The sequence below is a fragment of the Xanthomonas sp. DAR33341 genome (assembly GCF_003992815.1).
Taxonomy (GTDB): Bacteria; Pseudomonadota; Gammaproteobacteria; order Xanthomonadales; family Xanthomonadaceae; genus Xanthomonas; species Xanthomonas cissicola.
The window spans coordinates 1-115343 of record NZ_QEYV01000017.1 but is presented as its reverse complement, the minus strand read 5'-3'; the positions used below and the strand labels follow the sequence as shown (position 1 = coordinate 115343).

At 64.9% G+C, this 115343-nt stretch carries 98 protein-coding genes, 6 tRNA genes and 1 pseudogene (1 of these 105 running past the window's edge); 48 read left to right on the top strand and 57 right to left on the bottom strand.

What is annotated here, in order from left to right:
- Both EO156_RS05555 and EO156_RS05550 read right to left on the bottom strand, forming a co-directional pair.
- Positions 1–2297: the 5' portion of an efflux RND transporter permease subunit gene (locus tag EO156_RS05555; protein WP_016849500.1), read on the bottom strand. It extends 1213 nt beyond the left edge of the window; only the first 2297 of its 3510 coding nucleotides appear in the window; the start codon lies at positions 2295–2297; the stop codon falls past the left edge of the window.
- Positions 2294–3427, bottom strand: coding sequence for a MexH family multidrug efflux RND transporter periplasmic adaptor subunit (locus EO156_RS05550; protein WP_016849501.1), 1134 nt, complete (start codon positions 3425–3427; stop codon positions 2294–2296). The genes EO156_RS05555 and EO156_RS05550 overlap by 4 nt, the downstream gene beginning before the upstream one ends.
- 204 nt (positions 3428–3631) lie before the next feature.
- Between EO156_RS05550 and EO156_RS05545 the strand changes: the two genes are divergently transcribed.
- The 6 genes from EO156_RS05545 to EO156_RS05515 all read left to right on the top strand — a co-directional run bounded on the left by EO156_RS05545 (position 3632) and on the right by EO156_RS05515 (position 5809).
- A complete protein-coding gene (locus EO156_RS05545) occupies positions 3632–4024 on the top strand; it encodes a c-type cytochrome (RefSeq protein WP_033482803.1) in 393 nt (130 codons plus the stop codon).
- Between the two features lie 8 nt (positions 4025–4032).
- Positions 4033–4494: a cytochrome c gene (locus EO156_RS05540; RefSeq protein ID WP_005915693.1), complete on the top strand. Its 462-nt coding sequence runs from the start codon at positions 4033–4035 to the stop codon at positions 4492–4494.
- Between the two features lie 159 nt (positions 4495–4653).
- Positions 4654–4729 (top strand) — tRNA-Ala (locus tag EO156_RS05535).
- 47 nt (positions 4730–4776) lie between these two features.
- Positions 4777–4852, top strand: a tRNA-Glu gene (locus EO156_RS05530).
- A gap of 758 nt (positions 4853–5610) precedes the next feature.
- Positions 5611–5686, top strand: a tRNA-Ala gene (locus EO156_RS05520).
- A gap of 47 nt (positions 5687–5733) precedes the next feature.
- Positions 5734–5809, top strand: a tRNA-Glu gene (locus tag EO156_RS05515).
- A 298-nt stretch (positions 5810–6107) separates the two neighbouring features.
- Here EO156_RS05515 and EO156_RS05510 read toward each other — a convergent pair.
- Positions 6108–6284 (bottom strand): hypothetical protein, encoded by a 177-nt coding sequence (locus tag EO156_RS05510; RefSeq protein WP_003482805.1) that lies wholly within the window; start codon positions 6282–6284, stop codon positions 6108–6110.
- A 368-nt stretch (positions 6285–6652) separates the two neighbouring features.
- Positions 6653–6739: transfer RNA gene (locus EO156_RS05505), tRNA-Leu, on the bottom strand.
- 138 nt (positions 6740–6877) lie between these two features.
- On the opposite strand from EO156_RS05505, the gene EO156_RS05500 reads away from it, so the two are divergent.
- Both EO156_RS05500 and EO156_RS05495 read left to right on the top strand, forming a co-directional pair.
- Positions 6878–7258: a response regulator gene (locus EO156_RS05500; protein WP_003482806.1), complete on the top strand. Its 381-nt coding sequence runs from the start codon at positions 6878–6880 to the stop codon at positions 7256–7258.
- Between the two features lie 197 nt (positions 7259–7455).
- Positions 7456–10839 carry a PAS domain S-box protein gene (locus EO156_RS05495; protein WP_016849125.1) on the top strand — a complete coding sequence of 1128 codons (3384 nt, stop codon included), beginning with the start codon at positions 7456–7458 and terminating at the stop codon, positions 10837–10839.
- Positions 10840–11475: 636 nt separating this feature from the next.
- Here the strand turns inward: EO156_RS05495 and EO156_RS05490 are convergent.
- Both EO156_RS05490 and EO156_RS05485 read right to left on the bottom strand, forming a co-directional pair.
- The gene (locus EO156_RS05490) at positions 11476–13836 is read right to left on the bottom strand and encodes a Tex family protein (protein ID WP_016849126.1); all 2361 of its coding nucleotides are present in this window, start codon (positions 13834–13836) and stop codon (positions 11476–11478) included.
- A gap of 102 nt (positions 13837–13938) precedes the next feature.
- The gene (locus EO156_RS05485; protein WP_003482809.1) at positions 13939–14166 is read right to left on the bottom strand and encodes a hypothetical protein; all 228 of its coding nucleotides are present in this window, start codon (positions 14164–14166) and stop codon (positions 13939–13941) included.
- Between the two features lie 192 nt (positions 14167–14358).
- On the opposite strand from EO156_RS05485, the gene EO156_RS05480 reads away from it, so the two are divergent.
- Entirely contained in the window at positions 14359–15570 is a 1212-nt protein-coding gene (locus EO156_RS05480; protein ID WP_016849127.1) for an FAD-dependent oxidoreductase, read from the top strand.
- Here EO156_RS05480 and EO156_RS05475 read toward each other — a convergent pair.
- From EO156_RS05475 to EO156_RS05455, 5 genes are all read right to left on the bottom strand, one after another.
- The gene (locus EO156_RS05475; RefSeq protein ID WP_164735852.1) at positions 15528–16004 is read right to left on the bottom strand and encodes a hypothetical protein; all 477 of its coding nucleotides are present in this window, start codon (positions 16002–16004) and stop codon (positions 15528–15530) included. The genes EO156_RS05480 and EO156_RS05475 overlap by 43 nt on opposite strands.
- Positions 16005–16012: 8 nt before the next feature.
- Positions 16013–16210: a PspC domain-containing protein gene (locus tag EO156_RS05470; RefSeq protein ID WP_005915706.1), complete on the bottom strand. Its 198-nt coding sequence runs from the start codon at positions 16208–16210 to the stop codon at positions 16013–16015.
- Between the two features lie 115 nt (positions 16211–16325).
- Positions 16326–17402, bottom strand: coding sequence for a class III poly(R)-hydroxyalkanoic acid synthase subunit PhaC (locus EO156_RS05465; protein ID WP_011051304.1), 1077 nt, complete (start codon positions 17400–17402; stop codon positions 16326–16328).
- Complete coding sequence (gene phaE / locus EO156_RS05460; RefSeq protein WP_016849129.1) at positions 17399–18598, bottom strand: class III poly(R)-hydroxyalkanoic acid synthase subunit PhaE; 1200 nt, start codon at positions 18596–18598, stop codon at positions 17399–17401. The genes EO156_RS05465 and phaE overlap by 4 nt, the downstream gene beginning before the upstream one ends.
- A 54-nt stretch (positions 18599–18652) precedes the next feature.
- On the bottom strand, positions 18653–19315 hold the full coding sequence (locus EO156_RS05455) for a CDP-alcohol phosphatidyltransferase family protein (RefSeq protein ID WP_016849130.1): 663 nt from the start codon (positions 19313–19315) through the stop codon (positions 18653–18655).
- An 84-nt stretch (positions 19316–19399) separates the two neighbouring features.
- On the opposite strand from EO156_RS05455, the gene EO156_RS05450 reads away from it, so the two are divergent.
- Positions 19400–20158 carry a 3-hydroxybutyrate dehydrogenase gene (locus EO156_RS05450; RefSeq protein WP_005933499.1) on the top strand — a complete coding sequence of 253 codons (759 nt, stop codon included), beginning with the start codon at positions 19400–19402 and terminating at the stop codon, positions 20156–20158.
- A 362-nt stretch (positions 20159–20520) separates the two neighbouring features.
- Here EO156_RS05450 and EO156_RS05445 read toward each other — a convergent pair whose 3' ends face one another.
- The 3 genes from EO156_RS05445 to EO156_RS05435 form a co-directional block, all read right to left on the bottom strand.
- Positions 20521–21009, bottom strand: coding sequence for an 8-oxo-dGTP diphosphatase (locus EO156_RS05445; protein ID WP_005915716.1), 489 nt, complete (start codon positions 21007–21009; stop codon positions 20521–20523).
- A gap of 70 nt (positions 21010–21079) precedes the next feature.
- Entirely contained in the window at positions 21080–21589 is a 510-nt protein-coding gene (locus tag EO156_RS05440; protein WP_016849131.1) for a DUF1249 domain-containing protein, read from the bottom strand.
- Between the two features lie 187 nt (positions 21590–21776).
- The gene (locus tag EO156_RS05435; RefSeq protein ID WP_003482830.1) at positions 21777–22598 is read right to left on the bottom strand and encodes a pyruvate, water dikinase regulatory protein; all 822 of its coding nucleotides are present in this window, start codon (positions 22596–22598) and stop codon (positions 21777–21779) included.
- A 142-nt stretch (positions 22599–22740) separates the two neighbouring features.
- Between EO156_RS05435 and ppsA the strand changes: the two genes are divergently transcribed.
- Together ppsA and EO156_RS05425 are read left to right on the top strand one after the other, a co-directional pair.
- Positions 22741–25119, top strand: a complete 2379-nt coding sequence (ppsA, locus tag EO156_RS05430; RefSeq protein WP_015463160.1) for a phosphoenolpyruvate synthase — start codon at positions 22741–22743, stop codon at positions 25117–25119.
- Entirely contained in the window at positions 25119–26111 is a 993-nt protein-coding gene (locus EO156_RS05425; RefSeq protein WP_005915721.1) for a mechanosensitive ion channel family protein, read from the top strand. The genes ppsA and EO156_RS05425 overlap by 1 nt, the downstream gene beginning before the upstream one ends.
- 211 nt (positions 26112–26322) lie before the next feature.
- On the opposite strand, the gene orn is transcribed toward EO156_RS05425, so the two are convergent.
- The 3 genes from orn to mntR form a co-directional block, all read right to left on the bottom strand.
- Positions 26323–26907 (bottom strand): oligoribonuclease, encoded by a 585-nt coding sequence (gene orn / locus EO156_RS05420; protein ID WP_003482835.1) that lies wholly within the window; start codon positions 26905–26907, stop codon positions 26323–26325.
- A gap of 71 nt (positions 26908–26978) precedes the next feature.
- Positions 26979–27476: a tRNA adenosine(34) deaminase TadA gene (tadA, locus tag EO156_RS05415; RefSeq protein ID WP_016849133.1), complete on the bottom strand. Its 498-nt coding sequence runs from the start codon at positions 27474–27476 to the stop codon at positions 26979–26981.
- Positions 27477–27478: 2 nt separating this feature from the next.
- Entirely contained in the window at positions 27479–27946 is a 468-nt protein-coding gene (gene mntR, locus EO156_RS05410) for a manganese-binding transcriptional regulator MntR (RefSeq protein WP_003482839.1), read from the bottom strand.
- A 142-nt stretch (positions 27947–28088) separates the two neighbouring features.
- Between mntR and EO156_RS05405 the strand changes: the two genes are divergently transcribed.
- Together EO156_RS05405 and EO156_RS05400 are read left to right on the top strand one after the other, a co-directional pair.
- Entirely contained in the window at positions 28089–29423 is a 1335-nt protein-coding gene (locus EO156_RS05405) for an Nramp family divalent metal transporter (protein ID WP_003482841.1), read from the top strand.
- A 783-nt stretch (positions 29424–30206) separates the two neighbouring features.
- Positions 30207–31031, top strand: a complete 825-nt coding sequence (locus EO156_RS05400) for an alpha/beta hydrolase (protein WP_026006850.1) — start codon at positions 30207–30209, stop codon at positions 31029–31031.
- A gap of 305 nt (positions 31032–31336) precedes the next feature.
- Here the strand turns inward: EO156_RS05400 and EO156_RS05395 are convergent, their stop codons facing one another.
- The 8 genes from EO156_RS05395 to EO156_RS23910 form a co-directional block, all read right to left on the bottom strand.
- Positions 31337–31495, bottom strand: a complete 159-nt coding sequence (locus tag EO156_RS05395; RefSeq protein ID WP_005922651.1) for a XapX domain-containing protein — start codon at positions 31493–31495, stop codon at positions 31337–31339.
- Positions 31492–31722 carry a DUF1427 family protein gene (locus EO156_RS05390; protein WP_016849135.1) on the bottom strand — a complete coding sequence of 77 codons (231 nt, stop codon included), beginning with the start codon at positions 31720–31722 and terminating at the stop codon, positions 31492–31494. Before EO156_RS05390 ends, EO156_RS05395 begins: the two co-directional genes overlap by 4 nt.
- A gap of 5 nt (positions 31723–31727) precedes the next feature.
- Positions 31728–33356, bottom strand: coding sequence for an MFS transporter (locus tag EO156_RS05385; protein ID WP_016849136.1), 1629 nt, complete (start codon positions 33354–33356; stop codon positions 31728–31730).
- Between the two features lie 94 nt (positions 33357–33450).
- Complete coding sequence (locus EO156_RS05380; RefSeq protein ID WP_016849137.1) at positions 33451–35298, bottom strand: amidohydrolase; 1848 nt, start codon at positions 35296–35298, stop codon at positions 33451–33453.
- 113 nt (positions 35299–35411) lie between these two features.
- The gene (locus EO156_RS05375; protein ID WP_016849138.1) at positions 35412–35846 is read right to left on the bottom strand and encodes a DoxX family protein; all 435 of its coding nucleotides are present in this window, start codon (positions 35844–35846) and stop codon (positions 35412–35414) included.
- Entirely contained in the window at positions 35843–36532 is a 690-nt protein-coding gene (locus EO156_RS05370) for an isochorismatase family protein (protein WP_157382211.1), read from the bottom strand. Before EO156_RS05370 ends, EO156_RS05375 begins: the two co-directional genes overlap by 4 nt.
- Positions 36495–36968: an AraC family transcriptional regulator gene (locus EO156_RS05365; protein ID WP_005922657.1), complete on the bottom strand. Its 474-nt coding sequence runs from the start codon at positions 36966–36968 to the stop codon at positions 36495–36497. Before EO156_RS05365 ends, EO156_RS05370 begins: the two co-directional genes overlap by 38 nt.
- A 221-nt stretch (positions 36969–37189) precedes the next feature.
- The gene (locus tag EO156_RS23910; RefSeq protein WP_154138548.1) at positions 37190–37348 is read right to left on the bottom strand and encodes a hypothetical protein; all 159 of its coding nucleotides are present in this window, start codon (positions 37346–37348) and stop codon (positions 37190–37192) included.
- 84 nt (positions 37349–37432) lie between these two features.
- On the opposite strand from EO156_RS23910, the gene EO156_RS05360 reads away from it, so the two are divergent.
- The 4 genes from EO156_RS05360 to EO156_RS05345 all read left to right on the top strand — a co-directional run bounded on the left by EO156_RS05360 (position 37433) and on the right by EO156_RS05345 (position 43202).
- Positions 37433–40525 (top strand): sensor histidine kinase, encoded by a 3093-nt coding sequence (locus tag EO156_RS05360; RefSeq protein WP_029829037.1) that lies wholly within the window; start codon positions 37433–37435, stop codon positions 40523–40525.
- Positions 40518–41159: a response regulator transcription factor gene (locus tag EO156_RS05355; protein WP_005915741.1), complete on the top strand. Its 642-nt coding sequence runs from the start codon at positions 40518–40520 to the stop codon at positions 41157–41159. Before EO156_RS05360 ends, EO156_RS05355 begins: the two co-directional genes overlap by 8 nt.
- Before the next feature lie 256 nt (positions 41160–41415).
- Entirely contained in the window at positions 41416–42543 is a 1128-nt protein-coding gene (locus EO156_RS05350; protein WP_011051381.1) for a Cache 3/Cache 2 fusion domain-containing protein, read from the top strand.
- A gap of 44 nt (positions 42544–42587) precedes the next feature.
- Positions 42588–43202, top strand: coding sequence for a hypothetical protein (locus EO156_RS05345; RefSeq protein WP_016850425.1), 615 nt, complete (start codon positions 42588–42590; stop codon positions 43200–43202).
- 207 nt (positions 43203–43409) lie between these two features.
- Here the strand turns inward: EO156_RS05345 and EO156_RS05340 are convergent.
- Positions 43410–43509, bottom strand: a pseudogene (locus EO156_RS05340) (LysR family transcriptional regulator); the annotation flags it as partial.
- Between the two features lie 46 nt (positions 43510–43555).
- Positions 43556–44446, bottom strand: a complete 891-nt coding sequence (locus EO156_RS05335) for a LysR family transcriptional regulator (protein ID WP_005915744.1) — start codon at positions 44444–44446, stop codon at positions 43556–43558.
- 109 nt (positions 44447–44555) lie between these two features.
- On the opposite strand from EO156_RS05335, the gene EO156_RS05330 reads away from it, so the two are divergent.
- Positions 44556–46127: a proton-conducting transporter membrane subunit gene (locus EO156_RS05330; RefSeq protein ID WP_003490024.1), complete on the top strand. Its 1572-nt coding sequence runs from the start codon at positions 44556–44558 to the stop codon at positions 46125–46127.
- A gap of 21 nt (positions 46128–46148) precedes the next feature.
- On the top strand, positions 46149–48593 hold the full coding sequence (locus EO156_RS05325) for a DUF2309 domain-containing protein (protein ID WP_029829041.1): 2445 nt from the start codon (positions 46149–46151) through the stop codon (positions 48591–48593).
- A 147-nt stretch (positions 48594–48740) separates the two neighbouring features.
- On the opposite strand, the gene guaA is transcribed toward EO156_RS05325, so the two are convergent.
- The 3 genes from guaA to folD form a co-directional block, all read right to left on the bottom strand.
- A complete protein-coding gene (guaA, locus tag EO156_RS05320; RefSeq protein ID WP_011051494.1) occupies positions 48741–50306 on the bottom strand; it encodes a glutamine-hydrolyzing GMP synthase in 1566 nt (521 codons plus the stop codon).
- A 120-nt stretch (positions 50307–50426) separates the two neighbouring features.
- Positions 50427–51884, bottom strand: a complete 1458-nt coding sequence (guaB, locus tag EO156_RS05315) for an IMP dehydrogenase (RefSeq protein ID WP_005913202.1) — start codon at positions 51882–51884, stop codon at positions 50427–50429.
- Positions 51885–52064: 180 nt separating this feature from the next.
- Positions 52065–52976, bottom strand: a complete 912-nt coding sequence (gene folD, locus EO156_RS05310) for a bifunctional methylenetetrahydrofolate dehydrogenase/methenyltetrahydrofolate cyclohydrolase FolD (protein WP_003489637.1) — start codon at positions 52974–52976, stop codon at positions 52065–52067.
- Between the two features lie 49 nt (positions 52977–53025).
- Between folD and EO156_RS05305 the strand changes: the two genes are divergently transcribed.
- On the top strand, positions 53026–53346 hold the full coding sequence (locus EO156_RS05305; RefSeq protein ID WP_003489638.1) for a DUF1244 domain-containing protein: 321 nt from the start codon (positions 53026–53028) through the stop codon (positions 53344–53346).
- 85 nt (positions 53347–53431) lie between these two features.
- On the opposite strand, the gene EO156_RS05300 is transcribed toward EO156_RS05305, so the two are convergent.
- The 9 genes from EO156_RS05300 to cmk all read right to left on the bottom strand — a co-directional run bounded on the left by EO156_RS05300 (position 53432) and on the right by cmk (position 63746).
- On the bottom strand, positions 53432–55282 hold the full coding sequence (locus EO156_RS05300) for a monovalent cation:proton antiporter-2 (CPA2) family protein (RefSeq protein WP_016849188.1): 1851 nt from the start codon (positions 55280–55282) through the stop codon (positions 53432–53434).
- Between the two features lie 173 nt (positions 55283–55455).
- A complete protein-coding gene (gene galU, locus EO156_RS05290; RefSeq protein ID WP_005922502.1) occupies positions 55456–56349 on the bottom strand; it encodes a UTP--glucose-1-phosphate uridylyltransferase GalU in 894 nt (297 codons plus the stop codon).
- Positions 56349–58256 (bottom strand): nucleoside-diphosphate sugar epimerase/dehydratase, encoded by a 1908-nt coding sequence (locus EO156_RS05285; RefSeq protein WP_005913197.1) that lies wholly within the window; start codon positions 58254–58256, stop codon positions 56349–56351. The genes galU and EO156_RS05285 overlap by 1 nt, the downstream gene beginning before the upstream one ends.
- Positions 58257–58269: 13 nt before the next feature.
- Positions 58270–59238, bottom strand: coding sequence for a glycosyltransferase family 4 protein (locus EO156_RS05280; protein ID WP_003489645.1), 969 nt, complete (start codon positions 59236–59238; stop codon positions 58270–58272).
- The gene (lapB, locus tag EO156_RS05275) at positions 59238–60416 is read right to left on the bottom strand and encodes a lipopolysaccharide assembly protein LapB (protein WP_003489647.1); all 1179 of its coding nucleotides are present in this window, start codon (positions 60414–60416) and stop codon (positions 59238–59240) included. Before lapB ends, EO156_RS05280 begins: the two co-directional genes overlap by 1 nt.
- 6 nt (positions 60417–60422) lie before the next feature.
- On the bottom strand, positions 60423–60728 hold the full coding sequence (locus tag EO156_RS05270; RefSeq protein WP_003489650.1) for a LapA family protein: 306 nt from the start codon (positions 60726–60728) through the stop codon (positions 60423–60425).
- Between the two features lie 66 nt (positions 60729–60794).
- Positions 60795–61106, bottom strand: a complete 312-nt coding sequence (locus EO156_RS05265; RefSeq protein WP_003489651.1) for an integration host factor subunit beta — start codon at positions 61104–61106, stop codon at positions 60795–60797.
- Between the two features lie 88 nt (positions 61107–61194).
- Complete coding sequence (rpsA, locus tag EO156_RS05260) at positions 61195–62880, bottom strand: 30S ribosomal protein S1 (RefSeq protein WP_003489652.1); 1686 nt, start codon at positions 62878–62880, stop codon at positions 61195–61197.
- Positions 62881–63062: 182 nt separating this feature from the next.
- Positions 63063–63746, bottom strand: a complete 684-nt coding sequence (gene cmk / locus EO156_RS05255; protein WP_003489653.1) for a (d)CMP kinase — start codon at positions 63744–63746, stop codon at positions 63063–63065.
- 172 nt (positions 63747–63918) lie between these two features.
- Between cmk and ykgO the strand changes: the two genes are divergently transcribed.
- From ykgO to EO156_RS05220, 6 genes are all read left to right on the top strand, one after another.
- Positions 63919–64044 carry a type B 50S ribosomal protein L36 gene (gene ykgO / locus EO156_RS05250; protein WP_005913193.1) on the top strand — a complete coding sequence of 42 codons (126 nt, stop codon included), beginning with the start codon at positions 63919–63921 and terminating at the stop codon, positions 64042–64044.
- 247 nt (positions 64045–64291) lie between these two features.
- The gene (locus EO156_RS05245; RefSeq protein WP_003489654.1) at positions 64292–64633 is read left to right on the top strand and encodes a hypothetical protein; all 342 of its coding nucleotides are present in this window, start codon (positions 64292–64294) and stop codon (positions 64631–64633) included.
- Between the two features lie 234 nt (positions 64634–64867).
- Entirely contained in the window at positions 64868–65902 is a 1035-nt protein-coding gene (locus tag EO156_RS05235; protein WP_016849189.1) for an agmatine deiminase family protein, read from the top strand.
- Between the two features lie 124 nt (positions 65903–66026).
- Positions 66027–66911: a carbon-nitrogen hydrolase gene (locus EO156_RS05230; protein ID WP_003489660.1), complete on the top strand. Its 885-nt coding sequence runs from the start codon at positions 66027–66029 to the stop codon at positions 66909–66911.
- A gap of 3 nt (positions 66912–66914) precedes the next feature.
- On the top strand, positions 66915–67454 hold the full coding sequence (locus EO156_RS05225; RefSeq protein ID WP_005922508.1) for a GNAT family N-acetyltransferase: 540 nt from the start codon (positions 66915–66917) through the stop codon (positions 67452–67454).
- Positions 67447–68667 carry a TraB/GumN family protein gene (locus EO156_RS05220; protein ID WP_016849190.1) on the top strand — a complete coding sequence of 407 codons (1221 nt, stop codon included), beginning with the start codon at positions 67447–67449 and terminating at the stop codon, positions 68665–68667. Before EO156_RS05225 ends, EO156_RS05220 begins: the two co-directional genes overlap by 8 nt.
- Before the next feature lie 101 nt (positions 68668–68768).
- Here EO156_RS05220 and EO156_RS05215 read toward each other — a convergent pair whose 3' ends face one another.
- The 10 genes from EO156_RS05215 to EO156_RS05170 all read right to left on the bottom strand — a co-directional run bounded on the left by EO156_RS05215 (position 68769) and on the right by EO156_RS05170 (position 82793).
- A complete protein-coding gene (locus EO156_RS05215; protein WP_026006866.1) occupies positions 68769–69671 on the bottom strand; it encodes an endonuclease/exonuclease/phosphatase family protein in 903 nt (300 codons plus the stop codon).
- Between the two features lie 62 nt (positions 69672–69733).
- Positions 69734–72871, bottom strand: coding sequence for a discoidin domain-containing protein (locus EO156_RS05210; protein ID WP_016849192.1), 3138 nt, complete (start codon positions 72869–72871; stop codon positions 69734–69736).
- Positions 72872–72897: 26 nt separating this feature from the next.
- A complete protein-coding gene (locus tag EO156_RS05205; RefSeq protein WP_003489668.1) occupies positions 72898–73734 on the bottom strand; it encodes a carbohydrate ABC transporter permease in 837 nt (278 codons plus the stop codon).
- Positions 73731–74615: a sugar ABC transporter permease gene (locus tag EO156_RS05200; RefSeq protein ID WP_016849193.1), complete on the bottom strand. Its 885-nt coding sequence runs from the start codon at positions 74613–74615 to the stop codon at positions 73731–73733. Before EO156_RS05200 ends, EO156_RS05205 begins: the two co-directional genes overlap by 4 nt.
- A complete protein-coding gene (locus EO156_RS05195; protein WP_005925475.1) occupies positions 74612–75982 on the bottom strand; it encodes a sugar ABC transporter substrate-binding protein in 1371 nt (456 codons plus the stop codon). Before EO156_RS05195 ends, EO156_RS05200 begins: the two co-directional genes overlap by 4 nt.
- 3 nt (positions 75983–75985) lie before the next feature.
- A complete protein-coding gene (locus EO156_RS05190; protein WP_011051505.1) occupies positions 75986–77605 on the bottom strand; it encodes a glucoamylase family protein in 1620 nt (539 codons plus the stop codon).
- A 103-nt stretch (positions 77606–77708) separates the two neighbouring features.
- A complete protein-coding gene (locus tag EO156_RS05185) occupies positions 77709–80687 on the bottom strand; it encodes a TonB-dependent receptor (protein ID WP_016849194.1) in 2979 nt (992 codons plus the stop codon).
- 136 nt (positions 80688–80823) lie between these two features.
- Entirely contained in the window at positions 80824–81846 is a 1023-nt protein-coding gene (locus EO156_RS05180) for a LacI family DNA-binding transcriptional regulator (protein ID WP_016849195.1), read from the bottom strand.
- A 381-nt stretch (positions 81847–82227) separates the two neighbouring features.
- Positions 82228–82497: a BolA family protein gene (locus EO156_RS05175; RefSeq protein WP_003487030.1), complete on the bottom strand. Its 270-nt coding sequence runs from the start codon at positions 82495–82497 to the stop codon at positions 82228–82230.
- Complete coding sequence (locus tag EO156_RS05170) at positions 82494–82793, bottom strand: YciI family protein (RefSeq protein ID WP_005922519.1); 300 nt, start codon at positions 82791–82793, stop codon at positions 82494–82496. The genes EO156_RS05175 and EO156_RS05170 overlap by 4 nt, the downstream gene beginning before the upstream one ends.
- A gap of 365 nt (positions 82794–83158) precedes the next feature.
- Here EO156_RS05170 and EO156_RS05165 point away from each other — a divergent pair, with 365 nt between their 5' ends.
- The 3 genes from EO156_RS05165 to EO156_RS05155 are packed head-to-tail and all read left to right on the top strand — an operon-like array spanning position 83159 to position 86943.
- Complete coding sequence (locus tag EO156_RS05165; protein WP_005913161.1) at positions 83159–84064, top strand: ScpA family protein; 906 nt, start codon at positions 83159–83161, stop codon at positions 84062–84064.
- A gap of 13 nt (positions 84065–84077) precedes the next feature.
- Positions 84078–85298, top strand: a complete 1221-nt coding sequence (gene scpB / locus EO156_RS05160) for an SMC-Scp complex subunit ScpB (protein WP_033482798.1) — start codon at positions 84078–84080, stop codon at positions 85296–85298.
- The gene (locus EO156_RS05155; RefSeq protein WP_005922523.1) at positions 85291–86943 is read left to right on the top strand and encodes a pseudouridine synthase; all 1653 of its coding nucleotides are present in this window, start codon (positions 85291–85293) and stop codon (positions 86941–86943) included. Before scpB ends, EO156_RS05155 begins: the two co-directional genes overlap by 8 nt.
- Before the next feature lie 334 nt (positions 86944–87277).
- Here EO156_RS05155 and EO156_RS05150 read toward each other — a convergent pair whose 3' ends face one another.
- Positions 87278–87715, bottom strand: coding sequence for a hypothetical protein (locus tag EO156_RS05150; RefSeq protein WP_003487019.1), 438 nt, complete (start codon positions 87713–87715; stop codon positions 87278–87280).
- 162 nt (positions 87716–87877) lie between these two features.
- Here EO156_RS05150 and EO156_RS05145 point away from each other — a divergent pair, with 162 nt between their 5' ends.
- Positions 87878–88648: a glutaminyl-peptide cyclotransferase gene (locus tag EO156_RS05145; protein WP_005922525.1), complete on the top strand. Its 771-nt coding sequence runs from the start codon at positions 87878–87880 to the stop codon at positions 88646–88648.
- Between the two features lie 82 nt (positions 88649–88730).
- Here EO156_RS05145 and EO156_RS05140 read toward each other — a convergent pair whose 3' ends face one another.
- On the bottom strand, positions 88731–89534 hold the full coding sequence (locus EO156_RS05140) for an amidohydrolase (RefSeq protein ID WP_016850958.1): 804 nt from the start codon (positions 89532–89534) through the stop codon (positions 88731–88733).
- A 148-nt stretch (positions 89535–89682) separates the two neighbouring features.
- The gene (locus EO156_RS05135) at positions 89683–90831 is read right to left on the bottom strand and encodes a pyridoxal phosphate-dependent aminotransferase (protein ID WP_005925458.1); all 1149 of its coding nucleotides are present in this window, start codon (positions 90829–90831) and stop codon (positions 89683–89685) included.
- Between the two features lie 226 nt (positions 90832–91057).
- Between EO156_RS05135 and ccmA the strand changes: the two genes are divergently transcribed.
- The 11 genes from ccmA (at position 91058) to EO156_RS05080 (ending at position 100232) form a co-directional block, all read left to right on the top strand.
- Positions 91058–91702: a heme ABC exporter ATP-binding protein CcmA gene (gene ccmA / locus EO156_RS05130; RefSeq protein WP_003487011.1), complete on the top strand. Its 645-nt coding sequence runs from the start codon at positions 91058–91060 to the stop codon at positions 91700–91702.
- Positions 91699–92394 (top strand): heme exporter protein CcmB, encoded by a 696-nt coding sequence (gene ccmB / locus EO156_RS05125; protein ID WP_003487009.1) that lies wholly within the window; start codon positions 91699–91701, stop codon positions 92392–92394. The genes ccmA and ccmB overlap by 4 nt, the downstream gene beginning before the upstream one ends.
- 94 nt (positions 92395–92488) lie before the next feature.
- Positions 92489–93241, top strand: a complete 753-nt coding sequence (gene ccmC, locus EO156_RS05120) for a heme ABC transporter permease CcmC (protein ID WP_005913153.1) — start codon at positions 92489–92491, stop codon at positions 93239–93241.
- On the top strand, positions 93238–93408 hold the full coding sequence (locus EO156_RS05115) for a heme exporter protein CcmD (RefSeq protein ID WP_003487005.1): 171 nt from the start codon (positions 93238–93240) through the stop codon (positions 93406–93408). Before ccmC ends, EO156_RS05115 begins: the two co-directional genes overlap by 4 nt.
- Positions 93405–93875 carry a cytochrome c maturation protein CcmE gene (ccmE, locus tag EO156_RS05110; RefSeq protein ID WP_016850957.1) on the top strand — a complete coding sequence of 157 codons (471 nt, stop codon included), beginning with the start codon at positions 93405–93407 and terminating at the stop codon, positions 93873–93875. Before EO156_RS05115 ends, ccmE begins: the two co-directional genes overlap by 4 nt.
- 171 nt (positions 93876–94046) lie before the next feature.
- Positions 94047–95984 carry a heme lyase CcmF/NrfE family subunit gene (locus EO156_RS05105; RefSeq protein WP_026007194.1) on the top strand — a complete coding sequence of 646 codons (1938 nt, stop codon included), beginning with the start codon at positions 94047–94049 and terminating at the stop codon, positions 95982–95984.
- Entirely contained in the window at positions 95977–96579 is a 603-nt protein-coding gene (locus EO156_RS05100) for a DsbE family thiol:disulfide interchange protein (RefSeq protein ID WP_007964622.1), read from the top strand. Before EO156_RS05105 ends, EO156_RS05100 begins: the two co-directional genes overlap by 8 nt.
- Positions 96576–97010, top strand: a complete 435-nt coding sequence (locus EO156_RS05095; protein WP_016850955.1) for a cytochrome c-type biogenesis protein — start codon at positions 96576–96578, stop codon at positions 97008–97010. Before EO156_RS05100 ends, EO156_RS05095 begins: the two co-directional genes overlap by 4 nt.
- Positions 97010–98023 carry a tetratricopeptide repeat protein gene (locus EO156_RS05090; protein WP_016850954.1) on the top strand — a complete coding sequence of 338 codons (1014 nt, stop codon included), beginning with the start codon at positions 97010–97012 and terminating at the stop codon, positions 98021–98023. Before EO156_RS05095 ends, EO156_RS05090 begins: the two co-directional genes overlap by 1 nt.
- A gap of 241 nt (positions 98024–98264) precedes the next feature.
- A complete protein-coding gene (locus EO156_RS05085; RefSeq protein ID WP_016850953.1) occupies positions 98265–99467 on the top strand; it encodes a homoserine O-acetyltransferase in 1203 nt (400 codons plus the stop codon).
- A 150-nt stretch (positions 99468–99617) separates the two neighbouring features.
- Complete coding sequence (locus tag EO156_RS05080; RefSeq protein WP_003486988.1) at positions 99618–100232, top strand: cold shock and DUF1294 domain-containing protein; 615 nt, start codon at positions 99618–99620, stop codon at positions 100230–100232.
- A gap of 72 nt (positions 100233–100304) precedes the next feature.
- Here EO156_RS05080 and cydC read toward each other — a convergent pair whose 3' ends face one another.
- Both cydC and cydD read right to left on the bottom strand, forming a co-directional pair.
- Entirely contained in the window at positions 100305–101990 is a 1686-nt protein-coding gene (gene cydC, locus EO156_RS05075) for a thiol reductant ABC exporter subunit CydC (RefSeq protein WP_029829066.1), read from the bottom strand.
- Positions 101987–103723, bottom strand: coding sequence for a thiol reductant ABC exporter subunit CydD (gene cydD, locus EO156_RS05070; protein WP_016850524.1), 1737 nt, complete (start codon positions 103721–103723; stop codon positions 101987–101989). Before cydD ends, cydC begins: the two co-directional genes overlap by 4 nt.
- Positions 103724–103875: 152 nt before the next feature.
- Here cydD and EO156_RS05065 point away from each other — a divergent pair, with 152 nt between their 5' ends.
- The 5 genes from EO156_RS05065 (at position 103876) to EO156_RS05045 (ending at position 108348) form a co-directional block, all read left to right on the top strand.
- A complete protein-coding gene (locus tag EO156_RS05065; protein ID WP_003486983.1) occupies positions 103876–105498 on the top strand; it encodes a cytochrome ubiquinol oxidase subunit I in 1623 nt (540 codons plus the stop codon).
- Positions 105499–105514: 16 nt separating this feature from the next.
- Complete coding sequence (gene cydB, locus EO156_RS05060; protein WP_029829068.1) at positions 105515–106666, top strand: cytochrome d ubiquinol oxidase subunit II; 1152 nt, start codon at positions 105515–105517, stop codon at positions 106664–106666.
- A gap of 85 nt (positions 106667–106751) precedes the next feature.
- Entirely contained in the window at positions 106752–106862 is a 111-nt protein-coding gene (gene cydX, locus EO156_RS05055) for a cytochrome bd-I oxidase subunit CydX (RefSeq protein WP_005922536.1), read from the top strand.
- Between the two features lie 59 nt (positions 106863–106921).
- Positions 106922–106998: transfer RNA gene (locus EO156_RS05050), tRNA-Pro, on the top strand.
- A gap of 123 nt (positions 106999–107121) precedes the next feature.
- On the top strand, positions 107122–108348 hold the full coding sequence (locus EO156_RS05045; RefSeq protein WP_016850023.1) for an MFS transporter: 1227 nt from the start codon (positions 107122–107124) through the stop codon (positions 108346–108348).
- Here EO156_RS05045 and EO156_RS05040 read toward each other — a convergent pair.
- Entirely contained in the window at positions 108329–110242 is a 1914-nt protein-coding gene (locus EO156_RS05040) for a CocE/NonD family hydrolase (protein WP_026007008.1), read from the bottom strand. The genes EO156_RS05045 and EO156_RS05040 overlap by 20 nt on opposite strands.
- A gap of 324 nt (positions 110243–110566) precedes the next feature.
- Here EO156_RS05040 and EO156_RS05035 point away from each other — a divergent pair, with 324 nt between their 5' ends.
- A complete protein-coding gene (locus EO156_RS05035; protein WP_016850022.1) occupies positions 110567–112972 on the top strand; it encodes a glycoside hydrolase N-terminal domain-containing protein in 2406 nt (801 codons plus the stop codon).
- A 282-nt stretch (positions 112973–113254) separates the two neighbouring features.
- On the opposite strand, the gene EO156_RS05030 is transcribed toward EO156_RS05035, so the two are convergent.
- Positions 113255–114499: a glutamate-5-semialdehyde dehydrogenase gene (locus EO156_RS05030; RefSeq protein ID WP_005913127.1), complete on the bottom strand. Its 1245-nt coding sequence runs from the start codon at positions 114497–114499 to the stop codon at positions 113255–113257.
- A 116-nt stretch (positions 114500–114615) separates the two neighbouring features.
- Positions 114616–115343 (bottom strand): glutamate 5-kinase (gene proB / locus EO156_RS05025; RefSeq protein WP_126936736.1); only part of this gene is annotated, 728 nt, incomplete at its 5' end.

The window sequence follows — 115343 nt, the reverse complement described above, 5'->3', positions numbered from 1 at the left end:
AGCCGCTCGGTCGCTGCCGCTTCCACCGCCGGGCTACCGCCGCCGGCCATCACCACGGTGAGCTTGCCAATGTTCTCGCCGCTCTCGGTGGGGTTGGCGTCCAACCGCGTGCCGCTGCCGCTGACGCCGTACAGCGACGCGATGCCCGGGTCCTTGTCGTGCGCCAGCTGCAACTCGCGCACCACTGCATCGGTCTGCGCCAGCGGCGTGCCGGAGGGCAGTTTGACGGTCATTTCGAAGCGATCCTGCGCCAGCTGCGGAATCAGATCCGCGCCCAGCATCGGCACCAGCAACGCCGTCCCGATGAACGCCGCCGCGGCCAGTCCCAGCACCAACCAGGGGCGCCGCAGCGCCGCCGGCAAGATCCCCAGATAGCCACGCTCGGCACGAGCATACGGCGCCATCGCCAGGTCGCTGGCCTTGCGCATCACCGGCCCCACCACGCGGCTCAACCCGCGCCACACCTTCACTACGGCCCATGCCGCTCCGAAAAAGCCATAGCGCATGCTCGCACCTGCACCACGCCGGCCGGCCGCCACCGGCTTGAGCCAGCGCTGCTCGGGCTGCCACTGCGGATGGCTCGGCTCGTCCGGGAACGCCATCGGCGGTGCGCACTTGAGCGAGCTCAGCATCGGAATCAGCGTCATCGACACCACCAGCGAGATCGCGATCGCGATCGCCACCGTCAATGCCTGATCGCGGAACAACTGCCCGGCGATGCCCTCGACGAACACCAGCGGCAGGAACACCGCAATGGTGGTCAACGTGGACGCCATCACCGCCATGCTCACTTCGCGGGTGCCGGCAATGGCCGCGTCCAGCACGCTCAAGCCGCGTTCGCGCGCCTTGGCAATGCTTTCCAGCACCACGATCGAATCGTCCACCACCAGGCCGGTGGCCAGCGCCAGACCGCCCAGCGACATCACGTTGAGGCTCAGTCCGAGCTGGCCCATGAAGAAGAACGTGGTGATGATCGACACCGGCAACGACAGGCTGATGACGAACGTGCTCCAGCCATCGCGCAGGAACAGGAAGATGATCAGGATCGCCAGCACACCGCCGATTACCGCATCTTTTTTGACATCGCTGATCGCATGCTCGATGAAGTGCGATTGGTCCTCGATGGTGGTGATTTCCACATCGCCCGGCACGGTCGCCTTGAGCTGCTCCAGGCGCTTGCGCAGCGCCGCCGCCGTGGACACGGTGTTGGCATCGCCTTCCTTGTAGATCGCCAGCTCCACCGCTTCCTTGCCGCCCAGGCGGATGATCGCCTCGCGCTCCTTGTAGCCCTGGCGCACCTGCGCCACATCCTTCAGCCGCACCGGCATGCCGCCGGCGATGCTGCTGCTGGACGACGAGGAGGTGCTCTGTACTTCAGCCGCTGCCGCCAGGGCCGCCTGCGAACCAGTGGACGCCGCAATGGCATACATCTGCTGCATCGCCGCTTCGGCCGCGCTGCCGCTGCTGCTCTGCGTGGTCACCAGCATGTTGCGGATCTCGTCCAGATCCACGAACTGGTTCACCGTGCGCACCAGGTAGCGCTGCGAACCTTCTTCCAGCCGGCCGCCGGAGATGTTGACGTTCTCCTCCTTGAGCCGGGTGATCACGTTGTCGATCGGCAGGTTGAGCTGGGCCAGCTTCTGTTGATCGATGTCGACCTGAATCTCGTCTTCCAGCCCGCCGCCGACCTTCACCGCCGCCACGCCGGCCACCGGTTCGAGCTTCTTTTTCAGGTCTTCGTCGGCATAGCGGCGCAAGCCGGTGAGCTGGCGGATCGCATCGGTATCGGAGGCCGGCGCCTGCTTGGGGGACAACGCCAGCCGCATGATCGGCTCGGTAGAGGGATTGAAACGCAGCAACACCGGCGGCTTGGTTTCCAGCGGCAGCGACAAGGCTTCCATCTTGTCGCGCACCTCCAGGCTGGCCTGGTCCATATTGGTGCCCCAGGCGAACTCCAGCACCACATCGCTCTGCCCTGTGCGCGAGATCGACTTGAGCTTGCGCAGGTTCTTGACCACGCCGACGGCTTCTTCCACCGGCTCGGTCACCAGCGTTTCGATTTCCGCCGGCGCCGCGCCGGTGTATTCGGTCCGTACGGTGAGCGTGGGATAGCTCAAATCGGGCAGCAGATTGACCTTGAGGCTGCGTAACGCGATCAGCCCGAACAGCAGCATGGTCACGGTGATCATGGCGATGGTCACCCGCCGCCGCGTGGCGAAGGCCACCAGACCACCGCCGCCAGGCAGCGGCGCGTGCGGATCATGCACGGGTCCGTGCGGGTTGCCGTTCTCGCTCATGCGTGCGTCTCAGCATGTGCGGGCGCAGCGGCCTTGGCCGCGACCGGCTTGCGATCGGGTTGGCCGATCACTTGCACCGCAGTGCCGTCGCGCAGCGCCACCTTGCCGGCAGTCACCACCTGATCGCCTTCCTTCAGGCCCTGCCGCACTTCCAGCCACGGCCCTTCGGCATAGCCCAGCTTCACCGGCACGCGGCTGACCTTGCCGTTGCGCACCACGAAGACTGCCGGTTCGCCATCGTCCAACAACGCCAGGCGCGGAATCACCAACGCATCCTTGCGTTGGTCGTAATCGATGCGGATGCGACCGAACATGCCCGGCTGCAACGCTTCGGCCCCCTGGCCGAACGCGCAGACCACACGAAACGTGCCACTGCCTGAATCCACCACCGGCGCGATGCGGTCCACCTTGCCGACGAATTGCTGGCCAGGCAGCGCATCGGCCAGCAAGGTCACCGGCTGGCCCGACTTGAGCGTGGCCAGTTCGCGTTCGGGCACGTTGAGCGTGGCCTCGAGCTGCGAATCGTCGACGATGCGGAAGATCGGCGTGTTGATCTGCACGAAGTTGCCGGTCTTGATCGAGCGCGATGCGATCACGCCGGAGATTGGCGCCTGCACCGTGGTGTAAGAGAGCTCCAACGCTGCAAGCCGGTGCTGCGCACGGCTGTTTTCGACATCGAATTTGAGCTGGTCCACATCTGCGGCGCTGACCAACTGCTGGCCCACCAATTGCATGGCGCGGCGATAGCTGTTTTCCAGCTTGCGCAGTTGCGCTTCGCTCTGCGCCACCGCCAGATGCGCGCGATCCGGATCCAGGCGCACCAGCGCCTGGCCCGCCGATACCTTCTGCCCCTCTTCCACCATCACCGACAGCGCAACGCCCGAGGTCTTGGCCACCACTTGCGCCTCGGCGCGCGGCTCCAGCGCAGCGGTGCCGGTGTAACTGGCGGCTACCGCACGGCGCGCGGCCTTGGCGATTTCCACCGGCACGGCATCCACCGCCTTCTTTTCCTCGGCCGCCTTGGCCTCCCCCTCTCCTGCCTTGCAACCGCCCAGCAGCAGGCTCGTGGTGATCAACAATGCAGCGGCGCAGGTTCCGCTGCGACCCGGCAAGAAGGAGAGTGGCGACATCGTCGTGTCCTAGTGGATGCGTGAACAGGTGTTGTAGGCAAGTAGACCACCCAAATGCACATGCCGCCAATGCGCCAAAGGTCATGGTCTATTCAAGTTGGCCTATTCACCCGGTTTGCGCCGCGCCAAATCGCAGGCATACTCGGTCCGGTTCCGCCACGCCCCCACGTGCGGACGCTCAATCAGTCTTCCGGATACGAAACCATGCGCCCGCAGCCGCTCGCCGCTTGTCTCGCTCTGGTCGTCTTCCTGCCGTTTGGGGGCGCATCAGCAACACCGCAAGCCACACCCGCGGCGGCGGCCACCCCGGTGCCTGCCGCCGCGGCGGCAACCCCTGCCGCGCCGACCGGCAATCCGTCAAATGGGCGCTTGCTCGCCTATACCTGCCAGGGCTGCCACGGCGTCACCGGCTATAAGAACGCCTACCCCAGTTATCGGGTGCCCAAGATTGGCGGCCAGACCAGCCAGTATCTGACCCAGGCGTTGACCGAATATCGCCAGGGCAAGCGCAAACATCCAACCATGCAGGCACAGGCGCAGAGCTTCTCCGAGCAGGACATCGCCGACATCTCCGCCTTTCTGTCCACCCTCAAGTAAGCGCCCACATGCCGAACGCCCTGCACGCTCCGCGTCTAGCCATCGCCCTGGTCGCTGCCCTGATGATGGCGGCCTGCTCCCAATCCCAGGTTGAGTCCACCGATCACTCCGCTGGCGATCCCGGTCACGCCAGCGGCGAACACGGCTCCGGCTCGTCGGCAGGTCTGCCCACCGGCCGCGCCGACGCCGGCGACAAACTCGCCCATGCCAAGGGCAAGGCGACCGGCCAGAGCTGCGTGGACTGCCACGGTGCCGATGGCAATGCGCCGATCGATCCCAGCTATCCCAAACTGGGCGGCCAATACGGCGACTATCTTGCGCATGCGCTGCAGGCCTACCGTAGCGGCGACCGTCAGCATCCGTTGATGACCGCCCAGGCCACCGCGCTGAGCGATCAGGACATCGCCGACCTGGCAGCGTACTTCGGCGCGCGGCAAACCCAGTTGCGCGATCTGCACGGCGTCAACTGAGTCTGAGGCGACGCCACGTACTTCTGCGCGCGGCAAACCCAGTTGCGCGATCTGCACGGCGTCAACTGAGTCTGAGGCGACGCCACACCGTCTCATTCGGAATGAAAAAGCGCTTGCGCGAACATTAACAGGCCGCTATCATTTCGTTCTCAGTTTCGTGGGGCCATAGCTCAGCTGGGAGAGCGCCTGCATGGCATGCAGGAGGTCGGCGGTTCGATCCCGCCTGGCTCCACCACTTCAGACATTAGGCCGTCTGAAATGACAACTCAGGTTTTGATATGCGTCCCCATCGTCTAGAGGCCTAGGACACCACCCTTTCACGGTGGACACCGGGGTTCGAATCCCCGTGGGGACGCCAATCATCTGAAAGCCCCGGCACTGCCGGGGCTTTTTTTTGCCTGTCAGCGGGCCGAATCCAGTTGTGCGCAACGTTGGGCATGCCCTGGCTCATTGGCATCATGCAGCGGATAGAAGAGCTGAATCCATGCCGCGGCGAGCGTAGCGCCTGGTGCACACATCGGTACGCGCGCACGGCCATTCGGCGGACCATTACCGCCCTGCCAACGCCAGCTCGATCACAGCGCTTGACGAGTTGCAGTGTTACTCAAACCGATGAGCGTTCGCACGCGGATTTTTTTGCTACCGAAGATGCCTCTGCCCGCCATCGCGGTTGCCACGTTGCGACGTTGCCAGCGGCGTCGCTAAGGATCGCCACGCCGAAAGCGCAGTGTGCGCGATGATCGCGCTCACGCATGTCGTCGATGACGACGAGCGAGGGACGCGAGATCGGGTGTTGCTTGTAAACCAGATGCAGCGGACCTGACGCCCGGCCCGGCAGAGCCGTTGCTCGCAAATCGACAGCTGTCGAATCACGCGCACACTGGCATCGACGCATCCAGTGCGCCGATATCGCTGTCACAGCGATTCATTGCGCCGCGAACACCAAAGACTGAGGGCGCTTGAAGCGTTCCAGGTGCGCACCACTGCCGTTCAATCGCCGCACCCGACGCGGGCGGCCTTGCAGTTGCCCCGGCAGATGCGCTCTTGCTGCAAATTTTGCCCAGCCACTTCCCATCGCGTGGCGATGTCGCTATGATTGCCGGCTAGCAGCAACGCGGGGCCATAGCTCAGCTGGGAGAGCGCCTGCATGGCATGCAGGAGGTCGGCGGTTCGATCCCGCCTGGCTCCACCATTTCAGACATTAGGCCGTCTCAAGTGGATAACGAGGTTTTGATACGCGTCCCCATCGTCTAGAGGCCTAGGACACCACCCTTTCACGGTGGACACCGGGGTTCGAATCCCCGTGGGGACGCCAATCATCTAAAGCCCCGGCACTGCCGGGGTTTTTTCTTGCCTGTCCCTGACCTGCGTCTACGACGTATGTCGTGGCCATTGCGAAGTGGGATCAGTAGTCGTGCGAGTGCTTCTCGCCGATGCAGCCCGCATAACACTTCTCTACGCACTCGCAAGCCGCTACATCGCTAGCCAATCATCGCCACCTCGCAATCCGTTCCGACCGCGGCGCAGGGCCCCATCGCACGCAATTGCGATGAGATGAGTAGAGTCTCTGTTCGATTTCGAAGCCAGCCATGCAGTGCACTCTGCCGAGCACCTCAGGTCTGCCCGCTATCCAGCGCCTTGCGGCCCTCGTGCGTCAGGTCGATGTCGCCATCTTCGGCTTGCGTGGCATAGCCGGCGCGTACCGCCCAGTTTCCCTCTTCGTCGGCTACCGGCTTGGTGTCGTGGATGTCGCGCAGAATGCGTAGCTGTTGCGAAGCATCGAAGTCCATGGGGCCACCTGTTCAAAAGAAACTCCCAAGGTACGCAAGCAGCGTGATGGTCGCGTGCCTGCAATGTCATCCGTGACCTGTGCACCGCATGGCGCACGGCAGTTGTGTGCCTGATGCGTGGGCGTGCCGGCAATCAGGCATCTGCGCCACGCAGGCGCACTTGCAAGCGAATCGACCCCCGGCGCCAGCCAGTCCTGCACCACGCGCCGATCACGCCCCGCCTTCGCGCTCAGCTGGACCGCACTGACGGTCGCCAGCCTCGCTGTCCGCGCCGCGATCAACCAAGCCCCACACCTCGCCGAAACGCCCCATAGCAAAAAGCCCCACCGGACTTCTCCAGAAGGGCTTTCGCTGGTGCTGCAACAACTTGGTGCCGAAGGTGGGACTCGAACCCACACGCTTTTAAGGGCGGCGGATTTTGAGTCCGCTGCGTCTACCGATTCCGCCACTTCGGCGTGGCCGCGCAGTATAGCGACTTGTTGTTGAAACGAACAGTGTCAGTTTGCGCCTGACGAATTCAGGTGCAAGCGGGGTCTGCAGCGCTGTGTCCAGGCAGTCCCGATATACTGGCCGACTTAGTGAAGGAGTAAGCAATGTCGGTGTTGCGTGGAGTTCGGGTACTCGTGGTCGAAAACGATGACATGAATGCCATGCTGCTCGATCTGCAGCTTGTTCAGGCGGGTGCCGTCGTCATGGGCCCGGTCGGCGAGGTGCGCGATGCTTTGCAACTGATCGCCGACGACGCACCGGATATCGCAGTGCTGGACTATCGCTTGGGCAATGGCGAAACCAGCGAACCGGTCGCACGCCTGTTGTCGGAGCGCGGTATCCCGTTCGTACTGGCGACCGGCGTTGCCATCGGCAGCATCCCGAGCGGTTTCGAACGTGGCGTCATCCTGATCAAGCCGTATCTGTCCGAAGAACTGGTTGGCGCATTGTCCAAAGCGCGCGAGTCGCGCGGCGCTGAGGGCTGAGCAGCAGCACGGGCGCACCTGCCAGCCCGCCCCGGTGCGGCACGCATGCCGTCTCTAACACCCCCTCATCCTGCCACCGACGCGCTGTTTTGGGTGTGCGGGCAGCGATTAGCTGAATCGCCGTTTGCGCGGTATCAGCGGCGCCGGGCCGGTTGCTACTAGAATTTGCCATCGAAGAATGACGGGCGGGTCGCTGGATGGATATCGCCGTGTCGCCGTTGGCCGGCTTGCTGCCGGAGACGAGCGAAACCGCAGCAATGCTAGCCGCGTCAGTGCATCCTGCGGACGCGCTGCTGGGCGATAGCCCTGCGCTACGCACAGCACTATCGATCTGCCTGCATGCGCAAGTTCCGATGCTGCTCGTATGGGGCCGCGACGACCGCTGCATCTACAACGATGCCTGCATTGCACGACTGGGGCCACGCCATCCGGCGGCCTTCAGGCAGCCGCTTGCGGCGCTGACATGTGCATCCGATGGCGATGGCGAGCCAGCAGCGACAATCGCCCTGGATCTGGCGAGCTGGTCATGCAGCCCAGTGCTGCAAACGGGCGAGCAGTTGGGCGCGCTCTACATCGGCGTTGCTGTTTCAACGGCTGATGTCGACGAACAACGCCGCAGCGATGGCCGCGACAGTTTTTTATTGATGCTCGAAGACGCACTGCAGCACGTGTCCGATCCGCGGCAGATCATCGACACCAGCGTGCGCTTGCTCGGCGAGCATCTGCAGGCGAACCGTTGCGCATTCGGCCTGGTCGCTGCCGATGGCAGCACCATGCATGTCATCAGCGACCATGTGCAGGACATGCCGAGCCTGCAAGGCGATTTCCCACTGGAGGCGGCACGGGGCCTGCGCGATGCGCTGCTGGAAAACCGCCCCTGGTTCACGACCGATGCGCTGGCGCCGGGTGCGCCAGACTATGTGGCCGAGCAGTACCGCCGCTCGGGCTTGCGCGCCTCGCTGGCCATTCCGTTGCACAAGCACGACCGATTGGTGGCAGCGATCGGCGTCCATCAGCGCGCACCGCGGCGCTGGCTGTCGGCGGAGATCGAACTGGTGCGATTGGTTGTGGCACGCTGCTGGGAATCGATGCAACGGGCCAAGGCGCAGCAGCAACTCGCGGCCAACGAAGCGCGCCTGCGCCGCCTCGCCAATACGCTCCCGCAGATCATCTTCATCGCCGATCCGGACGGACGGCCGCACTACTTCAATCAGCGCTGGTACGAGTACACCGGCCTGGATCCTTCCAACAACGAAGATGCCGCCTGGCACCGCGCGCACACTGCCGATGGTCTGCGCCTGTCCGAGCAGGCCTGGAGCGTGGCATTGAAGGGCCAGCGCGCTCTCGAGGTGGAGTGCGAACTGCTGCGTCACGATCGGCAATCGCGCTGGCACCTGGTGCGCGCGCTACCGGTGCGCGGCGACGATGGCAGCATCAGCGAGTGGATCGGTACCTACACCGACATTCATGACCGGCGCGCATTCGAGCAGCAACTACGCGAAAGCGAAGTGCGCTTCCGTGCGCTCTGCGAGACGGTGCCAGCGATGATCTGGATGGCCGACGCGCAAGGCGATTGCGTGTACTGGAATCCGCGCTGGTACAACTTCACCGGACAGGGGGAAGACCAGGCACTGGACCAGGGCTGGTGGGATGTGATGCATCCCGACGATGCAGCACGCGTGCGGCATGCCTTCGAACAGGCACTCGAGCAACGCGGCGAATTCCTCGCCGAATACCGCGTGCGCCGCCACGACGGGCAATACCGTTGGTGCATCGACACCGCATCGCCGCACTTCGCCAGCGACGGACGTTTCCTAGGGCACATCGGCTCGCTCACCGACATCTCCGAACGCAAGCACATCGAAGATGCCACCGCTTCGGACCGCGCGATCCTGAGTTTGATCACCACCGGTGCGCCGTTGCCGGTGGTGCTGGATGCGATCGCATTGAGCGTGGAGGCACGTGGTGAAATCCCGTTGTACTGCTCGGTCATGGTGCGCGATGAGGTCCGCCACACCTTGAGTTTCGGCTCCGCACCGCATTTTCCGATCGAGTACCGCGGGCACTTCGAGCCCTCGCCGATCGGGCCGGAGGGTCCGCCCTGCGCCCTGTCGGCGCACTTGGGTCGTCAGGTGATCTGCAGCGATATCCAGGCCGATGCAAGCTTCAGCAGCCACCATGCGATCTCGGCGGCGATGGGCATCGCGGCGTGTTGCGTCACCCCGATCCTGGCCAGCAACGGGCAGGTATTGGGCACGCTCAATATCTATTACGACCGCCCCCACCTACCGTCCTTGCGCGAGCAGGCAATGGCGCGCTCGGCTTCGCACCTGGCCGGCATCGTGATCGAACGCACCCGGGTGGATGCCAAGCTCAAGCTGTCGTTGCAGGCGGAAACCGCCGCGCGCGCGCAGGCCGAGCATGCCAACCGGGTCAAGGACGAATTCCTGGCCACGCTCAGCCATGAGTTGCGCACGCCACTCAACGCGATCCTGGGTTGGTCGCGGTTGATGCAATCGGACATCGCCGATCCGGCCAATCTGGGCCGGGGCCTGGTGATCATCGAACGCAGTGCGCGCGCGCAGACGCAGATCATCGACGACCTGCTGGATATGAGCGCGATCCTGTCCGGCAAGATCCGCCTGCAGGCCGAGCATTTCGATATCGCAGGGTTGGTGCGCAGCGCGCTGGAACTCATGCAGCCGACCGCGTTGACGCGCAAGATCGCACTGGAGCTGGATGCGCCTTGCGATGGCGAATTGTGGTTCTTCGGCGATGCCGGGCGACTGCAGCAGGTGCTGACCAACCTGCTCAGCAATGCGCTGAAGTTCACCCCTGCCGGCGGCACGGTGCGAGTGACGATGGACGTCGAAGACGAGCGCCTGCGCCTGTGCGTACAGGACACCGGGATCGGCATTGCGGCGGATTTTTTGCCGCATGTGTTCGACCGCTTTCGTCAGGCCGATGCAGGCACTACCCGGCGCGTGGGCGGCCTGGGGCTGGGCCTGTCGATCTCGCGTCAGTTGGTGGACCTGCATGGCGGCAGCCTGGGCGCCTCCAGCGCGGGCGAAGGCCAGGGCGCGCTATTTACCATCGTGTTGCCGTTCCAGCACGGGGTCAGCGACCTGCGCCCTGCCTCGGCAGATACCCCCCACGTGGGCGCGCTGCCGGACGAGTGCCGCGACCGCCTGGCTGGTGTGCGCGTCCTGCTGGTCGACGACGATCAGGATTCGCGCGAAGCGGTGATGCAGTTCCTGATGCTGGCCGGCGCGCAGGTGCAGGCTGCCGGGTCGGTGGACGCGGCCGAGCACTGCCTGGCGAACGCGCAATTCGATGTGTTGGTCAGCGATATCGCGATGCCGTTGCGCGATGGCTACGATCTGATCCGCACGGTGCGTTCGGGCCGCGCCGATCTGCCACGGCATATTCCGGCCGTCGCCCTCACCGCCTATGTCCGCGAAGAAGACCGCGACCGCGCGGTAGTGGCCGGCTTCGATGCGCACATGGGCAAGCCGGTGGAACCACCCCGCCTGGTCGATCTGATCGAACGCGTGATCTTGCCGACGCGCAGTACGAGATGAGGCCTGATAGCGCCAGAGCATGGCTGGCCAGCACCTTGTCGTTGATCGACCCAATCAACGAAACCTCGCGGCATCGGGTACGTTCACTTTCTACAGCGCTGAGAGAGTGAAAAGCTTGCTTGGCCGAATGCGCGGTGCCCTCGCCGCTCGCAGGACACGCCGTGAACCCGTCCTTGGGGGCTCGATGGCGGCATCCGTGCCGCCAACGGTCCTGCAAGCGGCAAGGACGCCGCACCAGACAGTTTGCTGGGCCTGTTGAAAAGCGAGGAACACCGCGTCGTTGGTCGTTAGCTGCTTTGAAAACTCTGCATACCGACCAACGCCACTGGTCCTTGCCCGCTCACCGTCGCCGGACCCTTGGCGGCATGGATGCCGCCAAGGAGCTTACAAGGACGTACTTGCAGCGTGTCCTGCGATGGTGAGCGGGCAAGGGCCCTGCAGCCAAGCCGCAGATCCCCCCAGGACCTTGGGCGGCATACCCGCTACCAAAGAAACCAACTAGGGGTGCTCGACACCTATCTCATCATGATCTGCGGCTAAGACATCTAGGCCAAACCGCAGATCAGCCCATTACGACGTTAGATCCATGCCACGCCACCGAACCACACCGATCAACCAAACCATCAAAAGCGCGACTTAGCTACGTTTGGCACGCGCGAATGCCGCTGCCAGCGCATTGTCTGCCGGCGGTGCGGTGATCCGCGGTTTGCTGTTGGCCTGCGCCTGACCGCGTCCACCACCATCGCGCCTGCCCTGCCCCGGACCGCTGCCGCGAGCGTCGCGCGGTTGCGCAGAGCCATCCGCCGCTGGCGGCGTATCGGACAAACGGCAGGTCAGCGCGATGCGCTTTCGCGCCACATCCACTTCCAGCACCTTGACCTTGACGATGTCGCCGGCCTTGACCACATCGCGCGGATCCTTGACGAAGGTTTCCGACAACGCCGAGATGTGCACCAGTCCATCCTGATGCACGCCGATATCGACGAACGCGCCAAACGCGGCCACATTGCTGACCACACCTTCGAGCACCATGCCCGGTTTGAGGTGCTTGATGTCCTCGATGCCCTCGGCGAACTGCGCCGCCTTGAACTCGGGGCGCGGATCGCGGCCGGGTTTTTCCAGCTCCTTGAGGATGTCGCGCACCGTCGGCACACCGAATTGGTCGTCGGTGAACATCTCCGGCTTCAGGCCACGCAGAAAACTGCCGTCGCCCAGCAATGCCTTGATCGGCTTGCCGGTGCTGCTCACGATGCGCTCGACCACCGGATACGCTTCCGGATGCACCGCCGACACGTCCAGCGGCTCGTCGCCATCGGCAATGCGCAGGAAACCGGCGCATTGCTCGAAGGTCTTGTCGCCCAGCCGCGGCACCTTGAGCAAGTCCTTGCGACGCTTGAACGGGCCATTGTCGTCGCGGTGACGCACGATATTTTCCGCTACCGTGCCCGACAACCCGGACACGCGCGACAACAACGCCGCCGAGGCGGTATTGACGTACACACCGACCGCGTTGACGCAGTCCTCCACCCGCGCTTCCAATGCCTTGGCCAGCCGGTATTGATCCACATCGTGCTGGTACTGGCCCACGCCGATCGCCTTGGGCTCGATCTTCACCAGTTCGGCCAATGGATCCTGCAGACGGCGCGCGATCGACACGGCACCACGCAGCGATACATCCAGATTCGGAAATTCCTTGGCCGCGAACTCCGAGGCCGAATACACCGATGCGCCCGCCTCGCTCACCACCACCTTCTGTAATTTGGTCGCGCCGCACAGCGCAATCGCCTCACCGGCCAGCTTGTCGGTCTCGCGGCTGGCGGTGCCGTTGCCGATCGCGATCAGCTCCACGTTGTGCTGCATGCACAATTTTTTGATGGTCTGCAGCGACTGATCCCACTGCCGCTTCGGCTCGTGCGGATAAATCGTTTCGGTGACCACCAGCTTGCCGGTGGCATCGACCACGGCGATCTTGCAACCGGTACGGATGCCCGGATCCAGCCCAAGCACCACGCGCGGGCCTGCCGGCGCCGCCAGCATCAGGTCCTTGAGATTGTCGCCGAACACCGCGATCGCCTCGGCCTCGGCCTTCTCGCGCGCCTGATTGAACAGGTCCAACAGCAAGTGCATATGCAGCTTGGCGCGCCAGGTCAGCCGGCACGCATCCAGCAACCAGCGATCGGCCGGACGGCCTTCGTTGGAGATACCGGCATTGCGCGCCACGCGGCCTTCGGCGTACTGGTGCCCGGCCTCGGCGTCGCTGCCCGGATCCAGATCCAGGTACAGGATTTCCTCGCGGCGTGCGCGAAACAGCGCCAGCAAGCGGTGCGAGGGAATCTTCGCCAGCGTTTCGGCGTGATCGAAGTAATCGCGATACTTGGCACCGGCCTCTTCCTTGCCCTCGGCGACCCGTGCGCGAATCACGCCGTTGTCGCCTAGCCAGCTGCGCAGCTCACCGACCAGTGCGGCATCTTCACCCCAGCGCTCCATCAGGATGGCGCGCGCGCCTTCCAGCGCCGCCTTGCTGTCTGCAACGCCCTTTTCGGCATCGATGAAGGCTGCTGCGGCCACGTCCGGGGACTGCGTCGGGTCCGCCAACAGGCCATCGGCCAATGGCTCCAGCCCGGCTTCGCGCGCGATCTGTGCGCGGGTGCGGCGCTTGGGCTTGTAGGGCAGGTACAGGTCTTCCAGCCGCGACTTGGTGTCGGCCGCCACGATCTCGTTGCGCAATTCGTCGCTAAGCTTGCCCTGCTCGCCAATGCTGGACAGGATCGCCGCGCGGCGCTCTTCCAGCTCGCGCAGATAGGTCAGGCGCGTTTCCAGATTGCGTAGTTGCGTATCGTCCAGGCCGCCGGTCACTTCCTTGCGGTAGCGGGCGATGAAGGGGACGCTTGCGCCCTCGTCGAGCAGGGCGATGGCGGCGTGCGCCTGTGCGGGTTGGGCACCGATCTCATCGGCGATGGTGCGAGCAATCTGCTGGGCGAGCTGGTTATCGTGCATGACGGCGCGGCGTGAACCGCTTCACTGAAAAATGCATTTTCGCAGTGCCGGCCCGCCACGGAAACCCGTTGACAACGCCGCCGTAAACCTATGCAGCCGCGCTCAGCTGACCTGACGTGCGTAATGGGTGGCGGCACGTTCGACCAGAATGCTTTCCTGCAGCGATTCCAGCGCCATCACGCGCACCTTGCCCATATCCTTCAGCGGCACCATGCGTTCGACATACACCTCCGGGCCAGCATCGGTCATCGCACGCGACTTGCTGAAACCGTAAGGCACCACGCCCTTGTCGCCATCTTTACTGCCACCGACGTACAGGACAATCGACATACCCACACCCTCTTCTGCTGCTGTTGCTGCGTTGTGGCGGGAGGATACCCAGCTCGCCGTGAGGAGCTTTCCACGCACGTTAACGCCGGCTGTTTGCCGTTTGGTGACGGCGGCAAGGCCGGGCTCGCCTCACGGCCGCTTCACCCCGCTTGGCCGTCAATCGCCATCCGCCTGCTCGCTGATCGACACCGCATGGACCTCAAAAGTGGCTACCCGTTCTGGTCGATCCGCAACGGCTTGATGCGCGCCTACCCGCGCCTGGAGCAAGACACCCAATGCGAGGTCGCCATCGTCGGTGGTGGCGTCACCGCCGCGCTGATCGCGCACGAATTGCTGCGCCACGGCCATGAAGTCGTAGTGATCGAACAGCGCGACATCGGCTGGGGGAGCACCTCGGCCAGCACCGCCTTGCTGCAGTACGAAATCGATACGCCGATGATCGAACTGGCAGAACAGCACGGCATGCAGGCAGCGGCGCTGGCGTATGGCGCCTGCGCGCAAGCCATCCTCGACCTGCAGGGCCTGTGCAATACCCTCGGCGGCACCGACTTCACGCGCCAGGACAGCCTGTACTACGCCAGCCGCCCGCGCGACATAAAAGACCTGCGCAACGAGCTGGAGACCCGCAAGGCGCATAAACTGCCGGTGGAATGGATCGAACGCGAGCCGCTCTGGCACAACTACGGCGTGCATTCGGATGGCGCGATCCTGAGCCGCCTGGCCGCCAGCGTGGACCCGTACCGCCTCTGCTACCGCCTGTTTTCCGAGTGCGAGCAGTACGGCGCACGCATCCACGACCGCACCGCCATCGCCTCGATCGAACCGCACGACCCGCACGTCGACCTGCGCACCGAAGACGGTGTGAGCGTGCGTGCCCGTCACGTGATCCTGGCGGCCGGCTATGGCAACCAGCGCTGGCTCTCGCAGCCGGTGGCGCGCAATCGCAGCAGCTACGCCTTCGTGACCGACCCCCTGCACGACAGCGACATGGGCGCGCTCAAGCACACCATGATGTGGGAAACCGCGCGCCCGTATCTGTACGTGCGCAGCACACCGGACGGGCGCGTGGTCGCTGGCGGAGAAGACGACAACATCGACATTCCCGCGAGCCGCGACGCACGCGTGCAGAGCAAGCTCAAGACGCTGCTGAAGAAAATTGGCAAGACCATGCCCGATATCCGACTGCGCCCAGCGTTCGCATGGGCCGGCACTTTCGCAGAGACTGCCGATGGATTGCCGTTCTTCGGGCCGCATGCCGAACTCGGGCTGCGCGTGTCGTTCGCGATGGCCTATGGCGGCAACGGAATTACCTATAGCGCCATTGGTGCGGGCTTATTGCGCGCACAACTGGAGGGCACGCCTCATGCGCTGTCCGGATTGTTCGGCTTCTCGCGCTTGGGCTGAGGCCCCCACGGCCACCAACCATGGCCATGCATCGCATACGTATAGGTAGCCCGCTCCAGCGGGTTGCGCACGTGGATGCCGCCGCACAGAAAATACACGGGCAAAAACAGTGGCCCCAGCAGCATGTACTGATAGACATGCGCGCGTTCGTGGTCGCCCAAGCGCACCGGTGGACGCTGGCAACGGCCTGCAGCGTGCGCGTAGGTCCTGCACTGCAGGTCGAGCGATGCACCTTTCAGCAGGATCACGTTGCCCAATGTCATCGCGCCACCCGGGCCCCATGGCCAGGCGTGAAAGACCACGGCGCGTTCCTGCGGCGACCAGACGGGACGCGCACCAAAACTCCACCCGGCCGCGCCGATCGCGAGCCCGATCAAGGTATTGGGCAGCGTCCATACCGCGCCAAGCGCCTGCAATGCAGGCAGCCCGCGCATTACCGGCTTCAATCGGCCTGGTTGGGGATCAGCAGCCACAGGATCAGATAGACCAGGATGCCGGGAAACGCGGCCGAGGCGATCGACACGATCACAAACAAAATGCGCAGCAGCGTGGAGCTCCAGCCAAAACGGCGCGCAATGCCGCCAACGACGCCGGCGATCATGCGGTCGTTGAGGGAGCGGGACAGCGTGGTGGTAGACATGGCAAGACTCCTGCAGAACGTAGCCAACAGTCTAGAAAACGCGGCCGCTGGGGATCGTGACGGCCGCCTGGCCTGCTCAGCGCAGCGTCACCTGCACGGCGTGCAGGCAGCGATCTCAGGCATTGCCGCCACGTGCCTGCAGCCAGCGATGGATTGCCACTGGAACCTCGCGCTGCGCACGCCCGGAGACGTAGATTCCGATATGCCCGCCACGGAAGCTCAGTTCGCTGTAGTCGTCGCTGCCGACCAGCCCTCCTAGCGCCCGTGAAGCGTCCGGCGGCACTAGGTGGTCGTGTTCGGCGTAGATATTCAGCACCGGCATGTCGAGCGCCTGCAGATCGACCGCCTGCCCCGCGATGCTCACCTGCCCGGTGACCAGCCCGTTGCGCTGATAGAACACCGTGACGAATTCGCGGAAAGCCTCGCCCGCCAGGTCGGGCGAATCGAAAATCCACTTTTCCATGCGCAGAAAATCTTCCAGCGCCTGCTTGTCGTCGAGGATGTCGAGCAGGCCCACGTATTTCTGCAGGTTGAGCCGGAACGGCTTGAGCATCAGGTAACTGGCGTTCATCAGATCCGCGGGCACGTTGCCCATGGTGTCCACGAACAGATCCACATCGACCATGCGTGCCCAGTTGGACAGCATGTTGTCGGGAGTATGGAAATCCACCGGCGTCACCATGGTGATCAGGTTGCGCACTTTGTCGCGCTGCAGCGCGGCGTAGCACAACGAGAACGTTCCGCCCTGACAGATGCCGAGCACATCCACCGCTTGCAACCCCGACTGCGCGCGCAGATGATCCACCGCGCCGTCGATGTAGCGCAGCAAATAATCTTCCAGGGTAAGGTAGCGCTCGGAGCGGTCCGGGTAGCCCCAATCCAGCACGTAGACGTCCTGGCCGTGACTCAATAGCCCTTTCACCAGCGAGCGATCCGCCTGCAGATCGACCATGTAGGGGCGATTGACCAATGCATAGACGATCAGCAGCGGCGTCTTGGCCACCGGCGCCTGCTCGCCGATGAAGCGATATAGCACCACCTTGCCGTCGCGCCAGACTTCTTCGCGCTCGGTGACGCCGTAATCCACATCGTCCACGCCCGGCAGCAGCTTGAGTCCTTCGCGCAACTTGCGTTGCATCGACAGGGTTTCCTGCATCAGGTCTTCGGCGCTGAATCCCAACGGACCTTTCATGCCTGCGCTCCACGTTTTTTAGCTGCGGCGGGTTTGCGGGCCGCAGGCTCGGGCGAGGATGTCGCGCCACCATGCTTCTTGGGCGAGGTCGTTTTCGTCGGCTTAGAAACGGCTGGCGCCTTTTTCGGAGCCGCTTTTTTCGTCGCCGTCTTGTCGACGGGCGCCTTCTTCGATGCACCCTGCTTGACTGCCCGTTCTGCCCCTGCGGACGACGCGCGCTTGCCCGCTGCCTGTGTCACCGGTGCAGGCTGCGCCGCTGCAGCGGGCTTGCTCGCCGGCGAAGCTGCGTTACGCAGCATCCGCCTGACCAGGCGTTCCAGTTCGGCAATGCGGCGATGCGCGGCGTCCATCTCCGAACGTGTGGGCATGCCGAAGCGTTCGCTGAGTTGCTCGACCTCTTCCTGCAGCGCAGCGCGCAGGCGCATGTGCGCGTTGGCAAAGCCGCCGTACACCTTGCGGAACTGCTCCGACAAGGCAACATCGGCATAGGACTCTTCGGCCGCTTCGATCCATAGATCGAACAGTGCGCGGGCGCTGGTCAACTGGCTGCCGCTGCTCTCGTGCTCGCTCAGCCTGGACGCGAAGCGCGCAAACGCCTGCTCGATCGCCGCCTTGAGTTGCTCGCCATAGGCCTCCGACTGGGCCTGGAACTCCTGCTGCGCGCGTGCCAGTTTCTGCAGGCGCGACTGGTGGTTGCGGTTCAACCCGAACGCCGGCATGTCCAGCCAAGGCGCATTTTCCTCGCGCCACTTTTGCAGCGCTTGCGCCGCGTCCTGCAGCCACGGGTCGAACCCGCCCGGGCTGCCGCCGCGCAGCGAACCCAGCGTCCACTGCATCAGCTGCTCGCCCTGCCCTTGTACGGCCTGGCGCCAGGCATCGGCGACTTCATTGGCCGAGGTGTCGCGCCCGGCAAACTGCGCGGCCACCTGCTGCATGGTGCCAAACCAGTCGCCGGCCTGGGTGCGAAAGCGGTCGATGGCCTCCTGCGCCTGTGGGGCGGCCTGGGTGGGCAGCAATTGCGACCACCAATCCAAGGCCTTGCGCCAATCCTGCGGGGCGTCGCTACCGGACGTGGGCGGTGGTTGTTGCGCAGCGGCGCCGGCCTGGCCGTGGCGCATGGCATCTCCCCAGGCAGCCCAGTATTGGCGCGCCTTGTCGTCGAAGTTGCCGTTGTCCGAACCGCTGCTCGCCATCATCCCATCCAGTGACCTCTACCCAGCCATCCTACCGCGTGCGTAGCGGTGTGCCGCTCAGGGTTTGGGGATACGCAGCGTCTTGCTGATCATCAGCGAGCCGGACACCGCAAACAGCAGCACCAGCGGATGCAACTGCCAAGGCCCCAGCTGCCATTGGCCCCACCACAAGGTGTCGCCGATATGCCCGCTGCTGGCGGCAACCGCGAGCAGGATCACCAGTACCAGGCTGGTCGGAATGGGCGTGCCTTCGAAGTACGGCACCTTGTCGGCCTCGCCAGCGATCTCTTCGGCAGTGACGTTGTAGCGCGCCAGCCGGCTGACCCCGCAGCAGACGAAATAGCTCAGCACCAGCCAGTCCCAACCGCCGCGCATGCCGCAGGCATAGCCCAGCGCCGCCGGCGCCACGCCGAAGGAGATCACGTCCGCCAACGAATCCAGTTCGCGGCCCAGCGTGGAAGACGCTTTGCGCCAGCGCGCCACGTGCCCATCCAGCGCATCGAACACGAACGCCAGCGGGATCAATGCCATGCCAAGCAGCAGATCGCCGCGATGCCCCTCTTGCAGGAACCGCATGGCCGCAAACACCGCGCCGGTGCCGCAGAACGCGTTGGCAAGCGTGAACCAGTCCGCGAGTTGGAAATCGCGCAGCATCGAAAAATGGCGTTTCATGCGGAACCTAAGGTGAGCAAGACACAAAGGGTAACGCGCGCGCGCCATGCAGGCGACCGTTTCGCTGCACTCGGCTAGGCTGGCGATCCGCGTGACCGCTCCCGGCCGCGCACGACTTCACGAGGACATCCGATGCACAGCATCCTGATCACCGGCGCGGGCAGCGGCATTGGCGCCGGTATCGCTACCCAACTGGCGGCCGACGGCCATCATCTGCTCGTCAGCGATGTGCAGCTGGCGGCCGCCGAGCGCACGGCGGATGCGTTGCGCCAGGCAGGCGGCTCGGCGGAGGCGCTGGCGTTGGACGTGACCGATGCAGACAGCATCGCGCAGGCACTGGCCAGTGCATCACGCGCCCCGCAGGTACTGGTGAACAACGCCGGCCTGCAGCATGTGGCCGCACTTGAGGAGTTCCCGATGCAGCAGTGGGCGCTGCTGGTGGATGTGATGCTCACCGGCGCCGCACGCCTCAGTCGCGCCGTGCTGCCTGGCATGCGCGCGGCCGGCTATGGCCGCATCGTCAATATCGGCAGCATCCACTCGCTGGTGGCCAGCCCATACAAAAGTGCGTATGTGGCCGCCAAGCATGGCCTGGTCGGCCTGGCCAAAGTCATCGCGCTGGAAACCGCCGATTGCGACATCACCGTCAACACGCTCTGCCCCAGCTATGTGCGTACGCCGCTGGTGGAACGGCAGATTGCCGATCAGGCGCGCATCCGCGGCATCACCGAGGACGCCGTGGTGCGCGATGTGATGCTCAAGCCGATGCCCAAGGGCGCCTTCATCGACTACGACGAGCTGGCCGGCACCGTGGCGTTTCTGATGTCGCATGCCGCCCGCAATATCACCGGGCAAGCCCTCGCCATCGATGGGGGCTGGACGGCACAATGATCACGCTGGCGAAATTTTGACCAGCCGCCACGCGTACCAGATGGCATAAGGGGGCCGCGCACTTGTCCACAGACTTGCGCAGCGTCCATCCACAGGGGGTGTGGAGAAGTGGGCGAGGCCTGCCGTTCCGCGGAAAACCGAGAGGCTCCCCGACGCTCAATGTTCAACGCCGCACGGTTGAGCCTGGCTGGCATTGGGTGCTGCGCTGCTAGCCAGCACGGCTCGCCGATCGGACGTCAAGCGCTGGTGCGCCGATCTATCTCCCGCACCGAGGACGTCGATCTACAGCAGTCGGGCCCGGCTAGATATCTGCCGGCGCAGTGCCGGCGGCACGCACTCCGCGTGCCGTGCACGTGCAGCGATCAGATCCGCGAATATGTCCACGACTGCATGCGCCCGTCGCGATACGGCATGACGCCGTGGAACGGGCGCGGGTCGCCATCAAATACCAGCGGCAGGAAATTGCGGTCGCCTTCCCACATCGGCACCTGATCCATCCGCTCGATCGCGATCCACTCCAGCGTCCCCTCCGGATTGGAGGTGTGCGGTGTGCCCTCGAAGCTGTGGATCAGGAACACGAAGCCCAGCCAGTCTTCGCCCTGCTTGCCGAAGCCCGGCCAGCTGATGGTGCCGCGCAACTGCATCCGGCCGCAGTCGACGCCGGCTTCCTCGCGTATCTCGCGGCGCATGCAAGCCAGCACGTCTTCGTCCGGCTCCATCTTGCCGCCCAGGCCGTTGTATTTGCCCAGATGCTGGTCGCCGGGGCGGGCATTGCGATGGATCATCAGCACCTGGGTGCCGTCCGGCGACAACAGGTAGCCGAGCGTGGCGACAATCGGGGTATAGGGCATGGCATGCGATCTGACACGAAGCGCATCAGTATGACTGAAGCGGCACGCCGCACGCGGCGGCAACGCCGGCTCAGCCGACGGCAGCCTGCGGGTTCGGGCGCGGCGGTGCCACGCGGTCGGTATCCAGGTGCAGGGTCGCAACGCCGTGTCCGCGTTCGGCCAGGTACTCCAGCCACTTGCCCAGGAACGTATTCATGCGCATGCGGTGGCTGATCAGCTCGGCCGGCGGCGGGAACATGCCCATCACGTCCTGCCAGCGCCGACCGACATAGCAATGCGTGGTCTCGGCCTGGCGCGCATCGCGGTACAGCCGTACATACGCCGACGGGTCCGGCTCGCCGGTGACCGGGTCGCACAGGTCGTAAGTCAGGCGCAGTTCCACCGTGTAGCGGTGGCATTCGATCACGTCCAGCCGCAGGTTCAGGCCATCGCCGATCGAGGACACGTAGGAGCCCGGCGCCAGATCGGCCGGGGCAAATAACCGGGTCAGATGTTGGAAGTTTTCTGCGTACAAGCCCATCAGCCAGCCGAAGCGGCTCAGTTTGGGAATGCGTTCGAGTTTGCTCAGTGCTTGCGCCATGGACCGATCCTACACGCTGCGCCGCCGCACGGGCAGCATTGACGGGGGCCCAACGACAGGCCTACCTTGGTGGAGCACTGCCCCGCCCGCTTTGCTCTCCCAGCCGCCGCGCAATGGCATCTTTAGATCTCCATCCGATGCGCACGCTCGCAAGACCCGCGAGGCGGCTGCCAAGCCTGATCCCCGATCAAAACATCTCGCGCTGCAAGCCCAGAGTGGACAACACCTTGCTGGAGATTTCTTCGATCGAGGTATTGGTGGTGCTGAGCGAGGGAATGCGCTCCATCTGGAACATGCGCTCGGCGATCGCCACTTCGCGCCGGCAGGTCTCTGCCGCGCTGTAGCGCGAATTGGCGCGCCGCTCCTGACGAATTTGCTGCAACCGCTCAGGATCAATGGTCAAGCCGAACAACTTGCTGCGGTAATTACGCAACCGCGGGGGCAACTGCTCGTTTTCCAGATCTTCGTCCGTGAGCGGATAGTTGGCGGCGCGAATGCCGTAATGCAAGGCCAGATAGATGCAGGTCGGTGTCTTGCCCGCGCGCGACACCGCCACCAGGATCACATCGGCCTCGTCGTAATTGAGCGCAATGCCATCGTCATGACTCAGCGCGAAGTTCATTGCGTTGATGCGGCGGTGATAGGTTTCGAAGTCGACCATGCCGTGCGCGCGGCCCACACGCGAATGACGCGGCGCATTGAGCTCGCGCTCCAGCGGCTCGATGAAGGGTGCGAAGACATCCAGCATCAGCGCGCCACTTTCGGCCAGGATCATGCTCAATTGTGGATCGACGCACGAATTGACCACGACCGGGCGCACCTGGTACCGCTCGCCTGCGGCGCGCACGCGCATGGCCGCATCGCGCGCTTTATCTGCATCATCGATGAACGACATGCGGTCGGTGACGAAGTTGAAACCGCTGAACTGCGTGAGCAGGCTATGCCCAATCGTTTCAGCGGTGATACCGGTTCCATCGGAGACGTAAAACACCGGCCGAATTGTTGACATCAAGACCACCTCTTTGAACTGGTGTCCAAAACTTACGGATTCATGCTTGTGCAGGTTCCGCTGTGCACTGCATCATAGCGGCTTCTTCCTACGGTCGCGGCCATTCAGCCCGCTCGGGCGATGGCCTTACGGAGCATCGCGCTTGAACGAGAATATCCTGTGGTTGCATGAGCTACGCCTGGCCGACCTGGCCCGCGTGGGCGGTAAAAATTCCTCGCTTGGCGAGATGATCGGCAACCTGGCTGGGTTGGGCGTCTCGGTTCCTGGTGGATATGCGACCACCGCGGAAGCTTTCAAGGACTTCATCGCGCACAACGATCTGTCCAAGCGCATCTTCGACAGGCTGGCAACGCTGGATGTCGAAGACGTCAATGCACTCACGCTGGCCGGCAAGGAAATCCGCGGCTGGGTGATCGATGCCCCACTGCAGCCGGACCTGGACCGCGACATCCGCAGCGCCTACGCCCAGTTGTGCGCCGAGAACGGCGGCGGCGACGTTGCCGTGGCCGTGCGCTCCTCGGCAACCGCCGAGGACCTTCCGGACGCCTCCTTCGCAGGCCAGCAGGAGACCTTCCTCAATGTGACCGGCGCCGACGATGTGGTGCACAAGGTCAAGGAAGTGTTCGCCAGCCTCTACAACGATCGTGCGATTGCCTATCGCGTGCATCACGGCTTCAAGCATGAAGACGTGTTCCTGTCGGCCGGCGTGCAGTTGATGGTGCGCTCGGGCGTAGGCGCGGCAGGCGTGTTGTTCACGCTGGACACCGAATCCGGTTTCCGCGACGTGGTGTTCGTCACATCGAGCTTCGGCCTGGGCGAAATGGTCGTGCAGGGCGCGGTCAACCCGGACGAGTTCTATGTCTACAAGCCCACGCTCACTGCAGGCAAGCCGGCAATCCTGCGCCGCTCGCTCGGCAGCAAGGCCATTCGCATGGTCTATTCGGATGTGCCCGGCGAACGGGTGCGTACCGAAGACACGCCGGTGGAACTGCGCAGCACCTTTTCGATCAGCGACGAAGACGTGCAAGAACTGTCCAAGCAGGCACTGGTGATCGAAAAGCATTACGGCCGCCCGATGGACATCGAGTGGGCCAAGGACGGGGTCAGCGGCAAGCTGTTCATCGTGCAGGCGCGTCCGGAGACGGTGAAGTCGCGCAGTCATGCGACCCAGATCGAACGGTTTGCGCTGGAAGCCAAGGGCGCCAAGATCCTGGCCGAAGGCCGCGCCGTCGGTGCCAAGATCGGTAGCGGCGTGGCACGCGTGGTGCGCTCGCTGGACGACATGAATCGCGTCCAGGCTGGCGATGTGTTGATCGCGGACATGACCGACCCCGATTGGGAGCCGGTGATGAAGCGCGCCTCTGCCATCGTCACCAACCGCGGCGGCCGCACCTGCCATGCAGCGATCATCGCGCGTGAGCTCGGCGTGCCGGCGGTGGTGGGCTCGGGCAATGCCACCGACGTGCTCAGCGACGGCCAGGAAGTGACGGTCAGTTGCGCCGAAGGCGACACCGGCTTCATCTACGATGGCCTGCTGCCGTTCGAGCGCACCACCACCGATCTGGGCAACATGCCACCTGCCCCGCTCAAGATCATGATGAACGTGGCAAACCCGGAGCGGGCCTTCGACTTCGGCCAGTTGCCCAATGCCGGCATTGGTCTTGCGCGTCTTGAGATGATCATCGCCGCGCACATCGGCATCCACCCGAACGCGCTGCTGGAATACGACAAGCAGGACGCCGACGTCCGCAAGAAGATCGACGCCAAGATTGCCGGTTACGGCGATCCGGTGAGCTTCTACGTCAATCGCCTGGCCGAAGGTATCGCCACGCTGACCGCGTCGGTTGCGCCGAATACGGTGATCGTGCGTCTGTCGGACTTCAAGTCCAACGAATACGCCAACCTGATCGGCGGTTCGCGTTACGAGCCGCATGAAGAAAACCCGATGATCGGCTTCCGCGGCGCCAGCCGTTATGTCGATCCCTCCTTCACCAAGGCGTTCGCGCTGGAGTGCAAGGCGGTGCTGAAGGTGCGTAACGAGATGGGCCTGGACAACCTCTGGGTGATGATCCCGTTCGTGCGCACGCTGGAAGAAGGTCGCAAGGTGATCGAAGTGCTGGAGCAGAACGGGCTCAAGCAGGGAGAGAACGGGCTGAAGATCATCATGATGTGCGAGCTGCCGTCCAACGCGCTGCTGGCCGACGAGTTCTTGGAGATCTTCGACGGCTTCTCGATCGGCTCCAACGACCTGACCCAGCTCACCCTGGGCCTGGATCGCGATTCGTCGATCGTCGCACACCTGTTCGACGAGCGGAACCCGGCGGTGAAGAAGCTGCTGTCGATGGCGATCAAGTCGGCGCGCGCCAAGGGCAAGTACGTGGGTATCTGCGGCCAGGGGCCGTCCGACCACCCGGAGCTGGCCGAGTGGCTGATGCAGGAAGGAATCGAATCGGTGTCGTTGAATCCCGATACCGTGGTCGACACCTGGCTGCGTCTGGCCAAGCTCAAGAGCGAGGGCTGATGGGACCGATGGGTGCAATGTGGGCGGCAGCTGCAGGAGCAGCTGCTGCAAAACCGGTTGCGGCAGCAGGAGCGGCAGCCGCCAAGCCGGCCGCGACCAGCGAGCCGGCCTTCAATTGGGCCGCCATCCCGTGGGCGCAGTACGCGGTCAATTGGGGGGTGGCACTGCTGATCGTCGTGGTCGGCATGTGGCTGGCCCGGCAACTCAGTCAATGGTTGCACCGCGCGCTTACCCGCGCACGCGTCGAGATCACGCTCACCAACTTCCTGCGCAACGTGATGTACGCGTTGTTGCTGGTGTTGGTGTTCGTCAGCGCGTTGAGTCAGATCGGTGTGCCACCGACCTCACTGATCGCAGTGCTCGGCGCAGCAGGCCTGGCGGTCGGCCTTGCGCTGAAGGATTCGCTGTCCAACATCGCTGCTGGCGTGATGCTCATCGTGCTGCGGCCGATGCGCGATGGCGACCACGTATTGATTGCCGGCCAGGAAGGCATCGTCGACGAGATCCGGATCTTCCAGACCAGGATCCGTTCGTTCGACGAACGCATGATCACCCTGCCAAACAGCACGATTACCACTGCCCCCATCGTCAACTACAGCACTTTGCCCAACCGCCGCCTGGAAGTGACGGTCGGCGTGGGCTATGAAGACGATCTGAAGAAAGCGCAGCAGTTGTTGCTGCAGATCGCCAAGGACAACCCGAACATCCTGGAGTCGCCTGCACCATTCGTGCAGGTGACCAACCTGGGCGAGAGTACGGTCGACCTGATGTTGTTCGCGTATGCGACCAACGGCAACTTCGGCGCCGCCAAGAGCACCACGCTGGAGCAGATCCGCAACCAGTTGCTGGAAAACGGACTCAACATCCCCTACCCGCAGCGCGACCTGCACGTGTATCACCACGATGCCGATGGCAAGCCGATCTCCGGCCTGTTGCTGAAAGGCATCGCCGACGATGGCGACCTGAGCAAGGGGCCGTCGCTGGCGCGTTGATGCGGCGTCCCCAGCATTACCGCAGTAGAAAAAACAGAGGCCGCATCGATTGATGCGGCCTTTTTTGTGAGTGTGGATAGCAGGCTCGTATGTGCGGGAATGCGCAGAGCGATGCTGAGAGTGCTTCAAGTGCACCCACTGCACACTTCATCCGACGACACGATCCACCCTGCTGCTCGAACTTCAGTGCGCAACACATGCCTGCGGATTCTCAGTTCTCCACACCCGCTGCGGTATCGCCACCAAGCGCACCCATGAACTGACGATAGTGGCGCAACTCGTCGATCGAATCGCGCACATCGCTCAGGGCGGTATGGGCCGAACTCTTGGCGAACCCGTTCGCTACCGTCGGCGCCCACCGTCGCGCGAGTTCCTTGATGGTGGACACGTCCAGGTTGCGGTAATGGAAATAGCGCTCCAGGCGCGACATCTGGCGGTGCAGGAAGCGGCGATCCTGGCAGATCGAGTTGCCGCACATCGGCGAGGCGCCGGCACGGATCCACTCGCTCAGGAATGCAACCGTCTGCGCTTCGGCCTGCGCGTGGGTCACCTGACTGTCGATCACGCGCTGCCACAGACCCGAACGGCGATGTTGATTGCGGTTCCATTCGTCCATCGCTTCCAGGGTTTCCAGCGGATGCGCAATGGCCAGTTCCGGTCCCTCGGCAAGCACGTTCAACTGCGCATCGGTCACGATGGTGGCGATCTCGATGATGGAATCGCGATCGGTATCTAGGCCGGTCATTTCCAGATCGATCCAGATCAGTCGGTCGTTGCCTGCAAGGTTCTCTGCCATATCGCCGTCCTGTGGAGGCCGTCGCCGGCCGGATGCTGAAGAGGGCGCGCATCATACCGCGGCCACGTCGCTCAGGGCGCAAGTGGCGGCTTGCCGCGCTTGGCCCTGAAGTAATTGGTCAGCCGCAAGCTCGCCTGGGCCGCCAGCACGCCACCGCACACCTGCACGCGATGATTGTGGCGCGGGTCGGCCAGCAGGTCGAAGACGCTGCCACAGGCGCCGGTCTTGGGATCGCTGGCGGCGAACACCACGCGCGCGATCCGCGCATGAATCATCGTCATCGCGCACATCGCGCACGGCTCCAGGGTGACGTAGAGCGTGCAGCCGATCAGGCGGTGATTAGCCAGCCGGCGCCCGGCTTCGCGCATCGCCACGATTTCGGCATGCGCGCTGGGATCGTGGCTGGCGATATTGAAGTTCCAGCCTTCGCCGAGCACGTTGCCTTGCGCATCGACCAGCACTGCGCCGACCGGGATTTCGTCATAGTCGCGCTCGGCACGCTCGGCCAATTGCAAGGCGTGCTGCATCCAGTGCACGTCGATCGCCGCGTGCGGCGTATCGGTCGGCATGCTCACGTGGCCGAACCGCCCTGGCGGTCGAGGAACGCGGCGAACGCGGCAACCGTGGCTTCGCTGACATGGTGTTCGATGCCCTCCGCGTCGCGACGCGCGGTGGCTTCATCGATGCCCAGCGCAAGCAGGAAGCGCTCCACGATCTGGTGGCGCTGCCGGCTGGATGCGGCCAGCGCCTCACCGGCCGGGGTCAGGAACACCCCGCGGTAGGGCCGCTGCACGACCCAACCATCGCGCACCAGCCGCTTGAGCATCTTGGCCACGGTGGGCTGCGCGACGCCCAGGCGGGCCGCGATATCGACCTGACGTGCCTCGCCGCCATCCACCAGTAGATCGGAGATCAGCTCCACGTAGTCTTCGACCAGCTCGGCGCGGCGCGCTTCGCGTACCTGACGGAAGCTCTCCATGTGCACCTGCGCATCGATCAGGACCGGCGCGGCCGCTTCCACCTTTTCGCTCTTGCCCACCCTCTTCCTCGTCATCGTCGCCGGCATCGATGCCGGAGCGCATAGTTTGAAGCACGCAGCAGATCAATACGATTGAAATTGCCAATGCTCAACAGCATAGCAACTGCTATATCATGCGCTTAACCCGTTTCGACCCGAGTGCATGTCCGCCGACACCGCCGCCTCAGCGCCATCGTCAGCCACCGCCATCGGCGGTCTGGGCGACCACCAAGCCAGCGTCTCTGTGCCCAACAGCGGCCATTGGTGGTTCCGCCTACTGGCCTTCCTCGGACCGGGCTACATGGTGTCGGTGGGCTATATGGACCCGGGCAACTGGGCCACCGATCTGGCCGGCGGCTCGCAGTTCGGCTACCTGCTGCTGTCGGTGATCCTGTTGTCGAACCTGATGGCGATCGTGCTGCAAGGCCTGTCGGCGCGGCTAGGTATCGCCACCGGGCTGGACCTGGCGCAGGCCTGTCGCGCGCGTTATCCGCGTGGCGTCAATCTGGCCCTGTGGGGCATCTGCGAGCTGGCCATCATCGCCTGCGACCTGGCAGAGGTCATCGGTACCGCGATTGCGTTGAAGCTGTTGTTCGGGATTCCGCTCACCATGGGCGCGATCATCACCGCGGTGGATGTGGTGCTGGTGTTGTTGCTGATGAACCGCGGTTTCCGCGCGCTGGAAGCCTTCGTGATCGCGCTGCTGCTGATCATCTTCGCGTGTTTCGGGATCCAGATCGCGTTGGCCGCGCCACCGATCGCGGCGGTACTGGGCGGTTTCATTCCGCGTGCGCAGGTGGTCACCGACCCGCAGGCGCTGTATCTGGCGATCGGCATCATCGGTGCGACGGTGATGCCGCATAACCTGTATCTGCACTCGTCGATCGTGCAGACGCGCGCGTATCCACGGACCGATGTCGGCCGGAAATCCGCGCTGCGTTGGGCGGTCACCGACAGTACGGTGGCGTTGATGTTCGCGCTGTTCATCAATGCCTCGATCCTGATCCTGGCCGCGGCGGTGTTCCATGCGCAGGGCCGCACCGACGTGCAGGAGATCGAACAGGCGCATGCGTTGCTGGCGCCGATGCTGGGCGTCGGCCTGGCCTCGACGCTGTTTGCGGTGGCGCTGCTCGCCTCGGGCATCAACTCCACCGTGACCGCAACGCTGGCCGGGCAGATCGTGATGGAAGGCTTCCTGCAATTACGCCTGCCGCCATGGATACGGCGCTTGCTCACCCGCGGCATCGCCATCGTGCCGGTGGTCATCGTGACCTGGCTGTATGGCGAAGCCGGTACCGCGCGGTTGTTGGTGCTCAGCCAGGTGGTGTTGTCGATGCAGCTGCCGTTTGCGGTGATTCCGCTGGTGCGCTTCGTGTCAGACCGGCAGTTGATGGGCGCGCTGGTAGCGCCAGCATGGCTGGTACGCATCGCGTGGGTGATCGCTGCGGTGATCGTATGCCTCAATCTGAAGCTGCTGTGGGATACCGCGCTGCATTGAGATGCGGCATCGGCGCGGGTATTGCGCCAGCGTTCGATCAATTGTTTCGTATCGCCCGGACAAGTGGAAGACGATGTCGCGCTTTCTTCCCTTCAACCCGCACCATCGCTGTTGGTGATGCTTGAGAGATTACAAAACGTGTCCTGCAAGGATGGGTGAGCAAGGTCTCTTCAGCGAACTCGACTGAGTTCAGGGCGCGGTGCCATCGCCGCTCGCGGGACACGCCGCAAGTACGTCCGTGTAGGCTCGATGGCGGCGTCCATGCCGCCAACGGTCCTGCAAGCAGCGCGCACGCCGAACCAGACAAGTGTCGGTGACCTTATTGAAGAGCGAAGTACCGCGCCGGACTTGCTTGAGGCAGCTGCAAGCGCTGTGCGCATGTTTACGCTTCTTCCATTACGGCCCGCGCATCGCGCGAATCGATCACATTCTGCGCTAGTGGGTGCACTGCGCACGCGCGTGCAATCTGCCTTGTGCCTCACGCGCTCTACTTGGCGCATGCACCGGTCTGTCCGTTGCCTGCAGTGGCCTTGCGCTGCTTGGGCATGCCTGACATGACGCGCCAACGCGCGCATGCGACCGCCGGGCTGCATGCCCTCGCCCGCAGGAGTTCTTATGGATCCGTTCGAGGCGCATCCGGCCGATGCCGGGCGCCGCCACTTTCTCATTTCCGGCACGGCAGCCGTGGCAGCGTTATCGCTGCCACATCTCGCCAGCGCTGCCGCGGCCACGCGCATGCCGTCCACCTCGCCGCCCCACTCGTCCACTCACGGAGTCAAGCAGATGTCCAATTTCGTCAAACGTCCCGACGGCGCCAATATTTTCTACAAGGACTGGGGCAAGGGCCAACCGGTCGTGTTTTCGCACGGCTGGCCGCTCAGCGCCGATGCCTGGGATGCGCAGATGTTGTTCATGGGCCAGCACGGCTATCGCGTGATTGCGCATGACCGCCGCAGCCACGGCCGTTCATCGCAGACCTGGGACGGCAACGATATGGATACCTACGCCGACGATCTGGCTGCGGTGATCGAGGCGCTGGACCTGAAAGACGCAATCCTGGTGGGCCATTCCACCGGCGGTGGCGAAGTGGCGCATTACGTCGGCCGGCATGGCAGCAAGCGCGTGGCCAAGGTGGTGCTTGTGGGGGCCGTGCCGCCGCAGATGGTCAAGAGCCCGACCAACCCGGGCGGCCTGCCGATGAGCGTGTTCGACGGCATTCGCGACGGTGTGGCCAAGGATCGGTCGCAGTTTTACCAGGACCTGACCACGCCGTTCTTCGGCGCCAACCGCGATGGCAACAAGGTCACCCAGGGCATGCGCGATGCGTTCTGGCTGCAAGGCATGTTGGGTGGGCACAAGGGCCAGTACGACTGCATCAGGGAATTTTCCGAAGTCGATTACACGCCCGACCTGAAGAAGATCGATGTGCCGGCGCTGGTGGTACACGGCGACGACGATCAGATCGTGCCGATCGATGCGTCCGGCAAGATGTCGGCCAAGATCATCAAGAATGCAGAATTGAAGATCTATGCCGGCGCGCCGCACGGCCTGACCGTCACCCATGCGGACCAGTTCAACAAGGATCTGTTGGCGTTCGCAAACGCCTGATCGAGGTTGAATGGATCAGCGAAAGGCCGGCTCGAGAGAGCCGGCCTTTTTTGATCTGGCGTTAGGGATCGTACAAGAACAGCTCACGCACTCAGACAGCTTGTTGTCAGGCCGCATCGACGGTGCGCTCATATCTGCACCTTGCCAGTGATAGGTCCCGATCGCACACCGGCCATGTCTGCCTGATGGTGACAGTCGTTGCTGTTCGCTGCGCTTCGCAGACTTGGTCGAGATCTTGGTTGGCTGAGGGCATCACGCGCTTGCCGCTTGCAGGACACGCCGCGAGCCCCCGACACCGTGCCGCTTCAGCGCAGCACCCAGTCAGCCAGCAGGAACCCGCCGCTCATCGCCACGACGAGCAATGCACCGGTCAGACGTGGCGGAGCGGGCAGCGGCAAGTCGAGCAACCGGCAGCCGATGCCGATCGCCCATGCGAGCAGTACCCCGAGCACTGCCAGGCTCATGCGTCGCCCTGCCGGCCCACGCGGCCGCCGGGCCTGCCGCAATGCCCCAGATTCTTGGCGGCACGCTGGGCCAGAAAGCGGTCGGCCAGTGCATAGCCGCACGTCATTGCCAGCACCAGCAGCGCGCCGACGAAAGCCGTCGGAGCAGGCGATGGAATGCCGGCCATGCGGCAGCCCAAGCCGATTGCCACACCCAACGCGACACCGCTGATGAACTTCCAGTTCATGGGCATCAGATATCCGAGTGCGCGTGCGGCGGCAGCGCAGCACCGCCGCCACCGACGAAGTGGCGCACCACCGGCGCGCGCTCGCCGTGATGCAGGGCGCGGATCTGTTCCTGTAATTGGCGGTCGTCGCCGGTGACGCGTTCGTGCTGCCGCAAATGCTCCAGCCAGGAGGCGAGGATGAAGTATTCCAGTTGCACACCCGGCGTTGCAGCGTCTTCGGCGATGCCCCAGACCACGGCGCCATCGCGGCGGCGCGCATTGCCCAGTTGCGTCATCAACTGCAAGAACGCGACGCGTGCCTCGGCAGCGATACGGTATTCCACTGTCACCAGCACCGGGCCGCGGTCGTGCTCGACGCGAGCGACTTGCGCAGGTGCAGGCCAATGCCCACCGGGGGCAAGGTCCAGCTGTTCGGTTCCGGCAATCCGCGCGCGTTTGACCACTAGCGCGGCGATCACTGCACCGGCGGCGGCGATCTGCAGTGCTGTGGCAATCGACGTGCGTTGGGCCAACGCACCCCATAACAGCGAGCCACTGGCCATGCCTGCGGAAAACACCACGATATATAGCGACAATGCACGGGCACGCACCCACGCAGGGACGGCGGTCTGTGCGGCGATCTGCAACGACGACAGCACCGTGATCCAGGCCAGGCCGTTCACCACCATCACCACGCACAACACGCCAAGCAGCCGCGACAACGCCAACCCCAGCAGCGATGCGGCGCACACCAGGGTGGCAACGAACACCAACAGATCGCGGTCGTAGTGCGCACGCAGGCGCGGCAACAGCAAGGCGCCGCTGATCGCTCCGACGCCGATGCAGCCCAGCAAAACGCCGTAGCTGCCGGCGCCCAGCTGCATGTCGCGGCGGACCACCAACGGCAGCAGCGCGGTCAACGCGCTGGCGAACACAAAAAAGCCGGCGGCCTTGATCAGCACCGCCTGCAGGCGACCGGCGCGCGCGGCGTAGCGCAACCCTGCGCGCAGGCCTGCGCCAAAGCTCTCCGGCGGCAGCGCCGAGGTGTGCACATCGCGGCGCCACCGCCACAGCACGTACAGCATCATGCCAAAGGTCAACCCGTTGAGCAGAAAGGCCCACGGCGGGCCGAATTGCGCCACGATCAGCCCACCCACGGCCGGGCCGATCGATCGCGCGATGTTCATGCCTATCGAATTGAGCGCCACCGCCGAAGCCAGCATCGGGCGCGGTACCAGTTCCGACACGATCGCCGCCTGCGCCGGTATCGCCATTGCTGCGCCCACGCCCATTGCAAAGGTGAGCGCCACCAAGACCCAAGGCGCCAGCAACTGCAGATGCGCCAATAACGCGAGCGTACCGGCCACCAGCAGCATCCAGAGCTGGGTCAACAGCAGGTAGCGACGACGGTCGACGATGTCGGCCAGCGTGCCGGCGACCAGTGCCAATAACACCACCGGCAAGGTGGTGGCCGACTGTACCGCCGCCACCATCAATGGCGAGCCGGTCTGTTCGGCCATCACCCAGGACGCGGCGACATCATTGATCCAGGTACCGATGTTGCTGCCCAGGATCGCCAGCCACAAGGCGCGGAAAACCGGCTCACGCAGCGGCGCCCAGGCACCACCTTCGGCAGGTGCGGCAGAAACACTCATCGCGGCAAGACTCCAGCCAATGGAATGAAACAAACGACGCAGAAGTGTGCCGCGTGCAACATGCAGGCACGTAGATGTACCGGCGATACCGCCATCAGAACGCGAAGCACGCGCATCCCAAGGCACCCCAGAAGCGACGTAGATCATCGGTGGGGACAGCATGCAGCCCCGCATGCGCGTGCGCGCCGTGGGCTCGACACGCGTGGCCGCGCGCATGCGCGTGCGGCGCAGCGGCTAGCCCGCTCACCCCGCCTCCAACCTGGTAGCCGCCGAACCGATTCACCGGCGACCAATCCGGCATGGCAGGCGGCAGCGTGGGGGCGAGCGCGGCAAAGTCGCCCTCGCCATGCACGACACGCCCGCCCAGGACGGTCAGCACGCTGGTGATGTCGGAGATGGCCGCGTCGTCGATGCGGAAGTAATCGTCGGACAACACGATGAAGTCGGCCAACTGCCCCGCCGCCAGGGTGCCCTTGTTGGTCTCGTCACCGGAAAACCAGGCGCTGCCCTGCGTCCACAACCGCAGTGCCTGTTCGCGATCGAGCAGATTCTCGTCGCCATACAGGGCCAGACCGCCCACCGTGCGGCCGGTGACCAGCCACGACAGCGCCACCCACGGGTTGTAGCTGGCCACGCGGGTGGCATCGGTGCCTGCGCCGACCGGAATTCCCGCTGCGAGCATGCGTCGCACTGGCGGCGTCTGCCTTGCAGCCTGCACGCCATAGCGCCGCACGAACGCCTCGCCCTGGTAGGCCATGCGATGTTGCACGGCGATGCCGCCGTTCAAGGCGCGAATGCGCTCGATATTGCGCGGGGTAATCGTTTCGGCATGGTCGATGAACCAGTGCAGACCGTCGAACGGGATGTCTGCGTTGACCTTTTCGTAGACATCGAGAATGCGCGCGATGCTTTCGTCGTATGTTGCATGGATACGGAATGGCCAGCGCTTTTCCACCAGCAGCCGCACCACTTGCTCCAGCTCGGGTTCCAGCTCCGCCGGCAGCTCCGGGCGCGGCTCGCTGAATTGTTCGAAGTCTGCAGCGGAAAATACCAGCATCTCGCCGGCGCCGTTGTGACGCAGCAGGTCATCGCCCTTGCGTAACGGCAGTACTTCGGTCCAGCCGCGGAAGTCTTCGACCTCCATGCCCTTGTTCTGGGTGAACAGGTTATAGGCAATACGCACGCTCAGTTGATCGGCCGCGTGCAGCTGTTCGATGACCTGGTAATCCTCCGGATAGTTCTGGAAACCACCGCCGGCATCGATCACCGAGGTGACCCCGAGCCGGTTGAGCTCGCGCATGAAATGGCGAGTGGAGTTGGCCTGGTATTCCAGCGGCAGGCGCGGGCCTTTGGCCAGGCTTGCGTAAAGGATCAACGCGTTGGGCTTGGCCAGCAGCAGACCCGTGGGGTTGCCCAACTTGTCGCGCTCGATGCGCCCGCCCGGCGGATCCGGGGTGGTCTTGTCGTAGCCGCAGGCTCGCAGCGCGGCGCGATTGAGTAAGGCACGATCGTACAGATGCAACAGAAACACCGGCGTTTCCGGCGCGATGGCGTTGATCTCCTCAAGCGTGGGCAGGCGTTTTTCAGCGAATTGATACGCAGTGAAACCGCCGACCACGCGCACCCACTGCGGCGCTGGCGTGCGATCGACCTGCGCCTTCAGCATCGCCATTGCATCGGCCAGCGAGCGCACGCTATCCCAGCGCAGCTCCAGGTTGTAATTCAGACCACCACGGATCAGGTGCGTGTGGCTGTCGTTGAGGCCGGGCAGCAGACGTCGCCCCTGCGCATCGATGGTGCGCGCGCCCTTTGCCAAGGCCATGATCTGCGCGTCGTCGCCGACTGCCACGATGCGCCCATCGGCAACGGCGATGGCAGTAGCGTTGGGCTGGCGCGGATCGAGCGTGGTGATGCGCGCATTGCGAACGACGAGATCGACCATTGAAGACTTCCCTGATGCAGACGAAGCAGCCGGCAATGCACCCAACGCAAGACCGGCTGCGGCGCCCTGCATCCACAAGCGCCGTCCGGCATCGTGCTTGCCTGGCATGCGGCTCATGCCACACGCATACGCAGGCGATCCAGCGACCAGTCGCCACCACCGGCTGCAGCGAGTGCCAGCAACACCAACATCCACATCAGCGGGTATTCCATTCCGCCGTGCATCCAGAACCAGCCCTTGGGCACGGCAACCAGCACGGTGGTTGCGATGAACAGCGCTGCCAGTGCGGCGCTGGCACGCGTCCACACCGCCAGCAAGACCGCCAGCCCGGAGAGGGTCTGCACCAGGGCCAGCAGCAGCGGCAACGGTGCAGCGGATGGAAAGCCGAACTGATGCAACTCAGCGGCAAATCCGGTCAAGCCCGGTCCACCGAACCAGCCCAGCAACTTGCCCAATCCATGCGGCAGCAGGAAGCCGCCGCCAGCGATGCGCAGCATCAGCAACGCTGATGAAAGTCCGGCGGTGCCACGTGGTGCCGATACGTTCAATGCCCGCCTTCCTGCGCAGCGAACATGCTCTTGGCGTACTGGATGCCGATGCCATAGCCACCGGCATGCGCGCGTGCGATGCCGGTGGTCAGCGCATAGGTATCGCCACGTGCCCAGTCGCGCTGCAATTCCAGCAGGTACTGCACACTGGTCATGGGCGCAGCGCCGGCCTGCACCATGCGCGTGACTGCACGTTCGTGCGCTTCATCGCTCACGTCGCCGCAAGCATCGGTGATGACGTACACCTGGAACCCTTGTTCGATCGCCGACAGTGTCGGGCCGACGATGCACACACTGGTCCATAGACCGGCGATCACCAGACGCTGCTTGCCGATTGCGTTGATGCGATCGATTACCCCCTGGTCTTCCCAGGCGTTCATGCTGGTGCGATCGAATACCGGCTCGCCGGGAAGATGTCCGGCAACTCGGGGAACAACGGGCCGGAGAACGACTTTTCTGCGACGGTCGTCAGGATCACCGGCACCTTGAACCCTTTGGCGCCCTTTGCAATCAAAGACACGTTGTTGCGCAGCGCCGAAATGTCGATGGTGTGCGTGGCGAACGCCATCTGCGATTGATGGTCGATCAGAATCAGGGTGTGATCGCCGGGCGATAGCAAGGATGTGCCGGGTACGGCAGTTGCAGTGGTCATGCAGGTTGCTCCATGGAAAGTGAAACCGATTCACCGCCGCGCCGCTGCGACGAGGGCATGAGGGCAGCGCCGCACGGCTCCATCGCCATCTGCGCGGCGAAACGTGCCGGCGTGCAACCGGTGGCGTTGCGAAAGCTGCGAACGAAGTGGCTTTGATCGAAGAAGCACAGATCGGTCGCGATCTGGCTGATGGTGTGGCCGCCCTCGCGCAACATCGCCTGGGCACGTTCGAGCCGACGAAGACGCAGGTACTCCATTGGACTGGCGCCGACCGCATCGCGGAACACGCGTGCGAAATGGAAGCGGCTCATGCAGGCCGCTTGCGCAAGATGCGCCACGCTGACAGGTTCGTACAGATGCGTGTCGATGTACTGCATTGCGCGCGCAACAGCGCGCACACGCGATGCCTGTATGTGCATGCGCCCTGCAGCACGCGTATCGGGGCAAGCAACGGCAATCAGAGGTGCCATGGGGCGTCTCCGGGGGGAATGACCGTATGGTGCCGGGGACGGCTTTGCTGCCCTACCCCTGATGGTGAGGCGAATCGTTCCCTCTTTCGGGGGAGTGCTTGCACCTGTTCGCCATGGGCAGCAGTTTGGATGTGATGCGCGTTCGATAGAGCGCTGCGTCATGCCGATGCAGTGCCAGTGGAATCGAGAGAACGCAAACGCATCGCCGAACGTCGCGCTGATCAGACAGCGCGCAGTTTTTCAAAATCGTCATCACCACGAAACGACGCGTCGAGGCGAGCGGGAAGCAAACGCAACCGCAATGGGGTGCAGTCGAGCTGCAGCATGTCGAGGCGTTGCGCGCTGCCCGACAGTTCCCGCATCACGCGCGCGGCGTGCATCAGTCGCTAAACCAATTCGGCCTGCGCGTGCGTCCCTCGAAAGAGGTGGTGGTGCTTCCCCCGATCACGCCCGACAATGATGCGATGCCGCATGAGCCCGTCATCCGTTCGCTTTGCTTGTCGCGCTTGCGCGCGGCAGCGGTCGTGGCGCTGTGGTGGCTACTGATGCTCTGTCGTCCCGCCTGCGCAGCCGGCATTGCCGCGACCCGCGACGGGCTGCTGCAGTTCCACCACACCGCCTGGAGCATCGAGCGCGGCGCGCCGGCCGACATCTGGGACATCCAGCAAGCCGATGGCGGCGCGCTGTGGCTGGCGACTGGCTTCGGGCTGTTCAAGTTCGACGGCGAACACTTCACCAGGCAGGCGGCGCCGGAGGGCGAAGCCTATGCATCGCACAATATGACCGCGCTGTCGCTGACCACGGACGACGGCGCGTGGATCGGCTATTTCAATGCCGGCATCGATCGCCTGGCCGACGGCCATCTCACTCATTTCGTGCCTGGCAAGGATGTGCCGGATGGGATGGTGTTCCGCATCGAGCGCGATGGCAGCGGCCGCCTGTGGGCCGCCATCGATAGAGGGCTGTGCTGGTTCGACGGACGGCGCTGGCACCGCGCCGGTGCCGACTGGGGCTACCCGGAATCCAGCGCGCAATGGCTGTTGCGCGATCGCCGCGGCATCCTGTGGGTGAGCGATGGCAGCCGCATCCTGTCGCTGCAACCGGGTGCGCGACGCTTCGAATCCAGCGGCCAGCAGGTCGGGCACTTCACCACCATGGCCGAGCACCCGGACGGCACGGTCTGGGTCGCCGATCCGCACCGCGGCGTGTTCGCGCTCACCGATACGCATGGCACGGTGTTACCTGCTCTGGTTCGCCACCGGCTGTGGTTTCCCGGCTTGTTCGCCCATCGCATCCGTTTCATGCGCGACGGCGCGCTGTGGGGCAGCGACTACGTCGCAGGCGGGGTGTTCCGTGTCGCCCAGCCCACATCGCCGACGCCGGTACTCGAACGCTATGGCCCGCTGCAGGGTCTGACCTCCTCCACTGCCGGCCCGCTGCTGGAAGACCACGAAGGCAATCTCTGGGCCGGCACCAACCTGGGGCTCAACCGCTTCCGGCATCGCGCCCTGCTGCCACTGGCGGCATTGCTGCCGGGCCATCCCACGGCCGTGGCGATCTTCGCGACCGTCGCCACGCCAGGCGCACCGGTGTTGCTGGCGGTCCTGCGCGACGAGCGTCAGCTGGCCTTGACGCGTACCGGCATCCAGGCCCTGCAACGCGGCGCGCCCGCCAGCGCCCTGCAGGTGCCCGCCAGCGCCAACGGCTGGTTGCTCGGCGACAACCGCCTGCTGCGGCTGCACGCAGGCCGCACGCACGCCTTGCCCCTACCGCAGGACGTGCGCACCGGATCGATCCGCGCGTTTGCCGTCGATGCCCAGGACACGCCCTGGGCGTGTCCCGATGCCAGCGGCCCGCAGCGCTGGGATGGTCATCGCTGGCAGGCGATTGCCAGCCTGCTGGACCAACCCTGTTCGGTCCTGCTCGCCGCGCCGGACGGCGCGCTGTGGGTAGGCAGCGTCACAGGTGAGCTCAGCATGCTGCGCGGCGGGCAGGTGCGGCACTACGCCGCCAACAACGGCTTGTCGGTCGGCCCGATCACCGCCATTTGGCACAGCGCGGCCCTCACCCTGGTGGCTGGCGAAAGCGGGCTGGCAGTGCTCCGCAGCGATGGCCGCTTCCAGCAGGTGGCCGATCAGGCCAATCCGGTGTTGCAGGGCATCACCGGCATCGTGCGCGACCGTCACGACACCTTCTGGTTGAACGGCAATCGCGGCGTCGTGCAAATCGGCAGGCAGGCACTGCTGCGCAGCCTGCGCACCGGCGTGGTCAGCCCCACGCTGCGCCTGTACGACATCATGGATGGCCTGCCCGGCGTCGCCCAGCAGGCCAGCCCGGTGCCTACCGCGATCGCCGCGGCCGATGGCCTGCTCTGGTTCACCACCAACCAGGGCCTGGCCTGGCTCGATCCCGAGCAGACCTACCGCAACCCCACCGCGCCGAAGGTCTTCATCACCGACGTGGTCGCCAACGACCGGCCTTACCCGCGTCAGGACGGCCTGCACCTGCCCGAATGGACCGACCGTCTGCGCATCGGCTACGACGCGATCAGCCTTACCCGCCCGGAGCGCGTGCGGTTCCGCTACCGGCTGGAAGGGGTGGATGCACGTTGGCAGGACGCCGGCAACCGCAACGAGGCCTTCTATACCAACCTTGCGCCCGGGCGTTACCGCTTCCGTATTGCGGCCGCCAACAACGACGGCCTGTGGAATGCGCGCGGCGACACCCTGGACTTCGTCATCGAGCCGGCCTTCATCCAAACCTGGCAATTCAAGGCCTGCTGCGCGCTGGCGTTGCTGCTGGCGCTCGGCATCGCCTGGCGCATGCGGACCCGGCAGGTGGCCGCACGCCTGCGCGCGCGTCTGGAAGAGCGTTACCGTGAACGCGAACGCATCGCCCGCGAATTGCACGACACCTTGCTGCAGGGCACCCAGGGGCTGATCCTGCGGCTGCATGCCGCCAGCCGCTCGCTCCCCTGGAACGATCCCCGCCGGCTGGAGCTGGAACAGGCGGTGGATCTGGCCGAAAACGCGCTGGCCGAAGGCCGCGATCGCGTCAGCGGCTTGCGCGACAGCCAGTCCCTGCACGAAGACCTGGCCGCCGCCCTGCAGCGGGCGCGTAACGCCACTATGCCGCCGCCAACGGCCGCACTGCAGGTCGCTGTCGAAGGCCGGCCCATGCGCTTGCGTCACCTGGTGGCCGACGAACTGTTCCAGCTCGGACGCGAAGCGCTTGCCAATGCCGACCGGCACGCCAATGCCACCGGCATCGCGCTGGAACTGCGTTACGGTTCTCGTGACTTCACGCTGCGCATCCGCGACGATGGCTGCGGCCTGGATCCGGATGTGCTGCACGGCCACGCCCGCACCGGGCATTGGGGCCTGACCGGCATGCAGGAACGCGCGCAGCGCATCGGCGCCAAGATGCAGCTGTGGTCGCGTCCCGGCAGCGGCACCGAAATCCAGATCACCCTGCCCGCGCGTGCCGCCTACCTGCGCGCCAAGCGATGGTGGTGGCCATTTCACACCGCACGATCCACGGAGACTTCCAATGGCTGACATGGTCCGACCAACCGACGTGCTGGTGGTAGACGACCATCCGCTGCTGCGCGATGGGCTCAGTGCCATGCTCGCCGCCGAGCACGACATGCGCGTGGTCGGCGAAGCGGAAGACGGCGAACAGGCGGTGGCCTGCTACACGCGCCTGCGCCCGGACGTGGTGCTGATGGATCTGCAGATGCCGCGCGTGGACGGGGTCGAAGCCATCCAGCGCATCCGCCAGGTCGACTCCGCCGCCAAGGTCATCGTGCTGACCACCTACACCGGCGACGTGCGCGCGGTACGCGCCCTCCAGGCAGGCGCCTGCGGTTACCTGCTCAAGAGCGCGCTGCGCCGCGAGCTGGTCGACACCATCCGCGACGTGCGTCGCGGCCAGCGCCGGCATGTGCCGGCCTCGGTGGCCGAAAATATCGCCGCCCATGTGCTCGATGATGCCCTGTCCGCCCGCGAGACCGAAGTGCTGAACCTGGTCGCTACCGGCTGCTCCAACAAGCAGATCGGCAGTGCCTTGAGCATCTCCGAAGAAACCGTCAAGGCACATATGAAGAACATCCTGGGCAAGCTCGGCGTGCGCGATCGCACCCATGCGGTCACCGTCGCGCTGCGGCGCGGGATCCTGTCGCTGGAGACCTGAGCGGCGGCTTGCCACTCCTGCGCGCCACCAAGGGGGTGGCCTTTGCTATACGGTCGACCATTCTTGAACGCGAGGCGACACGCGCGATAGCCGCGCGCGCTCAAACCGATCGGCTTACGCTATCGTATGCACCGCCAAGCGGCATGGGGGCCGCTTTAGCATCTGGTTCGGCAGCCGATAACGGCTACGTCCAACCGTCGCACTGCGCTGCGGCGGCACTCGACTCAATCATTTAAACGCGTTCAGGGGAATTGCGATGCTTCGTCACTCTTTGCGGGTGCGCCTGCTGTTGCCGGTGCTGGCCTTGGTGCTGGTCGTGGTGGTGGCACTGACGGTCATTTTGGCCATTACCGAAGCGAACCGGGTCAAGTTCGAAACCGGCGACGCGATCGAGCGCCAGTCGGTGTCCTTGCAGACCTTGTTCGCGGTCACGCGCGCGATGATGCTCGACCGCGTCAATTCCTCCATGCGCCAGCTGCGCAGGGAAGCCAACAAGGAGGGCGCGCCCAGCATTGGCGGCGACGTCCGCGTTGCCGATCGTAGCGCCAACGACCTGCTGCTGGGCCAGCGCTCGCAGGCCAATGCCTTCACCTTGGTCGACGAGGTCACCGCCATCCACGAAGGTACCGCAACGCTGTTCTCGCGTACCGGCGACGACTTCGTGCGTATCTCCACCAACGTCAAGAAGGACGACGGCAGCCGCGCCATCGGCACCGTGCTCGATCCGAACGGCCAGGCCGCCGCCAAGCTGCGTAACGGCGAAAGCTTCTACGGCGTGGTCGACATTCTCGGCAACCCGTACGTCACCGGCTACGAGCCGATCTTTGCCGGCAACGACAAGCGCGTGATCGGTGCGTGGTACGTCGGTTACAAGGCAGACACCCAGGCGCTGGAAAACGTGGTCAGCAGCCGCCGCGTGCTCGACTCCGGTTTCATTGCCGTGTTCGACAGCAAGAACAAGCTGCGCTTCCAGTCCACCACCGGCGCCACCACCGATACCGCCACCATCGAGCGGATCGTCAAGGACACCCCGGATGATTGGGTCGTCACCAAGGAACAGGTACCCGATTGGGGCTTCACCCTGGTCTCGGCCTATCCCAGAAGCGACGTCAATGGCGTGATCGTGCGCCAGTCGCTGTGGATCGCCGGCATCGGTCTGCTGGTCTGCGCCTTGTTGCTCGGCCTGCAGTGGGCCCTGATCTGGAGCCGCGTGTTGCGCCCGATCCAGCACTTGACCACCGTGGCCGAAGAACTGAGCCTGGGCAAGTGGAACCACACCATCGCAGAGGTCAACCTCAAAGATGAAATCGGTACCCTGGCGCGCGCCATTTCCCGCTTGTCCAACAGCGTCCGGTTGGCCATGGAGCGCCTCAGCAAACGCTGAGTCGCTGTCACCCATTCCGTACCTGATGCTGCAAGGAAGACGCCATGTCCACTGAATTCCGTCCGCTGATCGAGATCCTGCGCGAGCTCAGAGCGCTGGCATTGAAGAAGGCGTCCGGCTTTCTGTTCATCGTCACCGAGGAAAACCACTCCTGCATCGTCCGCATCAACAGCGGGCAGATCGAAGAAGTGGTGTTCCGCATGCTGCGTAATGATGAGGCGGTACAACGCCTCACCATGGTCAACGCGGCGAAGGCGCGCTTCCAGGTCGACCCCGGTGCCGGCCTGGGCAAACCATCGCTGTTGAGCGACGACTCGCGGCAGTGGTTGATGGGCGGTTTTGAACAGGATCTCGGCGGCGCACCGTCGCCGGTGCGTGCGCCGGTCGCGCCGACACCCGCACCTGCCGCAGCTGTCGCAAGCGCGAGTGCGGCGCCGGTTGCCACTGGCGCCGGGCCCGACGACAGCGTCCGCGATGCACTGGAAGCGGTCGCACTGAACTATCTCGGCCCAATCGCCGGCATGCTGTGCGATGAAGCCTGGGATGCCTCCAGCGACATCGAGCAGGTGCTCAGCCAGCTCGCCGCCAACCTGGCCACGCCGCAGGAAGCACAGAAGTTCATGGCCGACGCCCGCGTGGCATTGGCCAAGGTCCGCTGAGGAGCATCTTCAGTTCGGCTCATGCATCAGGCCGCGCACTGCGCGGCTTTTTTGTCGGCGCGTCAGTGGCGCTGGCCATGCCTTGCAACTTCAGACCATGTCGACGCAGGCCGTACATCGGCTATGCGTTGCTGGTCTGCGAAGCATGCCCAGTGGCCAGCGTGGCGATAGATCATGGGATCCGACGCAGGCTCAGCACGTCGGCCATCAGCAAACGCGCAGCTCTTGCAGATCGCAATGCGCGACGACGCGCTGCAGATTACCCGACAGACGTTTGCCGGTGCTGGATCCGGTAGAAGCGCCGCGTCGCGTGCGGGTCTACAGCGCGCCACGGCTTGGACAACCGGGTGGCATTACGGACTGTCTGGCCTGGTCGGGGGCTGAAGCAGAAGCTTGAGCAGAGGATTCGGGAAACGTCGCGACATGGTCACCGCATGGAAGGTCTCCACGATGTCCGGCAATTGATCGCCTTCCATCAGTGCGCCAGCGGCGATCTCGTCCTTGACCACGATCGGCGGCAGAACCGCCAGGCCGATGTCCTCGCGGGCAAGCAGTCGCATCATCGCCATGTCTTCCACTTCCGCCACGATCTGCGGCCTTACGCCCAGGCGGTCGGCCAACGCGTCGAAGCCGATGCGCACGCTGCTATCCACCGTGGGCAGGATGATGGGGTGGCTGCGAAGGCGGTCGGCGAAGCTGGCCGCATGGCCCAGCCGATCCGGCGTGCCCACCAGGCTGACCGGGTACTCCGCGAGCCGGTGGGTGACGAAGGGGGACAGCGCATCGCCGGCAGGTGCCCGATTCAGCAGCACAACGTCGAGATTGAGCGCCTCCAGCGCGCGCAGCAGTTCACCCGCGCTGCCCGATCGCAGGATGAGGTCGATGTCGGTGCGGCCCAGCAGCGGCCGCAGGAACTCCATCTGGAAGTTGCGCGACAGCGTGGCAAGCGAACCGACCCGCAGTGCCTGCCGCGCCGCACCCGTCTGCCGCAGCGTGCCAAGCAACTCATCGCCGGTGGCAAAAATCGCATCGGCATGGTCGAGCACGATTTGCCCGGCCTCGGTCAGATGCAGTTGCCGCCCGCGGCGTTCGAACAGCGCGTGGCCCAGGCGCTCCTCCAGTTTGCGGATTTGCACCGAAAGCGCCGACTGGGTGAGGTTGAGACGCTCGGCAGTACGGGTGAGGTTCCCCTCGTGCGCGACCGCCCAGAAGTAGCGCAGATGGTTGTAGTTCAAGGCGGCCATATCGTTCTATAATAACGAACGAATCTGCAATGACAATGAATTTTTATTCAACCCCACCGGTCGTTATCGTGGCTCAGCCCGCCACCACGTTCGTTCTTAGGGGATCGCCTTGTCGCTCTATCTACTCCCACTGTTCGCACCACTCCTGCTGCTGACCGCCGCTGTCGTCGCCCTGGTTCGCGGCGGTCGCCGTCCACTCAAGATCCCCCTCCTCGCAGAAGGCGCCGCGCTCGGCGCGCTGTGCATCGCGATCGCATCGCTGGCGCTGGTGCTGTTGCGAGGCACTGGCGACAGCCCACTGATCGGATGGGGCGACATCGGCCTGTCCGCGCGGCTCGACGCGGTCAGCGTGACGATGCTTTTGCTGGTGACCTTCGTCGGTTGGATCGTGGTGCGGTACGCACGCACCTATCTCGACGGCGAGGCTCGCCAGGGCTACTTCACCGGCTGGCTATGCATGGCACTGGCGGCGGTGCTGCTGCTGGTGCAGGCAGGCAATCTGATCCAGGTCGTCATCGCCTGGATTGCCACCAGCATCGCGATGCATCGCCTGCTGCTGTTCTATCCCGAGCGCGTGGAAGCGCAGCGCGCCGCACGCAAGAAGCGCGTGTTCTCCACCACCGGCGGTATCGCCCTGACCTGCGGCGCGCTGCTGATCTGGAAAAGCATGGGCACGACCGATATCGCGACGATCAACGCGATGGCCGCGCGCGGGCAGCACTCCTGGTCGCTGGTCGCGGCGGCCGCTCTGCTCGCACTTGCTGCGGTCTTGAAATCGGCGCAGTTCCCGACCCACGGCTGGCTCACCGAGATGATGGAAGCGCCCACGCCGGTATCGGCCTTGCTGCACGCCGGCGTGGTCAATGGCGGCGGCTTCCTGCTGATCCGCTTTGCCGACCTGATGCTTGCCGCCCCCGGCGTGCTCGCCGTGCTGGCCATGCTGGGCGGGTTCACCGCCTTGTTCGGCGCGCTGGTGATGCTGACCCAGCCGGCGGTCAAGACCTCGCTCGCCTGGTCCACGGTCGCGCAGATGGGATTCATGATGCTCCAGTGCGGTCTGGCGCTGTTCCCGCTGGCCCTGCTGCACATCGTGGCGCACTCGCTCTACAAGGCGCACGCGTTCCTGGCCTCCGGCGGCGCGGTCGAGCAGGTGGCGGCCATTCGTCGGCCCGGGCCGGTCGCCGTTCCGGATGGGTCGGCGGTCGGCCGCGCATTTTTGATCGCACTGGCGATCTATATCGGCATCGGCACTGCCTTCGGGTCCGCCTTCGGCTTCGAGCACAAGTCGCCGCAGGCGCTGGCGCTGGGCGCGATCCTGATCTTCGGGGTCGCCTATCTGCTGGCCCAGGGCCTTGCCGACGCCGCGCCGCGCCCCCTCACCCGCAGGACGGCGATCTACGCCAGCGCCGCGGCGATCGGCTACTTCGCGCTGCAGACCACCGCCGAATGGCTGACGGCCGGCGTGCTGCCGGCAACGCCCGCACCGGGACGCCTGGAGTGGACACTGATGACGCTCGCGGTGCTGAGCTTCGGGCTGGTGGCGGTCGCGCAAGCGCTGTTTCCGCTCTGGGCATCGCACCCCGCTGCCGCCGGGCTCCGCGTCCACCTCTCCAATGGGCTGTACGCCAACGCCACGATCGATCGCCTGCTTGGCGGCTGGTCCGTTCGCAAGACCTCCTGAACCCCTTCACGCCAGGCCCCCATGCTGATGACCACGACGACCACCGCCATGTCTGTGTCCCTGTCCCACGATGTGATCATCGCCGCCGCCCAACGTGCGGCACGCGCCATCCCGCCGCTGTGGCCGCTCGCCTCCAGCGTTGCGGTCAACCCCTTCCTCGGCCAGGCCAGCGAGCCCCTGGAAATGGCGGCGGTGCGACTGCGACGCGCGTCCGGTATCGCCGTCACCATGCCGCGGCATTGGTACGCAGAACGGCTCCAGTCCGGCGAAATCACCGAAGACGATCTGCGGGCGGCCTTGCAGAACGCGCCGGCCGCGCTGCGCCCGCCGAGCTTGTCCGCGCTCAGACACGCCATCGCGGCCACGCGCCCTGCCCCGCAGGCGATCCCCACGGTCGCCGAGCTGGCCCGCGACACAGCCGCGGTCGACTGGCCCGGCATCGTCAACGAACGCATCGGTCACTGGGCAGCGGGCTATTTCGACCAGGGCCAGGCGCTCTGGGCGGTCGGCCGGTCCGGTGGTGCCTACAGCACCTGGCGGATCATCGCGACCCACGATCTGACTCCGGAAATCGCCGGCCTGGCAGGTTTCGCACGGTATGTGGCGGATGCGCCAGCCAATGCCGAAGACGCAATCGTCGACTGCGTCGCTCGCCTGGGACTTTCGCAGGACGCGCTGGACGGGTATTTCCACCGCTTGCTGACCACGTTGGGCGGCTGGGGACAGCTCGGCCGGTATCGGCTCTGGCAGGCGGAGTTGAGCGGCGCAACCGATGCATGCGTCACCGACCTGCTCGCCATCCGCATGCTCTGGGAGGCCGCGCTGCTGGGCAACGGCGGCTGCGCGCTGGTGCCTGGCTGGCGGACGGCCATTGCCGCCTACGCCGAGCCGGTCGCTGCAACCTCGGACGATGTCATCGACAGCATCCTGCAGGAAGCGGCCGAACGTGCCGCGCAGCGAAAGCTCAACGCCGTGCTGGCCGCGCCATCGCCGGCCCAGGTCGCAGCTGGCCGTGTGAAGCTGCAAATGGCGTTCTGCATCGATGTGCGCTCGGAAGTCTTCCGCCGGGCGCTGGAAAGCCTCGATTCGGGCATCCAGACCCTCGGGTTTGCAGGGTTTTTCGGCTTGGGCATCGGCCATCGCCGGTTCGCTTCGGACGTGGTCGAAGCGCGCCTGCCGGTGCTGCTCGCTCCAGGCGTGATCACCTGCGCAGGTGACGCGACGGCGTCGGCAGCCGCCTCCGACCTCAGCGCACGGATCGCGGCACGTGCCAAACGCGCCTGGGGCCGCTTCAAGCTGGCGGCCATTTCCTCGTTCGCCTTCGTCGAGGCCACCGGCCCGATCTACGTCGCCAAGCTGCTGCGCGACGGGCTGGCGCTGGCCCGCCAGCACGCACCGAACGAGCCTGCGCCACGCCCTGCCGACGGGCTGGACCTGGAGACCCGGCTGACCATGGCCACGCGCATCCTCAAGGCGATGTCGGTCACCGGCGGCTTCGCGCGGCTGGTGGTACTCGCCGGCCATGGTGCGAAAGTGGTCAACAACCCCCATGCGAGCGCGCTGCACTGCGGCGCATGCGGCGGCTATTCCGGCGAAGTGAACGCGCGGCTGCTCGCGTCGCTGCTCAACGATAGCCAGGTGCGCGCCGGTCTTGCCGCACGCGGCATCGTCATTCCCGCCGACACGTTATTCCTGGCCGCACTGCACGACACCACGACCGATGCGGTCACCCTCTACACCGCCGATCACCCTTCGCCCGGGCATGCCGAAGATCTCGCCCAAGCGGCGCAGTGGCTGGCCGCGGCCGGAGCGCTGGCGCGGGGGGAACGTGCCGCGCGCCTGCCCCGCGCGCACCGCAGCCAGGACATCGCACATCGCGCCCGCGACTGGGCCGAGATTCGCCCCGAATGGGCACTTGCCGGCTGCCAGGCCTTCATCGCCGCACCGCGCTCGCGCACTGCCGGGCGCGACCTGGCCGGGCGCGCCTTCCTCCACGACTACGACTGGCGCTACGACGACGGCTTCGGCGTGCTGGAGTTGATCCTGACCGCACCGGTCGTCGTCGCCAGCTGGATCAGCCTGCAGTACTACGGATCGACCGTCGCGCCCGAGAGTTTTGGCGCCGGCAACAAGCTGCTGCACAACGTCACCGGCGGCATCGGCGTAGTCGAGGGCAACGGCGGGATCCTGCGCACCGGATTGCCGTGGCAATCGGTGCACGACGGCCAACGCCTGACCCACGAGCCGCTGCGGCTCTCCGTGCTGATCGAAGCGCCGCCCGAAGCGATCGCCAACATCCTCGAACGTCACCCGCAGGTCCGCGCGCTGTTCGACAACCGTTGGCTGCATCTGTTCGCCCTGGACGACGAGGGCCGCATGGCGCACCGCTATCTCGGCAACCTGCGCTGGGAGACGTCTTTCGGGGATGCGCATTCGCAGAGCGATCGCACACCCATCCTCGCGTAAGGCAGGTTCTAGCTCGACTGGCGCCCTCGCTCGTGAAAGGCGAGGACGCACCTGGGGTCTACTTCCAATCTCAAAGAAACGCCGCGCGATCAGATCACCGATGCGGCGATTTCGATCGACGAAAGCGTGGGTCGGACAGAACGGCTGTCACTCCCACTCGATCGTCGCCGGCGGCTTGCCGGAGATGTCGTAGACCACCCGCGAAACGCCGCGCAGTTCGTTGATGATGCGGTTGCTCACCGTGCCGAGGAAGTCGTACGGCAGGTGCGCCCAGTGCGCGGTCATGAAATCGATGGTTTCCACCGCGCGCAGTGCGATCACCCATTCGTAGGCGCGCGCGTCGCCGACCACACCCACCGACTTGACCGGCAGGAACACCGCGAACGCCTGGCTGGTGGTGTCGTACAGGTCGGCCTTGCGCAGTTCGTCGATGAAGATCGCGTCGGCCTTGGCCAGCAGCTCGGCGTACTCGCGCTTGACTTCGCCGAGGATGCGCACGCCCAGGCCGGGGCCCGGGAACGGATGGCGATACACCATGGTGCGCGGCAGGCCGAGCTCCACGCCCAGGCGCCGCACTTCGTCCTTGAACAGTTCGCGCAGCGGCTCGACCAGGCCCAGCTTCATGTGCTCGGGCAGGCCGCCGACGTTATGGTGGCTCTTGATCACGTGCGCCTTGCCGGTCTTGCTGCCGGCCGACTCGATCACGTCCGGATAGATCGTGCCCTGCGCCAGCCACTTGGCATTGGCCAGCTTGTTGGATTCTTCGTCGAAGATCTCCACGAACAGGTTGCCGATGATCTTGCGCTTGGCTTCCGGGTCGCGCACGCCTTCCAGCTTGGCGAAATAGCGGTCGGCCGCGTTGACGCGGATCACCTTGACGCCCATGTGCTCGGCGAACATCGCCATCACCTGGTCGCCTTCCTGCCAACGCAGCAAGCCGGTATCGACGAACACACAAGTGAGCTTGTCGCCGATCGCCTTGTGCAGCAGCGCGGCAACCACCGACGAATCGACGCCGCCGGACAGCCCGAGAATCACTTCGTCGTCGCCCACCTGTTCGCGCACGCGCGCGATCTGGTCCTCGATGATGTTGGCCGCAGTCCACAGTGTCTGGCAGCCGCAGACATCCACCACGAAGCGACGCAGCAAGGTCTGGCCCTGCAAGGTATGCGTCACCTCCGGATGGAACTGCACGCCGTACCAGCGCTTGGCTTCGTTGGACATGGCCGCCACCGGGATGCGGTCGGTCGTGGCGGTAATGGTGAAGCCCGGCGGCACCTGCGACACGTGGTCGCCGTGGCTCATCCATACATTCAGGCGCGAAGCGCCGGCATGGTCGGTGAGGCCAGCGAACAAGGCATCTGCCGCCACCACATCCACTTCGGCATGGCCGAATTCGCGCTGATCGGCGGCTTCGGTGGCACCACCCAACTGCGCGGCGAGCGTCTGCATGCCGTAGCAGATACCGAACACCGGCAGGCCGCTATCGAACACTTCCTGCGGCGCGACCGGCGCGCCCGGCAGCGTGGTCGACTCCGGGCCGCCGGACAGGATGATGCCCTTGGCACCGAAACCGGCAATCTCCGACGGATCGTGATCCCATGCCCAGATCTCGCAATAGACCCCGATCTCGCGGATACGCCGCGCAATCAGCTGGGTGTACTGCGCGCCGAAATCGAGGATGAGGATCTTGTCGGTATGGATGTTGGTCATTGAGAGCCGGGAATCGAGAATCGGGATGAGGGAATCGCAACAGCAAACGCGGCGCCGGCCGCTATCGGACGAGGAAGCGGCGGGCTCTTACGATTCCCGATTCGCGCCCCCCATTCCCGGTTACCCGGCGCGATAGTTCGGCGGCTCTTTGGTGATCTGCACGTCGTGGACGTGGCTTTCGCGCTGACCGGCGCCGGTGATCTTGACGAACTTGGGCTTGCTGCGCATTTCTTCGATGGTGGCGCAACCCACATACCCCATGGTCGCACGCAGGCCACCGATGAGCTGATGGATGATGCCGCCGACCGGCCCGCGATACGGCACGCGGCCCTCGATGCCTTCGGGAACCAGCTTGTCGGCATCGGAAGCATCCTGGAAATAGCGGTCCTTGGACCCTTTCTCCATCGCACCCAGGCTACCCATGCCGCGGTAGCTCTTGTAGCTACGGCCCTGGAACAGTTCGACCTCACCCGGTGCTTCTTCGGTACCGGCCAACAAGCCGCCGACCATCACCGTCGAGGCACCGGCCACCAGCGCCTTGCCGATATCGCCGGAATAGCGGATGCCGCCATCGGCAATTAATGGAATGCGGTCCTGCAGCGCCTCGGCCACCATATCCACCGCAGTGATCTGCGGCACGCCCACGCCGGCAACCACACGCGTGGTGCAGATCGAACCCGGGCCCACGCCAACCTTGACCGCGTCCGCGCCGGCATCCATCAACGCCAATGCCGCATCGCCGGTGACGATGTTGCCGCCGATCACCTGCAGCTGCGGATAGGTCTTCTTGACCCACGCCACGCGATCGATCACGCCCTGCGAATGGCCATGCGCGGTATCGACAATCACCACGTCCACGCCGGCCGCGGCAAGCAGCTCGATGCGCTGCTCGGTATCGCCGCCCACGCCCACCGCCGCGCCCACCAGCAGACGCTTGGCGCTGTCCTTGGCGGCATTGGGGTTATCGGTCTTCTTCTGGATGTCCTTGACCGTGATCAGACCGCGCAGCTCGAAGCTGTCGTTCACCACCAAGACCTTTTCGATACGGTTGCGATGCAGCAGCTCGAGCACTTCCTCATCGCTGGCGCCTTCGCGCACGGTGATCAGGCGGTCCTTCTTGGTCATGATGTGGCGGACCGGATCGTCGAGCTTCTTTTCGAAGCGCATGTCGCGGCTGGTGACGATACCGACCAGTTCGCTGCCATCCACCACCGGCACGCCGGAGATGTTGCGCGCGCGCGTCAGTGCCAGCACTTCGCCGATGGTCGTGTCCGGGCTGACGGTGAACGGCTCGGTGATCACGCCGGATTCGAACTTCTTGACCCGCGCCACTTCGCCGGCTTGCTGCTGCGGGGTCAGGTTCTTGTGGATGATGCCGATGCCGCCCAGCTGGGCCATGGCCACCGCAAGACGGTGTTCGGTCACTGTGTCCATCGCCGCCGACAGAATCGGCAGTTTCAGGCGCAGGTCGCGCGTCAGCCGGGTTTCCAGACTGACGTCCTTGGGCAGGACCATCGAGTGAGCGGGGACGAGCGAGACGTCGTCGTAGGTAAGAGCTTCAGCCTGGATGCGTAGCATCGGCGGACCCGAGTTTGGGGAAGCGCGGCATTTTAACGCATTGGGAACGGGATTGGGGAGCCGTAATTCGGGATTCGCAACAACGTCGCGTTGCACCGCTCACCGTTTGCCTGTTTGCCGATTGCCGGCCGATCTCGGATGCGATCCGGATCAGCCGATGCAGGCACTTCGCCGTTGCCTTTAACGAATCCCGAATCCCGAATCCTGAATCCCGGCCGCATCAGCGGCCTCGATGGTGTTCTGCATCAGCGTGGCCACCGTCATCGGCCCTACCCCGCCCGGCACCGGGGTGATCCAGGCCGCGCGCTGCGCGGCGGCGTCGAAGCCGACGTCGCCCACCAGGCGGCCATCATCGAGCCGGTTGATGCCGACATCGATCACCACCGCGCCCGGCTTGACCCATTCGCCCGGAATCAGCCCCGGGCGGCCGACTGCCACCACCAGGATGTCCGCATTGCGCACGCTGGCTTCCAGCACATCGGGCGGGGTGAATTTGTGGCAACTGGTGACCGTGCAGCCGGCGATCAACAGCTCCAGCCCCATCGGCCGGCCAACGTGATTGCTCACGCCCACGATGGTGGCATTGCGGCCGCGCACCGGCTGGTCGGTGTGGCCGAGCAAGGTCACGATGCCGCGCGGCGTGCACGGGCGCAGCCCGAATTCGCGCAAGGCCAAATGCCCGACATTCTGCGGATGGAATCCGTCCACGTCCTTGCGCGGGTCGATGCGCTGAATCAGCCGGTTGGCATCAGGAATGCCCGGCAGCGGCAGCTGGATCAGAATGCCGTGGATCTTGGGATCGGCATTGAGCTCATCGATCAGCGACGCCAACTGGGCTTCGCTGGTGCCCTGCGGCAAGTCGTAATCGAAGGCTTCGATGCCGACCTTCTCGGCCGCGCGCCGTTTGTTGCGCACATACACCGACGATGCCGGATCGCCACCGACCAGCACCACCGCCAGCCCGGGGCGCGCCTTGCCGGCCGCCACCCGCGCGTCCACCCGCAGCTTCAATCCGTCGAGCAATTCCTCGGCAATGCGGCGACCATCGAGAAGGCGGGCCGAAGCGGAGGCAGCTGGCGCAGAAGCGGTCATGGGGCGTCAGGTGTAGAGTCGAAGGCCGTCTATTGTCCCCGATTCCGCCATGACCGACACCACCTCACGCACCGATTCGAGCACTACTTCGATCGAAGCGGCAGCATTTCGCCGTCTGCTGCAGCATCTCAACCAGGAACGCGCCGACGTGCAGAACATCGACCTGATGATTCTCGCCGGCTTCTGCCGCAACTGCCTGGGCGATTGGTACCGCGAAGCGGCCGAAGCGCAAGGCCGGGCCATGACCAAGGAGCAGGCGCGCGAAGCCGTCTACGGCATGCCATTTGCCCAGTGGAAACAGCAGCATCAAAGAGATGCCACGCCCGAGCAACTGGAAGCCTTCGCCGCCGCCCAGCGCAAGCATGGCTAGGCAGGCATCGGCGAGCGCGCCTGCCAAGATGTCCGGAGCAATCTGTGACTGGAGGTGGGCGCGCTGAGAAGCCGGAGCGCACGCTCTAGTCGCGCGTCTGCGTCTCTACTTGCCCAGCCTGCGGTACCGCATCGGGATTCAGCGTGCGACTTCCGCGACGCGGCCGCGTGAACGGCGTGGGCCGGGGTGCGGTCGGCACGGTGTTGCCATACATCAGCCTGGCACCGGCGCGTGCATCGCCGGCAGCGATCTCCAGTTCGAAACGCTCTGCATCGCGGCGGCGGATCTCACGCGAAATCATGCCAGCTTCGTCCTCGTCCACACCCAGCTCCAACAGCGCCACTTTGCCGAAGATCACCGCCGACTCGAAGGTCTCGCGGATCTGGTAATCCACTCCCGCCGCGACCAACTGCAGCGAATGCTGGCGGTCGTACGAACGCACCAGCAGCTTGGCATGCGGAAACTCTCGCGTTGCCAGCTCGACGATGCGATTAGCTGCCTCTTGATTGTCGACGCACACCGCAATCGCACGTGCGCTGTGTGCGCCGGAGGCGTGCAACACATCGAGCCGGGTGCCGTCGCCGTAGTAGATCTTGAAACCGAATTCTTCCGCGCTTTGGATCATCTCGATGTCGTTATCGATGATGGTCACATCCACATCGCGCGCCAGCAGCGACTGACTGGCCACCTGCCCGAAGCGCCCGAAGCCGATGATCAACACGCTGCCGGTCTGGCCACTGGCTGCTTCCACGCCATCCAGCGAGACCGCCGCCGCAGGCGTCAGCCGCCGTTGCAGCAGCACGAACAACGGCGTCAGTGCCATCGACAACACCACAATGGCGGTCAGGCTGGCATTGACTTGGGCATTGATGACGCCCGATGCCGACGCGGCGGCAAACAGCACGAAGGCGAACTCGCCGCCTTGCGCCATCAGCACGCCACGGTCCAGCGCCTGGCGATGGTCGCTACGCATCAGCCGCGCCACGCCATAGATACACGCGCCCTTGCCCACCATCAAGGCCAGCACGCCCGACGCGATCAAGCGCCAATCGGCCGCAACCACGCGCAGATCCAGGCTCATGCCGACACCCAGGAAAAACAGCCCCAGCAGGATGCCGCGAAACGGTTCGATATCCGCTTCGATCTGATGCCGGAATGTGGATTCCGACAACAGCACGCCGGCCAGAAAGGCGCCCATCGCCATCGACAGCCCGCCCACCTGCATCAACAGTGCCGCGCCCAGCACCACCAGCAACGCGGCAGCGGTCATCACCTCGCGCGCCTTGGAGGCAGCCAGGATGCGAAACAACGGATTGAGCAGCCAACGCCCGGCTACCAGCAAGCCAACGATGCAGGCCAGACCGATGCCGATGCCCTGCCAACGCTGCGATGCGGCCTGCGGGTCGCCGCTGGCCCCCATCCAGGCCACGATCGCCAGCAACGGCACGATCAACAGATCTTCGAACAGCAGGATCGCCACGATCTTCTGCCCCGGCGGCAAGGCGACGTCACCGCGCTCGGCCAACAACTGCATCACCACCGCGGTGGAGGTCAGCACAAAACCGGACGCCGCCACGAAGGCCACCGGTAGCGCAAAGCCGAGCAACATGCCGACGCCGGTCAACGCCAGCGCGCAAACCGCGATCTGCAGCGCGCCAAGTCCGAAGATTTCCTTGCGTAAACTCCACAGGTGCGAGGGGCGCATTTCCAGCCCGATCACGAACAGAAACATCACCACGCCCAACTCGGCCACATGCAGGATGGCCTGCGGCGCGTTGAACAGGCCCAACCCGAACGGACCAATGGCAAGTCCCGCTGCCAGATAACCCAACACCGAGCCCAGGCCGAGACGACGGAACACTGGGATCGCAACCACGGCAGCGCCGAGCAGCACCACCACGTTGATCAGTTCACTGGATTCGGCAGGTTGGCTCATGCCCGGATTCTAGCGGCACCGGCGCGGCCTCGGCCTGCATCAGGGTGCGCATCTTTGCCCGCGCTTGGCGTTGCCAAGCCGAGCTCTGCAAACGCGACAACGCGTACGACAAGCTCCCAAACGACGAACGACGCCAGCTGGCGTCGTTCGTAGAAACAGCGATCAGGCAACAATCAGCCGCGCACGTCGGCCTGGGCCAGTGCTTCGCGCAGGATTTCCTTCGCTGGGCCGCCATGCTTTTCGTGCTCGAGCGCAAAATGCACGGTGGCTTCGATCAGGCCGATATGCGCGCCGCAATCGAAACGGCGACCCTCGAAGCGGAAGGCATCGACCTGCTCTTCCTTCAGCAATTCGGCGATCGCATCGGTGAGCTGGATTTCGCCGCCTGCGCCTGCACCGGTGGCTTCGAGCAGGTCGAAGATCTTGGGGCTCAGCACGTAACGACCGACCACGGCCAGGTTGCTTGGCGCGACTTCCGGCTTGGGCTTTTCGACGATCGCGTTGATGCGGCCCTTGCGGCCGTCGAATGCGTCGGTGGAAACGATGCCGTAGCTGGCGGTCTTGTCGTGCGGCACGTCTTCCACGGCGATCACGCTGCCGCCCGAGGCTTCCGCCACGTTGGCCATCTGGGTCAGCGCAGCATCACCGCGGTTCCACATCAGATCGTCCGGCAGCAACACCGCGAACGGTTCGTTACCGACAACGGCCTTGGCACACAGCACTGCATGACCCAGACCCAGCGCTTCCGCCTGCGTCACAAAAATGGCGCGAACGCCGTCCGGCAGCGCATGGCGCACAAGCTCCAGCTGCTCCAGCTTGCCTGCACGCTCCAGCTTCTGCTCGAGCTCATAGGCCTTGTCGAAGTAGTCGGCGATGGAGTGCTTGTAGCGGTTGGTCACGAAGATCAGCGTATCGCAACCAGCCTGGATGGCTTCGTCGACGGCGTACTGAATCAATGGCTTGTCGATGATTGGCAGCATTTCTTTCGGCACTGTCTTGGTTGCCGGAAGAAAGCGGGTCCCAAGACCTGCGACGGGGAATACGGCCTTGCGAATACGCTGGCTCATTACAGTCTTCTGACCTCACGTGCGGGGAATGGAACGACCGTATCAGATCGCGCGTCGACTTTCCGTCGAGCAGCCGCGAAATCCGGCATCAGGCTGCCCAATACAGTCTCCATCGCTTTGATGTCGTAGCGGTTAACGGCCTCGCGCAAGCGCATCACCAGCTGCAGCACCTGCTCATGCGAGAACTCGCGCACACCGGCCTCCAGAATTTTGGGGTGCGCGGTGGGGCGATAGGCCTCGTCGGAATAGAACAGCGTCTCGTGCAACTTCTCGCCCGGACGCAGGCCAGTATAGAGAATCGCCACGTCCTTGCCTGGCTGCTTGCCGGCCAGACGGATCATCTGCTCGGCAAGCAGTCGAATCGGCACCGGCTCGCCCATGTCCAGTGTATAGATCGCACCATGCGACGCAGATGCAGCCGCCTGGATGACCAACTGGCAGGCTTCGGGGATGGTCATGAAGTAACGCGTCACATCCGGATGCGTCACGGTTACCGGGCCGCCCTGGCGGATCTGTTCGCGGAACAACGGCACCACGCTGCCGGCCGAATCCAGCACGTTGCCGAAGCGCACGGTGATGAAGCGCGTCGGCGCATCGCGCGCGTCAAGGCTTTGGCAGATCATTTCTGCATAGCGCTTACTTGCGCCCAGCACGTTGACCGGCTCGACCGCCTTGTCGGTGGAGATGAAGACGAAGGTTTCGATACGTGCACGCTGGCAGGCGCGCGCCACGTTCTCGGTCGCCAGGACGTTGTTGCGCACCGCCTCGCGCAACTGCTCTTCCAGCAACGGCACCTGCTTGTACGCGGCTGCATGGAAGACCGCGTCCGGCGTGGCAGTGTTCAACGCATGCGCCACGACCGCCGGGTCGCCGCAATCGCCTAACACGCGCACCACTTCGATATCCGGGAACAGCCGGCGTAGATCCGAGTCGATGGTCAGTAGCGCCAGCTCGTCGATTTCCAGCAGCACGATCCGACGCGCGCCGTGGCGCGCGCACTGGCGGCAGACTTCCGAACCGATCGAGCCGCCGGCGCCGGTCACCATCACGGTCTTGTTGGTCAGCCAGTCGCGGATCAGGCGCCAGTCGGGCGTGACCGGCTTGCGGTTGAGCAGGTCCTCGATCGCGACCTCCTTCAACTCGCCCGGCAACGAGCGCCCTTCCAGCACGTTGATCAGCTTGGGCACCATGCGGAACGGCAGGCCGGTGCTTTCGCAGATCGCCACGACGCGCTGCATGCCGGAGGCGTCCAGCGACGGGATTGCGATCACCAGCAATTTGGCGGCGGTCTCCTTGGCAATGGCGGCGGCCTGATCCAGATTGCCCAGCACATTGAGACCCTGGATCTTGGCCCCATGCAGGTTATTGGCGTCGTCCAAATACCCGACCGGCACAAATGCGCCGGTGCGACGCAGATCGCGCACCAACCCTTCAGCAGCCCGACCAGCGCCAAGGATCAGCACGCGCTGCGCGGCATCGCCGGAGTGCGCAATCTGATAATCCTTCCATGCGCGATACAGCAGACGCGGCGTGCCAAGTAGCGCCGACAACGCAAATGGATAGACCACCAGCACCGACAGCGGCACGCCATCCAGACGGTCGTACGCCAGCGCCAGCACGATTGCGACGAGTCCAAGAAAACTCGCCTTGAAGATGTTCCACAGGTCCGGCACCGAGGCGAAGCGCCACAACCCGCGGTACAACCCCATCTTCCAGAACACCAGGCCCTGCGCCACCAACACCACCGCTGTGCGCCAGTCCCACAGCGGCAGATTCGGCGCGTCGCGTAGCATCGAGTAGCGGCCGGCATGCAGCAGCTGCCAGCACACCCACACCATCAGCAGGTCATGTACCACGACCGCTATCTGCGGCAGCGCCTTGGTCAAACGGTCACGCCAGGAAATCATAAAAGTCCATTAGTCAGGAATTGCGCAATCCATCGCGCAGAAAATGCCAGATCGCAGTGGCGCCCATGCCCCATACCAGCGCGCCGGACACCTGCAGCCAGAACGGATCATGACGGATTAACAGGTACAAGCAGACGGCAATGAGGCTGAAAGCGAAATAAACGCCCGTTACCGGAACGTGCGTCTCAAGAAGACGCGCCAGACGTTGGTACACGTGCTGGGCATGCGGCTCCCACCAGCGTTGCCCGGAGAGCATGCGAGCAAGCAGTGTGAAGCCGGCGTCTACAAGAAAGGCCGTCAACGGGAGCCAGCTGATCCACCAGCTCACCTGACCACCTGCGACGTTCAGCGCCAATAGCGCCGCCAGCACATAGCCGAGCGCACCGCTGCCGCCATCGCCCATGAAGATGCGCGCACGTGGGAAGTTGAACGGCACAAACCCGAGGCACGCTGCGGCAACCGCCAGACCTGCCCACGACCAACCGACAGGCGCTACCAGCGAGAATCCCAGGGCGGCCAATGCCGCCTGAGTGCTGGCCAGACCGTTGATGCCATCCATGAAATTCCAGACATTGATCAACATCACGGACGCAGCGGCAGTCAGCACTCCATCCCACACGCTGCCTGTGCCATGCCAGACCAAGGCGCCCAATGCCACCGAGGCAGCCAGGTGGATCGAGAACCGCAGCCTTGCCGAAAGCGGACGGTGGTCGTCCCACCAGCCCACCCCGGCCACTGCGACCAAGCCCGCCGCGAACCAGCAGACCGTCAGCCGCGATGTCGGCCATAGCGCGCAAGCTGCAACGCAGCCCAGCAAGATCGCCGCCACAATCGCCATGCCGCCGCCGCGCGGGGTTGCCACCACGTGGCTACGCCGTTCACCGGGATGATCGAGCAGGCGGCGGTGCAAGGCATAGCGCCGCAGCCCCCAGGTCCCCAGTGCCGCGACCAGCAGGTGCAGCACGCACCACAGCCACACCATCAGACCACCGCGTAGTTCAACAGCGGCTTGACCGTACCCCATTCCTTGCAGCTCGGGCATTGCCAGTGATGCGTCTTGGCACCAAAGCCGCAGCGTGTGCATCGGTAGCTCGGATTGCGCACCAGCAACTGGTCGGTGATGTGCTTGAGGTCCTGCAAGGTGCCGACCGGGTCGCTCCCCTCAGCCAGGGTGAGGTCGATCAACGCCGACTCACCACGCACCGACGGGCGATCCTTGAGCTGGCGGCCAAGATAGGCCAGCGCAGGTGCGACGCCATCCTGGGCTTCCATCAACTGGGTCAGCGCCAGCACCGGCGCAATGCCACGATAGTGCTCGGTCATCTCCGACAGGAAGTTGCGTGCGCCGGCGATATCGCCGACCCGTCGATACGCGGCCATCAATGCGGGAATGATCTCGGGCAGGTATTCCGGATCATGCCGGGCAGCACGTTCGAAAGCGCGCACCGCCGCTTCGTCGTGGCCGCGCTCGGCTTCGATGCGTCCTTCCAGAATGCCGGCGCGCACGGAGGTGCCATCGGCCTGGTAGGCACGCGCGATCGCTTGTAGCGCATCGTCGGTCTTGCCCAGGCCGCGATAGCGGTCAGCCAGTTCGCATTCGAATTGCGAGATCAGCTTGCCCATCGGCTCGCCGGTCACTTCTTCGTAGCGGGTGGCGTTGTCGATCGCCTTTTCCCAATCGCGCTCGGCCTGATAGATGCCGATCAGGTGGCGCAGCGCCTGCGGCGCGCGCTGGTCCAGTTGCGCCAATTCGGTAAAGACCGTTTCGGCACGATCCAGCAGACCCGACTTCATATAGTCCTCGCCGAGCGCCAGCAACGCCTGGACGCGTTGCTGATCGGTCAGGTCGCCACGCTGCACCAGGCCCTGATGCAGGCGGATCGCGCGGTCCACTTCACCACGGCGACGGAACAGATGCCCCAACGCGACCTGGGTCTCGAAGGTTTCCTTGTCCAGTTCGGCGATATGCAAAAACAGCTCGATCGCCTTGTCCGGCTGTTCGTTGAGCAGATAGTTCAACCCGCGGAAATACGTGCTGGAAAGACGACTGACCTGCGTGTCGCCATGACGTTGACCGCCACGACGGCCGACGATCCATCCACCCAGGGCAGCCAGCGGCACGAACAGGAAGAACCAGATCCACTCGGTCAGAAAGTCCATACGTCGTTACAGTCCATCGATGGGGCGCGGCTCGACGGTCGCAGGCGTGACAGGCCTGGCGTCGGCGCGACTGACCGCAACAGCCTTGTTGGCCTGGCGCAGTTTGGAATAGAGGGGAATGACCACGCTGACCAGCACCATGCCGGCACCGATCAACACACCGACCAGCAGCGCGACGATGATCGCGACGCCCGAACTGGTATGCACGCTGGAGAACAGGAAATCGAGCGTGACATCCTGGGAATTAACCGCACCAATGATCAGACCGACCAGCAGGAAGGCCAACATCACCAGCAAGCGAAGCACCTTCATGGCGAGACTCCGTCGGGAAGCGAACTAGCTTAACCGACACGACATAAACGCAGCGCCAGAATGGCTTCAGTCTGCAGTATCGGCCACATCCACAGGCACCACGGAGCTCACGCGCTCACGCAATTCCTTGCCCGGCTTGAAGTGGGGAACATGCTTGCCCGGCAGCGCGACCGACTCGCCGGTCTTGGGATTACGTCCCAACCGTGGCGGACGGTAATGCAGCGAAAAACTGCCGAACCCGCGAATTTCGATCCGATCACCGTCGGAGAGGGCCTGCCCCATCATTTCCAGCAGCGACTTGACTGCCAGATCTACGTCGTCCGACTTCAGATGCGCTTGGCGTCGCGCCAGGATTTCAATCAATTCGGACTTGGTCATGGGAAGACTTGCTTTTTTCGACTGACACATCGGAATCGGCCCGGGCAAGCCCGGGCCGATCCATTACGCTCTTGCGAGCGCTACGCGCTTACTCGGACTTGTTGTTGTTCAACTGCGCACGCAGCAGCGCGCCCAGCTGAGTCATGCCGCCCGATGCGGAAGCGGACTGATAGTCCTCCAACGTTTCGCGCATTTCGGCATCGTCCTTGGCCTTGATCGACAGCTGCAGGGTGCGGCCCTTACGGTCCATACCCACGAACTTGGCTTCGATCTTGTCGCCGACCTTCAGGTGCTGGGTCGCATCGTCGACGCGCTCGTTGGCGATGTCGCGTGCAGCGACGTAGCCTTCGATGCCATCGGCCAGGTCGATCGTGGCGCCCTTGGCATCCACTTCACGGACCACGCCTTCGACCTTCGAACCCTTCGGATTGGACGCCATGTACTGACCGAACGGGTCCTGCTCCAGCTGCTTGACGCCCAGGCTGATGCGCTCACGTTCCGGGTCCACTGCCAGCACGACGGCTTCCAGCGTGTCGCCCTTCTTGTAGTTGCGCACGACATCTTCGCCGGTGGTGTTCCAGCTGATGTCGGACAGGTGCACCAGACCGTCGATGCCGCCGTCCAGGCCGATGAAGATGCCGAAGTCGGTGATCGACTTGATCTGACCGGACACCTTGTCGTTCTTCTTGTGGGTGGCAGCGAAGGTTTCCCACGGATTGGCGGCGACCTGCTTCATGCCCAGCGAGATGCGGCGACGCTCCTCGTCGACATCCAGCACCATCACTTCGACTTCGTCACCGACCTGCACAACCTTGGACGGGTTGACGTTCTTGTTGGTCCAATCCATCTCGGAGACGTGCACCAGGCCTTCGACGCCCGGCTCGATCTCGACGAACGCGCCGTAATCGGTGACGTTGGAGACCTTGCCGAACACGCGGCTGTTGGCCGGGTAACGACGCGCGATGTTGTCCCACGGATCTTCGCCCAGCTGCTTCAGGCCGAGGCTGACGCGATTACGCTCGCGATCGAACTTCAGCACGCGCACGTCCAGCTCGTCGCCGACGTTGACGACTTCGGACGGATGGCGCACGCGCTTCCAGGCCATGTCGGTGATGTGCAGCAGGCCGTCGATACCGCCCAGGTCCACGAATGCGCCGTAGTCGGTCAGGTTCTTGACGACACCCTTCAGGATCGCGCCTTCCTGCAGCTTGTCCATCAGCTGCTCGCGCTCTTCCGAGTGCTCGCTTTCGACCACTGCACGACGCGAAACCACCACGTTGTTGCGCTTGCGGTCCAGCTTGATCAGCTTGAACTCCAGTTCCTTGCCTTCCAGGTAGGCCGGGTCGCGCACCGGGCGCACATCCACCAGCGAACCGGGCAGGAACGCGCGGACATCCTTGATGTCCACGGTGAAACCACCCTTGACCTTGCCGCTGATGCGGCCGGTGATGGTCTCGTTCTTTTCCAACGCTTCTTCCAGCTCGTCCCACACCATCGCGCGCTTGGCCTTCTCGCGCGACAACACGGTTTCGCCGAAGCCGTTCTCGATGGAATCGAGGGCAACCTTGACCTGGTCGCCGACGCCGACATCGATCTCGCCAGCGTCGTTACGGAACTGCTCGATCGGCACGATGCCTTCGGACTTCAGGCCAGCGTTGATCACCACCACGTCGCCGCGAACTTCCACGACGGTACCGGTGACGATGGAGCCCGGCTTCAGCTTCGCCAGATTGGCTTGACTGGCTTCGAACAGTTCTGCAAAAGATTCTGTCATTTGAATTTACTCAGTTGAACACACGGGCGCCGATCGTCGGAGTGCGACAGATGCGAACCGCCCAGCCTGTTGGTCGACTCCGGACAGCGAGTCGGTTGGAAGTCATAGAACCGCCACGCAGGATGCGCGACGGAGCTTTGGAACGCCTTACGGTCGGCGGGGCAAACCCGCTTGCGAAACGCTTACGACGGCGTGCGGCCTGCGAGCAACCCGACCACACGCTGGACGACATCTTCGATTCCCATTCCGCTGGTATCGATCAGCACGGCGTCTTCGGCCGGCCGCAATGGCGCCACCACCCGCTGCGCATCACGGGCATCACGGGCCATGATCTCGCGCAGCAGGTCGTCAAAGATAACCGAAACACCCTTTTCCATCAACTGTTTATGGCGACGACCCGCACGTTCTTCGGCACTGGCGGTCAGAAACACCTTGTAGGCAGCATCGGGAAAGATCACCGTGCCCATGTCGCGCCCGTCGGCAACCAGGCCGGGCGCGCGCCTGAATGCACGTTGGCGCTCCTTCAGGGCACTGCGAACCTCGGGAATGGCCGCAATGGCCGAGGCCAGCGCGCCGGTAGTTTCCAGGCGCAACTCACCGGTCGCGTCTGCGCCATTGACCAGCACGCGCAACCCTGCCTCTCCCGCATCGTCGAATTCCACCTTGGTGTCGAAGGTGCAGCGCACCAGCGCTGCCGGGTCGGAGACATCCAGGTCGGCCCAGCTCGCAGCGACTCCGACAGCGCGATACAGTGCACCCGAATCGAGGTAATGCCAGCCCAGCCGGGCGGCCACGATCCGGCTCACGGTGCCCTTGCCGGCACCGGAGGGGCCATCGATGGTGAGGACGGGCGACAGGTCGGTCATTCAGGTTTCCGGAAGGTCATCAGGCCGTAGTGTAGCGCCGCTCGCCGCGATCGCGCTGCAACCACTTGAAAGCACGACGAAAAGCCGGTTAGAATTGCCGGCTTAATTCCGGGTGCACCCTCGATTGCGGGCACTCTTCCATCGAATCCAACCGTTTACGCCGAGGTGTGCCATGAAAGTCCTGTCCTCCCTGAAGTCTGCGAAGACCCGTCACCGCGACTGCAAGGTGGTCCGCCGCCGCGGTAAGGTCTTCGTGATCTGCAAGTCGAACCCGCGTTTCAAGGCGCGTCAGCGCTAAGCCTTTGCGGCGCGTGCAAGACCCGAGAAAGCCGCCTCCGGGCGGTTTTTTCTTGGCCGCTGCTTCACGGCGGTGGTTGGCACACGTATCTGCCGCCGGCCGCCGCCCAGCCAGGACATGGTGCCGCTGCACCGGGGCGCGCCTGGGCAATCGCGGCGGCGCCAGGTCAGCCGTGTCTCAGCAGCGCCTAGCGTCGTTTTTTGCTGTAATCACCATCTGAAATCTTGTCCACTGGGGAGTAGATGACATGCGTAACCGTTTGTTTGTGATGCCGCCGGTCGTGCTGGCAATCGCGCTGATGGGGATCAGTGCCGTTGCGTCGGCCGATACACTACTGGTCGACCGCGCACAGCAGAAGCCTGCCGCCGCCCTGCCTTTGCGCGGCGAGAGCATGAGCCAGGTCGAAGGCCGCTACGGCGCGCCACAGGAAAAGCTCGACCCGCGTGGCGGCCAGAAGCGCCAGTGGCCGACCATCCATCGCTGGGTGTATCCGGCCTTCACCGTCTACTTCGAAAAGAGCAAGGTGATCGACGTGGTGGCCAACAAGGCCGATGCCAACGAGATCGGGCCCAAGCCGCCGATCCGCTGAGGCGTTGGTGACGGCTCGGCCGCAGGTGCTGGCATCCGCCTCCGCACGCCGGCTGTACGAGTCGCATCGCAAGGTGTACCGGGTCCGTCAGCAGCCGGACATGCGTTGCTGCAATGCTGTCAGAAGGCCGGGCGCGGCGATCAGCGCCTGGATCGCAAGAGCCCGCATCAACGTGCGGGATATCGTTGAACGTGCGGGCGATGGCCCGCACACCAAGATGAGTATTTGCCTGGCATGACCGACCGTCTTCGCTTTCCCGCCGAGTGGGAACCCCAATCCGCCGTGTTGCTCGCGTGGCCGCATGCCGGTACCGATTGGGCCGAGCGCCTGGCCGACGTGGAAGAAACCTATATTGCGCTGGTCACGGCGATCTCCCGCTTCGAGCCGGTGGTCATCTGTGTGGCCGACGACGACCTGCAGATCTATGCCGAGGCGCGGCTGCGTTCGGCGCGGGTGGACATGACGCGCGTGCGTTTCGTGATCGCCGCCTACAACGACACCTGGCTGCGCGATTCGGGCCCGATCACACTGCGCCAGGAAGCCGGCTTCCGGCTGATGGATTTCCGTTTCACCGGTTGGGGCGGCAAGTTCGAAGCCAGCCTGGACGATCAGTTGGTGAGCTCGCTGGATGCCGCACAGGTGCTCGTGCCGGCGCAGGTGGAGACCGTCGACTTCGCCCTGGAAGGCGGCGCAATCGAGACCGATGGCGCCGGCACGCTGCTGACCACCTGGAAGTGCCTGCATGAGCGGCACCCGCAGCGCACGCGCGAATCGCTCAGCAGCGATCTGGCCACATGGCTGGCGCAGGAGCGCGTGCTGTGGCTGGATCATGGCTACCTGGAAGGCGACGATACCGACGCGCATATCGATACGTTGGCGCGCTTTGCCGGCCCGGATGCGATCGTCTATCAAGGCTGCGATGTGGCCAGTGATTCGCATTACGTCGAGCTGCAGGCGATGGGCGCCGAATTGGCCGCGCTGCGCAAGGCCGACGGGCAGCCGTATCGGCTATTTGTGCTGCCGTGGGCACAGCCCATTCTCGACGAAGGCCGCCGGCTGGCTGCGTCGTATGCCAATTTTTTGATCGTCAACGGCGCGGTGCTGATGCCGGCCTATGGGGATGCGGCCGATGCAACCGCGCAGGCGGTGCTGGCGCAGGCATTCCCGCACCACGAGATCGTGCCGGTGCCGTGCCGTGCGCTGATCTGGCAGAACGGCAGCCTGCATTGCCTGACCATGCAATTGCCGGCCGGCCTGCTCGCGGCCTGAGCGCAGTTGCAAACCTCGCCTGCGTTGCGGCCGCACAGACCGCGCGTGGCTCCTGTTCCGGCCGGCAGGCCGGTGTTACGCCATGGCGCGCTACCTTAGTGCGCTACTTACGTTGGATGCTGCCATGACCCGTCATCTCCTTCCCGTCGCGCTGATCCAGGAGCGCAACCACGGCGACGCCGAGGCCAACCTGGCCGTCATCGCATCGCGCGTGGCCGAAGCCGCCGCGCAGGGCGCCAAGCTGGTGCTGCTGCAGGAACTGCATAACGGTGCGTATTTCTGCCAGCACGAGTCGGTGGACGAATTCAACCTGGCCGAGCCGATTCCCGGCCCCAGCACCGAGCGTCTGAGCGCGCTGGCCAAGCAGCACGGCGTGGTGCTGGTCGCATCGCTGTTCGAACGCCGCGCGGCCGGCCTGTATCACAACACCGCGGTGGTGTTCGAAAAGGACGGCCGCCTGCTCGGCAAGTACCGCAAGATGCACATCCCCGACGATCCGGGCTTCTACGAGAAGTTCTATTTCACTCCGGGCGATCTGGGCTTCACGCCGATCGATACCTCGGTGGGCCGCCTTGGCGTGCTGGTGTGCTGGGACCAGTGGTATCCGGAAGCGGCGCGCCTGATGGCGCTGGCCGGTGCGGAGCTGCTGCTCTACCCCACGGCGATCGGTTGGGATCCGGACGACCAGCAGCCGGAGCAGGAGCGCCAGCGCGATGCCTGGATCCTCAGCCATCGCGGCCATGCGGTCGCCAACGGCGTGCCGGTACTGTCGTGCAACCGGGTCGGCCATGAGCCCTCCCCGCTGGGCGCATCGGGCATCCAGTTCTGGGGCAACAGCCATGTGCTGGGGCCGCAGGGCGAGTTCATTGCCGAAGCCGGCCAGGACCCGACCGTACTGATCTGCGATGTCGACCTGCAACGCAGCGAACATGTGCGCCGCATTTGGCCATTCCTGCGCGACCGTCGCATCGATGCGTACGGCGATCTGCTCAAGCGCTACATCGACTGACGCATGCCACTCGAGTTGCGTGCGGTCCGCAATGCGGACATTCCGGCGATCACAGCGATCTATGCGGAGCAGGTCGCCGGGGTCAATACCTACGAATACAGGGCGCCATCGCTCGACGAGATGCGCGCGCGGGTCAGCGCGATCGTGGATGCAGGCTACCCCTATCTGGTCGCCGAACTCGATGGCGTGGTCGCGGGCTACGCCTATGCAAGCGCATTTCGCGCGCGCGCCGGATATCGCTGGACGGTGGAGAACTCGATCTACCTGTCCGCAGCGATGCAGGGCCGCGGCATCGGCAAAGCGCTGCTGGGCGAGCTGATCGCGGTGTGCGAGCAGCGCGGCTTCCGGCAGATGATTGCGGTGATTGGCGATGCCGGCAATCTGGCATCGCGACACTTGCATGAACGTTTTGGATTTCGCACGGTCGGAGTCTTCAACGGAATCGGCCGCAAACACGGCCGCTGGCTGGACGGCGTGCAGATGCAACGCGCGCTCGGCTCCGGCGACACCGCCCCTCCTTCTGATGAAAAGACCCATGACTGAGCAGCCCCCCCACGTTCTGGCCGATGCGCTGTCCGGCCAGCCGCATCGCATCGTCGAACGCGACGGCGTGCGCTATACCTTGCTCGGCACCGCGCACGTGTCGCTGGCCAGCGTCGCCGCCGTGCAACGGGCGATCGGCAGCGGGCGTTACGACGCAGTGGCGGTGGAACTGGATGCGCAGCGCCTGCAAGCGCTCAGCGATCCCGATGCCCTCGCCCGCCTGGATCTGGTACAGGTGATCCGCAAGGGGCGCGTGGCCTTGTTCGCGGCGAATCTGGCCCTGGCGGCGTATCAGCGTCGCCTGGCCAAGCAACTGGGCATCGAACCGGGCGCGGAATTGAAGGAGGCGGTGAACCTGGCGCGCGCGCAAGGCTTGCCGGTGCATCTGATCGATCGCGAGGTCGGCCTGACCTTCAAACGCGCATCCGGGCGCCTGGGATTTTTCGGCAAGATGAAACTGGCCGGCGGGTTGCTCGGCGGCCTGTTCGCTGCCGACGAGGTGGGCGAAGAGGAAATCGAAAAGCTCAAGCAAGGCGACATGCTGGAGGCAAGCTTCGGCGATTTCGCCAGCGAAAGCCCGGAGCTGTACGAAACGGTGATCGCCGAGCGCGATCAATATATGGCCACACGTTTGCGTGAAGAAGTCGGCGCAGACCAGCGCGAGATCTTGGCGGTAGTCGGCGCCGGGCATCTGGCCGGGCTCGCGCGCCATCTGGAACAGGACACCGCTGCCCCCGGCCCGCTGCGCGAATCGCTGGAATACGTGCAGCAGCGCAAGCGTATCCCGTGGATCACGCTGGGCATCCTGGCGGTGATCATCACTGGCATCGGTATCGGGTTCTGGCGTGGTGGCCTGAGCATGGGCGCGGACCTGTTGTTGCAGTGGGCCATGTACACCGGCGGCATGGCCGCGCTCGGCTGCTTGCTGGCGGGTAGCCACCCGTTGAGCATTCTCACCGCCGCGGTCGTTGCGCCATTCAAACCATTCCGCCTGAGCGTGCCGACCGGCGCATTCGCCGCGCTGGTCGAAGTGCATATGCGCAAGCCGGCCTACGGCGATTTTCTATCGCTGCGCGACGATGCGCAGACGCTGCGCGGCTGGTACCGCAACCGCGTCTCGCGCGTGGTGCTGACATTCCTGCTGACCAATTTCGGCAGCATGGCCGGTGTGTGGCTGGCTGGCGTGCAGATCTTCAATCGCCTGCACGGGTGAACATGGCGGCGCTGAATCCGCCAGATCCAGACCGTTCGTAGGAGCGCACCCGGGCGCGATGAGGCTTTACCGGTAAATCCCTGTCGCGCCCAGGTGCGCTCCTACGGCGTCCGGTTGATTGCTGGATGCTCCGGCGCGAGCTGCAGGCGTACCCACACCCCATAGTGATCCGATGCCCAGCGGCCTTCGGCATAAGGCGTGTCGAACAGGATGCGGGCTTCGCGGGCCAGCAGGCGGTTCTGCTGGAAAAACACATGATCGATGCGCGCAGGCCTGTCGAAGACGTGCATGTTCAAGGTGCTGACCGTGGCGTCGCTATTGCGATGCACGCTGCCGTAGCTGTCGCCGTAGCCCTTGCGTAGCGCTTGCAGATCGAGCGTGTCGGCGGCGGTGTTGAAATCGCCGGCGATCACCACCGGCGCCTGTGCGCTGTTGGAGGCGATGAAGTCCAGCAGATCGGCCACCTGGCGCGTGCGTATGCCGGTACCGCGTGCGTCGGCGCGTTCGTTGAGATGGGTGACGTAGACGTTGACCGGTTGGCCGTCGACATCCACCTGCAGATGCGCGGCGACACGGTAATCGTCCAGAGGCTGCAGCAGGCGCTGGTGCGTGGCGAGCACCCTGCGGCGGCTCAACACGGCGTTGCCGTAGCGTTTGGGGGCGCCGACCGGATCGACCGAGGCGAAGATGTAGTCATAGCCGAGCTTGCGCGCGAGCCAGGCGGCCTGATTTTCCACGCTGCCGCGGCGCTCGATCACTTCCTGCAACGCAATCACATCCGGCGCCAGTCGCTTGAGTTCCTTGGCGATATGCGCACGTCGCGCCGGCCAGTCTTCGCGATCGTGATGCAGGTTGAGCGTGACCAGGGTCATTTCACGCGACGCTGCGGCGGGTGACTGCGCGACGTTCGCTGACTGATCACGATTGCCGCGCTGCACAGAGGAAACGCCCTGCCCGACTTGCCCAGCCTGCACGCCGGTGGACAACAGCAGGAGGGCGACCAATATGAGCGGCCGTTCGGAACTTCGCCGTGCTGGCGCTGCCCGGGACAGCCGCCACGCCTGCCTCATTGCGTGGTGCGCTCGGCCCGCCGCACCGCGCTGGGCACATCGATTTGCACGTTCGCCGGCATCTGCTGGATGCGTAATTCGCCGTTCTGCCACTCAGCCGGTTCGCCGTTGATCGTGGCCTTGCCCGGGGTGCCCTGATACGGCCACGGCAGCACCACACCGCCCGGCGGCAGGATCAGACCGGGCTGCAACTGCAGCACCAACTGCTTGTCGGTGCGTTGCAAGGTGTAGCTGAGCCGCCCGTACGGCGTGCGCAGTTCGGCGATGCCAATCCCCTTGCCTTCGAACCAGCGCGTCGGCGTGCCGGCAGCGATGACCAGGCTGGCATCGGATTCGCGGCCGTAGGCGAACATGTCCAGCACCGAGCGTACGAAGTCCGAGGCGACCCAGGCATGCGGCAGATCGCCGACGAAGAACGGTGTGCGCGGCGTGCGCGAGACCACTTCGGCCCATTGGTTCCAGGGTTGTGGCGCGCGGTCCTTGAAGAAGAACGCGGTCGCGTCCCAGGCGCGGTCGCGCCAGCCCAGGCGCACGAATGCGGCCACGTTGCGCCACTCGTAGGGCGTGTAGTCCTTCCATTCGCGCTTGCCGTCGCGGCGGTCGGAGAATTCCTTCCAGTAACGCTCGAAGGTCTTGGTCAGCAGATCCTGCGGCAGGCGTTGCTGCTCGCCGCCTGGCGTCAACGCAATGGTGGTCGAGGTCGCATCGAAGTCGCCCAGTTCCGCCGAACCCGGCAGGAAGTCGAGGTTGTGCTGACGCACCGCCGCACCCAACGATGCGATCAGATCGCCGCTGAATTCATCGCGTGCGGTGCTGAAGCGGGCCACCTCCTCTGGCTTGTCCAGCGCACCGGCCAGCATCGCCGCGTCCTTGTAGCCGCGCAGTGCCCAGAAGTTGTCCCAATACGAATGCACCGGCTTGGCCGAATAGCCTTCGTGACTGATCGACACCGGCATCATTCCGTAGAAGGCCGGGTTACGCATGAAGTTTTCTTCGGTGCGCTCGCTGGCGCGCAGCGTTTCCATGTAGTCATAGGCACCGGTGACATGCGGCCACATCTTTTCCAGGAAGGCCTTGTCGCCGGTATAGCGGTAGTACTCGGCGATGTTGTAGATCAGCTCACCGTGGCTGTCGTTCTCCGGCACCGGGTCGCTGCCGCGGTCGTCCACGCAGCACGGCACCATGCCGTCGGCGAACTGATACGGCGCAAACCAGTCCACATAGTCGCGCACCACGTCTTCGCGACCCAGCCGCAACAGCCCTTCGGAAATCATCGCGCCGTCGCGGATCCAGCTACGCGAATACGAGCGCGTGCCCGGCTGCAGGCGCGGGCCGATGCGCGAGATCAGCATGTGCGCCAGCGCGGTGCGCAAGGTATCGACCACCGGCTTGCCTTCGGCCGGCACACTGATGCGCACGCGATCGAGCTTGCTGCGCCACTGCTGCGCCACCCGCTGCTGCGCGGTGTCGGCATCGAAGCCCGCCGGCAGCTGCGCGGCGCCGGTTTGCGGAATGACCAAGGCCACTTCACGGCGTTGGCCAGGCTCCAACTTCCAGCGATACAACAGCACGCCCGACGCCAGCCCGGTTTCGTCCTTCACCTGGGTGACTGTCGGCGGCGTGGCCGCAGTGAGATGGCTGACGTCCATGCCGCTGTCGAAGGCGCTCGCAAAGCCGGCATCCGGCCGCTGTGCAGCGAACACCCGCGGCTTGCCGTTGACGCTGACCTGGCCACCATCCACCGCGAGTTGCTCGATGCGGCTGATGCCACCCAGGGTGTTGAGAAACTGTGCCGGCGGGTTGACCTGAAACGGACGCACGGCCAACGCCAAGGTGAACTCGCGCGCGTCCTTGCCGGTGTTGTGCAGTTGGTAACGCGCGACCAGTTGCGCCTGATCGGGGGTGCCCTGCACGAAGGCAGTGACACGCAGATTCATCAGGTCGTGGTGCCAATCGACGCTGGGAATCGGCAGGTAATCGTCCTGCAGGCTTTGCTCGCTGCTGACATCGGACCAGTGCAACACCTTGCCGCCGGTCACTACGAACGGCTCGATGCTGAAACCGCCCTTGCCGACTTCCACCGCACCGTCTTCGCCAATGAGGCCCTGTTCGGTGCCGCCATCCAGGCCCAGGATGGTCCAGTACGGCTGCTCGCCGGAGAAGCCGCGCGGATAACTCCCGCGCGGTAGCTGCGCGGCCAGCGACTTGACGAAGTCGTTGGGCGTTGCGGCGAATGCCAGCGGCTGCAACTGCACTTCCTTGATGCCATAGCGCCAGTTGGGGCCGTCCTTGAGATCGAAACGCAGGTAGCGTGCCTCGGTATCGGGAAGCGCCAGCCAATCGGTGCCGCCCGCGCCGGCAGTGACGGTACGCAGGTCGCGCCAGCTCCGTCCGTCGCTGGACGAACGCACCACATATTGCGAGGCCTGCAGTCCCGGAACCCACTGCACCACCGCACCGCCGAACTCGCGCACCTTGCCCAGATCCAGCGTGACCGTCTGTTGCTTGACCGCGCCGCTGAGCCAGAACGTGTCCGGCTTGCCATCGGCCAGGCGCTGTTCCAGCGCAGGCGCGGTGTCGGTGATGGCCTTAGCCTGGAGCGGCGAGGTGTCTTCAGGTGGCAGCGGCGTGAGCGTGAGCCGGTCCAAGCACACCGTGCCCTTGCCGCCGACCTTGTTGTAGATGGTGAACTCCACATCGGCGCTGCTGCGCAGCTGCTTGTCCTGACCTGGGCCCCAGGCTTTTTCGATATTGCGCTTACGGTAGCTGACCGTGGTCCAGTTCTTGGGGAAAGCAAAGCCGGGGCGGTTGACCCACCACACGTTGTCGCCGCTGGCATCGATCAGCTTGAGCTGCAGATCGTTGGACGGCGATTCGCCGCGCAACGCAAACCCGAGCCGGTAATTGTCCGGGTACTCGATGGGCAGATTGCGGCGAATGCCGACATAGCCGGAGACGCCGTTGAAGTTGTAATCCAGACACAAGGCATGCCCACCGGAGGTGGTGGCTACCGGCCGCAGCGAGCCGCTGACCTGGTTGGACACCACCAGGCGCCAGGCACCGATGTCGTTGAAGCCGTCGAGCACGCGCTCCTGCGCCTGCGCCGCGCCCGCAGACGTAACGAAAGCGGCCATGGCACACAGTCGCAGGAACACTGGTTTCACCCCTTCACACTCCCCAGCAGAAGACCTTGGATGTAGTAACGCTGCAGCGCCAGGAACAATAGCAGCACCGGAATCACAGTCACCACTGCACCGGCCATCATCAATTCCACGTCCATGATGTGCTCGCGCGACAGCGCAGCCAGCGCCACCGGCAAGGTGTAGTGCTCCTGGTCGGTCAGCACGATCAGCGGCCACATGAAATCGTTCCACGAGCCCATGAAAGTGAAGATGGTCAAGGTGACCAGCACCGGTTTGAGCATCGGCAACACGATCTGGAAGAAGATGCGCATCTCGCTGGCGCCGTCGATGCGCGCAGCCTCGATCAATTCGTCCGGAATGCTGCGCGCGTACTGACGCACCAGGAAGATACCGAATACCGTGGCCAACGCCGGCACCACCACCCCGCCGATGTTGTTGACCAGATGCAGCTGCTTCATCAGCAGGAACAGCGGCAGCATCGCCACCTGCGCCGGGATCACCAACGCCGCCATCAGGATCTTGAAGATGCGCTCGCGGCCGACGAACTGCAGCTTGGCGAACGCATAACCGGCCATGGTGTTGACCAGCAACGACCCGAGCGTGATCAGCCCGGACACCAACAGGCTGTTGGCGAAGTTGCGCGCCATGCCGGTGCGCGCGAACAGCTCGTGATAGTTGGCCGTGGTGAACGCCGAGGGCAGCATCGGCGGCGGAAACCGGCTGGCCTCGCCAGTGGGCATGAAGGAGACCGACAGCATCCACAGCAGCGGCGCCAGGCTGATCACCGCCAGCACCAGCAGGCCGCCGTTGATCAGCACGGCATTCCAGCGCGATTGGCCAACTTCACGGCTCATATCAGGTCCTTCTTGCGGCCAAAGCGCAGCATCACGGTGGTCACCGCCAGAATGATGAGGAACAACAGGAACGCCACCGCCGAGGCGCGGCCGAGGTTCCACCACTTGAAGCCTTCTTCGAACATGAAATACAGCACGCTGACGGTGCTTTGCAGCGGGTCGCCGCGGGTCATCACGTAGGGTTCGGCGAACAGCTGGAAGTAGCCGGAAATGGTGATCACGCCGACCACCATCAGCACCGGGCCGAGCATCGGCACGGTGATGTGCAGGAACTGCTTCCAGCGTGAAGCGCCATCGATGCGCGCAGCTTCGTACAAGTCCTGCGGGATCGCCTGCAGCCCGGCCAGGAAGATCACCATGTTGTAGCCGAAGTTCTTCCACACCGCGAACAGCATGATGGTGGGCATCGCCCAACGCGGGTCGCCCAGCCAGTCGATTGGGGCGATCCCCAACTGGGCCAGGCCGAAGTTCACCAGGCCGTACTTGATGTGGAACAGGTAGCGCCAGATCACCGCCACCGCCACCAACGTGGTCACCACCGGCGCGAACAAGGCGGTACGGAACAACGCCTTGAAGCGCGAGGCCTTGGCGTTGAGCAACAGCGCCGCGCCCAGCGACACGCCGATCGACATCGGCACGCCCAGCAGCACGAAATATGTGGTGTTCCACAGCGACTTCCAGAACAGCGGCGTCTGCAGCAGGTCGATGTAGTTGCCCAGGCCGACAAAGCGCAGATGGCTGCTGTCGGCCAATGCATACAGGTCGAAGTCGGTCACGCTGAGCACCAGCGCGGCGAACACCGGCACGCCAAAGAACATGCCCAGCACCATGATCGACGGCGCGGCGAACACCCAGCCGGCGACGGAATGACGCTTCATCATCGTGCCGCTCCCTGGTCCGCTGCGGCGGCTGGCGCGGTGGTGTCTGCAGCAGCTGGCCTCACTACCGGCTGAGCCGTGTCACCGGCCGGGCCGACATGCCCGCCCTCCTGCTCGAAGATCCAGCGGCGCTTGGCCAGAATTTCGTCCACGCGTTGATCCAGTTCCTGCACGGCGGCGTCGTGCGACTGCCCGCCGCGCACCACGCGCTCGGTCACCAGACGCATTTCCTGCACGATGCGCTCCCACTCCAGCACCTTGGGCGTGGCCTTGACCCGCTCCAGCTGGTCGCCGAAGGCATGCGCCAGTGCGTCGTTGGCCAGCGAGGGCAGCTTCCAGGTACTGCGACGCGGCGGCAGGTCGCCGATGATGGCGTGGAAACGCGCCTGCACCTGCGGCTGCGACAGATATTCGATCAGCTTCCAGCTGGCGTCCTTGTGTTGCGAGGACTTGAAGATCACCAGGCTGGAACCGCCGGCAATGCCGGCACCCAGGCCATTGGGCCCCGGCAATGGCGCCGTGCCCCAGTTGCCTTCCATGCCCGGCGGCTGGCGCAGCTTGAACTCGCGCACGTTCCACGGGCCGGACAGATAGAACGCGTAATAGCCGTTGAAGAATTCGTACCAGACATTGGAGACCTGGGTCTCTGAGACCTTGGGCGCCCAGCCCTGCTGATACATGTTGTCGTAGAAGCCCAGCGCCTTGCGGAAACCGGCGCCACGGAAATTGCCGTAGTTGTCATGGTCGCGCAGCAGGCGGTCGTCCTGCTGCAGCGCGAACGACAATTGCTGCTCGAATTCGTTGAGCGGCATCAGGATGGCGTAGCGGTCGGGGCCGACCTTGCGCTTGATTGCGGCCATCACCTGTTCCATCTCGGCCCAGGTCTTGGGCATCTGGCTGTAGCCGGCCTCGCGCAGCAGGTCCTTGCGATAGAACAGCAACCGCGTGTCCACATACCACGGCACGCCGTACAGCGTGCCGTCGACCAGATTGGTGTCCCACACGCCAGGGAAATAATCGGCCGGGTCGACGATCTTGGAGCGCGCCACGTACGGCTGCATCGGCTCCAGCGTATCCAGCAGCGCAAATTCCGGCAGCCAGGTGTTGCCGAGCTGACACACGTCCGGCAGGCCGTCGGCGGCAAAGGCGGTCAGCAGTTTTTCGTGCGCCGCGGTCATTGGGATGTTCTGCACATCCACATGGATGGTGGGGTTCTGCTTTTCGAAATCGGCCACCAGCTCGGCGACCACTTCGGCCTCCTTGCCCATCGCCCAGAACCGCACCGTGGTCTTGCCCGGATCGGAGCGTTCGCATCCCGTCGCACCTGCACACAAGGCGACGGCCAACATCAACAGTTTCAAAAGGCGCACGGATTACTCGGGTTTTTGGCGTTGCGAGGGGTCTTGCTGGGCCTGGGCGGCGGCGGCACGCGATTCGGCCATGCCCAGCGCGCGCGCGGCGGCTTTCTGCTCGTCCTTCTGCGGCGCCGGCTGCGGCTCGCCCTCCGGAGTGAGCCAGCCGCCGGTAAAGCCGGCGCGTTCCAGACCCGCACGGATGTAGGGGTTCTTCTTCATCACGTTCCAGACGAATTCGTTCTGGTAGTTGGCGATCATCGCCAGGATCGGGCCCTGGTCGATGGCGATGTAGTCGCTGGCCACCCAGCCGCGATCCGGCACCATGCGCCCGGTCTTGAGCGGGATGTCGTAGTTGAAGCTGGGATTGAACGAATCCAGGAAGCCATAGCTGGAATACAGGAAATCGCCATAGCGCTTGTGCATTTCTTCGGTGGCCGGGATCACCACTTCCGGAGCGAACACGATCGAAGAAATCGCCGCCGAGGGCACGATGGTGCCGTCGTCGAAATTCTCGCGCAGGCCGGCGCCGCGCGAAGAGTAATGGCGGAATTGACGCTGCTCGCCGCGGTATTCCTGGCTGGTGTTCTGCGGGCCATCGCTGGCGGTGAGGCCCCAGACATTCTCGCCGTAGTCCTTCCACTTCATCGGGTTATCGATGGCGTAGTCGCGCTGCGCCAAGGTGGCGCGGCGGCTGTTGAGGAAGTAGTCGATGCCGCGTTCGCGCATGTACTGGTCCTGGATATCGCGGAAATCGATCCAGACATGGCTGTATTGGTGGCCGAACAGCGGGCCGAACGACAGGTATTCCTGGCCCTGGTACACGCCCCAGTCGTTGTTGTAGGTGCGGGTCCAACTGGTCCATGCGTCCGGATCGACCCCATGCGTCGGCGAGCCCAGGGCGAGGATGTACAGCATCATCGCCTCGTTGTAGCCCATCCAGTCGTGGTTGATGAAGCCGCTTTCGGGGAACCAGCCCATCGAGATCAGCGGCGCGCGCTGTTGCAGCCAGCGCCAGTCCACGCGCTTGTACAGCGTGTCGGCGATCTGGCGGATCTCCTTTTCGCGCGGGTCCTCGCCGTCGTAATACGACTGGGTGAACAACACGCCCATCATCAGCAGTGCGGTGTCCACGCTCGACAGCTCGACCCAGCTGTCGTAGCGGTTGCCCTGCTGCATGTCCAGAAAATGATAGTAGAAGCCCTTGTAGCCGGCCCGGCCGGTCTTCTGCGGCCCCATCGGCGCGTCGCGGAAGAATTTCAGCGTGGTCAGGGTGCGGTCGATCGCCTGATTGCGACTGACCCACCCGTTTTCGATGCCGATCGGATAGGCGGTCAGCGCGAATCCGACCGACGCAATGCTGGCGAACGGGCGCGACGGAAACCGGTCCGGCGACAGGCCGTTGACCTCGTTGGTGGTGTCCCAGAAAAACTGGAAAGTGCGGCGTTCGATGTCCGAAAACAACGGCGGCAGCGGCGGCTTGACCGGTTTGGGCGGCAGTTGCGCCTCAACCAGGATGACTTTCACCGGTGCCTTCTTTTCGGCCACCTTGGGTTCCTCGGCTTGCTTGCACGACGCCACGACCAGCGCGCCCAGCAAGAGTGGAATCGTCAACCATCGCGACGTGTTGCCCCTGTCCATCCGCCCCCCACGTGTGTAATCGATTACATCTGACACGCCAACCTACCCTATCCAGGCGCCGAGTTCGGCCGCCCTGGCGTTGCGGCCAGGGCGGTCGAGCACCTCACCAGTTCAGGCCGAAAGCCAGACGGAAGGTGCGCATCGGCGACGCCAGCACACCGGTCGGTGTGCCGTAAGCCGTGTTCAAGTCCTGCAATGTTCCGGTATCGCCGTTGAAGGTGGCGTAATTAACCCAGTTGAACATGTTGAGGATATCCGCACGCACATTGAATTTGACACCACCGCCGGTGTCCCACTCTTTATTGGCGGCAATGCTGAATTCTTTGTAGCCCAGCGTGCCATCCGGCTTGAACTGGATGATCTGGCACTGGTCGTTGCCGGCCAGGCAATTCTGGCCATAGCGCGCGGTCTGGCTGGCCAGCGACAGCTTGCCGGACAGCTTGATTTCATACGGCAGCTCGTAGATGCCGGTGACCACCAGGCGGTTCTTCGGGATGCCGCCGGCCTCACGCCAGCCATAGTCCTGGATGCGTTCGCGGTCCAGCGCATAGTGCTCGCCGAACTGACGGTTCTCCTTCGCATCGGAATAGGTGTAGGCCACGGTCAGGCCCCAGCCGGACTCTTCGTCGAAGGGCTTTTCCACCTGCAAGGCCAGCTGGTTGTTGCGGGTTTCCACGCCATTGGTGCCCAGCACGATGGCGCTATAGCCGTTCGGGCCGTCGGTCGGCACGCCGGAGGTGGTGCCCGGCTGGAAGAACGAACCGTCCGGCAGGCGGTTGCCGCGTACGAAAGCGAAACCGTCGTGGCTTTCGATGCGGCTCAGGGTGACATCGGTGAACCAGTCCTGGCCCCACAACGGCACCATGTTGCGCATGCCGATGCTGAATTGGTCGGAGTACGGGGTCTTGAGGTTGTTGTCGATCAGGTAGACCTCACGTCCGCCACCGCCGGTGCTGTTGGCCGTGAGTGTGTTCAAGCCATCCTGACTGTTGTACGCCGGATTCCAGGCCGTGCACGGGTCGCCCAGGCAAGTGGGGTTGTTGGCGCTGGTGAAGTAGTAGCTATACGACTTGAAGGAGTTGTTGAGCTGCTCCAGTGCCAGGTAATCGAAGATGTTGCGGTCGTACGCACGGCCGGCACCACCATAGATCACGTGGGCCTGATCGCCGAACAGGTCGTAGGAGGCGCCCAGACGCGGCTGCCAGGCATTGTTGAACGCCTTGCGGTTGTTGCCGGTGCTGATGAAGTCGTTGATGTTGTAGTTGGCGTTGCGCAGATTGGGCCAGTTCTGCAGCGCGCTGGCGACATCCGAGGGGGTCACGAAATCCAGGAACGCCGGGGTTTGCTCGTAGTCGTAGCGCACCCCCAGGTTCAAGGTCCAGTGCTCGTTGACTTCCCAGTCGTCCTGCAGGTAGATGCCGTACTGCTTGTTCTTGGACACCACCGAGCCGCCACCTTCCACCAGCGGCGCACCGAAGCGCACGCGGTACGGCGTTTGCACGTCGGTGAGGATGTTGTAGTAGTACTGCGGGTTGGCCGGGTTGAACTGGGTCGAATCCAGGTCGATGCTCTTGAACTTCACGCCCATCTTGACGGTGTGCGCGCCATGCCATTCCAGGCTGTTCAAGGTCAGGTCGTCCTGGAAGGTCCAGCCCTTCTGCCCCTTGCGCTGGAAGCTGCTGCCGGCGCCCGCCGCCAGGATGTCGGTCTCGTTGCCGCGCACCGGCGCGTAGCTGAGGATGTAGCCGTTGCCGTTGTTGATCGGCGCCTGGTTCCAGAACGCGCTTTCGTAGCTCAGGTTGGCCTCGTTGAGGAAGTTGGCGCCGCTGTACTGCCAGCGCAGGTTGGCGCGCTTTTCTTCCTGACCGTTGATGCTGCCGTGCTCGTAGGTCGAGGTGCGGCCGACGTCGTTGAGCTCGTCTTCCTTGCGGTACTTGCCGGTCAGCTCGAACAGGTTGTTCTCGCCGATGGTCCAGTCGATCTTGCCGAAGTACAGGTCTTCCTTGAACGGCGTGCTGGAGGTCACCACCAACGGCTGCAGCTGTGCAGGCAACTGGTCGACGCGGTCCGAATAGATCGAGCCGGGGATCACCACGTTGGGGGTGGTGTACTCCTTGGCTTCATAGGCGATGAAGAAGTGCGCCTTGTCCTTGAGGATCGGGCCGCTGAAGGTGGCGCCGTACTGGGTTTCTTCGAAGTCGTCGCGCACGCCGGCCTTCTTCTCCAGCGGGCTTTCTTCGCGCCAGCTGTCGTTGCTGGTGTCCCAGAAGAAGCTGCCGTGGAAATCGTTGGTGCCGGACTTGGACGAGGCGACGATGGCCGCGCCGCTGACCTGGTCGAACTCGGCCTTGTAGTTGGAGGTGATGACCTTGTACTCGCCGATCGCCGACTGCGGGAACGGGTTGCCGCGGCTGGAATCCTGGCCGCTCACGCCACCGGTGAGCACGTAGTTCTTCTGGCTGACACCGTCGATGTAGACATTGGTGCCTTCGGCCGAGGTCGCGCCGGTGCGCACCTTGGTGGTGCCGTTGGCCTCACGGGTGAACTGCACGTTGGGCACGGTGTCGGCCAGCTCCAGGAAGTTGCGCGTGGCGCGCGGCAGGTTCTGGATCTGCACGTTGGAAATATAGGTGGCGTTTTCGGAGGTGCGCGTCTCCACCAGCACTGGCGGCGCCTTCACCTGCACCGCATCCAGCGTGGTGGCGTTACCACCCGCGGCCGTGGCGGGTTCGCCACCGACGCCCAGGTTCAAGGTCGCCGTCTGGCCGACCTGCACGGTGACGTTCTGCGAACTGGTCTGGCCATTGGCGGCGACATCGATGCGGTACGAACCCGGCGGCAGGCCGCCCACCGAATAACCGCCGTTGCTGACCTGCACGGTGCGGGTCAGGCCGGTGGCCAGATTGGTGGCGGTGACCTGCGCCTGGGCGGCAGGTGCGGCATCGACGGTGACCTGCCCGCGGATGGTCGCAGCGGTGCTTTGTGCGAAAGCCGGTGCGGCGCCGAGCAGCAGGCAGCTGGCAAGCGCGCAGCTGAGCAGCTTGCGCGCCGGACGGGCGGAATGGGGGTGGTGGTGGCGCATGGTCGTCCCTCCAGGGATCGGTACAGATTGTTGTTGTGGCAGTGCAGTGGTGCAGGAACAGCCGCTGCGGGGGCAGCGGGAGCGGACAGAACGCCCGCGAAAGGGTCGGCGGCCCAGAGACGCGTGGCCGGAAAGGTCAGTGAGCCGGTTCGCCGGCACCGCAGGAGGCGCGGATCACCAGCTCGGGCGTGAGCAGTTGGCGGATGCCGTCGTCGCGGTCGGGCGTTTCGACCAGGCGCATCAGTCGGGTCATGGCCTGCTCGCCCAGCCGGGCGATGCTCACGCGCATGGTGGTCAGCGCGGGGTGGACAAAACGGGCCAGCGGAATGTCGTCGAAACCCGCCAGCGCCACGTCGCCCGGCACCGACATATCGGCCTGGGCGAACGCGTACAGGCAGCCCAGCGCAGTCATGTCGTTGGCGGCGAAGACCGCATCCGGCAACGCGCCGGCCGCCAGCATCGCCAGTCCGGCGCGGTGGCCGGAGGCTTCGTCGAAGTCGCCCGGATACTCCACGCCCTGCGCCTGCGCACCGAACGCGGCAAGCGCATCGCGGAAGCCGCGCAGGCGTTCGCGCGCGTCGAAGTTCAGCGCCGGGCCACCGATGAAGGCGATGCGACGGTGCCCGGCACGCAGTAGGTGCTCGGTCATGGCCATGGCACCGGCGTGGTCGTCGATGCTCAGCACCGGATAGTCGGCACCGGGCAGGTGCGCATTGATCAACACCGTTGGCAGCGACTGCGGCAGGTTATCGGTGAGGAACCCCGGCTGCTCGGCGTAGGGCGAGAGCACCAGCAAACCATCGACGCGTCCGCGCATCGAGCGCAGCGCCCTGCCCTGGGCTTCCGGGTCGCCGTGATAGCTGGACACCAGCAGGTGCTGGCCCGCCACACGCGCCGCGCCGTCGATGCCGCGAATCAATTCGGAGAAGAATTCGCCATACAAGTCCGGCAGCACCACGCCCAGCGTCTGCGAGCGCCGGCTGCTCAGGCTACGCGCGGCCGCATGCGGGCTGTAGCGCAGCCGCTCGGCCACTTCCAGCACTTGCTGGCGCACCGGCCCGGCAACATTGTCGTGCCCGTTGAGCGCACGCGACACCGTTGCGACGGAGACCTGCGCTTCCCGAGCGACATCTTTGATGGTGACCGCACCCTTGGCCATTCGTGTCGCCCTCCGCTACCGACTTCCCAAAACTGGCGCGGACTGTAAGCGTTTTCATACAGAGGCGTAAACCCCTATCTTCACACGCGTGAAAACGCTTACAGATCAACTAGCTGCAGGTGAGGAGCGCGTGAAGCAATGTGCTGCGACGCAACAAATATGTTCCCATGCGTCCACAAGCCAAGCACGATGCAGGTCACGCTTAACAACGAATCGATCCGGCCTCGCCAGGAGTCGCACGACCGGCACCTATCGCCGGCACTGCCACGGCCTCGCCGGCCGCGCCCTGACCTCAGCTGGCGTGAAGGCGATTGCCGTTGTTGCCCGCGCCTCTGACACTGCGCGCATTCGGGTACGACCGTATCCCCTGCTCTACAACGTTCAGCCCACCTCGCCCGGCGCGAGGGCCTCGATCGACAAGGCATGAATATCGGTCTGCATCATCTCGCCCACCGCGGCATACACCGCTCGGTGCCGTGCCAGTGGCGGCTTGCCGACAAATGCGGCGCTGACCACGCGCACATTGAAGTGCCCGCGCCCGTCGCGCGCACCGGCGTGGCCTGCATGCCGCGCACTGTCGTCGACGACATCCAGTTCGGTGGGCGCCAGTGCCGCCTGCAACGCTGCGCGGATCTGTTCGACCCGGCTCATGGCAATACCCGGCGGAACGGCCGGACCTCGGTGCGCGTGTACACACCCGCTTCCACATAGGGGTCGGCATCTGCCCAGGCGCGCGCCTCGTCCAGAGCGTCGAACTCGGCAATTACGACGCTGCCGCTGAAACCGGCCGGACCCGGATCTTCGGCGTCGATGGCCGGGCACGGGCCCGCCACCAGCAATCGCCCGGCGGCCGCAAGTTCCTGCAGACGCGCCAGATGCGCCGGCCGCGCCTGCTGCCGTGCCGCCAATGCGTCCGGCCGGTCATACCCCTCGATTACGTACCACACACGCCACCTCGCCTAAGACTGGAAGATCACCGCGCTGATTCTAGCCGCGTCGGCGCTGGACACCGCCCCCGCGCACGCATTACCCTTGGCACCACTGCACACGCAACCGGACGCAGCGGCCCGTCGGCCCAGGCTCAACGCTCTTCCCGACGACCGATTCGCTGCCCACCGCCGGCCCGCGTAGACGACCTCCTCGCTGTTCCGTCGCCGCATGCCACACGGCGCCTGCTTGCATGTGGATTGGCGTATGTAGATTTGTGGGATCGTGCCGGCACAGGCATGACATTGATCGCAATAACTCAAGGCAAAGCCCTGCAGGCGCGGCTCAGACCTCCGCCGGCGACCGTAAGACCGATGTCGACCTGATGAATTCCGAACTCGCGCACGCCGCGACTCCGCCAGCCACGAGTGCGCCGCCACAGCAGCAGGAAATGCCGCTGGCGGTAGTGCATGGGCAACCGGTCCTGCAGATCCCGCAGGATCTGTATATCCCGCCGGATGCGCTGGAAGTCATCCTGGATGCCTTCGAAGGCCCGCTGGACCTGCTGCTGTACCTGATCCGCCGCCAGAATCTGGACATCCTGGACATCCCCGTCGCCGAGATCACCCGGCAATATGTGGACTACATCAATGTCATGCAGGAGCTGCGCTTCGAACTGGCAGCCGAATATCTGGTGATGGCGGCGATCCTGGCCGAGATCAAATCGCGCATGCTGTTGCCGCGCCCTCCCAGCCAGGATGGCGAAGAAGAAGATCCGCGCGCCGAATTGGTCCGCCGTCTTCAGGAATACGAACGCTTCAAGCAGGCCGCCGAGGATCTGGACACCCTGCCCCGCATGGGCCGCGACAGCGCGCCGGTGCAGGCGCATCTGCCCGAGCGCGCAGCGGTCAAGCTGCCGCCGCCGGTGGAATTGAAAGAAATGCTGATGGCGCTGTACGACGTGCTCAAACGCGCCGAGCTGTTTACCGGCCATGCGATCAAGCGCGAGGCGCTGAGTGTGCGCCAGCGCATGGGCGATGTGCTGAGCCGCCTGGACGATGGCAAGTTCTACCGTTTCGAATCGCTGTTCACTGCCGAAGAAGGCAAGCTCGGCGTACTGGTCACCTTCCTGGCGTTGCTCGAACTGGCCAAGGAGCAGTTGCTGGACATCGTGCAGGAAGCGCCGCTGGCGCCGATCTACGTGAAGTCGCTGGCGTTGGGCAATACCAATGCGCCGTTGCAATTCTCCAGCGAATTCGACGACAGCGATGCCGCCAACGAACCTATCTGAAGCCGATCATCGAATGGATCAAGCGCTGATCACCCGCATTATCGAAGCCGCCCTGCTGGCCAGCAGCCAGCCGCTGACGCTGGCGCAGCTGCTGGGGCTGTTTCCGGAAGACGAGCCGGCGCCGCCCGGCAGCGTGGAGCGCGCACTGGAACTGCTGCGCGAGGCCTGTGCCGACCGTGGCGTGGAACTGGTCGAGGTGGCCTCCGGCTTCCGCTTCCAGGTCAAGGCCGACGTGCATGGCTGGGTTGCCCGGCTGTGGACCGAGCGCCGCACCAAGTACACCCGCGCCACGCTGGAGACCCTGGCGCTGATCGCCTACCGCCAGCCGATCACCCGCGGCGAGATCGAGCAGGTGCGCGGCGTGGCAGTGAGCAGCAACATCATCCAGGCGCTGGAAGAGCGCGAATGGATCCGCGTGGTGGGCCACCGCGACGTGCCCGGCAAGCCGGCCCTGTTCGGCACCACCAAGGGCTTTCTGGATTACTTCGGCCTCAAGCGATTGGACGAGCTGCCGCCATTGTCTGAGTTGAAGGACATCGCCGAGCTGGAACCGCAGCTGCCGCTGGACCGCGACGGGCAATTGGATGGCGCAGTGCCGGCCTCGGCAGCGATGGACGCGGCGCAGGATCGGGCGGATGCCGGTGACGCTGAAGGCGGCGATTCGGATGCAGCGGCTGATGCTGCTGGTAATGCGGACGCGGAAGCAGAAACCGACGCTGGCGCCGAGCCCGACGACAGCATCGGCGGCACCGGCGGTTGGCAAGATGCCACGGATGCGGACGAGGCCGACACCTCGGCGACTCCGTCCCGCAACACCGATGCGCCGAGCGACCGCCAGACCAGCGCCGAACGCGATCCTGAAAGTGAAACCGACAACGATGCCGATGCCGATGCCGATGCCGATGCCGACCAGCATGCGCAGGAATCGGTCGGCGATGCCGGATTCGACCAGCAAGACCCCGATCTCGACCAAGCAATCGATACGCACGCGACCGACGCAGTAAACGACCAGACACCGCAACACCCCGAACATGGCTCGGTGCACGAGAAGAACACGCAGGACCCAGACGACGCCCGTGAGGGCGACCCCGACACCGCGCCGGGAACGCGCGCGGATGCAGTGAACGAAGACGAAGACAACGCCGTCGCGACGACGACCGTGGCTGTTGACGAAGCCGATTCCGACCCAGAGGCCGACCCGCAACGCGGCGGCCGGAGCCAGACACATGAGTGACACCCCCCGCAAGCTGTCGTTGAACAAGCTTTCCCTCAAGCGCGACAGCGCGCCCGAAGCGCCCAAGCTGGAAGAGCGCCTGCACAAGGTGCTGGCCCAGGCCGGCCTGGGTTCGCGCCGCGCGTTGGAACAGCGCATCGCCGACGGCCTGATCAAGGTCAATGGCGCCGTTGCGCAGACCGGCATGTCGGTGCGCAGCGGCGACAAGATCGAGTTGGACGGCCGCAGCTTCGTGGCCAGCGCGCTGACCGAGCCCTCGCGCGTGCTGATCTACAACAAGCCCGAAGGCGAAGTGACCACGCGCGAAGATCCCGAAGGCCGCCCGACCGTGTTCGAGTCGCTGCCGGTCCTGAAGGGCTCGCGCTGGATCGCCATTGGCCGCCTGGACATCAACACCACCGGCCTGCTGCTGCTCACCACCGACGGCGAGCTGGCCAACGCGATGATGCACCCCTCCTACGAGGTCGAGCGCGAATATGTGGTGCGCGTGCGCGCACCGGAAGGCGAAGAAAAAGTCTCCGATGCCATCATCGAGCGCCTGTCGCGCGGTGTGCTGCTGGAAGACGGCGGCGCCAAGTTCGACGAAATCGAACGCATCGGCGGCACCGATTCGCACGACTGGTTTCGTGTGGTCGTCAAGGAAGGCCGCAACCGCGAAGTGCGCCGTCTGTGGGAATCGCAGGGTTGCCAGGTCAGCCGCCTCAAGCGCAGCCGCTACGGCAAGATTTCGCTGCCGCGCGAACTGCTGCGTGGGCACTCGGTGGAAGTGGCGCAGGACAAGGTAGACGCCTTGCGCGCCGAACTGAAACTGGAAGAAGGCGCGCCGTCGGCACTGACGCTGCAGCCGGTGATCGGCCAGCGCCGCGCCGCCAAGTCCACCGTGCACGTCTCGCGCGATGGCCGCAGCAATGCCTACGTCAACGGCCAGACTTCCGGTGCCGATGAAGGCCGCGAGCTGCGCCGTTTCGACAATCTGCGCGAAGATCGCGGCCGCGGCGGTCGCGGCAAGCCGGGCGGCTTCAAGGGTGGCCTGACGGTCAGCGGCGAAGCGGCCGCTCGGCAATCGCAGCAGCGCCCGTTCAAGCAGCGCGGCCCGGCCAAGGGCGACCGCGGCGCGTTGCCGGACGGCAATCCGGCCGCGTTCCGCAGCTGGTATGTGCCCGATGGCGTGAGCACCGGCCCAAGTGGTCACCGCAATGCCGGCCCGAGCGGCCCGGGCACTGGTCAGGCACGCCCGTATGCGAAGAAAGGACCAGGCGGCGCGCGTCCGGGTACCGGCGGTCCAGTTGGCGCCCGCTCGGGTGGTCCGGGGCGCGGCGCTGGCGGCGGACAGGGGCAGTCGCAAGGCCAGGGGCAGCGCAAGCACCCGTATGGGCACCCGGGCAACGCACCGAGCTTCCCTTCCGATCACGCCAACCCGGGTTTCAATCCGTATGGTGCGGCACGCCCTGCTGGCCGCCCGAGTGGTGGGCGTCCGGGACCGGGTGGCAATCGCGGCCCGGCATCCGCCAACCGCGGCCCCGGCGGTCCAGGTGGTGGCGCCCGCGGTCCCGGCGGCCCAGGTGGCGCACCGCGTGGCCCGGGCGGCCGTCCGCCGGGCGGCGGTAATCGTCGCCCTCCTGGCGGCGGCAATCGCGGTCGTTGAGCGTCAACTGCTCCGCACAATAGAAAACGACCCTGCAAAGGGCCGTTTTCTATGGCGGACGGCATCGGTCATCCACTTAAGACCGGGAAGTTGCGGCGCATCCGCGCGTGCAGTCGTTTAACGAAGGCACTCCCTTACACGTCATCGCGATGCAAGGGCCGCACCGATTGGTTGTGCGCAACCCGGATGCTGCGACGTAGACCGGCAGGACGCCTGCGCAGCCGTCGAGTGGGCGCGCCTCGTGCCGGAGATCGACACGAATCACTTGTGCTCGCCGGTTCTGGAGGTGCCGTGCACGCCCACCCGGGCCTGCTCGCTCGGTTTGTCACCACTCTTACTTGCGACGCTCGATCACGAAATTACCGACGTTGACACCCAGGTCCACACCCTCGCCCGTACCTGCCAGCGCGAGCGAGATATCGCCCTTGGTGACCACCTGCGCGGTGCTGGACTTCACGACGCCCGCATGCGCTTCGGCAGCGGCATAGGTGCCGAACAGGTCGTTGAGGCTATAGGCACCGCTGAAGGTGCCGCGGCCGCCGACGATCTTGGACTTACCGACGGTCAGGCCACCGCCTTTGCTGGAGATCTTGACCGGAATGACCGCACCGTTATCGCACTTGATGGTGCCGGTACCGCTGGCGGTCTTGTAGAACACCGACCAACCGGACAAGTTGAACGACAGCTGGCAATCGATGTTGCCGGCGGCCTGCGCCTGCGGAGCCAGCGTGGCGGCGCCGAGCAGCGCGATGAGCGAAAGTGACTTGATCATGTGAGCAGTGCCAGTGGTGGACGTGGCGCGAGACTAGCAGCGCCGATGTGGCAGCCGCGACAAGATTTCAGTGCGGCGAATGCGTTTGTTCAGCGAGTTCTTAGCTAGCCTCGGCAGGCAGCAGAGCTGCCGCCTGCAGCCGCGCCATGGGATGATTACCGCATGCCACGCACCGTCTACAGCCTGCTCGTCAGCGCACTGCTGCTGCCCACCCTCGCCCATTGCGGCGAGGCAATTCCCACCCAGGGTTACACGGTCGTCAGGACCTATCCGCACGACACCGCTGCCTTCACCGAAGGCCTGTTCTATCTGGACGGGCATCTCTACGAGAGCACCGGCGAGCTGGGCCAGTCCAGCGTGCGCAAGGTCGACCTGGACAGCGGCAACGTCCTGCAGCAGGTCAACACGCCGCCGCCTTTCTATGGCGAAGGTATCGTGGCCTGGAAGGACCGCCTGATCCAGCTGACCTGGCGCAATCAGCGCGGCTTCGTCTACGACCTGGCCACGTTGGCACCGCGTACCCAATTCACCTATTCCGGCGAGGGCTGGGCGCTGACCAGCGACGACCGCCAGCTCTACATGAGCGACGGAACGGCCAACATCCGCCGGCTGGACCCGCAGAGCCTGAAACAGATCGGCACCATCAAGGTCACCGCCCGCGGCAGGCCGCTGGACAACCTCAACGAGCTGGAATGGGTCAAGGGCCAGTTGCTGGCCAACGTCTGGCTAACCACCCGCATCGCACGCATCGACCCCGCCAGCGGCAAGGTCATCGCCTGGATCGACCTCAAGGCACTGGTGCCAGACCCCGACACCTTGACCGATCCCACCAACGATGTCCTCAACGGCATTGCCTACGACGCCGAGCACGATCGCTTGTTGGTCACCGGAAAGCGCTGGCCGAAGATCTACGAGATCAAGCTGGCTCAGTAGCCGGAATTTGGGATTTGGGATTTGGGATTGGCAGCAGCGGGCTGGCAGGCATCTGTGCGGCAGCGCTTGTACCCATCTCGAATCACCAATCCACAATCTCGAACCGATCGGCATCCAGCATCGCGGGAAAACGGGCGCGGTGCTCGGCCAGCGCGGTGGCGCTGATGGTGGTGGTGACCACCTGCTCGCGTTCGCGGATTTCCACCTGCGGCTGGCCAAGGAAATCGATCACCGCGCTGTCGCCGGCGTAATGCAGTTGGTTGCCATCGATGCCAATGCGGTTGACCGCCGCCACAAAGCACAGGTTTTCGATTGCGCGTGCGCGCAGCAACGTCTTCCACGCATAGGCGCGGGCGGACGGCCAGTTGGCGACGAACACTTGCAGATCGAAATCCAGCTGCCCCGGGCGCTCCACATCGAAGCGGTTGCGGCAGAACACCGGGAAACGCAGGTCGTAGCAGACCTGCGGATTGATCCGCCAGCCCTTCCATTCCACTGTCAGACGCTCGCGCCCGGCCGCGTAGCGCAGATGCTCGTTACCGAAGCGGAACAGGTGACGCTTGTCGTAATACTGCAGTGCTCCGTCTGGCGTAGCCCATAGCAGCCGGTTGAATACACCGGCATCAGTGCGCACCTGCACGCTGCCGGCGACCGCTGCACCCAGACGTGCGGCCTGCGCGCGCGCCCACGCCACGGTCGGCCCGTCCATGCCTTCGGCCTTGTCGATGGCGTCGTTGGAGAACCCGGTGGTGAAGGTTTCCGGCAGGATCACCAGATCGGTCTGCCCGACCAGCGGCTCCAGCAGCGCAGCGTAATAGTCGCGATTACCGGCCGGGTCGTGCCAGCGGGTGTCGCCTTGGATCAGGGAGATGCGCAGGTCGTGCATGGTGAGACTCGGGAATGGAGAATCGGGAATAGGGAATCGAACAGCGGTTTAATAAGGGCGTTATGTCATCGAGCCAGTGCGAATTCAGATCAAAAAGCGGCCGACCGCTCTTACGATTCCCGAATCCCGAATCCCGAATCCCGGCTCGTCAGAGCCTACGCAGGCGCTCGATCGCCGCATCCAGCGTCGCATCGTTCTTGGCAAAGCACAGCCGTGCCAGGCGCTGCCCTGCAGGCGCGTTCTCGTAGAACGGCGACAACGGGATCGCGGCCACGCCGTTTTCGATCGTTAGCCACTTCACGAATTCGGTATCGGGCAGATCGCTGATGGCCGAGTAATCCACCAACTGGAAGTAGCCGCCGGGCACAGGCAACGGCTTCAAGCGCGTGGTCAGCAATTGTTCGCGGAACCGGTCGCGCTTGGCTTGATAGAACGCGCCCAGTTGCTCGTCGTGTTCGGGTTCGTCGCGGATCATCGCAGCGAAGGCGTGCTGGGCCGGACCGAAGCTGGTGAAGGTGTTGTACTGGTGCACCTTGCGGAATTCGGCCGTGAGCGCGGGCGGCGCGATGGCGTAGCCGATCTTCCAGCCCGTGCAGTGGTAGGTTTTGCCGAAGCTGGAAATCACGAATGCGCGCTCGCGCAGTGCCGGCCAGCGCAGCACCGACTCGTGCCGGCGGCCATCGAACACGATGTGTTCGTAGACCTCATCGGACAGCAAAAAAATCTCGGTGCCGCGCAGCAGTTCGGTCAGCGTCTGCATGTCCTCGGCCGACAGCATCGCGCCGGACGGGTTGTGCGGCGAGTTGATCATCAACAGGCGCGTCTTGGGCGTGATCGCGGCGCGCAGCGCATCCCAGTCCACCGCGAAAGTCTGCGGGTGCAGCGCTACGTGCACCGCCCGCGCGCCGGCCAGATCGATCGCCGGCTCGTAGCAGTCGTAGGCCGGGTCCAGCACGATGACCTCTTCGCCGGCGCGCACCACCGCGTGGATGGCGTTGAAGATGGCCTCGGTGGCACCGCTGGTGACGGTGATCTCGGTGTCGGCATCGACCTGCGCGCCATAGCAGCGCTGCGCCTTGCCGGCGATGGCCTGGCGTAATGTGGCCACGCCGGTCATCGGTGGATACTGGTTGTGGCCGGCCGCCATCGCCTTGCTCAGTTCGTCGACCAGCCGCTGCGGCACCGCGAAATCGGGAAAGCCCTGGCCCAGATTGACCGCGCCGTGCTCGGCCGCCAGCTGCGACATGACGGTGAAGATGGTGGTGCCCACCTTGGGCAGCTTGGTCGTAAGGGGCATGGTGCCTGTCCGGACAAGAAACGGGGGGACCGCGAGTGTACGCAAAGCCGCCAGCAGGTTGCGTCCGGACGCTGCAAAACAGCGTTCCCTGACACACCGCGGCGCCTGCAGCGCTGCCGCAGACGTCCCCGGCATGCCACCATCGTCGCTACAATGCGCGCCCGGTCCGGCGCGCCCTGCCCCGGCCCTGCCCCATGCCGTCCTGCGACCCGAGCCCGCTGCACCGATGATCGAACCGCTGCACACCGCACCGCCGCTGCTGGCGGCGCACGACCTGGCCTTCAGCCGCAACGAGGAGCCGGTGTTTGGCCCGCTGGATTTCCATGTCGATGCCGGCGAGGCGCTGCTGGTGCAAGGCGACAACGGCGCCGGCAAGACCACGTTGCTGCGCGTGCTGGCTGGCCTGCTGCATGTGGAGCGCGGGCAGATCCAGATCGATGGCAAGAGTGCCAAGCGCGGCGACCGCAGCCGCTTCATGGCCTACCTCGGCCACCTGCCCGGCCTGAAGGCCGACCTCAGCACGCTGGAAAACCTGCACTTCCTGTGCGGCCTGCACGGCCGCCGCGCCAAGCAGATGCCCGGCAGCGCGCTGGCGATTGTCGGCCTGGCCGGTTACGAAGACGCGCTGGTGCGGCAGTTGTCGGCAGGCCAGCGCAAGCGGCTGGCGCTGGCACGGCTATGGCTGTCGCCGGCGCCGCTCTGGTTGCTGGATGAGCCGTACGCCAACCTGGATCTGGATGGCATCACCCTGGTTAACCGAATGATCTCCGCGCATTTGCGCGGCGGTGGCGCGGCGCTGGTCACCACGCATGGTGCGTATGCAGCGCCACCGGTGCGCACGCGCATGCTCACGCTGGAGGTTGCGGCATGAGCACGCATTCGCCGCAACCGTCGCTCTGGCAGGCGGCCCGCGCTCTGCTTGCCCGCGACCTGCAGCTGCTGTGGCGGCGCCGCAGCGATGCGTTGCAGCCGGCACTGTTCGCGCTACTGATCGTGGTGTTGTTCGCGTTGGGACTGGGCGGCCGCCCGGACCTGCTCGCGCAGGCCGCGCCGGCGGTGTTGTGGCTGTCGGTGTTGCTGGCTGGCCTGCTGTCGCTGGACGCCTTGTTCCGCAGCGATGTGGAAGACGGCTCGATGGAGCAATGGCTGCTGGCACCGGTGCCATTAGCCTGGTTGATCGCAGTGCGCGTGCTGCTGCATTGGGCGACCAGTGCGTTGCCGCTGATTGCAGTGACGCCACTGCTGGGCGAATTGCTGCACCTGCCGCATGACCAACTGCCGGTGCTGCTGGCATCGTTGGCGCTGGGAACGCCGCTCCTGAGTCTGCTCGGCGCCGTGGTTGCGGCACTGACGGTGACGATGAAACGCTCTGGTATTCTCGTCGCGTTGCTGGCGCTGCCGCTGTACGTGCCGGTGCTGGTGTTCGGTGCCGGCAGCGTGGCGGCTAGCGGACAAGGGCAGGATGCGGTGGGTGCGTTGTTGTTGTTGGGCGCCGGATTGGTGATCGGTGTGGTCCTGGCGCCGCTGGCTGCAGCGGCCGCGATCCGCATTTCGTTGAGTTGAGCGCTGCAGTCGTTGCATTGTCGATAGCACGCCCCGCACAACGCGTTGTTGCTGTTTCGAGAGCCAATGCCATTCCAAAGGCTACTGCCATCGCATGAACGTCGTCGTCCGCTGGTTCCACCAACTCGCATCGCCCCCGATCTTCGACCGTTTTACTGCGCGCTGGGCGCCGTGGTGCTACGCGCTGGCCGCGTTGCTGCTGGGCGTGGGCATCTGGCAGGCCTTGTTCGCGGTGCCGGCGGATTACCAGCAAGGCGACAGCTTCCGTATCCTCTACATCCATGTGCCGAGCGCGTGGATGAGCCTGTTCGTGTTCGGGCTGATGGCGCTGTATGCGGCCATCGCGTTGATCTGGCGGATCAAGATCTGCGAGATTCTGGCGATGGCGTGCGCGCCGATCGGCGCTGCATTTACCGTGATCACCCTGCTGACGGGCAGCATCTGGGGCAAACCGATGTGGGGCGCCTGGTGGGACTGGGACCCGCGCCTGACCACCGAATTGATTCTGCTGTTCCTGTATCTGGGCGTGATCGGCCTGTACCACGCCATCGACGACCGCCGTCAGGCCGCGCGCGCGGCGGCGTTGCTGGCCATCGTCGGAGTGGCGCTGCTGCCGGTGATCCGCTATTCGGTGGTGTGGTGGAATTCGCTGCATCAGGGCCAGAGCATTCGCCTGCTTGGGCCGTCCACGATCGATGCCAGCATGCTGCTGCCGCTGTGGTTGATGGTGATCGGCACCAAGTTCTGGTTTGTCGGGTCACTGTTGACGCGCGCGCGCGCCGACAACCTGCGCCGCGAGGCCGGCAAGGCCTGGATCGTGGGCGATGCGCAGGAGAGTGCGGCATGAGCTACCTGCCTTACGTCATCGCCGCCTATGCGGTGTTCGTGCTGGTGCTGCTGTGGGACCTGATCGCCGGCCGTTGGCAGGTGCGTCGCGCACTGAAAACCGCCCAGGCGCGCCGCCTGCGCGAGCGCAAGCGCGCGGTGCCCGGCGATGCGGAGCTGATCCGGTGAACCCGCAACGTCGCCGCCGCCTGTGGCTGGTGCTGGCGTTGGTACTGGCCGGCGGGCTGGCAACCACGCTGGTGGCGATGGCCTTGCAGCGCAACGTGGCCTATCTGTACACGCCATCGGAAGTGCTGCGCGGCGACGCCGGCGCGCATTCCCGCTTCCGGCTCGGCGGCATGGTCGAAAAAGGCTCGTTCAAACGCGCCTCTGGCTCCTTGGAAGCGCAATTCCGCGTCACCGATGGCGATGCGCAATTGACCGTCAGTTACGACCGCATCCTGCCGGACCTGTTTCGCGAGGGGCAGGCAGTGGTGGCCACTGGCCGCATGCAGCACGGCATCTTCGTCGCCGAAGATGTGCTGGCCAAGCACGACGAAACCTATATGCCGAAGGAAGTGGCCGACAAGATGGGCAGCGCGCACCGCAAGCACGATGTGCCAGCCGCGGCCGGTCAAGTTGGAGAGCGGCAGTGATGCCGTGCATCGGGACATCGGCATGCCGGCCGGCAGGTGGCTTGCGCGGTGCGTACGCAGCTCATGATGTCACCGCGCGTGGGCAAGCAGGTGCAACTGCTGCCGGAATTCGGACTCGGCAGTGCACTTGCCGTTGTGGCACCGGCCCATGCTCGACAACGCGCCGACCCGATGCTTCCTGAACTCGGGACGTTGCTGCTGGTGCTGGCCCTGCTGGTGGCGCTGGTGCAGGCCGTGGTGCCGCTGGCCGGCGCACAGCGCGGACGCAGCAGCTGGATGGCCGTGGCGCGACCGGCGGCGCTGGTGCAGCTGGCACTGATCGCATCGGCCTTCGCCGTGTTGACGCACGCCTTCTTGGTGCAGGATTTTTCGGTGCGCTACGTCGCCGAGAATTCCAACAGCCTGCTGCCGGTGATGTACCGCTATTCGGCAGTGTGGGGTGCGCACGAAGGCTCGCTGCTGCTGTGGACGCTGGTGCTGGGGTTGTGGACCGGCGCTGTGGCGATCTGGTCGCGGCAGCTGCCGGCGCATGTGATCGCGCGCGTGCTCGGCGTCATGGCGCTGGTCAGCATCGGGTTTCTGGCGTTCTTGCTGTTCACCTCCAACCCGTTTGCGCGGTTGTTTCCGGTGCCGCTGGAGGGTGGCGACCTCAATCCGCTGCTGCAGGATCCGGGGCTGATCGTCCATCCTCCGATGCTGTATTGCGGCTACGTCGGCTTTGCGGTGCCGTTCGCATTCGCCATCGCCGCACTGCTGGAAGGCCGCATGGACGCGTGCTGGCTGCGCTGGACGCGGCCGTGGACCAATGTCGCCTGGTCGATGCTCACCGTCGGCATCGCGCTCGGTAGCTGGTGGGCGTATTACGAGCTGGGCTGGGGTGGCTGGTGGTTCTGGGACCCGGTGGAGAACGCCAGTTTCATGCCGTGGCTGGTGGGCACCGCACTGTTGCATTCGCAGGCGGTGACCGAAAAGCGCGGCAGCTTCGCCAGCTGGACCTTGTTGCTGGCGATCGCCGCCTTTGCGCTGTCGCTGCTGGGCACGTTTCTGGTGCGCTCGGGCGTGCTGACCAGCGTGCATTCGTTCGCCGCCGACCCGTCGCGCGGACTGTTCATTCTGGTATTCCTGCTGGCCGTGGTCGGTGGTTCGTTGCTGCTGTATGCGCTGCGCGCGCCGCTTCTGTCGGTGGCGGACGATCCGCGTCGCGCATTCGCCGGCAGTTCGCGCGAAACCTTGTTGCTGTTGAACAACCTGCTGCTCACCTGCGCCTGCGCAATGGTGTTGCTGGGCACCTTGTATCCGCTGCTCGCCGATGCCTTGGGGCTGGGCAAGCTGTCGGTTGGCCCGCCCTACTTCAGCACCTTGTTCGTGGTGTTGATGGCGCCGCTGGTGGCACTGCTGCCCTTCGGCCCGCTCACCCGCTGGCAGCGCGAACAGGCCTCGCGGCCGGTGGCGCTGCTGGCGCCGTGGGCAGCCCTGGCGTTGGCTGCCGGCGTGCTGGCCTGGTTCGCCGCGCCGCAGGGGCAGTTGAAAGCCGCCTTCGGTGTCGCCGGTGCAGCCTGGGTGTTGCTAGGCACCGCGCGGTTCCTGTGGACGCGGCGGGCGGCCAAGGGGCGCAAATTCACCGCCGAGATGCTGGGCATGGTGCTGGCGCACCTGGGCGTTGCGGTGTTCCTGTCCGGTGCCATGCTGGTGGAGGGATTGAGCCTGCAGCGCGAAGTGGCGCTGGCGCCCGGGCAACAGGTGCAGATCGGCCGCTATGCACTGCATTTCGACGGGCTGGAAGAGCTGCGCGGGCCCAATTACGTGTCCGACCGTGCCAACCTGCAGGTGTTCAAGGACGATGCGCCGGCGGGCATGCTCCATGCGGAAAAGCGCCGCTACGCCAGTGGCGGCCAGACGTTGACCGAGGCGGCGATCCGCCCTGGCCCGTTTGGCGACCTGTATGTCGCCCTTGGCGAACCGCTGGGCAACCAGGCCTGGGCGGTACGTGTCCACCTCAAACCGTTCGTCCGCTGGATCTGGCTGGGAGCGCTGCTGATGGCGCTCGGCGGCCTGGTGACCGCGGCCGACCGGCGTTTTCGTCGTTCTCCGGAGATCCAAGATGGTTGAGTCACGTTCACCCCGCCTGCCCACTGCGGTTCTCGTGGGCGCCATCGTGCTGCTGCTCGCCCTGGCAGCGCTGCTGGTCTATGCGGTGGTGCGCTCCGGTCAGGACGATCGCGATGCCCTGCCTTCTGCACTGATCGGCAAACCGGCGCCGGAATTCGCGCTGCCGCTGCTGCACGACCCTGCCATCGTGGTGCATGCGCGCGAACTGCGCGGCGCGCCGTACATCATCAACGTGTGGGGCAGCTGGTGCCCGGCCTGCCGCGAAGAACACCCGGTGCTGAGCCGCTTCGCACTGACCAAGCGCGTGCGCGTGATCGGCTATAACTGGAAGGACGAGCGCAACGATGCGCTGCGCTGGCTCGAACAACTCGGCAACCCGTATCTGCTGGTGGTCGCCGATCAAGATGGCCGCACCGCCATCGATTTCGGCATCGCCGCTGCACCGGAAACCTTCCTGGTCGACGGGCGTGGGGTGGTGCGCTGGAAGTACAGCGGCATGCTGACCCAATCCATCATCGACACCCAGTTGATTCCGGCGCTGAGCCAGATCGAACGTTCCCCCACCGCCGCACCGGACCTGCACGCCAAACAATGACGCGCGCCTGGCTGCTGACGCTGCTGTTGCTGCCCTGGCTGGCATTCGCCCAGCCGGTCGGCGATCCGGCGCCGCTGCGCTATGCATCGGCCGAAGAGGAGGCGCGTTTTCACGCGCTTACCGCCGAGTTGCGCTGCGTGCAATGCCAGAACCAGTCGCTGGCCGATTCCAACGCGCAGATTGCGCAGGATCTGCGCCGCGAGGTGCTGGCGCTGATGCACCAAGGTCGCAGCGATGCGCAGATCCGCCAGTTTCTGGTCGCGCGCTATGGCGAGTTCGTGCTGTACCGCCCGCGCGTGGAGTCGCGCACCTGGCTGCTATGGTTCGGCCCGCTGCTGGTGTTGCTGCTGGGCGCGGGCGCCGTGGCGCTGGTAGTACGCAAACGCAGCGTGGCCGCGCCTACCGTGCCTGCCGATGAGCAGGAGTGGTGATGGCCGGCTTTGTCATCGCGGGGCTCGTGATTGCGCTGCTGGCGCTCGGCCTGGTGTTGCGCCCGCTGTGGCGCGACGCGCGCGGCCTGGCTGCGAGCGTGGCGGTGTTGCTGCTGGCCGCGAGTGCGGCGTTGTACTGGCTGGTCGGAACGCCAGGCGCCATGACGCAGCCGACCAATCGCCTGCCCACGCCACGTTCGCTGGACGAAGCCATCGTGCAGCTGCGCGCGGCGTTGGTAAGCAACCCCGATCAGGCCGAGGGCTGGGCGTTGCTGGGGCGCTCACTGTCCAGCCAGCAGAAATTTGCCGAAGCCCGCGATGCCTTCGCACGCGCGGTAGCACTGCGTCCGGACGAAGCCGACGTGCTGGTCGCCGCGGCGCAGGCGCGCATGCTTGCCGACGACAGCGGCCGCCCGGATCCGGAAGCCATGCGCCTGCTCGAACACGCGCTGGCGATGCAACCGGACCATCAACGCGCGCGCTGGTTCCTGGGGGTGGTGCAGCGCCAGGCCGGCGAGCCGGCCAAGGCCAGTGCGACGTGGGAGCCGTTGCTGAGCGTGGTCGATACCAAGACTCGCCCCGGCCTGCTCGAACAGATCAACGCCGCGCGACAGGAAGCCAGGCTAGAGCCGATCCAGGCACCGGCTGCGCCTACCGCCGCTGCAGCGAGTGGCAAACGCATCCAGGTGCGCGTGACGCTGGACGCCGAATTCGCCAAGCGCGCCGGATTGCCCGGCGATACCAGCGTGTTCGTGATCGCGCGCGCGGCCGACACGCCGATGCCGGTGGCGGTGGAAAAACACGCGCTGAGCGAGCTTCCATTGACCCTCACGCTGGACGATGGCGACAGCCCGATGCCGACGCGCACGCTGTCGTCGCTGGACCATGTACAGCTGCTGGCACGGCTGTCGCGCAGCGGCAACGCCATGCGCCAGGCCGATGACGTGGAGAGCGCACCGGTGACGATCGCATTGCCTGCAGCCGCGCCGGTGGAACTGGTGATCGGCCGCTGATGGCTGACGCAGTGTGAGTGACGGGCGACATCATCGCCCTAACTGACGCGGGCAGGCACTTGATCTTCGCGCCGCCATGGCGCTGGACTGAAAGCGACATCACGCCGCGTATCGACGGAAGTCAAGCGGAGTTTGCGAAGGTAGGTGCGGAGCCGGATGCTCCGTTGTCTACATGGGGCATGCAGACGAACGTACGCAACGCCGGCCAGCACCATCGCGCAGTGCCAGCTAGAATTGGCCCATGACTGAATTCATCCCTGCCGGCACGCTGTACCACGCCCTGCCCTCGCCATTTCCGATGAAACGCGGTGGCGTGCTGCATCAGGCACGCGTGGCGTACGAGACCTGGGGCACGCTGGCCGCAGATCGCAGCAACGCGATCCTGATCGTCACCGGCCTGTCGCCCAATGCGCACGCAGCGGCAAACCAGGCCAACCCCGAGCCGGGCTGGTGGGAAGCAATGCTAGGGCCGGGCAAGCCGATCGATACCGCACGCTGGTTCGTGGTCTGCGTCAATTCGTTAGGCAGTTGCAAGGGCTCGACCGGGCCGGCCTCGGTAAACCCAGCCACCGGCGCGCCGTATCGCCTCAGCTTTCCGGACCTGTCGATCGAAGACGTGGCCGATGCCGCAGCCGACGTGGTGCACGCGTTGGGCATCGCGCAGCTGGCTTGCCTGATCGGCAACTCGATGGGCGGCATGACCGCGCTGGCGCTGTTGCTGCGCCATCCCGGCATCGCGCGCAACCACATCAATATTTCCGGCAGCGCGCAGGCATTGCCGTTTTCGATCGCGATACGCTCGTTGCAACGCGAGGCGATCCGGCTGGATCCACACTGGAACGGCGGCCACTACGACGATGTGCGCTACCCGGAATCGGGCATGCGCATGGCGCGCAAACTCGGCGTGATCACGTATCGTTCGGCGCTGGAATGGGACGGCCGTTTCGGCCGCGTGCGGCTGGATTCCGAGCAGGCAGCCGATGATCCGTTCGGGCTCGAATTCCAGGTGGAAAGCTATCTGGAAGGCCATGCGCGCCGCTTCGTGCGTTTTTTCGACCCAAACTGCTATCTGTATCTGAGCCGCTCGATGGACTGGTTCGACCTGGCCGAGTATGTCGAGGAAAGACCGGTTGCCGGCTCTGCCATCGACAATGCCCGTGCAGATGCCCTGCCCGCTTCCGCCAAGCCACAGACCGGCGTCTCGACCGCCGACACCGTGCTTGCCGGCCTGGCACGTATCCGCATCGCGCGTGCGCTGGCGATCGGCGCCAACACCGACATCCTGTTCCCGGTGCAGCAGCAGGAACAGATCGCCGACGGCCTGCGCGCCGGCGGCGCCGATGCGCAATTCATCGGCCTGGATTCGCCGCAAGGCCACGACGCGTTCCTGGTCGATTTCGCCCGGTTCGGCCCAGCGGTGAGCGACTTTTTGCAGGACTGTTGAGCTCCTTGAAGCTCGCTCTGCGCTGCCGAATATCGGCCGATGTTGCTGCAATACGGTAACCATCACCGCTGTTTTGCCGGCTGAGCAATTGATGCGTGATACGCGCGCAGAGCGCACCGGCAAGCCACGCCATCCAACAGAACAATGCGAATGCGCTATCAGGGACGTCTCAGCGACTGGAATGATCACAAGGGCTTTGGCTTCGTCACGCCCCATGGTGGTGGCGACCGTGCATTCGTCCATATCAGCGCATTTGCACAGCAGACGCGTCGCCCGCGCGATGGGGAGATCATCACGTATGCAATCGAACGCGATGCGCACAAGCGCCTGAATGCCACGCAAGTGCGTTGGGCAGACCGTACCACCGCCGCCAGAACCGAACAACGTCGCAGCGGGTTGCCGCGCAAGACGCTGGCTGCGGTGTCGATGCTCGCCTTGGCGGCGGCCACGCTGATGCACGTGCTACCGGTGATCGTCCCGCTCTGGTACGCGGCGGCCAGCCTGGTCACGCTGCTGATCTATGCGATGGACAAATCGGCCGCGCAACGCAATCAATGGCGCACACCCGAATCCAGCTTGCACCTGCTGGCGCTGATCGGTGGCTGGCCAGGTGCATTGCTGGCGCAGGAAATCCACCGGCACAAATGCAGCAAGGCGGCGTTTCAGCTGACGTTCTGGCTCACGGTTGCGTTGAATGTCAGCGCACTGGTACTGGCAGTGACCGAGACCGACCTGATGGCCACGCTTCCGGCGCTGTTTGATTGAACGCGATCAACAACGTGTGGTCAGGTGATCAACGCGCATCCCGTGACCACGTTCGAGGACCGCAGCGATTGACTACGCGTTCTGATCGAGCAGCTCCAGCGTTCCCTCACGCATCCGGTAATGCCGTTGCACGACACCGGGCGGTAGCGCGTCGTGGGTGATCATCGCCAGCGAGCGTTCGCCGAGTGCGGCGGCCAGGTCGCGCAGCAGCGCGTCGGCGGTATCCACGTCCAGACCATCGGTGGGTTCGTCGAGCAATAGGATCGGGGCATCGCGCAGCAGTGCCCGCGCGAGGGCGAGCCGGCGCGCCTGGCCGGCAGACAGCGTGGCGCCGTTTTCACCGACCCAGGTGTCCAGGCCGTCGTTCGCGCTGGCCCACGCGCCCAGGCGCACCTGCTCGAGCACCTGCCACAACGCGGCATCGTCGGCAGTCGCGTCGCCGATGAGCAGGTTGTCGCGCACGCTGCCGGCAAACACCGGCGCGTTCTGGGGCAGCCAGGCGATACGCTGCTGCCATTGCGCCTGTGCGACGTGACGCAGGTCGATGCCGGCGTAGCGCAGCTGCCCGGCCTGCGGATCCCACAGCCGCAGCAACAACGCCGACAATGTGCTTTTACCGCTGCCGCTGTCGCCGCTGATGGCGATGCGCTCGCCCGGCGCCAGGGTCAGATCGAGCGCATGCAGCACCGGGCGCACGCTACCGGGCCAGGCAAACGACACCTGCTGCAATTGCAGCGTGCCGGTGCGCGGCACGTCGATCGCGTGCGCCGGATCGCTCACCGATGGCGCTTGATCGACGATGGCCTGCAGGCGCCCGGCGGCAACGCGTGCGCTTTGCAGCGCCTGCAACGCCAGCCCGGCACCGGCCCAGACTTCCAGCAACGCCATGGTCAAAAACACCAACCCCGCAGCAAGCTCGGCGGCGATCAGCCCGCGTTCGGCCGCACCAAGTGCCAGCCACAGCATGCCGGCCAGCCCCAGCCCGCCGCAGAGCGCATGCAGCAGGTTGCCGGTGATCAGCCGTCTGCGCTGGATGCGATCGCCGCCGGTGACGGCGGCAGCGGCGGCGTCGCTGCGCTGCAGCCAGGCGCCCTGCGCATGGACCGCAGCAAGGTCGGCCGCGCCCTCCAGGCCTTCGAACGCCTGCGTGCGCAAGGTGGTGCGCTGCTGCGCACGCAACTGCTCGCGCTGCGCGCCGCCGCGTGCCACCTGCCACGGCACCAGCCCACCGATCAGCACGCCGAGCACCAACAACAAGCATGCAGCGGGAAGATAGATCAGTGCAGCGGCGACGACACCGCCTAGCCAGATGCCGAGCAACGCGGCCAGCGGTGCCAATGCGCGCACGCTGAGGCCGTCGACCTCGCCGATGTCGGACATCAGCCGCGCCAGCAGATCGCCGGTACGGGTGGCCGACAATCGCCCGGGTGCCAGCGGCAAGGCGCGGCGGAAAAACCACACCCGCAGATCGCGGGCGATGCGCAGGGTGGCATCGTGCCCGATCAACTTTTCGCCGTAGCGCGACACGATACGCGCGAAGGTCAAGGCGCGAATGCCGGCCGACGGCGAGAAGAAATTGAAGCCGGTCCCCATACCGGCAACGCCCGCCAGCGCAGCGGCGGTTAGGAAGCTGCCGGACAAGCCCAGCAGGCCGACACCGGCAAGCATGGTGACCAGCACCAGCACTGCCGACAACAGCAGGCGCCAGGCATGCCGACCAAACACATCGCGCACACGATCAGGCTGGGCGCGGCTCATGGTGCCTCCAGCGTGACCGTCGCGCCGCGCAGATCGATCACCGTGTCGGCCCAACGCATCACCGCAGCGCTGTGCGTCGCCAGAACGACCGCACGGCCGCGCGCAAAGATGCCCAGCGTACGCAGCAAGTCCGCTTCGGTGTCCGGGTCGAGAAAGGCGGTGGGTTCGTCCAGCAGCAACACATCCGGCTCGCGCAACAACAACCGCGCCAACGCCACCCGGCGGGCTTCGCCACCGGACAAACCCAAGCCACGCTCGCCGATCACCGTGTCCAGGCCGGCCGGCAAGTGCGCGGCAAAGCGCAGCACTTGCGCCGCCTCGGCGACCGCGTGCAGGCGCGCATCGTTGGCCTGCGGGTCGGCCAGGCGCAGGTTGTCGGCGATGCTGCCGTGAAACAGGTAGGGCCGCTGCGTGGCATATCCAATGCGCGCACCCGGGCGCACGGCCACGCTGCCCGCCTCGGGTGCAAGCCAACCAGCGAGTCCTTCCAACAGCGTGCTCTTGCCGCTGCCGCTGGCACCGATCACTGCAACACGCTGCCCGGGCTCCAGCGTCAACGCAAACTCCTTGACCACCACCTGCGGCGCGCCGGCAGGACGCAGCGCCAATCCACGTGCCTGCAACAAGGGCGCATGCGCGTGTGCCGGCTCCAGGGCACGTGCGGGTGGCGCACCGGTGTCTGCAACAGCAGCCGGCTGGAAACCCTGCAGCAACCGCTCGGCCTCGGCCACTGCAGCCAAGGCGTTTGCGCGGTCATGGTAATGCGCGGCCAAGCGCCGCAGGGGCGCGAAGAATTCCGGCGCCAGCAAAAGGCAGAACATGCCCGCGCCCAGCGACGGCATACCGTGCAGATGGAGCATGCCCAAATAACTCAAACCGAAGTACAGCGCCACGATCGCCACGCTGACGGAGGCAAAAAATTCCAGCACGGTCGACGACAGGAATGCGATGCGCAACACTTTCAGCGAGCGCTCGCGCACGCCCTCGGCAGCGGCGGCAATGCCCTGCAACTCAGCCTGGCCGCGGCCATACACGCGCAGCAATCCCAGGCCCTTGAGGCGATCGGCAAAATGCCCACCCATGCGCGCCAACTCGCCGAGTTGTTCGCGCCCTGCGGCCTCGGCGCCCCACCCCACCAGCATCATGAAGAACGGAATCAGCGGCGCGGTAAGCAGCAACACCAGCCCGACCACCCAATCGACCGGAAACACCGCGATCAGGATCAGCGGCGGCACCAGCAACATTTCGATGCGCGCGAGCTGGTAGCCGACGAAATAGCCTTCCAGTGCATCGGTATGCGCCAGGCTCAATTCGCCCAGTTCGCCGCTGCGCTGCCGGCGCAACCATAGCGGTCCGTGCTGCACCAGGCGTCTGGCAATGCGCGCGCGCAGTTCGCGTTTGGCCACGTCGGCCACTTCACCGGTCAGCGATTGCGCCCAGGCGTTGAGTAGCGCGCGCCCGATCAGCGCCAGCAGCAAGCCCGCGCCCACGTTGCGCAATTGCGCCAACGCCAGGTGCTGCACCAGCACCGCCTGTACCAGCCAGGCGATCGCAGCCGATTGCACGAGCAGCAACACACCCGACAACGCCACCGCAACCCCGGCAAGCCGCCGCGCACGCGTGGCAGATGCGGCAAGCGCATCCAGCCAGTGGCCGCGTTGACGGCGCCGGGCGGGCGTTTCGCTGGCTTGCACGCTGGGCTGGCTCACGTCGCTCTTCTGAAGACTGCGCATTGCACGCGATTGTAAGTCGCCGCCTCCCGGTCGGGGGATAGACAGTGTGACGCACCTGTCCAGGGCCGCATTGATTTGGATCAACGCGGCCGGCGCGATCGCGGCAGATGATCGCCACATTCCTTACCGACCCTCAACCAGGCCCACCCGCCATGATCGACTCGACAGTTGTCGAATTGTCGCGGCTGCAGTTCGCAGTCACCGCGATGTACCACTTCATCTTTCCGCCGCTCACCATGGGTCTGTCGTTCCTGCTGGGCATCATGGAAAGCGTCTACGTCATGACCGGCAAGCAGATCTGGCGGCGCATGACCATGTTCTGGGGTGTGCTGTTCGGCATCAACTTCGCCATGGGTGTCGGCACCGGCATCGTGATGGAGTTCGAGTTCGGCATGAACTGGTCGTACTACAGCCATTACGTGGGCGACATCTTCGGTGCCCCGCTGGCGATCGAGGGACTGATGGCGTTCTTTCTGGAAGCCACCTTTTTGGGCCTGTTCTTTCTTGGCTGGAATCGCCTGAGCAAGGTGCAGCACCTGGTCACCACCTGGCTGGTGGCGCTGGGCAGCAACTTCTCCGCGTTATGGATCCTGATCGCCAACGGCTGGATGCAGAATCCGGCCGGCGCGGTATTCAACCCGGACACCATGCGCATGGAAGTGGTGGATTTCGTGGCGGTGCTGTTCAACCCGGTGGCGCAGGCCAAGTTCGTGCATACCGTCAGCGCGGGCTACGTGCTGGGCGCGGTGTTCGTGATGTCGATCAGTGCGTTTTATCTATTGCGCGGCAAGCATATTGAAATGGCGCGGCGTTCGTTTGCGGTGGCCGCAGCGTTCGGTCTGCTGTCGTCGCTGTCGGTGGTGGTGCTGGGCGACGAGAGCGGCTACGCCGCCAGTGAACACCAGAAGATGAAACTGGCCGCCATCGAAGCGATGTGGGAAACCGAAGCTGCGCCGGCCGACTTCACCGCGTTCGGCATTCCGAACCAGACCACCCATCGCAACGATTACGCCATCAAGATTCCGTACCTGATGGGATTGATCGCCACGCGTTCGCTGGACGAGCCAATTCCAGGCATTCTCGAATTGGTGGGCCGTGCCGAACACCGCATCCGCGGCGGTCAAATCGCCTACGGCGCACTGCAACGCATCCGCGCCGACAGGAACGATGCCCAAGCGCGCAAGGTTTTCGATGCGCATTGGCAGGACCTGGGCCACGGCCTGCTGCTCAAGCGCTACCGCGACGATATCGGCAATGCAACGCCGGAGCAGATTGCCCAGGCCGCGATGGACACCGTGCCGCGCGTGCTGCCGCTGTTCTGGACCTTCCGCATCATGGCCGCCATCGGCATGTATCTCATCGCGTTTTTCGCTGTCGCCTTCTGGCTTGCCTGCAAGCACAACTTCCAGGAAAAACGCTGGTTCCTGACCTTGGCCCTGTGGACGTTGCCGCTGCCCTGGATCGCGATCGAATGCGGTTGGTTCGTTGCCGAATACGGCCGCCAGCCGTGGGCGGTGGAAGGCGTGCTGCCCACGTTCTACGCCGCTTCCGGGCTGGATCTGTACGAGATCGTGCTGACGCTGGTGGGCTTCACCGCGCTGTACACCACGCTACTGGTGATCGCGATCAAGTTGTCGCTGAAGACCATCAACAAGGGCCCGGATGTGCTGTTCCCGCCGATGCTGCCCAACGCATCGCCCGCCGCCCTGCAAGACCATGCCCCGTCGCGTCACGCACCGCTGAGTCCCGGTGCCGTGGCCGGCAGCGCACCGTAAGCGAAGGAGAAACATCATGGATTTCGTATTGCTCGATTACACAACCTTGCGCGTGATCTGGTGGCTGCTGCTCGGCGTGCTGCTGTCCGGTTACGCGGTGATGGGCGGCTTCGATCTTGGCGTGGGCGCGCTGCTGCCGTTCGTCGCCAACAACGATGCCGAACGCCGGCTGGTGATCAATACCGTCGGCCCGGTCTGGGAAGGCAACCAGGTGTGGTTGATCCTGGGCGGCGGCGCGATCTTTGCCGCGTTCCCGCCGTTGTATGCAGTGAGTTTCTCCGGGTTTTATCTGGCGATGTTCCTGATCCTGTTCGCGCTGATCCTGCGCCCGGTCGGTTTCAAATTCCGCGGCAAGCTGGCCAGTGCACGCTGGCGCAGCAATTGGGACTGGGCGTTGTTCGTCGGCGGTTTCATTCCGGCACTGATCATGGGCGTGGCGGTCGGCAATGTGCTGCTGGGGGTGCCGTTCCATTTCGACGACAGCATGCGCACGTTCTACAGCGGCAACCTGTTGGGGCTGCTGACGCCGTTCGCGTTGCTCGCCGGCTTGCTCAGCGTGGCGATGCTGCTGGCGCATGGCGCCGCGATGCTGGTGCTCAAGACCGATGGCCCGGTGGCCGCGCGCGCGGCGCGGTTCGGCAGCAGCGCTGCGCTGTGTGCGCTGGCACTGTTTGCAGCGGGCGGCGCATGGGTGGCGCTGGGTCTGCCCGGCTATGCGGTGACCTCGTTGCTGGCGACCGACGCGGCCACCAACCCGCTCGGCAAGACCGCTGCGCTCACCGCCGCGGGCGGCTGGTTGCACAACTACAGCAGCATGCCGGCCACGTTGATGGCGCCGCTGGTGGGCCTGGCCGGGCTTGCGATGAGCGCGGTGTTGTTACGCGTGCGCCGCGGTGGCCTGGCCTTCATCGCCTCCGGCAGCGCCATCGTCGGCATCGTGTTCACAGTGGGCTTTGCGTTGTTTCCGTTCCTGCTGCCCTCCTCCACGGCGCCAAGCATGAGCCTGACCTTGTGGGATGCATCCAGCAGCCGTCTGACGTTGTGGATCATGTTGCTGGCCACTGCCGTGTTCATGCCGATCGTGCTGGCGTACACCAGCTGGGTATATCGCGTGCTCAAGGGCAAGGTCACCGACGATGCGGTCACGGCCAATCCCAACGCGTACTGAGCGCCGCGGCAGCGATCGCAATGCCTGCGCTGCCGTTGACGCACCGCGCGCGCCCATCTTTTTCAACGATTCGAGGAGCACACCAATGTGGTATTTCGCATGGATACTCGGCACCGGCCTGGCGGCATTGGCCGCGGTGCTCAACGGCATGTGGTTCGAAGCACGCGAGCCCGAGCGTGGCGAACCGTCTCAGTAAAATAATTTCATCAGATGCTTGCCGATTCCCCATTCCCTATGTAACATACGCGGCTCCTTCGGGGTGTAGCTCAGTCTGGTAGAGCGCTACGTTCGGGACGTAGAGGTCGCAGGTTCGAATCCTGTCTCCCCGACCAGTTTCAAAACACAAAACCGGCCTCGTGCCGGTTTTGTGTTTTCAGGCGTCGTTGCACGCACGTGCGCGACGCGGATGGTCTGTCATGTCCGTTGTCACTGCCGCGTCTTCTTCGTCCGCCCAGTTGCGTGGCCGCGGCCTGGTACTGTCCGCGATCTTGCTGTCCGCATTCAACCTGCGTACCGCAGTGACGTCGCTGACGCCGCTGCTGGAACGCATCGCCGACGAGTACGCCTTCGGCGCGCCCACCATGGGTGCGCTCGGCATGTTGCCGACCGCAGCCTTCGCACTCACTGGCGTGGCGACGCCCGCGTTGCTGCGCCGTTTCGGCTTGCTGCGCGCGGCCCTGTTGTCGATGGCGCTGGCCACGCTTGGGTTGGTCCTGCGCCCGCTGCTGCCGGGCACCGCCGGGTTGCTGGTCGGCTCGCTGGTGGCGTTGGCCGGCATGGGTATGGGCAACGTGGTGCTGCCGCCGCTGGTGAAGCGCTACTTCGGCGACCGCGTGGGCCGTGTCAGCACGCTGTACATCACCGTGCTGCAGGTCGGCACGCTGCTGCCGGCGCTGCTGGCAGTGCCGGTGGCAGATGCGCTGGGTTGGCGCAGTTCGATCGTGGTGTGGGTGCTGCCGGCTCTGCTGGCATCGGCGGCGTGGGCACTTGTGCACGCCAACCACCGGCGTATCCGCGCCACCGGCCCGGCACCGGTGACCCCAACGCCCGAGGCCGAAGGCCGCGTCGCGCGTACTGCGCTGGGTTGGAGCATGGCGGTGACCTTCGGCATGACCTCGCTGGTCACCTATTCCATGTTCACCTGGCTGCCGACGCTACTGCGCGAAGCCGGCGCATCGCCTGCGTTCGGCGGCACCATGGTGGCGTTGTTCGCGGCATTGGGCATGGTCGGCGCGCTGACCATGCCGGCGCTGGCGGTGCGCATGCGTAACCCGTTTCCCATCGTGCTGCTATGCGCAGCCTGTCACCTTGTCGCGTTCGCCGGGCTGTGGTGGGCGCCGCTGGCCGCACCGGTCCTGTGGGTGACTTTGCTTGGACTGGGGCCGAGCACGTTTCCGCTGGCGTTGGTGTTGGTGAATCAGCGCAGCCGCACGGCGGCCGGTTCGGCCGCACTGTCCGGTTTCTCGCAGGGCGTGGGCTATGCGGTGAGCTGCCTGGGGCCATTCCTGTTCGGCTGGCTGCACGCGCACAGCGGCGGCTGGACTTCCCCGTTCGTGTTCCTGGTCATCTGCCTGCTGGTGCAACTGGCCGCCGCCTGGGTGGTCTGCCGCCCGCAGTTGCTGGAAGATGCGTGGGCGCCGCCGGCACGCGGTGCCCGCGCGCTCAACGTACCGGCAGACTGATGTAGCTGGGCTGCTCGGGGGACACGTACACCCGCTGCGTGGCCTTCTGATAATCGCCAGGCTTGGCGAAGAAGATATTGGGCACGTAGGTCTGCGGATTGCGGTCGTACAGCGGGAACAGGCTGGACTGCACCTGCACCATCACCCGATGGCCCGGCTGGAAGGTGTGGTTGGCGGTCGGCAAGCCGAACTGGAATGCCAGCGGCTGATTGGACGTCAGGGGTTTGGGCGTGCTGAAGCTCTCGCGGTAGCGGCCGCGGAAGATCGCCAGCGACACCGGCAACTCATAGCCGCCCATCTTCGGGTTCGACGCCATCTCCTCCGGATACACATCGATCAGCTTCACCACCCAATCGCTGTCGCTCCCGCTGGTGGAGGCCTGCAGATGCACGTCAGGCGCACCGGCGATCTGCAGCGGCTCGGTCAGCGGCTCGGTAACGAAGGTCAGCACGTCCGGGCGGCCATCGACAAAGCGCTGGTCGTGCACCAGCCAGGTGGTCCACATCGCGCGATCGGCAAAATCCACCGGGCGCGGCACGAACGGCACCGGCTTGGCCGGGTCGGACACGTACTCTTCAAATCCCGCCTGCCCGGCCACCGGCGGCTGGAACGACAGCTTGCCGCCGGCCTGCAGATACAGCGGCTTGCTGGTCGCCGCACAGCCCTTGTCGCAACTGCGCGGCCACGCCTTGAGCCGATCCCAGTGGTTTTCGCCGGTGTTGTAGATGAACACCGGCGGCGTGTCTGCCTTGGGTGCGCCATCGACCAGGTACTGATCGACGAACGGGCGCAGCACGTCATGGCGGAACTGGCGCGCGGTATCGCCTTCGAAATTCAGCGCACCCAACGCACTGCCGTCGTAGTTCACCTGACTGTGGCGCCACGGGCCCATCACCAGGTAGTTGAGCGTATTGCGCTTGTCGCGCGGCTCCATCGCCGCGTAGCTGTGGATCGCACCCCACATGTCTTCCTGATCCCACAGGCCTTGCAGCCACATCGTGGGCACCTTCAGCGGCGTACGCGCCATCACCTCGTCGAGCGCCTGCTCCTGCCAGAACGCGTCATAGGCGGCGTGTTCGGTGAGCTTGTGCCACCACGGCAACTGCTCCAGGCCTGCGGCCTTGGCGAAGTCGCCGGCCGAGCCGGCCTGCAGGAAATTGCTGTAATCGTCGTGCCCCTGACGCGCGATGCCGGCGCCCTTGCCGCGCTTGCTGAGCTGGCCGGTGAAGTAATCGAAATTGACCTGACGGAACGCACCGTAATTGAACCAGTCGTCGCCCATCCAGCCGTCGATCATCGGGCTTTCCGGCACCGCCACCTTCAACGCGGGATGCGGGTTGGTCAGCGCCATCACCACGGTGAACCCTTCGTAGGACGAGCCGATCATGCCGACCTTGCCATTGGATTCCTTGACGTTCTTCACCAGCCAATCGATGGTGTCCCAGGCATCGGTGGCATGGTCGACTTCGCTGGGATTGAGCGGCCCGCGCAGCGGGCGCGTCATCACGTAATCGCCTTCGGAACCGTATTTGCCGCGCACGTCCTGAAACACGCGGATGTAGCCGCCTTCCACGAAGACGTCGTCGCCGGCAGACAGCAGGTCCTTCATATGCGGCGAAGCTAGCCGTTCGGTGCGGCCACTGGCGTCGTAGGGCGTGCGTGTCAGCACGATCGGTGCGTTCTTGGCGCCCTTCGGCAGCACGATCACCGTGTGCAGCTTGACCCCATCGCGCATCGGAATCATCACCTCGCGCTTGATGTAGTCGTTGCTGGCATCGGCAGCCACGAACGGCTTGCCGGTGATGTCCGGCGTCATCGGAGAGGTTTGCGCCCAGGCGCTGCCGCTGGCGGCGGCGATGGCGGTGGCGAGCAGGCAGGTGGCAAGGCGGCGCATGGACGACTCCGGCAGCAACGGTGGGCAGGATGAACAACTGCAGCAGCGTAGGCACAGACAACTGGCTTGCGGGAGTGTCGAAGGTACCGGGTCGGCCACGCTGCGGCGAGCACGCGCTGCGGATTGGCGCCAAGGCAGCGCGTATGTGTTGTCGTGAAATGACCGCGCCGTGCGTTGCAGACCTGGCCCGCCAGTCTTCGATCGGTGCGCGCAAGCCAGCCCCAAGCCAAGCAAACGTCATTGGCAGACCTGCAAATCGCACGCTTCCGCGGGCGCGGCAGATGCTTTACAACGCTTGATCCGACGATTGCAGCGACCGCCCGTATGCGCGATATCCCCTCACACGGCTGCGCCAACCCGCACCGCCGTCGTCTGCTCACCCACCTCGGTGCGGCCGCGCTGTTGCCGTTGCTCGGCCGTGCTGCCAGCGGCGACGCGACCACGCCACCACTACGCCCCACCCGTTCGCCGTTGCTGCCGCCCGAGCATGCGCTGCGCCTGCCCTATGCGGCACCTGCCGCCGATGCTCAGCTGTTGCGCGAAGGACTGCCGATCGGCAATGGCCGGCTCGGTGCGCTCTGCGGCGGAGTTCCTGGCTGCGAAACGCTGTTCGTCTCCGAAGGCAGCCTCTGGTCGGGCGGCAGCAACGCGACGCTGCAGGACGATGGCCAGTTTGCGTATACCAAGGAAGATTTCGGCAGCTTCATGCTGTTGGCCAAACTCTTCGTGGAACTGCAAGGGCATGCGCAGGTGTCCGATTACCAGCGCGAACTGGACATGAGCAACGGCTGCGTGCGCGTGCGCTATCGCATCGGCGACACGCGTTATACCCGGACGCTGTTCGCAAGCCAGCCGGATGCGGCCATCGTGTTGCGCCTGGACTGCGAAGGCACAGGCGGCCACCGCGGCCGCATTCGCCTGATCGATACGCATGCCGGGGCCGGTCGCGCCGACGGCCACGCTGGGCTGCGCTTCGCCGGCCAGCTCGACAACGGCCTGCGCTATGCCGCAGCGCTGCGCGTGCACAGCGACGATGGCAGGCTCGAAACAGGCGACGGCCTCCTGCAGTTTCATGACTGCAGTGGCCTGACCATCGTGTTGTGCGGCGACACCGATTACGCCGCCGATGGCGCACGCGGCTGGCGCGATGCCACGCGCGACCCGCTTGCGCTGGCGCGCACCCGCGCACAGGCCGCTGCTTCAGTGCCTGCGGCACTGTTGCTGGATACCCATGTCGCCGATCACCGTGCGCTGTTCGACACGTTGCAGGTGGAGCTTGGCCCGTCCAGCGAGGCGCAACGCGGCCTGGAGACCTGGCAGCGGATCCAGGCCCGCGCCGCGGCGCCTGCGCTCCCCGACCCGGAACTGGAAGCGGCCTATCTGCAATTTGGCCGCTATCTCACCATCGCCGCCTCGCGCGATGGATTGCCCACCAACCTGCAGGGTTTGTGGCTGGAAAACAACGACCCGCCCTGGATGAGCGACTACCACAGCGACGTCAATCTGCAGATGAACTACTGGCTGGCAGATCCTTCCGGGTTGGGCACCTGCGTCGATGCGCTGACACGCTATTGCCTGGCGCAGTTGCCCTCGTGGACACGCATCACCCAGGCCCACTTCAACGACCCGCGCAATCGTTTCCGCAATACCTCCGGCAAGATCGCCGGCTGGACCGTGGCCATTTCCACAAATCCGTTCGGCGGCAACGGCTGGTACTGGCACCCGGCAGGCAACGCATGGTTATGCGACAGCCTGTGGCAGCACTACGAGTTCACCCAGAACCGGGACGACCTGAAGCGCATCTATCCGCTGCTCAAGGGCGCCTGCCAATTCTGGCAGGCGCGCTTGATCGCGATGGAGGTCACCGATGCCGATGGCCGCACGCGACAGTGCCTGGTCGACGACCATGACTGGTCGCCCGAGCATGGCCCGGAAAATGCGCGCGGCATCGCCTACGCGCAGGAACTGGTGTGGACGCTGTTCGGGCAATACCGCCAGGCCAGCGCCCTGCTTGGCCGCGACGCAGCCTACGCCGCGACCATCGCCACGCTGCAGCAGCGCCTGTACCTGCCGGAAATCAGCCCGCTCAGCGGCCAATTGCAGGAATGGATGTCCCCCACGGACCTGGGTGAAGCCCATCACCGGCACCTGTCGCCGCTGATGGGTCTATTCCCCGGCCATCGCCTGCATCCGGATCTGGCGCCGCCTGCGCAGGTGGAAGCAGCGCGCAAGCTGTTGGAAGCGCGCGGCATGCAGAGCTTTGGCTGGGCCTGCGCATGGCGGGCGCTGTGCTGGGCAAGACTGGGCGATGCAGAGCGTGCTTATGCGCTGGTGCTGACCAATCTGAAACCCTCGATCGGTCACAGCAACGGCAGCGCGCCGAATCTGTTCGATATCTATGATCTCAGCCAGCACGGCGATCCCACCCTTGGCGGGGTGTTCCAGATCGATGCCAACTTCGGCACCCCGGCCGCAATGCTGGAAATGCTGCTGTATTCGCGCCCTGGCCAGATCACGCTGCTGCCCGCGCTGCCCAAGGCCTGGGCCGCGAAAGGCCGCGTTGCAGGCCTGTGCGCACGCGGCGGATTCGTGGTGGACATGGCATGGCGCAACGGCGTGCCGACGCAGATCAGCGTGCGCAGCGTCGGCGGCACCCGCACCCGCATTGCCTGGGGCGCCCAGGCGCACGACATGACGCTTGCACGCGGCGAGGTGCGGCGCGTGCTGTGAGCCCGGTGCCGCGTGCCGGCAGCGCGATGATCTGGTGGTGTTGTAGCGGGGAATGGAGAATCGGGAATGGAGAATCGCAAGAGCTTCGCACCGAACGTTTCCCAGCGCCGATTCCGTCGCAGTAAAGTGATGCCGCGTGCTTTTACCATTCCCGATTCCCCACTCCCGATTCTCCAATGACCATCAAAACGCTCGTTCTGCAGCGTCTGAGCGTGACGCAGTTGCAAGCGGCGTCTGCGTGGCCACCGGTGATGGGTGTTCGCTATAGGTGCCCAGCCTTGCCTAATGCCGCACCTGCCCTTCGCCGCGCACCACGAAGCGCTCCACGGTGAGCGCTTCCAGGCCCATGGGGCCATACGAATGCAGGCGCGTGGTGGAGATGCCGATCTCCGCGCCCAGGCCCAGTTCACCGCCATCGGAAAACCGCGAGGAGGCGTTCACCATCACCACCGCCGAGCGTAGCGCCTGCACGAAGCGCTCGGCGTTGTCGGCATCCTGCGTGGCGATGACTTCGGTGTGGTCCGAGCCGTACTGGCGGATGTGCGCCAGCGCCGTGTCCAGATCCGGTACCACGCGGATGGCTAGGATCAGGTCGAGAAATTCCGCAGCATAGTCGTCGTCGCTGGCAGGAGCGATCTCGGGCAGCACCGCGCGCGTCGCCGCATCGCCACGCAGTTCCACCTTGCGTTCGCGCAATGCCTGCGCCGCAAGCGGGAGAAAGCGCTCGGCGATGTCTGCATGCACCAGCAAGGTCTCCAGCGAATTACAGGCGGCCGGCCGCGTCGCCTTGCCATCGATCAACAGACGTAGTGCAAGCGCCAGGTCCGCCGACGCATCCACAAACAGATGGCACACACCCTTGTAGTGCTTGATCACCGGCACGCGCGCGTGCTCGGCGACAAACCGGATCAGGCCTTCGCCACCGCGCGGAATCGCCAGATCGACGATATCGTTGAGCTGCAGCAGCTCCAGCATGGTCTCGCGGCGCAGATCCTCGACCAGGGTCAGCGCCGCTTCCGGCACATTGGCTTCGCGCAAGGCGCCCTGCAGTGCGCGCGCAATGGCGGTATTGGAATGGATCGCCTCCGAGCCACCGCGCAAGATCACGCCATTGCCGGCCTTGATGCACAGCGCGGCGGCGTCTGCCGTGACGTTGGGCCGCGCCTCGTAAATCATCGCGATCACGCCCAGCGGCACACGCACCTTCTGCACGCGAATCCCGTTGGGGCGCACCTCTTGGCGGGTGATCTGGCCCACCGGGTCGGGCAGCTGCGCCACTTCGCGCAATGCGGCCGCGATACCGGCCATGCGCTTGTCGTCCAGCGCCAGCCGATCGAGCATGGCACTGCCGGTGCCCTTGGCACGCGCGGCCTCCAGATCGCGCGCATTGGCGGCCAGAATCGCCGCGGCATCGGTTTCCAGCGCGGCAGCCATCGCGTCCAGCAAGGCGTGCTTGGCCTGTGCAGACAATTGCGACACCACCTGCGCGGCGTCACGGCATTGCAGAGCGAGCGTTTTGATGGTCATTGGAGAATCGGGAGTGGGGAATCGGGAATGGTAAAAGCACGCGGCATCACTTTACTGCGACCGAATCGGCGCTGGGAAACGCTCGGTGCGAAGCTCTTGCGACTCTCCATTCCCCGCTACAACACCACCAGATCATCGCGATGCACCACGTTTTCGCCGTAACTGTAGCCGAGCACGTTCTCGATCTCGCGCGAATGGCGGCCTGCGATACGACGGATATCCAGGGCCGAATACTGGCTGACGCCGCGTGCCAGACACTGTTCGTCGCCCGTGGTATCGCGCCGACGGATCTCCACCATGTCGCCGCGACGGAAATCGCCCTGCGCGCCGGCCACCCCGCCTGGCAACAGCGAAGCGCCCTTGCCGGTCAAGGCCGCTGCGGCGCCGTCGTCGATGAGGATCGCGCCGGCCTCCACCGGTGCGTGCCGCAGCCAGTATTTTCGCGCAGCGATGCGCGTGCGTGCGGCGTGGATCCGCGTGCCACGCAGGCGGTCCAGCGCCAGGGCGCGCACCACCTCGCCACTTCGGCCGTTGAACAGATAGGTTTCGATGCCGGCCGCGCCGGCCTTTGCAGCGGCTTCCAGTTTGGTGCGCATGCCTCCGGTACCCACGTTGCTACCGCTGCCGCCGGCCATCGCCAGCACCTCCGGGGTGAGCTCGGGCACATCGTCGAGCGGGCGCGCCAACGGGTTGCTGCGTGGGTCGGCGCTATACAAGCCATCGATATCGGTGGCGATAAACAACGCGTCGGCATCGACCAGCGCAGCCACGATCGCGGCCAGGTTGTCGTTATCGCCCAGCTTCAACTCATCCACCGAGACGGTATCGTTTTCGTTGATCAACG

Coding starts and splice junctions, on each gene's coding strand:
- EO156_RS05225 (WP_005922508.1), top strand. CDS start 66,915: ATGCCACTCGAGTTGCGTGCGGTCCGCAATGCGGACATTCCGGCGATC.
- EO156_RS05490 (WP_016849126.1), bottom strand. CDS start 13,836: ATGCACGATAACCAGCTCGCCCAGCAGATTGCTCGCACCATCGCCGAT.
- EO156_RS05235 (WP_016849189.1), top strand. CDS start 64,868: ATGACCGACCGTCTTCGCTTTCCCGCCGAGTGGGAACCCCAATCCGCC.
- EO156_RS05150 (WP_003487019.1), bottom strand. CDS start 87,715: ATGATCAAGTCACTTTCGCTCATCGCGCTGCTCGGCGCCGCCACGCTG.
- EO156_RS05100 (WP_007964622.1), top strand. CDS start 95,977: ATGGTTGAGTCACGTTCACCCCGCCTGCCCACTGCGGTTCTCGTGGGC.
- EO156_RS05545 (WP_033482803.1), top strand. CDS start 3,632: ATGCGCCCGCAGCCGCTCGCCGCTTGTCTCGCTCTGGTCGTCTTCCTG.
- EO156_RS05245 (WP_003489654.1), top strand. CDS start 64,292: ATGCGTAACCGTTTGTTTGTGATGCCGCCGGTCGTGCTGGCAATCGCG.
- EO156_RS05450 (WP_005933499.1), top strand. CDS start 19,400: ATGCACAGCATCCTGATCACCGGCGCGGGCAGCGGCATTGGCGCCGGT.
- EO156_RS05405 (WP_003482841.1), top strand. CDS start 28,089: ATGTCCGCCGACACCGCCGCCTCAGCGCCATCGTCAGCCACCGCCATC.
- EO156_RS05455 (WP_016849130.1), bottom strand. CDS start 19,315: ATGGCGCGCGCGCGTTACCCTTTGTGTCTTGCTCACCTTAGGTTCCGC.
- EO156_RS05190 (WP_011051505.1), bottom strand. CDS start 77,605: ATGGACAGGGGCAACACGTCGCGATGGTTGACGATTCCACTCTTGCTG.
- scpB (WP_033482798.1), top strand. CDS start 84,078: ATGGATCAAGCGCTGATCACCCGCATTATCGAAGCCGCCCTGCTGGCC.
- EO156_RS05480 (WP_016849127.1), top strand. CDS start 14,359: ATGGACCTCAAAAGTGGCTACCCGTTCTGGTCGATCCGCAACGGCTTG.
- EO156_RS05470 (WP_005915706.1), bottom strand. CDS start 16,210: ATGTCTACCACCACGCTGTCCCGCTCCCTCAACGACCGCATGATCGCC.
- EO156_RS05095 (WP_016850955.1), top strand. CDS start 96,576: ATGACGCGCGCCTGGCTGCTGACGCTGCTGTTGCTGCCCTGGCTGGCA.
- EO156_RS05175 (WP_003487030.1), bottom strand. CDS start 82,497: ATGAGCCGGGTCGAACAGATCCGCGCAGCGTTGCAGGCGGCACTGGCG.
- EO156_RS05265 (WP_003489651.1), bottom strand. CDS start 61,106: ATGACCAAGTCCGAATTGATTGAAATCCTGGCGCGACGCCAAGCGCAT.
- guaA (WP_011051494.1), bottom strand. CDS start 50,306: ATGACCAACATCCATACCGACAAGATCCTCATCCTCGATTTCGGCGCG.
- EO156_RS05200 (WP_016849193.1), bottom strand. CDS start 74,615: ATGATGAAGCGTCATTCCGTCGCCGGCTGGGTGTTCGCCGCGCCGTCG.
- EO156_RS05040 (WP_026007008.1), bottom strand. CDS start 110,242: ATGCGCCGCCTTGCCACCTGCCTGCTCGCCACCGCCATCGCCGCCGCC.
- EO156_RS05465 (WP_011051304.1), bottom strand. CDS start 17,402: ATGAAAGGTCCGTTGGGATTCAGCGCCGAAGACCTGATGCAGGAAACC.
- EO156_RS05140 (WP_016850958.1), bottom strand. CDS start 89,534: ATGCACGACCTGCGCATCTCCCTGATCCAAGGCGACACCCGCTGGCAC.
- EO156_RS05105 (WP_026007194.1), top strand. CDS start 94,047: ATGCTTCCTGAACTCGGGACGTTGCTGCTGGTGCTGGCCCTGCTGGTG.
- EO156_RS05385 (WP_016849136.1), bottom strand. CDS start 33,356: ATGAGTGTTTCTGCCGCACCTGCCGAAGGTGGTGCCTGGGCGCCGCTG.
- EO156_RS05145 (WP_005922525.1), top strand. CDS start 87,878: ATGCCACGCACCGTCTACAGCCTGCTCGTCAGCGCACTGCTGCTGCCC.
- EO156_RS05395 (WP_005922651.1), bottom strand. CDS start 31,495: ATGAGCCTGGCAGTGCTCGGGGTACTGCTCGCATGGGCGATCGGCATC.
- EO156_RS05080 (WP_003486988.1), top strand. CDS start 99,618: ATGCGCTATCAGGGACGTCTCAGCGACTGGAATGATCACAAGGGCTTT.
- EO156_RS05440 (WP_016849131.1), bottom strand. CDS start 21,589: ATGGCGCAAGCACTGAGCAAACTCGAACGCATTCCCAAACTGAGCCGC.
- rpsA (WP_003489652.1), bottom strand. CDS start 62,880: ATGACAGAATCTTTTGCAGAACTGTTCGAAGCCAGTCAAGCCAATCTG.
- EO156_RS05540 (WP_005915693.1), top strand. CDS start 4,033: ATGCCGAACGCCCTGCACGCTCCGCGTCTAGCCATCGCCCTGGTCGCT.
- EO156_RS05285 (WP_005913197.1), bottom strand. CDS start 58,256: ATGATTTCCTGGCGTGACCGTTTGACCAAGGCGCTGCCGCAGATAGCG.
- EO156_RS05065 (WP_003486983.1), top strand. CDS start 103,876: ATGATCGACTCGACAGTTGTCGAATTGTCGCGGCTGCAGTTCGCAGTC.
- EO156_RS05155 (WP_005922523.1), top strand. CDS start 85,291: ATGAGTGACACCCCCCGCAAGCTGTCGTTGAACAAGCTTTCCCTCAAG.
- EO156_RS05230 (WP_003489660.1), top strand. CDS start 66,027: ATGACCCGTCATCTCCTTCCCGTCGCGCTGATCCAGGAGCGCAACCAC.
- EO156_RS05335 (WP_005915744.1), bottom strand. CDS start 44,446: ATGGCCGCCTTGAACTACAACCATCTGCGCTACTTCTGGGCGGTCGCG.
- EO156_RS05380 (WP_016849137.1), bottom strand. CDS start 35,298: ATGGTCGATCTCGTCGTTCGCAATGCGCGCATCACCACGCTCGATCCG.
- EO156_RS23910 (WP_154138548.1), bottom strand. CDS start 37,348: ATGCACGCCGCGCGCGTGATGCGGGAACTGTCGGGCAGCGCGCAACGC.
- folD (WP_003489637.1), bottom strand. CDS start 52,976: ATGACCGCTTCTGCGCCAGCTGCCTCCGCTTCGGCCCGCCTTCTCGAT.
- EO156_RS05400 (WP_026006850.1), top strand. CDS start 30,207: ATGTCCAATTTCGTCAAACGTCCCGACGGCGCCAATATTTTCTACAAG.
- EO156_RS05475 (WP_164735852.1), bottom strand. CDS start 16,004: ATGCGCGGGCTGCCTGCATTGCAGGCGCTTGGCGCGGTATGGACGCTG.
- orn (WP_003482835.1), bottom strand. CDS start 26,907: ATGGCAGAGAACCTTGCAGGCAACGACCGACTGATCTGGATCGATCTG.
- EO156_RS05205 (WP_003489668.1), bottom strand. CDS start 73,734: ATGAGCCGTGAAGTTGGCCAATCGCGCTGGAATGCCGTGCTGATCAAC.
- cydD (WP_016850524.1), bottom strand. CDS start 103,723: ATGCGCAGTCTTCAGAAGAGCGACGTGAGCCAGCCCAGCGTGCAAGCC.
- cydX (WP_005922536.1), top strand. CDS start 106,752: ATGTGGTATTTCGCATGGATACTCGGCACCGGCCTGGCGGCATTGGCC.
- lapB (WP_003489647.1), bottom strand. CDS start 60,416: ATGGACTTTCTGACCGAGTGGATCTGGTTCTTCCTGTTCGTGCCGCTG.
- guaB (WP_005913202.1), bottom strand. CDS start 51,884: ATGCTACGCATCCAGGCTGAAGCTCTTACCTACGACGACGTCTCGCTC.
- EO156_RS05135 (WP_005925458.1), bottom strand. CDS start 90,831: ATGCCCCTTACGACCAAGCTGCCCAAGGTGGGCACCACCATCTTCACC.
- EO156_RS05325 (WP_029829041.1), top strand. CDS start 46,149: ATGCTGATGACCACGACGACCACCGCCATGTCTGTGTCCCTGTCCCAC.
- EO156_RS05210 (WP_016849192.1), bottom strand. CDS start 72,871: ATGGCCGCTTTCGTTACGTCTGCGGGCGCGGCGCAGGCGCAGGAGCGC.
- EO156_RS05300 (WP_016849188.1), bottom strand. CDS start 55,282: ATGAGCCAACCTGCCGAATCCAGTGAACTGATCAACGTGGTGGTGCTG.
- EO156_RS05550 (WP_016849501.1), bottom strand. CDS start 3,427: ATGTCGCCACTCTCCTTCTTGCCGGGTCGCAGCGGAACCTGCGCCGCT.
- ccmA (WP_003487011.1), top strand. CDS start 91,058: ATGATCGAACCGCTGCACACCGCACCGCCGCTGCTGGCGGCGCACGAC.
- EO156_RS05035 (WP_016850022.1), top strand. CDS start 110,567: ATGCGCGATATCCCCTCACACGGCTGCGCCAACCCGCACCGCCGTCGT.
- EO156_RS05510 (WP_003482805.1), bottom strand. CDS start 6,284: ATGGACTTCGATGCTTCGCAACAGCTACGCATTCTGCGCGACATCCAC.
- EO156_RS05445 (WP_005915716.1), bottom strand. CDS start 21,009: ATGCCCTATACCCCGATTGTCGCCACGCTCGGCTACCTGTTGTCGCCG.
- EO156_RS05165 (WP_005913161.1), top strand. CDS start 83,159: ATGAATTCCGAACTCGCGCACGCCGCGACTCCGCCAGCCACGAGTGCG.
- EO156_RS05305 (WP_003489638.1), top strand. CDS start 53,026: ATGACCGACACCACCTCACGCACCGATTCGAGCACTACTTCGATCGAA.
- ccmB (WP_003487009.1), top strand. CDS start 91,699: ATGAGCACGCATTCGCCGCAACCGTCGCTCTGGCAGGCGGCCCGCGCT.
- EO156_RS05085 (WP_016850953.1), top strand. CDS start 98,265: ATGACTGAATTCATCCCTGCCGGCACGCTGTACCACGCCCTGCCCTCG.
- EO156_RS05185 (WP_016849194.1), bottom strand. CDS start 80,687: ATGCGCCACCACCACCCCCATTCCGCCCGTCCGGCGCGCAAGCTGCTC.
- cydC (WP_029829066.1), bottom strand. CDS start 101,990: ATGAGCCGCGCCCAGCCTGATCGTGTGCGCGATGTGTTTGGTCGGCAT.
- EO156_RS05030 (WP_005913127.1), bottom strand. CDS start 114,499: ATGACCATCAAAACGCTCGCTCTGCAATGCCGTGACGCCGCGCAGGTG.
- EO156_RS05355 (WP_005915741.1), top strand. CDS start 40,518: ATGGCTGACATGGTCCGACCAACCGACGTGCTGGTGGTAGACGACCAT.
- cmk (WP_003489653.1), bottom strand. CDS start 63,746: ATGACCGACCTGTCGCCCGTCCTCACCATCGATGGCCCCTCCGGTGCC.
- EO156_RS05360 (WP_029829037.1), top strand. CDS start 37,433: ATGCCGCATGAGCCCGTCATCCGTTCGCTTTGCTTGTCGCGCTTGCGC.
- EO156_RS05425 (WP_005915721.1), top strand. CDS start 25,119: ATGGGACCGATGGGTGCAATGTGGGCGGCAGCTGCAGGAGCAGCTGCT.
- EO156_RS05090 (WP_016850954.1), top strand. CDS start 97,010: ATGGCCGGCTTTGTCATCGCGGGGCTCGTGATTGCGCTGCTGGCGCTC.
- ccmC (WP_005913153.1), top strand. CDS start 92,489: ATGAACGTCGTCGTCCGCTGGTTCCACCAACTCGCATCGCCCCCGATC.
- galU (WP_005922502.1), bottom strand. CDS start 56,349: ATGAGCCAGCGTATTCGCAAGGCCGTATTCCCCGTCGCAGGTCTTGGG.
- EO156_RS05350 (WP_011051381.1), top strand. CDS start 41,416: ATGCTTCGTCACTCTTTGCGGGTGCGCCTGCTGTTGCCGGTGCTGGCC.
- EO156_RS05220 (WP_016849190.1), top strand. CDS start 67,447: ATGACTGAGCAGCCCCCCCACGTTCTGGCCGATGCGCTGTCCGGCCAG.
- EO156_RS05495 (WP_016849125.1), top strand. CDS start 7,456: ATGGATATCGCCGTGTCGCCGTTGGCCGGCTTGCTGCCGGAGACGAGC.
- EO156_RS05485 (WP_003482809.1), bottom strand. CDS start 14,166: ATGTCGATTGTCCTGTACGTCGGTGGCAGTAAAGATGGCGACAAGGGC.
- ykgO (WP_005913193.1), top strand. CDS start 63,919: ATGAAAGTCCTGTCCTCCCTGAAGTCTGCGAAGACCCGTCACCGCGAC.
- EO156_RS05280 (WP_003489645.1), bottom strand. CDS start 59,238: ATGGTGTGGCTGTGGTGCGTGCTGCACCTGCTGGTCGCGGCACTGGGG.
- EO156_RS05500 (WP_003482806.1), top strand. CDS start 6,878: ATGTCGGTGTTGCGTGGAGTTCGGGTACTCGTGGTCGAAAACGATGAC.
- EO156_RS05365 (WP_005922657.1), bottom strand. CDS start 36,968: ATGGCACCTCTGATTGCCGTTGCTTGCCCCGATACGCGTGCTGCAGGG.
- cydB (WP_029829068.1), top strand. CDS start 105,515: ATGGATTTCGTATTGCTCGATTACACAACCTTGCGCGTGATCTGGTGG.
- EO156_RS05115 (WP_003487005.1), top strand. CDS start 93,238: ATGAGCTACCTGCCTTACGTCATCGCCGCCTATGCGGTGTTCGTGCTG.
- EO156_RS05345 (WP_016850425.1), top strand. CDS start 42,588: ATGTCCACTGAATTCCGTCCGCTGATCGAGATCCTGCGCGAGCTCAGA.
- EO156_RS05435 (WP_003482830.1), bottom strand. CDS start 22,598: ATGTCAACAATTCGGCCGGTGTTTTACGTCTCCGATGGAACCGGTATC.
- EO156_RS05180 (WP_016849195.1), bottom strand. CDS start 81,846: ATGGCCAAGGGTGCGGTCACCATCAAAGATGTCGCTCGGGAAGCGCAG.
- phaE (WP_016849129.1), bottom strand. CDS start 18,598: ATGATGGCGAGCAGCGGTTCGGACAACGGCAACTTCGACGACAAGGCG.
- EO156_RS05390 (WP_016849135.1), bottom strand. CDS start 31,722: ATGAACTGGAAGTTCATCAGCGGTGTCGCGTTGGGTGTGGCAATCGGC.
- EO156_RS05270 (WP_003489650.1), bottom strand. CDS start 60,728: ATGAAGGTGCTTCGCTTGCTGGTGATGTTGGCCTTCCTGCTGGTCGGT.
- tadA (WP_016849133.1), bottom strand. CDS start 27,476: ATGCCGACCGATACGCCGCACGCGGCGATCGACGTGCACTGGATGCAG.